This is a genomic window from Pseudarthrobacter sp. NPDC058196, from assembly GCF_042882685.1.
Taxonomy (GTDB): domain Bacteria; phylum Actinomycetota; class Actinomycetes; order Actinomycetales; family Micrococcaceae; genus Arthrobacter.
In genome coordinates, this window is the sequence record NZ_JBHVVN010000012.1 from 1 (window position 1) to 112716 (window position 112716).

At 64.0% G+C, this 112716-nt stretch carries 113 protein-coding genes, 1 tRNA gene and 1 pseudogene (1 of these 115 only partly in view); 44 read left to right on the forward strand and 71 right to left on the reverse strand.

Annotated elements, in window-relative coordinates; translation table 11 throughout:
- Positions 1–62: 62 nt before the first annotated feature.
- The 7 genes from mgrA to glmS all read right to left on the reverse strand — a co-directional run bounded on the left by mgrA (position 63) and on the right by glmS (position 11658).
- Complete coding sequence (gene mgrA / locus ACFVVC_RS17100) at positions 63–1103, reverse strand: L-glyceraldehyde 3-phosphate reductase (RefSeq protein ID WP_387455893.1); 1041 nt, start codon at positions 1101–1103, stop codon at positions 63–65.
- A gap of 95 nt (positions 1104–1198) precedes the next feature.
- A complete protein-coding gene (treZ, locus tag ACFVVC_RS17105; RefSeq protein WP_387455895.1) occupies positions 1199–2962 on the reverse strand; it encodes a malto-oligosyltrehalose trehalohydrolase in 1764 nt (587 codons plus the stop codon).
- Complete coding sequence (gene treY / locus ACFVVC_RS17110; RefSeq protein ID WP_387455898.1) at positions 2959–5286, reverse strand: malto-oligosyltrehalose synthase; 2328 nt, start codon at positions 5284–5286, stop codon at positions 2959–2961. The genes treZ and treY overlap by 4 nt, the downstream gene beginning before the upstream one ends.
- On the reverse strand, positions 5283–7580 hold the full coding sequence (gene glgX / locus ACFVVC_RS17115; RefSeq protein ID WP_387455901.1) for a glycogen debranching protein GlgX: 2298 nt from the start codon (positions 7578–7580) through the stop codon (positions 5283–5285). Before glgX ends, treY begins: the two co-directional genes overlap by 4 nt.
- A 69-nt stretch (positions 7581–7649) precedes the next feature.
- Positions 7650–9245 carry an NAD(P)H-hydrate epimerase gene (locus tag ACFVVC_RS17120; protein ID WP_387455903.1) on the reverse strand — a complete coding sequence of 532 codons (1596 nt, stop codon included), beginning with the start codon at positions 9243–9245 and terminating at the stop codon, positions 7650–7652.
- 15 nt (positions 9246–9260) lie between these two features.
- Positions 9261–9608 (reverse strand): holo-ACP synthase, encoded by a 348-nt coding sequence (locus ACFVVC_RS17125; RefSeq protein WP_013601780.1) that lies wholly within the window; start codon positions 9606–9608, stop codon positions 9261–9263.
- Positions 9609–9765: 157 nt separating this feature from the next.
- On the reverse strand, positions 9766–11658 hold the full coding sequence (gene glmS / locus ACFVVC_RS17130) for a glutamine--fructose-6-phosphate transaminase (isomerizing) (protein ID WP_387455906.1): 1893 nt from the start codon (positions 11656–11658) through the stop codon (positions 9766–9768).
- Positions 11659–11775: 117 nt separating this feature from the next.
- On the opposite strand from glmS, the gene coaA reads away from it, so the two are divergent.
- The 3 genes from coaA (at position 11776) to mscL (ending at position 14118) form a co-directional block, all read left to right on the forward strand.
- The gene (gene coaA, locus ACFVVC_RS17135; protein WP_285248874.1) at positions 11776–12771 is read left to right on the forward strand and encodes a type I pantothenate kinase; all 996 of its coding nucleotides are present in this window, start codon (positions 11776–11778) and stop codon (positions 12769–12771) included.
- A gap of 5 nt (positions 12772–12776) precedes the next feature.
- A complete protein-coding gene (locus ACFVVC_RS17140) occupies positions 12777–13622 on the forward strand; it encodes a D-alanyl-D-alanine carboxypeptidase family protein (RefSeq protein WP_387455908.1) in 846 nt (281 codons plus the stop codon).
- A gap of 91 nt (positions 13623–13713) precedes the next feature.
- A complete protein-coding gene (mscL, locus tag ACFVVC_RS17145; RefSeq protein ID WP_285248664.1) occupies positions 13714–14118 on the forward strand; it encodes a large conductance mechanosensitive channel protein MscL in 405 nt (134 codons plus the stop codon).
- 74 nt (positions 14119–14192) lie between these two features.
- Here the strand turns inward: mscL and ACFVVC_RS17150 are convergent.
- Positions 14193–14402: pseudogene (locus tag ACFVVC_RS17150) on the reverse strand (phosphoglucosamine mutase); the annotation flags it as partial.
- 229 nt (positions 14403–14631) lie between these two features.
- Between ACFVVC_RS17150 and ACFVVC_RS17155 the strand changes: the two are divergent.
- Entirely contained in the window at positions 14632–15294 is a 663-nt protein-coding gene (locus tag ACFVVC_RS17155; protein WP_387455911.1) for a methyltransferase family protein, read from the forward strand.
- Between the two features lie 128 nt (positions 15295–15422).
- On the opposite strand, the gene glmM is transcribed toward ACFVVC_RS17155, so the two are convergent.
- Together glmM and ACFVVC_RS17165 are read right to left on the reverse strand one after the other, a co-directional pair.
- Entirely contained in the window at positions 15423–16784 is a 1362-nt protein-coding gene (glmM, locus tag ACFVVC_RS17160; protein WP_387455914.1) for a phosphoglucosamine mutase, read from the reverse strand.
- Between the two features lie 64 nt (positions 16785–16848).
- A complete protein-coding gene (locus tag ACFVVC_RS17165; RefSeq protein ID WP_387455917.1) occupies positions 16849–17985 on the reverse strand; it encodes an acyltransferase family protein in 1137 nt (378 codons plus the stop codon).
- Positions 17986–18143: 158 nt separating this feature from the next.
- Between ACFVVC_RS17165 and ACFVVC_RS17170 the strand changes: the two genes are divergently transcribed.
- From ACFVVC_RS17170 to ACFVVC_RS17180, 3 genes are all read left to right on the forward strand, one after another.
- Positions 18144–19382 carry a glycosyltransferase gene (locus tag ACFVVC_RS17170; protein ID WP_387455920.1) on the forward strand — a complete coding sequence of 413 codons (1239 nt, stop codon included), beginning with the start codon at positions 18144–18146 and terminating at the stop codon, positions 19380–19382.
- The gene (locus tag ACFVVC_RS17175; RefSeq protein WP_387455923.1) at positions 19379–21265 is read left to right on the forward strand and encodes an ArnT family glycosyltransferase; all 1887 of its coding nucleotides are present in this window, start codon (positions 19379–19381) and stop codon (positions 21263–21265) included. Before ACFVVC_RS17170 ends, ACFVVC_RS17175 begins: the two co-directional genes overlap by 4 nt.
- 97 nt (positions 21266–21362) lie before the next feature.
- Positions 21363–23159 (forward strand): ArnT family glycosyltransferase, encoded by a 1797-nt coding sequence (locus ACFVVC_RS17180; protein ID WP_387455926.1) that lies wholly within the window; start codon positions 21363–21365, stop codon positions 23157–23159.
- A 138-nt stretch (positions 23160–23297) separates the two neighbouring features.
- On the opposite strand, the gene rpsI is transcribed toward ACFVVC_RS17180, so the two are convergent.
- Positions 23298–23801, reverse strand: a complete 504-nt coding sequence (gene rpsI / locus ACFVVC_RS17185; protein ID WP_018760410.1) for a 30S ribosomal protein S9 — start codon at positions 23799–23801, stop codon at positions 23298–23300.
- A gap of 38 nt (positions 23802–23839) precedes the next feature.
- The gene (rplM, locus tag ACFVVC_RS17190; RefSeq protein WP_015937805.1) at positions 23840–24283 is read right to left on the reverse strand and encodes a 50S ribosomal protein L13; all 444 of its coding nucleotides are present in this window, start codon (positions 24281–24283) and stop codon (positions 23840–23842) included.
- 333 nt (positions 24284–24616) lie between these two features.
- Here rplM and ACFVVC_RS17195 point away from each other — a divergent pair, with 333 nt between their 5' ends.
- The 20 genes from ACFVVC_RS17195 to ACFVVC_RS17290 all read left to right on the forward strand — a co-directional run bounded on the left by ACFVVC_RS17195 (position 24617) and on the right by ACFVVC_RS17290 (position 40844).
- The gene (locus ACFVVC_RS17195; protein WP_387455931.1) at positions 24617–25243 is read left to right on the forward strand and encodes a prepilin peptidase; all 627 of its coding nucleotides are present in this window, start codon (positions 24617–24619) and stop codon (positions 25241–25243) included.
- Positions 25244–25521: 278 nt separating this feature from the next.
- Positions 25522–25722 (forward strand): Flp family type IVb pilin, encoded by a 201-nt coding sequence (locus ACFVVC_RS17200; protein ID WP_109044378.1) that lies wholly within the window; start codon positions 25522–25524, stop codon positions 25720–25722.
- A 156-nt stretch (positions 25723–25878) separates the two neighbouring features.
- On the forward strand, positions 25879–26079 hold the full coding sequence (locus tag ACFVVC_RS17205; RefSeq protein WP_387455934.1) for a Flp family type IVb pilin: 201 nt from the start codon (positions 25879–25881) through the stop codon (positions 26077–26079).
- 127 nt (positions 26080–26206) lie between these two features.
- A complete protein-coding gene (locus ACFVVC_RS17210) occupies positions 26207–26542 on the forward strand; it encodes a TadE family protein (RefSeq protein WP_387455937.1) in 336 nt (111 codons plus the stop codon).
- The gene (locus ACFVVC_RS17215; protein ID WP_387455940.1) at positions 26530–27546 is read left to right on the forward strand and encodes a pilus assembly protein TadG-related protein; all 1017 of its coding nucleotides are present in this window, start codon (positions 26530–26532) and stop codon (positions 27544–27546) included. The genes ACFVVC_RS17210 and ACFVVC_RS17215 overlap by 13 nt, the downstream gene beginning before the upstream one ends.
- A 22-nt stretch (positions 27547–27568) precedes the next feature.
- Positions 27569–28348, forward strand: coding sequence for a Flp pilus assembly protein CpaB (locus ACFVVC_RS17220; RefSeq protein WP_240617676.1), 780 nt, complete (start codon positions 27569–27571; stop codon positions 28346–28348).
- Positions 28345–29550, forward strand: a complete 1206-nt coding sequence (locus ACFVVC_RS17225; RefSeq protein ID WP_387455943.1) for a CpaE family protein — start codon at positions 28345–28347, stop codon at positions 29548–29550. The genes ACFVVC_RS17220 and ACFVVC_RS17225 overlap by 4 nt, the downstream gene beginning before the upstream one ends.
- Positions 29547–31028, forward strand: coding sequence for a CpaF family protein (locus ACFVVC_RS17230; RefSeq protein WP_387455946.1), 1482 nt, complete (start codon positions 29547–29549; stop codon positions 31026–31028). Before ACFVVC_RS17225 ends, ACFVVC_RS17230 begins: the two co-directional genes overlap by 4 nt.
- Before the next feature lie 2 nt (positions 31029–31030).
- Positions 31031–31981, forward strand: coding sequence for a type II secretion system F family protein (locus ACFVVC_RS17235; RefSeq protein ID WP_387455949.1), 951 nt, complete (start codon positions 31031–31033; stop codon positions 31979–31981).
- A gap of 9 nt (positions 31982–31990) precedes the next feature.
- Positions 31991–32866, forward strand: a complete 876-nt coding sequence (locus ACFVVC_RS17240; protein WP_387455952.1) for a type II secretion system F family protein — start codon at positions 31991–31993, stop codon at positions 32864–32866.
- Positions 32867–32935: 69 nt separating this feature from the next.
- Positions 32936–33091 (forward strand): Flp family type IVb pilin, encoded by a 156-nt coding sequence (locus tag ACFVVC_RS17245; RefSeq protein ID WP_269208826.1) that lies wholly within the window; start codon positions 32936–32938, stop codon positions 33089–33091.
- Between the two features lie 261 nt (positions 33092–33352).
- Positions 33353–33556, forward strand: a complete 204-nt coding sequence (locus ACFVVC_RS17250) for a Flp family type IVb pilin (RefSeq protein ID WP_387455955.1) — start codon at positions 33353–33355, stop codon at positions 33554–33556.
- An 84-nt stretch (positions 33557–33640) separates the two neighbouring features.
- On the forward strand, positions 33641–34015 hold the full coding sequence (locus ACFVVC_RS17255; RefSeq protein ID WP_387455958.1) for a TadE/TadG family type IV pilus assembly protein: 375 nt from the start codon (positions 33641–33643) through the stop codon (positions 34013–34015).
- A complete protein-coding gene (locus tag ACFVVC_RS17260) occupies positions 34003–34983 on the forward strand; it encodes a pilus assembly protein TadG-related protein (RefSeq protein ID WP_387455961.1) in 981 nt (326 codons plus the stop codon). Before ACFVVC_RS17255 ends, ACFVVC_RS17260 begins: the two co-directional genes overlap by 13 nt.
- A gap of 29 nt (positions 34984–35012) precedes the next feature.
- Positions 35013–35762 carry a Flp pilus assembly protein CpaB gene (locus ACFVVC_RS17265; RefSeq protein ID WP_387455964.1) on the forward strand — a complete coding sequence of 250 codons (750 nt, stop codon included), beginning with the start codon at positions 35013–35015 and terminating at the stop codon, positions 35760–35762.
- A complete protein-coding gene (locus ACFVVC_RS17270) occupies positions 35759–36955 on the forward strand; it encodes a CpaE family protein (protein WP_387455967.1) in 1197 nt (398 codons plus the stop codon). The genes ACFVVC_RS17265 and ACFVVC_RS17270 overlap by 4 nt, the downstream gene beginning before the upstream one ends.
- Positions 36955–38436, forward strand: coding sequence for a CpaF family protein (locus ACFVVC_RS17275; RefSeq protein WP_387455970.1), 1482 nt, complete (start codon positions 36955–36957; stop codon positions 38434–38436). Before ACFVVC_RS17270 ends, ACFVVC_RS17275 begins: the two co-directional genes overlap by 1 nt.
- Positions 38437–38446: 10 nt before the next feature.
- Positions 38447–39379: a type II secretion system F family protein gene (locus ACFVVC_RS17280; protein ID WP_387455973.1), complete on the forward strand. Its 933-nt coding sequence runs from the start codon at positions 38447–38449 to the stop codon at positions 39377–39379.
- Between the two features lie 7 nt (positions 39380–39386).
- Positions 39387–40274: a type II secretion system F family protein gene (locus ACFVVC_RS17285; protein WP_387455976.1), complete on the forward strand. Its 888-nt coding sequence runs from the start codon at positions 39387–39389 to the stop codon at positions 40272–40274.
- 93 nt (positions 40275–40367) lie between these two features.
- Entirely contained in the window at positions 40368–40844 is a 477-nt protein-coding gene (locus ACFVVC_RS17290; RefSeq protein WP_387455979.1) for an Hpt domain-containing protein, read from the forward strand.
- Positions 40845–40852: 8 nt separating this feature from the next.
- Here ACFVVC_RS17290 and ACFVVC_RS17295 read toward each other — a convergent pair whose 3' ends face one another.
- On the reverse strand, positions 40853–41638 hold the full coding sequence (locus ACFVVC_RS17295) for a response regulator transcription factor (protein ID WP_387455982.1): 786 nt from the start codon (positions 41636–41638) through the stop codon (positions 40853–40855).
- Between the two features lie 252 nt (positions 41639–41890).
- Between ACFVVC_RS17295 and ACFVVC_RS17300 the strand changes: the two genes are divergently transcribed.
- Positions 41891–43558 (forward strand): sensor histidine kinase, encoded by a 1668-nt coding sequence (locus ACFVVC_RS17300; RefSeq protein WP_387455985.1) that lies wholly within the window; start codon positions 41891–41893, stop codon positions 43556–43558.
- On the opposite strand, the gene truA is transcribed toward ACFVVC_RS17300, so the two are convergent.
- The 8 genes from truA to ACFVVC_RS17340 all read right to left on the reverse strand — a co-directional run bounded on the left by truA (position 43555) and on the right by ACFVVC_RS17340 (position 48827).
- Positions 43555–44448, reverse strand: coding sequence for a tRNA pseudouridine(38-40) synthase TruA (truA, locus tag ACFVVC_RS17305; RefSeq protein WP_387455988.1), 894 nt, complete (start codon positions 44446–44448; stop codon positions 43555–43557). The genes ACFVVC_RS17300 and truA overlap by 4 nt on opposite strands.
- Before the next feature lie 32 nt (positions 44449–44480).
- On the reverse strand, positions 44481–45056 hold the full coding sequence (gene rplQ / locus ACFVVC_RS17310; protein ID WP_387455991.1) for a 50S ribosomal protein L17: 576 nt from the start codon (positions 45054–45056) through the stop codon (positions 44481–44483).
- Between the two features lie 67 nt (positions 45057–45123).
- The gene (locus tag ACFVVC_RS17315; protein WP_013601812.1) at positions 45124–46134 is read right to left on the reverse strand and encodes a DNA-directed RNA polymerase subunit alpha; all 1011 of its coding nucleotides are present in this window, start codon (positions 46132–46134) and stop codon (positions 45124–45126) included.
- Between the two features lie 130 nt (positions 46135–46264).
- Positions 46265–46666 (reverse strand): 30S ribosomal protein S11, encoded by a 402-nt coding sequence (gene rpsK / locus ACFVVC_RS17320; protein ID WP_018760435.1) that lies wholly within the window; start codon positions 46664–46666, stop codon positions 46265–46267.
- A 54-nt stretch (positions 46667–46720) separates the two neighbouring features.
- The gene (gene rpsM, locus ACFVVC_RS17325; protein ID WP_003803743.1) at positions 46721–47095 is read right to left on the reverse strand and encodes a 30S ribosomal protein S13; all 375 of its coding nucleotides are present in this window, start codon (positions 47093–47095) and stop codon (positions 46721–46723) included.
- Between the two features lie 184 nt (positions 47096–47279).
- Positions 47280–47393, reverse strand: a complete 114-nt coding sequence (gene rpmJ / locus ACFVVC_RS17330; protein ID WP_009358722.1) for a 50S ribosomal protein L36 — start codon at positions 47391–47393, stop codon at positions 47280–47282.
- Between the two features lie 70 nt (positions 47394–47463).
- Positions 47464–47685: a translation initiation factor IF-1 gene (gene infA, locus ACFVVC_RS17335; RefSeq protein ID WP_009358723.1), complete on the reverse strand. Its 222-nt coding sequence runs from the start codon at positions 47683–47685 to the stop codon at positions 47464–47466.
- A 167-nt stretch (positions 47686–47852) separates the two neighbouring features.
- Entirely contained in the window at positions 47853–48827 is a 975-nt protein-coding gene (locus ACFVVC_RS17340) for a P1 family peptidase (protein WP_387455995.1), read from the reverse strand.
- A 222-nt stretch (positions 48828–49049) separates the two neighbouring features.
- On the opposite strand from ACFVVC_RS17340, the gene ACFVVC_RS17345 reads away from it, so the two are divergent.
- From ACFVVC_RS17345 to ACFVVC_RS17355, 3 genes are read left to right on the forward strand one after another with little or no spacing between them, the layout of a single operon-like run.
- Positions 49050–50009 (forward strand): carbohydrate ABC transporter permease, encoded by a 960-nt coding sequence (locus ACFVVC_RS17345; protein WP_387455998.1) that lies wholly within the window; start codon positions 49050–49052, stop codon positions 50007–50009.
- On the forward strand, positions 50006–50926 hold the full coding sequence (locus ACFVVC_RS17350; protein ID WP_387456001.1) for a carbohydrate ABC transporter permease: 921 nt from the start codon (positions 50006–50008) through the stop codon (positions 50924–50926). The genes ACFVVC_RS17345 and ACFVVC_RS17350 overlap by 4 nt, the downstream gene beginning before the upstream one ends.
- Positions 50927–50985: 59 nt before the next feature.
- Positions 50986–52335 carry an ABC transporter substrate-binding protein gene (locus tag ACFVVC_RS17355; protein WP_387456004.1) on the forward strand — a complete coding sequence of 450 codons (1350 nt, stop codon included), beginning with the start codon at positions 50986–50988 and terminating at the stop codon, positions 52333–52335.
- 108 nt (positions 52336–52443) lie between these two features.
- On the opposite strand, the gene map is transcribed toward ACFVVC_RS17355, so the two are convergent.
- The 23 genes from map to rpsJ form a co-directional block, all read right to left on the reverse strand.
- Positions 52444–53271 carry a type I methionyl aminopeptidase gene (gene map, locus ACFVVC_RS17360; protein ID WP_387456007.1) on the reverse strand — a complete coding sequence of 276 codons (828 nt, stop codon included), beginning with the start codon at positions 53269–53271 and terminating at the stop codon, positions 52444–52446.
- Positions 53272–53343: 72 nt separating this feature from the next.
- On the reverse strand, positions 53344–53913 hold the full coding sequence (locus ACFVVC_RS17365) for an adenylate kinase (protein WP_387456298.1): 570 nt from the start codon (positions 53911–53913) through the stop codon (positions 53344–53346).
- 5 nt (positions 53914–53918) lie between these two features.
- Positions 53919–55229: a preprotein translocase subunit SecY gene (gene secY / locus ACFVVC_RS17370; protein ID WP_387456010.1), complete on the reverse strand. Its 1311-nt coding sequence runs from the start codon at positions 55227–55229 to the stop codon at positions 53919–53921.
- Positions 55230–55440: 211 nt separating this feature from the next.
- Entirely contained in the window at positions 55441–55926 is a 486-nt protein-coding gene (rplO, locus tag ACFVVC_RS17375) for a 50S ribosomal protein L15 (RefSeq protein WP_013601817.1), read from the reverse strand.
- Positions 55927–56133 (reverse strand): 50S ribosomal protein L30, encoded by a 207-nt coding sequence (gene rpmD, locus ACFVVC_RS17380; RefSeq protein WP_018760444.1) that lies wholly within the window; start codon positions 56131–56133, stop codon positions 55927–55929.
- Positions 56134–56135: 2 nt separating this feature from the next.
- The gene (rpsE, locus tag ACFVVC_RS17385; protein ID WP_387456015.1) at positions 56136–56852 is read right to left on the reverse strand and encodes a 30S ribosomal protein S5; all 717 of its coding nucleotides are present in this window, start codon (positions 56850–56852) and stop codon (positions 56136–56138) included.
- Positions 56849–57232, reverse strand: coding sequence for a 50S ribosomal protein L18 (gene rplR / locus ACFVVC_RS17390; RefSeq protein ID WP_018760446.1), 384 nt, complete (start codon positions 57230–57232; stop codon positions 56849–56851). Before rplR ends, rpsE begins: the two co-directional genes overlap by 4 nt.
- A gap of 2 nt (positions 57233–57234) precedes the next feature.
- Complete coding sequence (gene rplF, locus ACFVVC_RS17395; RefSeq protein WP_387456018.1) at positions 57235–57771, reverse strand: 50S ribosomal protein L6; 537 nt, start codon at positions 57769–57771, stop codon at positions 57235–57237.
- A gap of 18 nt (positions 57772–57789) precedes the next feature.
- Positions 57790–58188: a 30S ribosomal protein S8 gene (rpsH, locus tag ACFVVC_RS17400; RefSeq protein ID WP_018760448.1), complete on the reverse strand. Its 399-nt coding sequence runs from the start codon at positions 58186–58188 to the stop codon at positions 57790–57792.
- 82 nt (positions 58189–58270) lie between these two features.
- Positions 58271–58852, reverse strand: a complete 582-nt coding sequence (rplE, locus tag ACFVVC_RS17405; RefSeq protein ID WP_018760449.1) for a 50S ribosomal protein L5 — start codon at positions 58850–58852, stop codon at positions 58271–58273.
- The gene (rplX, locus tag ACFVVC_RS17410; protein ID WP_018760450.1) at positions 58852–59214 is read right to left on the reverse strand and encodes a 50S ribosomal protein L24; all 363 of its coding nucleotides are present in this window, start codon (positions 59212–59214) and stop codon (positions 58852–58854) included. The genes rplE and rplX overlap by 1 nt, the downstream gene beginning before the upstream one ends.
- Positions 59215–59217: 3 nt before the next feature.
- Positions 59218–59586 (reverse strand): 50S ribosomal protein L14, encoded by a 369-nt coding sequence (gene rplN, locus ACFVVC_RS17415; RefSeq protein WP_003803789.1) that lies wholly within the window; start codon positions 59584–59586, stop codon positions 59218–59220.
- Between the two features lie 483 nt (positions 59587–60069).
- Complete coding sequence (gene rpsQ, locus ACFVVC_RS17420; RefSeq protein ID WP_018760451.1) at positions 60070–60375, reverse strand: 30S ribosomal protein S17; 306 nt, start codon at positions 60373–60375, stop codon at positions 60070–60072.
- Positions 60372–60701 (reverse strand): 50S ribosomal protein L29, encoded by a 330-nt coding sequence (gene rpmC, locus ACFVVC_RS17425; RefSeq protein ID WP_163161897.1) that lies wholly within the window; start codon positions 60699–60701, stop codon positions 60372–60374. The genes rpsQ and rpmC overlap by 4 nt, the downstream gene beginning before the upstream one ends.
- Before the next feature lie 2 nt (positions 60702–60703).
- Positions 60704–61120 carry a 50S ribosomal protein L16 gene (rplP, locus tag ACFVVC_RS17430; RefSeq protein WP_015937848.1) on the reverse strand — a complete coding sequence of 139 codons (417 nt, stop codon included), beginning with the start codon at positions 61118–61120 and terminating at the stop codon, positions 60704–60706.
- Positions 61121–61951, reverse strand: coding sequence for a 30S ribosomal protein S3 (rpsC, locus tag ACFVVC_RS17435; RefSeq protein ID WP_018760453.1), 831 nt, complete (start codon positions 61949–61951; stop codon positions 61121–61123).
- On the reverse strand, positions 61952–62317 hold the full coding sequence (gene rplV, locus ACFVVC_RS17440) for a 50S ribosomal protein L22 (RefSeq protein WP_009358304.1): 366 nt from the start codon (positions 62315–62317) through the stop codon (positions 61952–61954).
- Between the two features lie 38 nt (positions 62318–62355).
- Positions 62356–62637: a 30S ribosomal protein S19 gene (gene rpsS, locus ACFVVC_RS17445; RefSeq protein WP_003803803.1), complete on the reverse strand. Its 282-nt coding sequence runs from the start codon at positions 62635–62637 to the stop codon at positions 62356–62358.
- Positions 62638–62649: 12 nt separating this feature from the next.
- On the reverse strand, positions 62650–63489 hold the full coding sequence (gene rplB / locus ACFVVC_RS17450; protein WP_026264302.1) for a 50S ribosomal protein L2: 840 nt from the start codon (positions 63487–63489) through the stop codon (positions 62650–62652).
- A 29-nt stretch (positions 63490–63518) separates the two neighbouring features.
- Positions 63519–63824 carry a 50S ribosomal protein L23 gene (rplW, locus tag ACFVVC_RS17455; protein WP_011692807.1) on the reverse strand — a complete coding sequence of 102 codons (306 nt, stop codon included), beginning with the start codon at positions 63822–63824 and terminating at the stop codon, positions 63519–63521.
- Positions 63821–64441: a 50S ribosomal protein L4 gene (rplD, locus tag ACFVVC_RS17460; protein WP_387456027.1), complete on the reverse strand. Its 621-nt coding sequence runs from the start codon at positions 64439–64441 to the stop codon at positions 63821–63823. The genes rplW and rplD overlap by 4 nt, the downstream gene beginning before the upstream one ends.
- 4 nt (positions 64442–64445) lie before the next feature.
- On the reverse strand, positions 64446–65096 hold the full coding sequence (gene rplC / locus ACFVVC_RS17465) for a 50S ribosomal protein L3 (RefSeq protein ID WP_387456030.1): 651 nt from the start codon (positions 65094–65096) through the stop codon (positions 64446–64448).
- Positions 65097–65113: 17 nt separating this feature from the next.
- Positions 65114–65422 carry a 30S ribosomal protein S10 gene (gene rpsJ / locus ACFVVC_RS17470; RefSeq protein WP_003803825.1) on the reverse strand — a complete coding sequence of 103 codons (309 nt, stop codon included), beginning with the start codon at positions 65420–65422 and terminating at the stop codon, positions 65114–65116.
- A 395-nt stretch (positions 65423–65817) separates the two neighbouring features.
- On the opposite strand from rpsJ, the gene ACFVVC_RS17475 reads away from it, so the two are divergent.
- Entirely contained in the window at positions 65818–67254 is a 1437-nt protein-coding gene (locus tag ACFVVC_RS17475) for a GH1 family beta-glucosidase (protein ID WP_387456033.1), read from the forward strand.
- A 21-nt stretch (positions 67255–67275) separates the two neighbouring features.
- Here ACFVVC_RS17475 and ACFVVC_RS17480 read toward each other — a convergent pair whose 3' ends face one another.
- The 10 genes from ACFVVC_RS17480 to ACFVVC_RS17525 all read right to left on the reverse strand — a co-directional run bounded on the left by ACFVVC_RS17480 (position 67276) and on the right by ACFVVC_RS17525 (position 86335).
- Positions 67276–68526 (reverse strand): Nramp family divalent metal transporter, encoded by a 1251-nt coding sequence (locus ACFVVC_RS17480; protein WP_387456036.1) that lies wholly within the window; start codon positions 68524–68526, stop codon positions 67276–67278.
- Between the two features lie 105 nt (positions 68527–68631).
- Positions 68632–68757, reverse strand: a complete 126-nt coding sequence (locus ACFVVC_RS17485) for a hypothetical protein (RefSeq protein WP_387456039.1) — start codon at positions 68755–68757, stop codon at positions 68632–68634.
- Positions 68758–68786: 29 nt separating this feature from the next.
- On the reverse strand, positions 68787–72989 hold the full coding sequence (locus ACFVVC_RS17490) for a hypothetical protein (protein ID WP_387456042.1): 4203 nt from the start codon (positions 72987–72989) through the stop codon (positions 68787–68789).
- Between the two features lie 149 nt (positions 72990–73138).
- Positions 73139–74329 carry an elongation factor Tu gene (gene tuf / locus ACFVVC_RS17495; protein WP_018760460.1) on the reverse strand — a complete coding sequence of 397 codons (1191 nt, stop codon included), beginning with the start codon at positions 74327–74329 and terminating at the stop codon, positions 73139–73141.
- 265 nt (positions 74330–74594) lie between these two features.
- Positions 74595–76709 carry an elongation factor G gene (gene fusA, locus ACFVVC_RS17500; protein WP_141942684.1) on the reverse strand — a complete coding sequence of 705 codons (2115 nt, stop codon included), beginning with the start codon at positions 76707–76709 and terminating at the stop codon, positions 74595–74597.
- A 69-nt stretch (positions 76710–76778) separates the two neighbouring features.
- A complete protein-coding gene (gene rpsG, locus ACFVVC_RS17505; protein ID WP_003803829.1) occupies positions 76779–77249 on the reverse strand; it encodes a 30S ribosomal protein S7 in 471 nt (156 codons plus the stop codon).
- Position 77250: 1 nt separating this feature from the next.
- Positions 77251–77625: a 30S ribosomal protein S12 gene (gene rpsL / locus ACFVVC_RS17510; RefSeq protein WP_009358312.1), complete on the reverse strand. Its 375-nt coding sequence runs from the start codon at positions 77623–77625 to the stop codon at positions 77251–77253.
- 387 nt (positions 77626–78012) lie between these two features.
- Positions 78013–81912, reverse strand: a complete 3900-nt coding sequence (locus ACFVVC_RS17515) for a DNA-directed RNA polymerase subunit beta' (RefSeq protein WP_387456047.1) — start codon at positions 81910–81912, stop codon at positions 78013–78015.
- A 147-nt stretch (positions 81913–82059) separates the two neighbouring features.
- On the reverse strand, positions 82060–85569 hold the full coding sequence (gene rpoB, locus ACFVVC_RS17520; protein WP_018760463.1) for a DNA-directed RNA polymerase subunit beta: 3510 nt from the start codon (positions 85567–85569) through the stop codon (positions 82060–82062).
- A 298-nt stretch (positions 85570–85867) separates the two neighbouring features.
- A complete protein-coding gene (locus ACFVVC_RS17525; RefSeq protein ID WP_387456050.1) occupies positions 85868–86335 on the reverse strand; it encodes a hypothetical protein in 468 nt (155 codons plus the stop codon).
- A 266-nt stretch (positions 86336–86601) separates the two neighbouring features.
- Between ACFVVC_RS17525 and ACFVVC_RS17530 the strand changes: the two genes are divergently transcribed.
- Together ACFVVC_RS17530 and ACFVVC_RS17535 are read left to right on the forward strand one after the other, a co-directional pair.
- A complete protein-coding gene (locus tag ACFVVC_RS17530) occupies positions 86602–87801 on the forward strand; it encodes an acetyl-CoA C-acetyltransferase (protein WP_387456053.1) in 1200 nt (399 codons plus the stop codon).
- A complete protein-coding gene (locus ACFVVC_RS17535; RefSeq protein WP_387456055.1) occupies positions 87801–88298 on the forward strand; it encodes an aminoacyl-tRNA deacylase in 498 nt (165 codons plus the stop codon). Before ACFVVC_RS17530 ends, ACFVVC_RS17535 begins: the two co-directional genes overlap by 1 nt.
- 72 nt (positions 88299–88370) lie before the next feature.
- On the opposite strand, the gene rplL is transcribed toward ACFVVC_RS17535, so the two are convergent.
- The 9 genes from rplL to ACFVVC_RS17580 form a co-directional block, all read right to left on the reverse strand.
- Positions 88371–88745: a 50S ribosomal protein L7/L12 gene (gene rplL, locus ACFVVC_RS17540; protein ID WP_387456058.1), complete on the reverse strand. Its 375-nt coding sequence runs from the start codon at positions 88743–88745 to the stop codon at positions 88371–88373.
- 78 nt (positions 88746–88823) lie between these two features.
- Positions 88824–89405, reverse strand: a complete 582-nt coding sequence (rplJ, locus tag ACFVVC_RS17545) for a 50S ribosomal protein L10 (RefSeq protein ID WP_285248633.1) — start codon at positions 89403–89405, stop codon at positions 88824–88826.
- A gap of 296 nt (positions 89406–89701) precedes the next feature.
- The gene (locus ACFVVC_RS17550) at positions 89702–90820 is read right to left on the reverse strand and encodes a GNAT family N-acetyltransferase (protein WP_018760469.1); all 1119 of its coding nucleotides are present in this window, start codon (positions 90818–90820) and stop codon (positions 89702–89704) included.
- A 7-nt stretch (positions 90821–90827) separates the two neighbouring features.
- Entirely contained in the window at positions 90828–91967 is a 1140-nt protein-coding gene (locus ACFVVC_RS17555; RefSeq protein ID WP_387456063.1) for a GNAT family N-acetyltransferase, read from the reverse strand.
- A 114-nt stretch (positions 91968–92081) separates the two neighbouring features.
- Positions 92082–92789: a 50S ribosomal protein L1 gene (rplA, locus tag ACFVVC_RS17560; protein ID WP_387456066.1), complete on the reverse strand. Its 708-nt coding sequence runs from the start codon at positions 92787–92789 to the stop codon at positions 92082–92084.
- A 179-nt stretch (positions 92790–92968) separates the two neighbouring features.
- Complete coding sequence (gene rplK, locus ACFVVC_RS17565; protein WP_018760472.1) at positions 92969–93400, reverse strand: 50S ribosomal protein L11; 432 nt, start codon at positions 93398–93400, stop codon at positions 92969–92971.
- A gap of 128 nt (positions 93401–93528) precedes the next feature.
- On the reverse strand, positions 93529–94353 hold the full coding sequence (gene nusG, locus ACFVVC_RS17570; RefSeq protein ID WP_387456070.1) for a transcription termination/antitermination protein NusG: 825 nt from the start codon (positions 94351–94353) through the stop codon (positions 93529–93531).
- A gap of 115 nt (positions 94354–94468) precedes the next feature.
- Positions 94469–94753 carry a preprotein translocase subunit SecE gene (gene secE / locus ACFVVC_RS17575; protein WP_018760474.1) on the reverse strand — a complete coding sequence of 95 codons (285 nt, stop codon included), beginning with the start codon at positions 94751–94753 and terminating at the stop codon, positions 94469–94471.
- 83 nt (positions 94754–94836) lie between these two features.
- Positions 94837–94909, reverse strand: a tRNA-Trp gene (locus ACFVVC_RS17580).
- A gap of 277 nt (positions 94910–95186) precedes the next feature.
- Between ACFVVC_RS17580 and ACFVVC_RS17585 the strand changes: the two genes are divergently transcribed.
- Positions 95187–96404 carry a pyridoxal phosphate-dependent aminotransferase gene (locus tag ACFVVC_RS17585; protein WP_387456073.1) on the forward strand — a complete coding sequence of 406 codons (1218 nt, stop codon included), beginning with the start codon at positions 95187–95189 and terminating at the stop codon, positions 96402–96404.
- A 199-nt stretch (positions 96405–96603) separates the two neighbouring features.
- Here the strand turns inward: ACFVVC_RS17585 and ACFVVC_RS17590 are convergent, their stop codons facing one another.
- Positions 96604–97293 (reverse strand): LuxR C-terminal-related transcriptional regulator, encoded by a 690-nt coding sequence (locus ACFVVC_RS17590; protein WP_387456076.1) that lies wholly within the window; start codon positions 97291–97293, stop codon positions 96604–96606.
- A complete protein-coding gene (locus ACFVVC_RS17595) occupies positions 97290–98624 on the reverse strand; it encodes a PspC domain-containing protein (RefSeq protein WP_387456079.1) in 1335 nt (444 codons plus the stop codon). Before ACFVVC_RS17595 ends, ACFVVC_RS17590 begins: the two co-directional genes overlap by 4 nt.
- A 124-nt stretch (positions 98625–98748) precedes the next feature.
- Between ACFVVC_RS17595 and ACFVVC_RS17600 the strand changes: the two genes are divergently transcribed.
- The 5 genes from ACFVVC_RS17600 to ACFVVC_RS17620 all read left to right on the forward strand — a co-directional run bounded on the left by ACFVVC_RS17600 (position 98749) and on the right by ACFVVC_RS17620 (position 102768).
- Positions 98749–100266: a PspC domain-containing protein gene (locus ACFVVC_RS17600; RefSeq protein WP_387456081.1), complete on the forward strand. Its 1518-nt coding sequence runs from the start codon at positions 98749–98751 to the stop codon at positions 100264–100266.
- Position 100267: 1 nt separating this feature from the next.
- Positions 100268–100522, forward strand: coding sequence for a hypothetical protein (locus ACFVVC_RS17605; protein ID WP_387456084.1), 255 nt, complete (start codon positions 100268–100270; stop codon positions 100520–100522).
- A 3-nt stretch (positions 100523–100525) separates the two neighbouring features.
- Positions 100526–100789, forward strand: a complete 264-nt coding sequence (locus tag ACFVVC_RS17610) for a PspC domain-containing protein (protein WP_387456086.1) — start codon at positions 100526–100528, stop codon at positions 100787–100789.
- Positions 100790–100998: 209 nt separating this feature from the next.
- Positions 100999–102024: an ATP-dependent 6-phosphofructokinase gene (locus ACFVVC_RS17615; protein WP_018760481.1), complete on the forward strand. Its 1026-nt coding sequence runs from the start codon at positions 100999–101001 to the stop codon at positions 102022–102024.
- Positions 102025–102051: 27 nt separating this feature from the next.
- A complete protein-coding gene (locus ACFVVC_RS17620; RefSeq protein ID WP_387456089.1) occupies positions 102052–102768 on the forward strand; it encodes a GNAT family N-acetyltransferase in 717 nt (238 codons plus the stop codon).
- Here ACFVVC_RS17620 and ACFVVC_RS17625 read toward each other — a convergent pair.
- The 6 genes from ACFVVC_RS17625 to ACFVVC_RS17650 all read right to left on the reverse strand — a co-directional run bounded on the left by ACFVVC_RS17625 (position 102730) and on the right by ACFVVC_RS17650 (position 108153).
- Positions 102730–104253 (reverse strand): DHA2 family efflux MFS transporter permease subunit, encoded by a 1524-nt coding sequence (locus ACFVVC_RS17625; protein WP_387456092.1) that lies wholly within the window; start codon positions 104251–104253, stop codon positions 102730–102732. The two genes, ACFVVC_RS17620 and ACFVVC_RS17625, sit on opposite strands and share 39 nt — an antisense overlap.
- A 53-nt stretch (positions 104254–104306) precedes the next feature.
- A complete protein-coding gene (locus tag ACFVVC_RS17630) occupies positions 104307–104714 on the reverse strand; it encodes an ankyrin repeat domain-containing protein (protein WP_387456095.1) in 408 nt (135 codons plus the stop codon).
- Positions 104714–105796 (reverse strand): YgfZ/GcvT domain-containing protein, encoded by a 1083-nt coding sequence (locus tag ACFVVC_RS17635; protein ID WP_387456098.1) that lies wholly within the window; start codon positions 105794–105796, stop codon positions 104714–104716. Before ACFVVC_RS17635 ends, ACFVVC_RS17630 begins: the two co-directional genes overlap by 1 nt.
- Positions 105797–105855: 59 nt before the next feature.
- Positions 105856–106590 carry a flavodoxin family protein gene (locus ACFVVC_RS17640; RefSeq protein WP_387456100.1) on the reverse strand — a complete coding sequence of 245 codons (735 nt, stop codon included), beginning with the start codon at positions 106588–106590 and terminating at the stop codon, positions 105856–105858.
- A gap of 16 nt (positions 106591–106606) precedes the next feature.
- Complete coding sequence (locus ACFVVC_RS17645; protein ID WP_018760487.1) at positions 106607–107215, reverse strand: FABP family protein; 609 nt, start codon at positions 107213–107215, stop codon at positions 106607–106609.
- Between the two features lie 170 nt (positions 107216–107385).
- On the reverse strand, positions 107386–108153 hold the full coding sequence (locus tag ACFVVC_RS17650) for a permease (protein WP_387456103.1): 768 nt from the start codon (positions 108151–108153) through the stop codon (positions 107386–107388).
- 339 nt (positions 108154–108492) lie between these two features.
- Here ACFVVC_RS17650 and ACFVVC_RS17655 point away from each other — a divergent pair, with 339 nt between their 5' ends.
- From ACFVVC_RS17655 to ACFVVC_RS17670, 4 genes are all read left to right on the forward strand, one after another.
- Positions 108493–109191 carry a response regulator transcription factor gene (locus ACFVVC_RS17655; RefSeq protein WP_018769102.1) on the forward strand — a complete coding sequence of 233 codons (699 nt, stop codon included), beginning with the start codon at positions 108493–108495 and terminating at the stop codon, positions 109189–109191.
- 33 nt (positions 109192–109224) lie between these two features.
- Entirely contained in the window at positions 109225–110199 is a 975-nt protein-coding gene (gene mshD / locus ACFVVC_RS17660; protein WP_387456106.1) for a mycothiol synthase, read from the forward strand.
- A 126-nt stretch (positions 110200–110325) separates the two neighbouring features.
- Complete coding sequence (locus ACFVVC_RS17665; RefSeq protein ID WP_387456108.1) at positions 110326–112575, forward strand: RNA degradosome polyphosphate kinase; 2250 nt, start codon at positions 110326–110328, stop codon at positions 112573–112575.
- A gap of 8 nt (positions 112576–112583) precedes the next feature.
- A protein-coding gene (locus tag ACFVVC_RS17670; protein ID WP_387456111.1) for an NUDIX domain-containing protein crosses the window boundary here: on the forward strand, positions 112584–112716 show its beginning. It continues 836 nt past the right edge of the window; the window shows 133 of its 969 coding nt (coding positions 1–133); the start codon lies at positions 112584–112586; its stop codon lies beyond the right edge, outside the window.

Consider the following 112716-nt stretch of genomic DNA (forward strand, 5'->3'; position numbering starts at 1 on the left):
CTTTTGCGCCGGGTCCCGCTGCGTAAGAAACATCGATCAGTGCTGCCCGTTCAGGACGGAGGCTACGACTTCTGCTTCCAGAGGTTGATGTCCGACTCCACGGCGAACTCGTCGATGGCGGTGAGTTCGTCGGCGGAGAAGTCGAGGTTGTTGACAGCGGAGAGCGTGTCCTCGAGTTGGCGGACGCTGGAGGCGCCCACCAGGGCAGAGGTGACCGGTGAGCCCTTCGGCTGGTCCCGCAGGATCCAGGCGATGGCCATCTGGGCCAGTGACTGTCCGCGGCCCTCGGCAATGCGGCGCAGCCCGCGGACCCGGTCCAGCTTCTCCTCCGTAATGGAGTCCTCGGAAAGGAACCGGGCCTTGGCAGCGCGGGAATCCTCCGGGATGCCGTGGAGGTAGCGGTCGGTGAGCATACCCTGGGCGAGGGGCGAGAACGCGATAGACCCGGCCCCCACCTGGTCCAGCGCCTCATACAGGTTGGGCGATCCGTCCTCGGTCCAGCGGTTCAGCATGGAGTAGCTGGGCTGGTGGATGAGCAGTGGCGTTCCCATTTCCTTGAGGATCCGGGCGGCCTCGAGTGTTTGCTCAGGAGTGTAGGAGGAGATGCCCGCGTAGAGTGCCTTGCCGGACCGGACGGCGTAGTCCAAGGCGCCCATGGTCTCTTCCAGCGGCGTCTCGGGATCGGGCCGGTGGCTGTAGAAAATGTCCACGTAGTCGAGGCCCATGCGTTGCAGCGACTGGTCGAGGCTGGAGATCAGGTACTTGCGGGATCCCCATTCGCCGTACGGGCCGGGCCACATGTAATAGCCGGCCTTGGTGGAGATCACCAGTTCGTCCCGGTAGGGCTTGAAGTCGTCCTTGAGGTGGCGGCCAAAGTTGGTTTCGGCGGAGCCGTCCGGGGGGCCGTAGTTGTTGGCGAGGTCGAAGTGGTTCACGCCGAGGTCGAAGGCCCGGCGAAGGATGTCGCGCTGCTCTTCGAAACGTTTGTCGTCGCCGAAGTTGTGCCAGAGGCCCAGGGAGATGGCCGGGAGTTTCAGGCCGCTGCGCCCGACGCGGCGGTAGGGCATGGATTCGTAGCGGTTGTCCGCTGCTGAATAAGTCATGGGTTCCATCCTGCCAGTTGTGACGTGCTGCACATCGGGTGTTAGCGCTCAGCAGAAAAGTTACGCCGCGGTTTCCCGCGGCGTAACTTCTCCTTCTACGCGAGGATGGCTGCGCTCCACGGCGCCAGGTCCAAGGAACCGCTGTCCAGGCCGGTCCCGTCATCCGTGGCCAGCAGGACGTTCCCCGAGGCCTCGAGGCGCACCTTCGCATCGGTGAAATTCACCAGCACCTCAACAGCACCGCGGCGGAACCGCAGCCAGCCGGCGTCGTCATCGAACTCAACCTGCGTGCTGCCAAAGCCAAGTCCTGCCAGCTCGGGGTGCCCACGGCGCAAAGCCGTGAGCGACCGGTACAGCGCCAGCAGCCGGGCGTGGTCGCCCGTGGCGGCCTCGGCCCAGTCCAGCTTGGACCGGCGGAACGTTTCCGGGTCCTGCGGATCGGGTACAACGGCGGGATCCCACCCCATGCGCTCGAATTCCCTGATGCGCCCTTCCGCAGTGGCCTTTCCCAGCTCCGGTTCGGGGTGCGATGTGAAGAACTGCCACGGCGTGGAGGCCCCGTATTCCTCGCCCATGAACAGCATGGGCGTGAACGGCGAGGTCAGGGTGAGCACCGCGGCCACGGCCAGCTGCCCGTAGGTCAACGACTGCGAGAGCCTGTCTCCCGTGGCCCGGTTGCCGATCTGGTCGTGGTTCTGGTCGCAGACCACCAGTGCTGCCGGGTCCACCAGGTAGGCGTTGATGGGCCGCCCGTGGTGCCGGCCGCGGAAGCTGGAGTAGCTGCCGTCGTGCAGGAAACCGTCCTTCAGCACCTTGGCCAGGACGGCCAGGGAGTCGAAGTCAGAGTAGTAGCCGGTGGTTTCGCCGCTGACATTGACGTGCACCGCATGGTGGAAGTCGTCGCTCCACTGGCCGGCCAAGCCGTACCCGTTGGCGTCCCGGGGGTAGATCAGGTGCGGATTGTTCAGGTCGGATTCGGCAACGAGGGTCTTGGGCAGCCCGGTTTCGGCCGAGACGGCGTCGCCCAAAGCGCCCAGTTCCTCAAGGATGTGGACTGCGCGCTCATCACGCAGGGCGTGCACGGCGTCGAGGCGGAGGCCGTCCACGTGGTAGTCGCGCAGCCAGAGTGCAGCGTTGTCCAGGATGTATTCCCGGACAACGTCCGAGCCCGGCCCGTCCAGGTTCACCGAGTCGCCCCAGGTGTTGGCATCCCCCTGCTTCAGGTACGGGCCGAACTTTGGCAGGTAGTTGCCGCTGGGTCCCAAGTGGTTGTACACCACGTCCTGGATGACGCCGAGCCCGGCGGCATGGGCAGCATCCACGAACCGCTGGTACGCGGCCGGGCCGCCGTAGCCCTCGTGCACCGTGTACCACTGGACGCCGTCGTAGCCCCAGTTGTGCGTTCCGTTGAACCCGTTGACCGGCAACAGCTCCACGAAGTCGATGCCCAGGTCCACCAGGTAGCCCAGCTTGTCCACGGCGGCGTCCAGCGTTCCTTCAGGGGTGAAGGTGCCCACGTGGAGTTCGTAGATCACCGAGCCCTGCAGGCCTTTGCCCCGCCAGCCCGTGTCCTGCCACTTGTAGGCGGCAGGATCGTAGGTGCGTGACAGGTGGTGCACACCCTCGGGGAGCCGGCGCGACCTGGGATCCGGGACGGGAGTGGAGTCGCCGTCCAGCAGGTAGCCGTAGTCCACCTCGTCGCCGGCAGGGGCTTCAGGTGCGGTCCACCATCCCTCGGAGCCCGGAGCCGTTTCCATTTTCTGCATGGGGTATTCACGGCCATCGGCCTGCAGGATCACCGACGAAGCGTCCGGCGCCCACACATCAAAGCGCCCGGGGCCAGCGTTGACGAGCGTCATGCGTTCCCTCCATCCACGGGGACCAGCAGGGCCACCGGGTAGGTGCCCAGCAGTTCGGCCACGGCAACCGGGCCCGGTCCGTAGCCGGCTCCCGTCAGTTCGTCGCGCATGGCAGTGGAAAGGTCGACGGCGGTGTCCCGCCAGCCGCCGCCGGCTTCCAGTCCGGCGGGGAGCCGGGTGGCAAGTGCCAGCGCCCCGGTGGAGGCGTCGGTTCCGCGGGAGAACGCGAGCAGGTGATCTGCTGCGGCGCCCGTGGCGGCAACGGGGCTGTAGCCCTGGAACAACTCGGGCCGGTCCCGCCGCAGGCGCAACGCCCGCGAGGTGACCAGGAGCTTGCTGGCTTCCGTTCCAGCGGCCGGCAACTGTCCGGCGTCGAGCTTTGCCAGCTCTGCCTGCCGGACAGCAAAGTCCACCGGGCGGCGGTTGTCCGGGTCCGTAAGTGACCGTTCCCAGAACTCGCTGCCCTGGTACACATCCGGCACACCCGGCATAGCCAGCTGGACCAGCTTTGCCGACACCGAATTGGCAGCGGAGAAGGCGTCGATGCGGGCCACGAAGTCCGCGACCACCTTGGCAACCTTCGCGTCGTCGAAGACCGCGTCCACGGCGGCCTTCACCTTGGACTCGAAGTCCTCGTCGGGATCGGTCCACGTGGTGGAGTTGCCCGCCTCCCGGGCCGCCTTTTCCGCATACCCCTGAAGCCGTTCCCGGCTTGCGGGCCAGGCGCCGACGATTGCCTGCCAGAGCAGGTTCTCGTAGGGCCCGTCCGGGACGGGCGCCAGGCCGCGGAGCGTCTCCAGCGTTTCCGCCCACTCCTGGGGCAGCTCGGCGATGACCGAGATCCGGGCCCGGGCGTCCTCGCTGCGCTTGGTGTCGTGCGTGGACAGGGTGGTCATGGACAGCGGCAGGTCCTGCTGGCGCCGCTGCATCCGCCGGTGGAATTCTTCCGGCGCCACGGCGAATTCGGTGGGTTCGGCGCCCACCTCGGTCAGGGTGCCCAGCCGGGTGTAGCGGTAGAACGCGGTATCCTCCACGCCCTTGGCCATGACCATGCCGGAGGTCTGCTGGAACCGGATGGCGATGGGGTTGGCAGGATCCATGAGCAGCGGGAGGAGGGTGCCCACGGCGACGTCCAGGTCCGGCCGGTGCGCCGCGGCGGATTCGCAGGCTTCCTTGAGGACGTCCGCGCCCACCGGCAGGTAGGAACGGTAGACCGGGAAGGACGCGATGATCTCGGCGATGGCGTCGGCTGCCTGGTCCACGCTGAGCCCATGCGATTCGGGAACCAACCGGGCCAACCGCAGCACTTCCGAACGCAGGATGCCATCGGCAATCATGCGTTTGGTGCCGCGGATCATCCCGGCGTAGTCCGCCGGTTCTGCGGTTCCACGAAGGTCGGAGTCCAAGGAGTCGAGGGCCTGTTGGCCTGCCGGGTCAACGAAGACCCGGTCGACGTCGGCCAGCGCGTCGTAACCGGTGGTGCCCTCGCAGGCGAACTCCTGCGGCAGTACTTCACCCGGTTCCAGGATCTTTTCCACCAGGACGTACGCACCGCCGCTGAGGTCCTTGAGCCACCGGAGGTAGCCGGCGGGATCCGCGAGGCCGTCCGGATGGTCCACGCGGAGCCCGTCCACCAGGCCTTCGGTGAACCAGCGGCCCACCTCGGCATGCGCCTGTTCGAAGACGGAGGGTACTTCAACCCGGATCCCGGCGAGGGTGGTCACCGCGAAGAAGCGCCGGTAGTTCAGCTCGGCATCGGCACGCCGCCAGTCCATCAACTGGTAGTGCTGGCGGGCGTGGACGTCCTGCGGGGAATCCCCTTCGGTGTACGTGCCCTCGGCTAACGGAAACCGGTGGTCGTAGTAGCGGAGTTCGCCGTCCTTGACCTCAAGCTTGTCCAGGTCGGCGTCCGAGCCCAGCATGGGAAGCCGGACTTTACCGCCACCCAGGTCCCAGTCGACGTCGAATGCTTCGGCATACGGGGACTCGCGGCCCTCCTTGAGCAGCGACCACCACCATGGGTTCTGCGGCGGGGAGGCCACACCCACGTGGTTGGGCACGATGTCCACCAGGACGCCCATGCCGTGCTCGCGGGCCGCCGTGGAGAGCGCCAGGAGGCCTTCGGGGCCGCCCCGCTCAGGATCGACGGCGGAGGGGTCGGTGACGTCATAGCCGTGGTCCGAGCCCTGTTCCGCCGTGAGGATGGGAGACAGGTACACCCAGTCCACGCCGAGGTCCTTCAGGTACGGGACCTTCTCCGCGGCGTCGAAGAGGGTGAAGCTGCTCCTGATTTGAAGCCGGTAGGTGGAAGTTGGCGTCCTCATTTGTCGGTTGCCTTTGTGGCACCCGTTTCGGTTGCCTTTTCGCCAGCAGCGCCGGCGGCTTCGGTTGCCCGCGCCTCGCTTGCTTCCGCCGCCTTGGTCTGGGCCTCCACCATCTCCCCCTGGGCCTCTTCGTGTTCGGCCATGGAGGCCAGGGACGCGGCTGCTGACGTATCCACTTCAGCCTCAGGGCCGGAGTAGGCGCGCAGTACCACCATCGACTTCGCATCCAGCGCCAGGGTTGCGCCGGCTTTGAGCGGTTCGTAAGCCTCGGCCTGCGCTGCGGTATCGATCAGGACTTCCCAATACTGGGAGTATTCGTCTGACGGCAGGCAGAAGTCCACGACGTCGTCGTGGGCGTTGAACGCCATGATGAAGCTGTCGTCGGTGATGCGCCGGCCACGTGAATCCTGCTCCTGGATGCCGTCGCCGTTGTAGAACACGCCGATGGTCCGGCCGAAACCGCTTCCCCAGTCCTCGGGCCGCATCTCGGTGCCGTCGGTCTTGAGCCAGACGATGTCAGGGAGCTTTTCGCCCTCACCACGAACCACGGGCCGGCCGTCGAAGAAGCGGCTGCGGCGGAACGTGGGGTGGTCGTGCCGGAGCTTGTTGACGAACGCGGTGAACTCAACCAGCGGCTGGTCCATGGCTTCCCAGTGGATCCAGCTGAGCTCGGAGTCCTGGCAGTAGGTGTTGTTGTTTCCCTGCTGTGTGCGGCCCAGTTCGTCGCCGTGCAGCAGCATGGGCACGCCCTGGGAGAGCATCAGCGTGGCGATGAAGTTCCGCTGCTGGCGTGCCCGCAGGGTCAGGACTTTGTCATCGTCCGTGTCGCCTTCAACGCCGCAGTTCCAGGACCGGTTGTGCGATTCGCCATCGTTGTTGCCTTCGCCGTTGGCCTCGTTGTGCTTCTCGTTGTAGGAGACGAGGTCGCGCATGGTGAAGCCGTCGTGGGCGGTGACGAAGTTGATCGAGGCCACCGGGCGCCGGGCGGAGCTTTCGTAGAGGTCCGCGGAACCGGTCAGGCGGGACGCGAATTCGCCCAGGGTGGCCGGTTCGCCGCGCCAGAAGTCACGGACGGTGTCGCGGTACTTGCCGTTCCACTCCGTCCACTGCGGCGGGAAGTTGCCTACCTGGTAGCCGCCGGGGCCAACGTCCCACGGCTCGGCGATGAGCTTGACCTGGGAAACGATCGGGTCCTGCTGGATAAGTTCGAAGAACGTGGAGAGCTTGTCGACGTCGTAGAACTCGCGGGCCAGGGTGGAGGCGAGGTCGAACCGGAAACCGTCCACATGCATCTCGGTGACCCAGTACCGCAGGGAGTCCATCAGCAGCTGGAGGGAGTGCGGGTGCCGGACGTTCAGCGAGTTGCCCGTGCCCGTGTAGTCCATGTAGTGCTTGAGGTCGTTGTCCACCAGGCGGTAGTAGGCCTGGTTGTCGATGCCCTTGAAGGACAGCGTGGGGCCCAGGTGGTTGCCTTCGGCGGTGTGGTTGTAGACGACGTCGAGGATCACTTCGATGCCGGCGCGGTGCAGGTCGCGGACCATGGCCTTGAATTCCTGGACCTGGTGCCCGACGTCGCCGGTGGAGCTGTAGGTGTTCTGCGGGGCGAAGAAGCCGATGGTGTTATAGCCCCAGTAGTTGTTCAGGCCCTTCTCCTCCAGGGTGCCGTCATTGACGAACTGGTGGACGGGCATGAGCTCGATGGCGGTGACGCCAAGCTTCTTGAGGTGCTCGATCACGGCCGGGTGCGCCACGCCGGCGTAGGTGCCGCGCTGCTCTTCGGGGATCTCGGGGTGCAGCTCGGTGAGGCCCTTGACGTGGGCTTCGTAGATGACGGACTGGTGGTACGGGATCCGCAGCTGGCGGTCGCCGTCCCATTCGAAGAAGGGGTTGATGACCACGCCGTGCATGGTGTGCGGGGCGGAGTCGGCGTCGTTGCGGGAATCCGGGTCACCGAATTCGTAGGAGAACAGGGCCGGGTCCCAGTCAATCTGGCCCTGGATGGCCTTGGCATAGGGGTCCATCAGCAGCTTGTTGGCGTTGAAACGGTTTCCGCTGGCGGGATCGTATGGACCGTGGACCCGGTAGCCGTACTTCTGGCCGGGCTGGATGTGCGGCAGGTAGCAGTGCCAGACGTAGCCGTCCACCTCGGTCAGTTCGATCCGGGTCTCGGACAGGTCATCGGCCAGGAGGCAGAGTTCGACCCGCTCGGCCCGTTCGCTGAACAGGGCGAAATTGGTGCCGGTGCCGTCAAAGGTCGCTCCCAGCGGGTAGGCAGTTCCAGGCCAGACTTCCATCGTGCTCCTCATTTCTTGGTCAGCAGCAGAGGGCAACGGAACGCCCCTGCTGCTGGTGCGAACTATTGCCTACCGTAGTGGTTGGCTGTGACTATTACGTTTCCGGGCTCCAGAGTTACTAAGCATGCTGACTTTACCCCAACTTTCAGGTATGGCGTCCGCGATGCGGCCTGCCGTAATGGGGCCGCCCGCCGCGGCCTCCGACGCCGCAGTCCCGGCCCGCCCGTGCAGCGCTGCTCCCAGCGCGGCCAGTGCGGCCCAGCGGCCGTCGTCGTCAATGCCCAGCTGCCGGAAAGGTTCGACGGCGGACCCCGCCTGGGCGAGCAGCGCGCCAATGACGCCGGCCAGGACGTCCCCGCTCCCGGCCGTGGCCAGCCAGGGGGTACCGTCAGCCTGGCTGAAGGTCGTTCCGGATGGTGCGGCCACCAGCGTGGTGGCCCCTTTGAGCAGGACGGTGGCACCGGTACCGTCAGCGGCGCGGCGGACGGCGGCGAGCGTGCCCGCCTCCACGGTATCCCGGTCTTCCCCACCACCGCGGCGCTGGAACAGCGACGCGAGCTCCCCGGCATGCGGGGTAAGCACCACGTGCGGCGCCAGGGTGTCCGGAAGGGCCGGCAACGCACCGGCGTCGGCCACTACCGGCAGCCCGGAGGTGACGGCGTCGCGGGCACGGGCCAGTTGTTCGTGGTCCTGCGGGCCCATGCCGGAGCCCACCAGCCAGGCCTGCACGCGGTTTTCCGCGACGCTTCCCGTGCTGCACACGACCTCGGGGCAGGATTGGCGGACCAGGTGCGCCACTGACGGCGGGCCAAGGTACCTGACCATGCCCGCGCCTGCGGCCAGCGCGCCACGGCAGGCGAGGACGGCGGCACCGGGATAGTCCTCGGAGCCGGCCACCACCCCCAGCACGCCCCGGGAGTATTTTTGGGCCCGCCGGGCGGCGTGCGGCAAAAGCACCGCCAGGTCGGCACCCTCAAGCCTGCGCAGGGACGGCGGCGGGAAGTGCCCTTCAATCCCGATCGGCACCACCACAACGCGGCCGGCATAGTCGGCTCCGGGATCGGCCAGCAGCCCGGACTTTGCTCCCCCGAACGTCACCGTCAGGTCGGCCATCAACACCTCGCCGGCGGCCGCTCCGGTGTCCGCGTCGATGCCGCTGGGAAGGTCGCATGCCACCACCAGGCCGTGGGCGCCGTCGGCTGTCCGCGCAACCGCAAGGGCCCGGACGAAGTCTGCGGCGAGTCCCCGAAGCCCGCCCTTGGCGCCGGTTCCCAGCACGGCATCCATGACGACGTCGGCCCGCGCGGCTTCCGCCGCGAGCTCTGGAAGTGCCTCTTCAGTGAGGCGGTGTACCCGGCCGCCGGCGCGCTCGAATGCGCCAAGCCCGTCCGGATGGGCGGCACCTCCGGTGAGCACCGCCGTCGTACGCATTCCCCGGGCGGCGAGGAAGGCAGCAGCGTAGAGCCCATCTCCGCCGTTGTTCCCCTTACCCACCAACACCACCACGCCGGCCCCGTACAGGCGGGCGCCGCGCGAGCGCAGTTCATGGACGACGGCGGCGACCAGGCCGTGCGCGGCGCGCTGCATGAGTTCGTTGCCGCGCCCAGCGGCAAGGAGGGGTTGCTCGGCAGCCCGGACCTGCGTTCCGGTGTAGGCGGTGATCATGCGGCGGCTGCCGGGTCAGCCTTCGGCCAGGACCGTGGCGGTGGCGATGCCGCCGTCGTGGCTGATGGACAGGTGCCAGCGCTTGACGCCTTTGGCCTCGGCAACCGCAAGGACAGTCCCCTTGACCTGGACGGTGGGCCCGTTGTGGTCAAGTCCGATCCAGCAGTCCTGCCAGTTCATGCCGGCGGGCGCACCGAGGACCTTGGCCACGGCTTCCTTTGCCGCGAACCGGGCAGCCAGGGAGCGGGTGTTCAGTTCCCGCTCCGCGGGGACGAACAAGCGGTCCCTCAGCCCGGGTGTGCGCTCCAGTTGGCGGCCGAACCGCTCGATGTCTACTACGTCTACCCCAATGCCTACGATCATGCGCTCATTCTACGGTGACGGCCTAGGCCGCAGGCCCGGGTGCACGGCCGTTGGCGCAGGTTCTTTGCGTTGTCCGCCGATAGCGCAATTGCGGGGTTTAACGCGGGAAGCCCCGGGCTTTTGGGCCCGGGGCTTCCCGCAGTTGAGGGAGTCACTGCTACTCGACTGTGACGCTCTTGGCCAGGTTGCGGGGCTGGTCCACGTCGTATCCCTTGGCTGCTGCCAACTCCGCGGCGAAGATCTGCAGCGGAACCGTGGTCAGCAGCGGCATGAGCAAGGTGGGGGTCTCCGGTACGTAGAAGACGTACTCGGCGTAGGCCTTGACGGCTTCGTCGCCTTCCTCGGCGATGACCAGGGTGCGGGCGCCGCGGGCACGGACTTCCTGGATGTTGGAGACCACCTTGGCGTGCAGCGAATCGCGTCCGCGCGGGGACGGGACTACCACGAACACCGGCTGGCCTTCGTCGATCAGGGCGATGGGGCCGTGCTTGAGCTCACCGGCGGCGAAGCCCTCGGCGTGGATATAGGCGATCTCCTTGAGCTTCAGCGCGCCTTCCAGGGCCACGGGGTATCCCACGTGGCGGCCCAGGAACAGCACTGACTTCTCGTTGGCCATGCTGCGGGCCAGTTCGCGCAGCGGCCCGGCGTTGTCCAGGATCTTCTGGATCTTGGCGGGGATCTTGTTCAGGTCCGCCAGGACGTCCTTGATTTGGCCGAAGAAGATGTTGCCGCGCAGCTGCGCGAGGTACAGGCCCAGCAGGTAGGCGGCCGTGATCTGCGCAAGGAAGGCCTTGGTGGAGGCGACGGCGATTTCCGGCCCGGCGTGGGTGTACAGGACGGCGTCGGATTCACGCGGGATGGTGGAGCCGTTGGTGTTGCAGATGGAGATGGTCTTGGCACCCTGTTCGCGGGCGTAGCGGACCGCCATCAGGGTGTCCATGGTTTCGCCGGACTGGCTGATGGACACCACCAGGGTGTTCTCGTCCAGGATGGGATCGCGGTAGCGGAACTCGTGCGCCAGTTCCACCTCGGTGGGAATCCGGCACCAGTTCTCGATGGCGTACTTGGCCACCATGCCCGCGTAGGCCGCGGTACCGCAGGCCAGCACAATGATCTTGTTGACCTGCTTCAGCAGTTCAGGGTCAATCCGGAGCTCGTCCAGGGTCAGCTTGCCCTTGATATCCGAGCGTCCCAGCAGGGTCTGGGCCACGGCGTCCGGCTGGTCGTTTATCTCCTTCTCCATGAAGGATGAGAAGCCGCCCTTTTCCGCCGAGGCCGGGTCCCAGTCAACGTGGTATTCCTTGCCCTGGGCCGGGTTGCCGTAGAAATCGGTGATTTCCACCTTGTCCGCGGTGATGGTCACGATCTGGTCCTGGCCCAGCTCCACGGCCCGGCGGGTGTAGTCGATAAACCCGGACACGTCCGAGCCCAGGAAGTTCTCACCGTCGCCCAGGCCCACCACCAGCGGTGAGTTGCGGCGGGCGGCCACGACGACGTCGGGCTGATCCGCGTGCACGGCCAGCAAGGTGAAGGCGCCTTCAAGGCGCTGGCAGGCCAGCTCCATGGCATGGGTCAGTCCGCCGTTCGCGGTATCCCCGCCCAACTTGTTCCGGAGGATGTCGGCCAGCAGTGCAGCGGCCACTTCGGTGTCCGTTTCGGAGAGGAAGGTGACGCCCTTTTCAAGCAGCTCGAGCTTGAGCTCGGCGAAGTTCTCGATGATGCCGTTGTGGATCACGGCCAGCTTGCCGCCATCCGCCAGGTGCGGGTGCGCGTTCCGGTCCGTGGGACCGCCGTGCGTCGCCCAGCGGGTGTGCCCGATCCCGGTCACCGTCTCGGGCAGCGGGTGCGCCTCAAGCTCAGCGATCAGGTTGCTCAGCTTTCCGGACTTCTTCCGCGACTCGATGGCGCCCTCGGACACCACTGCCACACCGGCAGAGTCATAACCGCGGTACTCCAGGCGGCGGAGCCCTTCAAGGACAACGTCCAACGCGCTGTGACCGTTAATTGCACCGTCGGTCGAACGGCCTACGTAACCCACGATTCCACACATAGGCACAAGACTATCGGCAGCGTGCCGGTTGCTCTAAACCGGGAGGCGTCCGCGCACGGCTTTCATGAGGGCTTGCGTGACGGGCGCCGCCGCGCTGAGCAGGGGCGTCATTTCGCGATGCGCCGGGCGCGGGGCAGAATCTTTAGCGTGACTTCGCAACGCAATGAAGCGAACGGGGAGGGTGCCTCGCCGTTCGTGGAGCTGGACCGGCATACCTGGTCCCGGCTCGCAGCCCAGATGGAACAGCCCCTTAACGAAGAGGATGTGCTGCGCCTGCGCGGGCTCGGTGACCCCTTGGACATGAACGAAGTCCGCGACGTCTACCTGCCCCTCTCGCGACTCCTGCACCTGTATGTGGAGGCCGCCGGGCAGCTGCACGCCGCCACCACCACCTTCCTGGGCGAGCAGACCCAGCGCACCCCGTTCGTCATAGGGGTGGCCGGCTCCGTGGCGGTAGGCAAGTCCACCATCGCCCGCGTGCTGCGCGAGATGCTGCGCCGCTGGCCCGGGACGCCCAATGTGGAACTGATCACCACCGACGGTTTCCTGTACCCCCTCGCTGAGCTCAAGCGCCGGCAACTGCTGGACCGGAAGGGGTTCCCCGAGTCTTACGACCGCCGGGCGCTCCTGCGCTTTGTGAGCGAAATCAAGGGCGGCGCCGAGGAAGTGCGGGCACCCTGGTACTCCCACGTCACCTACGACATCGTGCCGGAAAAGGAAGTGGTGGTGCGCCGGCCGGACGTCCTGATCGTGGAGGGCCTGAACGTGCTGGCGCCGGCCCGGCCGCGGCATGACGGACGCCAGGGGCTTGCGCTGAGCGACTTCTTCGACTTCTCCATCTACGTCGATGCGAAGACCTCCTACATCGAGGAGTGGTACGTGGACCGGTTCCGGAAGCTGCGGAGCACCGCGTTCGCGCAGCCGGAATCCTACTTCCACCGTTACGCCACCCTCTCCGATGAGGAAGCCGAGAGCACCGCGCGGGACATCTGGAAGCGGATCAACGAGCCCAACCTGGAGGAAAACGTCCTGCCCACCAGGGGCCGGGCGCAGCTGGTGCTGACCAAAGAGGCGGACCATTCCATCCGCCGCATGCTCCTCCGGAAGGTCTAGCACACGTGTGCTACCAATGCGGACCGGCCACGCGCCGCAGCTTCGCCCGCTTCCTCGCCGCAGGGGCCGGGCTGACGGTCCTGGCAGCCTGCACGCCGGAGGCACCCAAGGCGGCGGCGCCGTCGACCGCGCCTCCCTCCCCTGCCGCCGTCACCGCATCAGCGGGCCCGACGGCGGACGCGGCCACCGTGGGTCAGCCGCCGGAAGCAGCGTCCCCCACACCGTCTCCGTCCGCCACGATGGCGCGGCAGTTCTCACTGGACGACCCGGCGAGCCAGTGGGTCATCGTTAACAAGCACCGGCCGTTGGCGCCCGCGGACTATGCGCCGGCTGATTTGGTGCGTCCCGCCGTCGCCATTTCCGCTTCGGGTGAAGCGGTTCTGCTCAACAGCACGACGGCGGCGGCGGCCGAGGCGATGTTCGCGGCCGCGGCGCGGGATGGCGTGGCGATGGTCCTGGCCAGCGGCTACCGCTCGTACAGCACGCAGGTGACCACCTACAACGGGTACGTCGCCGCGCGGGGGCAGGCCGACGCCGACACAGCGAGCGCGCGGCCCGGCCATTCGGAGCACCAGACGGGGTGGGCCTTCGACATCGGGGACGGCGGCGGGGCGTGCAGCTTCCAGCCATGTTTCGCGGACCAGCCGGCGGCCACCTGGGCGAAAGCGAACGCCTACCGGTTCGGTTTCGTAGTGCGGTACCCGTGGATGCTGCACCCCATCACCGGGTACTACTACGAGCCCTGGCACCTTCGGTTCGTAGGGGTTGAGGCGGCCACGGACATGGCGAAGCGCGGCATCGGGACGCTGGAGGAATACTTCGGCCTGGAGGCGGCGCCCGCCTACCTGTGAGGGGCGCAGTGGCCCGGACCGGCCTGACACGCGGGAGGAATTTACCTCCGCGTCATCCGGAGGCCTACGGCTGTGGGCTAGCGTGGGTCCCATGCTGACAGGATTCAAGAATTTCATCATGAAAGGCAACGTCGTTGACCTTGCCGTCGCTGTTGTCATGGGTACTGCATTCGGCGCGGTTGTCACCGCACTGGTGAACAAGGTGCTCATGCCGTTCATTGCAGGACTTGTGGGATCCCCGAACTTCGACAGCTTTGCCAAAGTGGACTTCAACGGCAACGCCATGGAGTTCGGTGTCCTGTTGACGGCGATCGTTAACTTCCTGCTGATCGCCGCCGCCATCTACTTTGTGGTGGTTATGCCCATGAACCACATGATCGAACGGCGCAACCGCCGCCTGGGCATCAACCAGGGCGTGAAGGAAGAAGCGGCAGAAGACCCGCAGATCGCGCTGCTGACCGAGATCCGCGATTCCCTCCAGAGCCGGAACCCGTAACGCCTTATTTTGCCTAAGCAATAGTGGCCCGCTTCCCTTGGGAGGCGGGCCACTTTTGGTTGGGCTGTTGCCGGTCAGTCGGCGACGAGTTCCAGCGCGAGTTCTGCGCGGACCACCTGTGCCAGGTGCTCGGCGATTGACTGGGCGGTTTCTTCGTCGGCGGCCTCGACCATCACCCGGACAACGGGCTCGGTGCCGGAAGGCCGGAGGAGGACGCGGCCGGTGTCGCCGAGCGCCGCTTCCGCCGCCCCCACCGCTTGGGCCAGCACGTCATTGCTGCCAACTTTGCAAACCGGTTGAGATGCACTACCTCGTTGCAGATCGGCGACGACGATTGGGACAGAGTACTTGTGCAAATTACAGTGCCAAACTGCGCTTCGACCTTAGGCAAGTCTCGGCCCGGTAATCCCAGAGGACAACTAAGCTAACTACACTGCCACCTCAACCGGGGAGGCCGCGGAATAGTGACTGCGATGTTTTGGACGAGTCTGCAACTCTCTGGAAGGCTTTTTGATGAATCTTCGCAAGCAGTTAAGCGCAATTGACCTTGAACGGGTGATTATGGTTCCGATCATGACGCTCTTGTTATTGTGGTCAATCTCCGCACTTTTCTCAGGTGCGAACGGCTCTTCGGCTTCTGTCATTGACACTGCGTTGCACCTTACCTACCAAGTCCTGCTGACCGTTTTCTACATCCTGCTGGTCTTTTTCCTTCTCACCAGAAAGCCTGCAAGTGCCCGGAGAGGAGGGATTATGCCCACGGTCGCTGCTTACGTCGGCAGCTTCCTGTCTTTCCTATTCGTGTTTGCCGGCGACTCGGAAGTACCTGAGGGATTCGCTTCGTTTGCGGTGGGGCTCATGGTTCTGGGAATGTCCTTCACTGTTTGGTCCCTGATAACGCTCGGTAAGAGCTTTGGCGTAGAACCGCAGGTGAGAACGCTTGTGCAGCACGGTCCCTATCGGTTGATCCGTAACCCCCTTTACGTCGGCGAGATGGTGACTCTGATCGGCGCAGTGTGTTTCAGTCCCACGCTGTTAAAAACGGCAATTCTTTTGGCACTTGCCGCAATTCAGGTCTACCGGGCGATACAGGAAGAGCTTCTACTAGAAGAGAACTTGCCCGAGTATTCAGCATACAAGCTGCGAAGTAAGCGCTTCGTTCCCGGTCTCTTTTAGACAAGCTGTCCGCGGATGCACATACCGCCCCCGGCGTTCCCCTAAGGGGGGGGTGACCACGAGGTCCCGCAATCGGCAACTCCTGCATTGCATGTTGTCAGGAGTTGCCGATCTTCCGGTTCGCGTTTTCAGTCGGCGACGAGTTCCAGCGCGAGTTCTGCGCGGACCACCTGTGCCAGGTGCTCGGCGATTGACTGGGCGGTTTCTTCGTCGGCGGCCTCAACCATCACCCGGACAACGGGCTCGGTGCCGGAAGGCCGGAGGAGGACGCGGCCGGTGTCGCCGAGCGCCGCTTCCGCCGCCCCCACCGCTTGGGCCAGCACGTCATTGCTGCCCACCTTGCTGCGGTCCACACCCTTGACGTTGATGAGGACCTGCGGGAGCTTGGTCATCACGGTGGCCAACTCCTTGAGCGGCTTGCCTGTGAGGGCAACCTGCGCGGCGAGCTGCAGGCCGGTGAGGAGGCCGTCACCGGTGGTGGCGTAGTCGGAGAAAATCACGTGGCCGGACTGTTCACCGCCGAGGTTGTAGCCGCCGTCGCGCATGCCTTCGAGGACGTAGCGGTCCCCCACTGCCGTTTCCATGATGGTGATGCCGGCGTCGCGGAGGGCGATCTTGAGTCCCAGGTTGCTCATCACGGTGGCCACCAGGACGTTGTCCTTCAGCTTCCCGGACTTCTTGAGGGCCACCGCGAGGATGGCCATGATCTGGTCGCCGTCCACCTCATTGCCTTCGTGGTCAACGGCCAGGCAGCGGTCGGCGTCACCGTCGTGGGCGATCCCCAGGTCCGCGCCGTGCTTGACCACGGCTTCCTTAAGGGGGCCCAGGTGGGTGGAGCCGACGCCGTCGTTGATGTTCAGGCCGTCGGGATCGGCGCCGATGACGATGAGGCGGGCGCCGGCGTCCTTGAAGAGTTGGGGTGAGCAGCCGCTGGCGGCGCCGTTGGCGCAGTCGAGGACAACCGTGAGGCCGTCGAGGCGGTGCGGCAGCGTGCGCAGGAGATGGACGATGTAGCGGTCTTCGGCGTCGGAAAAGCGCTGGATGCGTCCCACCTCGGATCCGGTGGGGCGGACGGCTTCCTTGCTCAGCTGGGCTTCAATGGCGTCCTCGACCTCGTCCGGCAGCTTCTTGCCGCCGCGGGCGAGGAACTTGATGCCGTTGTCCGGCGCAGGGTTGTGGGACGCGGAAATCATGACTCCGAAGTCCGCGTCCAGGTCCGCCACGAGATAGGCCGCCGCCGGGGTGGGCAGGACACCCGCGTCATAGACGTCGATGCCCGAGCTGGCGAGGCCAGCCTCCACTGCGGCAGCGATGAATTCGCCGCTGGCGCGCGGGTCGCGTGCCAGCACCGCGCGCGGGCGGGAGCCGTTGGAGTTGCGGTCATGGCCGAGCACGACGGCGGCCGCCTGGGCCAGCTGCAGGGCTAGCTCAGCTGTCAGCAGGCCGTTGGCCAACCCCCGGACACCATCAGTTCCAAATAATCTAGACACCGGTCAAGTGTAGAGGATGGGGCGTTGGGCTTCGGGGGCGGTTCCTTCACGGGCGGCGATCTGACTATGGCCGGGCCGTAAGAAGCTGCGGTGATCGGCGAACCTTGCTGCCCACAAGACGGCCGATGTGTCCAGCAAGTAGGTGGCTTGGCCGTTCGGCAAACCGAAAGAATAATTCGGTTGCAGCCAACGAGGGCAGTACGGCCAAGGCGGTGAGGAGCAACGGGTTCGAAATATGGGACATGAAACCGATCGATACCACGATCGGCTCGTGCACCAGGTACAGGCTGAAGGATCGGGTGCCAAGCCATTGCAGGATTCGATGGTTGGCTGCACCGGCTACGGGCGGGCAGGCAATGAAAGCGAACACCAATAGCGAACCACCGATGCACGCCATGCATATCACCGTGGGAAGTTGCGGGAACAGCCACCGCGACGCCAGCAGCAGCAATGACGACGCAATGAGACCAATCCATTTGACTCGACTGAGAGTGCGTCCGAATTGTTCCAGCGAGTTCCTCCGCACTGCCATGAGTACACCGATGCCGAACATGGACATGTAAACGATTGCCGGGAGATAGGTGACCGTTCCGACAGCGATCAACGAAAAAAGCGTTAGAAGGCACGGCAGCCAAGCCTTTCTAATCCGCAGCGCCAAAACCACATAGAGAGGGAGCGTTAAGGAGAACAGCATTTCCCATTGCAGTGACCAGAGTGGCGAATTAAGAGAGTCTGCACCACCAATGAGGACCCCGTCAGCAAACACATTCGGAGACTCATCATGAATGAGCAGCCACGCGCTAAGGTCCGGGCTCCCCGTGCGCGGGACGATCCACGCCAAGTGCAACGCAACGGCCAAGGACGCCCAGACTGGAAGGTAAATCCGGACAAATCGCTTTGCATAGTACGCCCGCCAGGTTGGCCGAAAAACTCCCAGGAAGGGAAGCGTGAGAACAAATCCGGAAAGAATAAAAAAGACGTAAACCGCCTCGGTGCCCGCCCATAGCAAGTGCGCAGGCGTGAAGGTGCTCCACCACACCCACGGTTCAGCGTTGCCAGTGTCAATACCGGCAACGGCAAGGGCCAGGCTCGGGGAGACCAGGAAGCAATGGTGAATCACCACTACTGCGGCGGCCAGTCCCCTTAGCCCGTCAAGTGCGCCGTATCGGGATGACCCCCGGTTTGCTGTCTCATCCCCCATGCGCACTGACAGTAATGATTCGGCGGCGGGCGGTCCCCAGTAGTAACTACCTGCTTCAGAGCGAGGCCGGCCAGGTGCACTACTTGATTCTTCTGTCGTGTACGTGTCTTTACCAAAAGCCCTCGCGGCCGGCACAGGCCAGCCCTAATCTCTGATGCATGACACCTAGCTATGGGGGCTTGGCGCTCGAAATTGTAGTACCGGTTTTCAATGAGGAAGCCGTACTCGAACACAGCATCTCAAGACTCTCCGAATATCTCTCACAGGAAATGCCGTCGACATGGAAGATAACCATTGCCGACAATGCGAGCACCGACAGGACTCCGGCGATTGCTGCCCGGCTCAGCGAGCAACTGCCCAATGTCGAGTATCGCCGCCTTGAGGTCAAAGGGCGCGGTTTCGCGCTTCGCGATGCTTGGAGCGCTTCGGAGGCAAAGGTCTTGGCCTACTTGGACGTGGACCTGTCCACGGATCTTGCCGCCCTCCCGCCGCTTGTCGCACCACTCCTGTCCGGGCATTCGGACATTTCCATCGGCACAAGACTGGGCCAGAGCTCACGCGTCAGTCGCGGCCCTAAGCGGGAATTTATCTCCCGCTCCTATAATTTCCTGCTCCGCCGCACGATGCAGGTCCGGTTCTCCGATGCGCAGTGCGGATTCAAGGCAATACGGGCCGATGTCGCCAAGCGATTGCTCCCGCACGTCGAAGACAACGGCTGGTTCTTCGATACCGAGTTGTTGATCATCGCTGAACGCTCGGGGCTGCGGATCCACGAAATCCCGGTCGACTGGATTGATGACCCCGATAGCCGGGTCAACATCAAACAAACAGCCGTGGACGATCTTCGTGGGATGGTTCGCGTCGCTGGTTCCTTGGTGAGAGGTTCGATTCCCGTCCAGGCAATCTATGCCGAACTCGGCCGCGGACCGATAGTCCCACCGGGCCGACCCAGCTTTTTCGGCCAGGTGGTCAGGTTCGGGCTCGTTGGCGTTATTTCAACCCTCGCCTTCGCATTGTTGTATTTGGTTCTCCAAGGACCCTTTGGTGCACAGCAGGCTAATTTCCTTGCCCTGCTGCTGACGGCCGTTGGCAACACTGCCGCGAACAGGCGCTTCACCTTCGGCATTAGCGGTCCAGCGAAGCTGTTTACCCAACAATTCCAGGGCCTCGTCGTCTTCCTTCTGGCATGGGCTATAACGTCCTCGGCGCTGCTGGTCCTGCACGCGGCGAATTTGGACCCAGCCCCAAGCACCGAACTCTTGGTCCTGACCGCCGCCAACGTCTTCGCCACATTGCTGCGGTTCGTGCTTCTTCGCCTTTGGGTGTTCAGGGTTCGCCGCAGTGACGGACGTTCGGCCCTTCTCGCTTTCCGGCCTGTTGGACAGACAGTCCGTTGAGCATCAGAGAGGCGAACAAGGTTTTTGCCCCCGCCGGCCCGATTGCCCGGAATCACGCCAGGTGGGAACACGTGGCCTTGGTCGGGCTGTTGGCTGCAACCGCCGTGTCGTTCCTCTGGGCCCTGGACCGCAATGGATGGGCCAATCCTTACTATTCCGCAGCCGCGCTGGCGGGGTCCCAAGACTGGAGGGCCTTCTTCTTCGGTTCCCTCGACGCGGGGAACCTCATCACCGTCGACAAGCCGCCTCTGAGCATCTGGATCATGGCGCTGTCGGTCCGTATGTTCGGCCTCAATTCCTGGTCCCTTCTTGTGCCGCAAGCCCTGATGGGGGTAGCCACCACCTGGCTTATCTACAAGATCATCCGCCGAAACCATGCGGCCGCGCCGGCACTGCTGGGCGGCCTCATCTATGCGACCACGCCGGTAGTTGTCCTCATGTCCCGGTACAACAACCCGGAACCCCTCATGGGCCTGCTGACGGTCGCCGCAACGTACTTCGTCGTCCGCGCCCTCGAGAGCAACCGCTGGTCTTGGTTTCTCCTGGCAGGAACGGCTCTGGGGCTTGGATTCATGGCGAAGCAAATCCAAGCCTTCCTGCCAATTCCAGCCTTTGTCCTGGCAATCGTTCTCTGTGGCACGGGAACAATCGGATCACGGATAAACCGGCTCTTGGGTTCGCTCGGCGCACTCATCGTCAGCGGCGGCTGGTGGCTCATTGTGGTCGACCTCATCCCCGCGGGAAGCAGGCCGTACGTCGGGGGTTCTGCTACAAACAGCATGCTCGAACTCACTATCGACTACAACGGACTGGCCAGATTCCTGCGATTTAGCACTAATCCTGAGACGGGTGCTGCACCGAGCGCGGAAGACCTCCCAGCAAGTTCCTACGACGGCGGACTCAGCCGGCTGTTCAATGCAAACTTCGCTCCTGAGGGCGCATGGCTGCTGTTTACGGCACTGACGTGCACGCTCGCCTTGGTGATGTTGTGGCGACAGTCGGGCCACGCCTCCAAGTCAAAAACCGGGCTCATGACGATCTCCGTAGCTTGGCTCGCGACCGCCTATATCGTATTGAGCTTCATGGGAACCATGACGCATACGTACTACGTATTTTCCCTTGCCGCCCCGATTGCGCTGGTCATCCCGATGGGCGTCGCCCTGTTGTGGAGGCTCCGTGGCCGGTTGATCCCTCGGGCGATGGGCGTTGTTCTGTTGTTGGGAACAGGTTACGTAGCGACCCGGATTTTTGAATACAGTGACGGTTGGGGCATTTGGCCAATCAGCGCAATCGTCATAACGCTTTTGGCGGCGGCAGGCTGGCTCTTGGCTGCGTCCAGGATTCAAGTCCGGATCACGAACGTACTCATCGTCCTCGTGTTGATATGGGGTCCGCTGGCAACGGACACGATCACGCTTTCCACCCCCCACTTCGGGACAAATCCCTTGTCCGGGCCCGTGAGCAACAATCCCGGAACGCTCTCAGCACATCTTGACGCCGCACGCCGCGGCGATCCGCCCCTTGCCCGCCAACTTGGGTTCGGTGTAGAACCATCGCCCGAAGTGACTGCGATGCTGCAGAACGCTGGGGAATCCGAATGGGCCGCAGCCACCTACACGGCCCAGAACGCAGCCCAATATCAGTTGTCTTCGCAGCGCCCAGTGATCGCCTTGGGAGGCTGGCTCGGCACGGACCCCGCTCCCACTCTTGACCAGTTCAAGTCCATGGTGTCGAGTAAGCGCATCGCCTATTTCATCTGGCAACAGACGATCGTTGACGGTATCCCCCTCGGCCGGGACGCCGCCCTGATCACGGAGTGGGTTCAGTCGAACTTCAAGGGGGAGAACGTTGACGGCGTCACTATCTACGACCTTCGGGGCTGACTATAGAGGGGCGGCCGCCCGGTTTCTTCGTGGCTTCGTAAGGGGGCGCCGGCAAGATCCTGTGTGGGAGCGGCCGGTTTTGTTGCTCCTTTTGGTGTTGAACGGGATTCTCCACTTCTGGAACCTGGGTATCAACGGCTGGGCTAACTACTTCTACAGCGCAGCAGTCCAGTCCGGCACGCAGAACTTGGGTTCCGCATTTTTCGGATCCTCGGACTGGGGCAATTCCATTACCGTTGACAAGCCGCCACTCAGCTTGTGGGTTATGGAGATTTCCACGAAGATGTTCGGATTTACGCCCATCGGAATATTGGCCCCGCAAGCAATTATGGGCGTTATATCTACACTGCTCATTTACGTTATCGTTCGTAAGAATTTCCCAGCGATACCTGCACTTTTTGCTGCCGGCGTATTCTTCACTACGCCCATCGTGGTCTTGATGTCTCGGTATAACAACCCGGACCCTCTCATGCTTCTGCTGATGCTTATCTCCGTGTATGCGGTGCAGCATGCGATCGAGTCCAACCGGTTGAGGTATCTCATCCTCGCAGGCGTCGCGGTGGGTCTGGCTTTCATGACCAAACAGCTTCAAGGGCTCTTGGTCCTCCCGAGCGTAAGTGTTGCGTATCTGTTCTGGGGCAACGCGGCCTGGTCCAGAAGGCTGAAGAATTCCGCCATTTCAGGTGCTGTGATGGTTCTTACTGGCGGTTTCTGGATGACGGTAGTAGACCTGATCCCTGCGGGAATGCGGCCATACGTCGGAGGCTCACAGTCCAACAGCGTGCTGGAATTGACCTTGGCCTACAACGGGTTGGACCGCATAGTTGGAACGGACGCTGGTCCAGTCGCAAACCTAATACCCGAACAGTTCAGGCAGGTGGACTCAGACGCTGGGCTTGCGCGGCTTCTAAATGCGAACTACGGCCAGGAAATCGGATGGATGCTGCCCGCGGCGATTATCGGCGCACTCTTGACAGTTCTCGCGTGGAGGTTGCTACCCCGCGAACGCGGGGCAAGGGCACTCGCCTTTGTGGCCGTCACCTGGTTCCTGGGTACCTATCTCGTCCTGAGCTTTATGGGAAATCAGATCCACACCTACTACACGGAGGCGCTCTCGGCGCCGCTGGCCCTCACCCTCGGCGTTGCCGGCGCAATCTATATGAAGCATCACCGCGTGTTTGTTGTCAGAGTGGTCACAGCGGTCGACATCCTGGCTACGGCGGTGTGCGCTTGGCTCATCCTGAGCAGCGTGGTTGGCTGGCCGGAGTGGCTTGGCAACGGAATCATGCTCCTAGGCTCTCTGGGCGCAGCGCTGTCGGTTGTACGGCCCCCGGCCCGCTGGCTTGAGGTGGGGGCCGCAAGCATAGCGGTGGCAGCCATGTTGGCGGGGCCCCTCGTCACATCAGCTCTCAATACAACGCTCCCGCAGAACGGTTCCAACCCCGTTTCCGGGCAGCTGACCAAAAGCCGAACGAGCATCAATCGCTTTCTGGATGACATGAAACACGGGAACCCTGCTTGGGCGTATGACGTTGCCTTCGGCCAAACGCCAAACGCCGCCATTCTCGACAAACTTACAGCCTCCTCTAGAACGTGCCTTTGGGCAGCTGCCACCACTGCCTCGCAGACAGCCGCACGACTCCAGCTTGAGTCTGGACGGCCGGTCATGCCGCTCGGTGGATTCGCCGGGTCAGACCCGTCACCCACCCTCCAGGCCTTCAAAGACCGCGTAGAGGACGGAAAGATTTGCTACTTCCTGCCCCAGGACGGGTTCTTGGCGACCCAGTCAAAGGTCAGCACGGTCAGTGAAATTTCAGACTGGGTAAGGGCGCATTTTAAGCTCGAGATGGAAGGTGGACAGGGGATTTATGACCTGTCCAAACGCATCATGTGAGCACAGGAGCCTGATCTACTCGACTGGCTTGACGCGCCTGCTGCCGGAAACGCGGTCCGGTTGACCGTCTCAAGGAAGTCCGGCGCGCAAAAAAGCCCGCCCCGCTGAACAGCGGGACGGGCTCCTGTGCAAGCGGTTTTAGCGCTTGGAGTACTGCTGGGCCTTGCGGGCCTTCTTGAGACCGGCCTTCTTACGCTCGATGACACGGGCGTCGCGGGACAGGTAACCGGCCTTCTTCAGGGTCGGGCGGTTGTTTTCGACGTCGATCTCGTTCAGCGAACGCGCGATGCCGAGGCGCAGGGCGCCTGCCTGGCCGGAGATGCCGCCACCGTGAATACGGGCGATGACGTCGTAGGCGCCTTCAAGATCAAGGATCTTGAAGGGCTCGTTGACGTCCTGCTGGTGCAGCTTGTTGGGGAAGTAGTTCGCCAGCTCGCGGCCGTTGATGGTCCACTTGCCGGAGCCGGGCACAACGCGAACGCGTGCAACGGCTTCCTTGCGGCGGCCAACAGCTGCGCCGGCAACGGTCAGGGCCGGGCGTTCCTTCTTGGGAGCAGCTTCGGAAGCTGAGCTCTCAGAGGTGTAGCTGGTCAGGTTTTCCTCGGCCTCGACGGCCTCGGTGGTCTCTTCGTTCTGAGCCACGATTCTCCTTGTATAGATAAGTTGTTTGGTGGCCAGGACTACTGGGCGACCTGGGTGATTTCGAAAGTCTTGGGCTGCTGGGCGGCGTGCGGGTGCTCAGCACCGCGGTACACCTTCAGCTTGCCCAGCTGCTGTGCAGCGAGGGAGTTCTTGGGGAGCATGCCCTTGATGGCCTTCTCAACGGCGCGGACCGGGTTGGATTCCAGCAGTTCCGCGTAGTTGACGGAGGTCAGGCCGCCCGGGTAACCGGAGTGGCGGTATGCGCGCTTCTGCTCCAGCTTGGCGCCGGTGAGGGCAACCTTTTCAGCGTTGATGATGATGACGAAGTCGCCCATGTCCATGTGGGACGCGAAAGTGGCCTTGTGCTTGCCGCGCAGCAGGATTGCGGTCTGGCTTGCAAGACGACCAAGGACAACGTCGGTGGCGTCAATGACGTGCCACTGGCGGTTGATATCGCCGGGCTTCGGGGTGTACGTACGCACGGTGTTTGCCTCGTTCTTGTTCTGGCGTTCTTGTTTAGGTGTCGCTAGCTCGCGCACCTACTGTCTGCGCGCTACCGGAACAGAGGTGAGGGCTCCATGTAACCAGTCATCCTGAGGTTCCGAATGTGCTCGTTGAGTAGTTATCCTGCAACCGGATCCTCAAGCGGGCACGCACCATCGGAATAGGACACGCACAACGACTACCTAGATTAGCGCGTCAGGTGGTTCAGGGTCAAAATGGGGTAGCCGGCGGTGGGCTCGTCATGGGCCGGCCCAACCAACGTAGGGGGACCAGTGGTATCAGTGGGGGGCGGCGGCTCGGCCGGTTGGCTCATGGTAATTGCCATTGGCTTGCTCGGGTGTTTCCTCTCCCCGGTGGCTGAGACCCTGATTGCGCGGCTGCTCCCTCGGCTGGGCGGCCTCCCGGCGCTGCGGGTTCGGATTACGACGGCGGCACTCACCGGCGCCGTCTGCGTCGCATTCATTTTGCGCTTTGGCAATATACCGGGCCTGCCGGCCCTAATCCTCCTGGCAGTGATAGGCGTTCAACTTTCCAGAGTGGACGTGGCCCTGCATTTATTGCCTAACCAGCTCGTATTCATTCTCTTAGTCGCCGGCATTGTCCTGTTGGCAGCCCCCCTATTATTTAGTCAGCAAGCTGATGACTTCGTCCGGGCTCTCCTTGGCGCCGTCATTTTGTTCGCCGCCTACCTTATTTTGGCGTTAATTTCGCCTGGTGGCATCGGCATGGGCGATGTGAAACTGGCGGCGCCCGTCGGCCTTTACCTGGGGTACCTAGGTTGGAGCCAGCTGCTCTACGGCGGCCTTCTGGGCTTCATCGTGAACGGCGTGGGCACCGCGGTGCTCCTTAGCAGAAAACGCCGGAATATGGCCATGGAAGTGCCACACGGCCCCGCCATGCTTGGCGCCCTGGCCCTTACAGCACTGCTCATCCAATAGCACGAACTGCGATTGAGCGACTCCTTGCGCTCGGGTTGAAGCGCGCCCATCCAAGTACTCGATGGAACAAGCCGATCGCGCCCTAGGTACCTTTCCGAGTATTCGAGTACGTCCATTCAGCGCGCCGCCTAAAAGTCGAGTACCACTACGCATTGTTGCCCTTCGGCAGAAATGACAATCTCTTCTTAGCGAAGTCCAGCCGCTAAGGATTTATGGGGGCAGCTGGAAATTCGTTGAAATAAAAATCACTTCAATTTCACCGAATTAAGGACAATAAAATGACTTCTCTCATGGTCTCGATGATGGCATTCGTTGCCGGCGTCAAGGATCGCTTCTCCTCGGAAAAGGGCGCGACCGCCACCGAGTACTCGCTGCTCGTGGCCTTCATCGCCCTGCTCATCATCGTGGGCGTCACCGCCTTCGGCGGTGCGCTTAACACCTGGTTCTCCAGCCTGGGATCCCGGGTCGGCACCTGGTAGGTCGGAGCCTCCCGAGTGCGCCGCGTCTTTGCCGTCCAGCAGGCGCGGCGCATTTCGTGGCAGCGATGAACCTTTCAAAGCTGCCAGTCAGGGATCGCCTGGGGCGATCAGCCGGCGCATCAGCGACCGTGCCAAAACAAGACATTAGGGACAGAAATGACTTCATTCATGGTCTCCGTGCTCGCCTTTGTTGCGGGCTGCAAGGACCGCATCTCCCCGGAAAAGGGTGCAACCGCGACAGAGTATTCGCTCCTCGTGGCATTCATCGCACTCCTCATCATCATCGGCGTCACTGCCTTCGGCACGGCGCTGAACACCTGGTTCTCCAGCCTGGGCTCGACAGTCGGCACCTGGTAGCCAACCCACTTTCGGTTGTGCCGCGCACCAACCGCGGCACAACCGAAAAACGCAATCAACCTCGGGGGATCCGTTGAAAAAGATCCGCAAAGCAAACACGGAACACAAGAGCCGCGGCGCAGTAGCTGTGGAGTTTGCACTGGTGGCTCCCATCCTTCTGTCCGTAGTCGTAGGAATCGTCGAGTTCGCGAACGCCTACAACGCCCAAATTTCCGTGACCCAGGCAGCCAGGGAGGCCGCTAGGACCATGGCTGTCAAGAACAGCCAGACCGACGCCAAAGCCGCGGCGGTAGCCGGGGCACCGGGTCTCACCGGCCCGTTCAGCTACACCTTCTCCCCCACGGCCTGCACACCGGATACCACGATGAAGGTAACGATTACCTACAGCGCGCCAACGATGACAGGCCTCTTTGGCTCCTCAGTCGGGCTCACCGGAGTAGGAGCCATGCGATGCGGCGGATGAATCCGGATAACAAAGCCGGCGAGCGGGGCGCTGCTGGTGTTCTTGTGGCAGTGATGATGCTGGTTCTTCTAGGTGCGGGCGCCCTCGCGGTGGACACAGGCCAGATATATGCGGAACGGGCACAGTTGCAGAATGCCGCAGACGCCGGGGCCCTGGCTGCGGTGGATCTTTGCGCAGCCTCAGGTTGCTCCCAAGCCAGTGCTGTTGCCCTTGCCTCGTCACTTGCCAACAGCAACTCCTTGGACGCGCAGTCGACAGTTCAGTCAGTTGATCTTTCAGTCGCGGGCCAAGTCTCCGTGACTACGTCTACAAAAGATGGCAGTACCAATGCCGGCTTCCTGACCAAGATGTTTGCCAGCGCCCTTAACGCTCCACCAGTGACGGTAGGCGCTACAGCAACGGCCAAGTGGAAGTACGTCACTAAAGGTATTTCCATCCTCCCGTTGACTTTCGCCACCTGCGAATTCACAGATGACGGGCTGCCCCACAAAATCCTCACCCAAGGCGGGGGCGGAGGAGCCCAGGATTGCAATGGACTCAACCCCTCGAATCAGATCATTCCAGGCGGCTTCGCGTGGCTGAAACCTGACAACACCACGGATTGCAAGGTTACCGCCGAAGTTGGGCAGTGGAGCATGACAAGCGCAGGAGCCGCCGTTCCAAACGGCTGCATCGACCTCTTCAACCCGGCGCTTAATCCGTCGCTCGCCAACTCCACCGTTGCGCTTCCGGTCTACAAGTACACCTGCGCCGGAATGCCTGCAGCCCAGTTCGGCTCATGCAATGGATCCAGCGTGCAGTACTACATCGAAAAGTGGGCCGGGTTCAAGCTCCAGGCATGGAACTTTACTGGTCAGGCCAAATATGACCCAACCAACGTTTTCACCGGGAGTCAAAAGGGTCTTTACGGAACGTTCGTCGGATACTCCGCGGACCCCAACCTCTTCACCGGAGGTTCCACCACACCCAATGGCAACGTCATTGTCATCGGGCTGATCAAGTAAAGCAACAACTAAGGGGAAGAAAGTGAAAGCACGCCTACTGGGAGGCATCGCCGCGCTAGTCATCGCGATAACCGGCACCGTCCTTCTTATTACATACGTACAGAGCGCGGATGCCCGTGCCATGGCCGGAACCGAGACCTCGGAAGTCTTCGTGGTTCAGTCCGCCGTTCCTGCAGGAACAGCAGTCAGCGATTTGGGAGGGTCGGTGGCCAAGAAGCCGCTCCCCAAGTCAGCGCTCACCGCTGACAGCGTGACCGATCTGAACTCCCTGGGCTCGAAGGTCACAGCCGTTGCCCTGGTTCCCGGCGAGCAACTGTTGTCGAGCCGTCTCGTGGAAAAGGAATCGTTCCTTGGACCGTCACGAGTCGCCGTTCCCGATGGAATGCAGGAGATCTCCCTCAAGCTCCCTATCGAACGCGTAGTTGGCGGAAAGATCTCCGCCGGCGACACGGTGGGCATCTTTATTTCCCTCACCGAATCGTCCACCAACGGGGCAGGGCAGACGGCTACGCAGTCCGCAGGCACCCAGTTGACGTTCCACAAGGTACTTGTAACCGCCACCCAGTTGAGCAACGGCAGCCCGGCCCAGCAGGATTCGACCCAAAAGTCGGATGGATCACTCAGCTCCGGCAGCAATGCACAGAGCGACGGGAACTACCTCATCACAGTCGCCCGGAACTCGGTTGACGCCGAACGCCTGGTTTACGCAGCAGAATTCGGCAAGATCTACATGTCGAAAGAGCCCACCGGTGCTACAGAAGGCACCACCGGTGTCGTGGACAAGACGAAGGTATTCCGATGAGCCGCTTCGTCCTGATCACCCCAAACACGGAATTCGAGCGCAAAGTTCGTCTGGCCACTGCAGCCATGCCGGGAACCCTTCAATACTTCCAGGCTGACTATCTTCCCCAGGGTCCAGAAGAAGTCCTGACGCAGCTCCTCGGCGAACCTCCGGAAGTTTTCATCCTCGGGCCCGGGCTCCCCGCCGACGAGACGCTCAAGTTCGCGGCCGTGATGGATCTGCAGTATCCGGAGATCAGCATGATCCTGGTAACCGACGAATCCTCCGAAGTGGCGATCCAGGCCATGCGGGCCGGCATCCGGGATCTCTTGGATCCGGCCGCAGAAGTGGATCACATCCGCATCATCGTCGAGCGGGCAAGCCTTGCCTCAGCCGGACGGCGGCGCGGCCTGTCCCCGAGCAGCTCTGAGCATCATGAGCACGCCGCGGGGGGCCGAATCATCGCCGTCATCTCCCCCAAGGGAGGGGTCGGCAAGACTACCGTGGCCACGAACCTGGCTGTGGGGCTTGGAAAGATCGCTCCAATGGGGGTGGTCATCGTGGACCTGGATCTGCAGTTTGGAGACGTCGCCAGCGGGCTGATGCTGGAACCTGACCACACCATCACGGACGCCGTTGTCGGTGCCGCGAGCCAGGACTCCATGGTTCTCAAGACGTATCTGACCGTGCACCCTGCCGGCATATATGCCCTGTGCGCCCCAAAAAACCCGGTGGAAATGGACCGGATCACGGGAGACAACGTCAGTCACTTGCTATCCCAGCTGCGGCAGGAGTTTCAGTACGTGGTTGTTGATACGGCGCCGGGGCTCGGTGAGCATGTCCTGGCGACGCTTGACCTGGCTTCGGACGCCGTTTGGATCTGCGGCATGGATGTTCCAAGCATTCGGGGCCTTCGCTCCGGAAACCAGATTCTCTCCGAACTGAACCTCTTGCCGGAAGTCCGCCACGTAGTCCTCAACATGGCAGACCGCCGCAGCGGGCTGACGCTCCAGGATGTTGAAGCCACCATCGGGGCCCCGGTAGATGTGGTGCTCCCCCGCTCGCGGACCCTTCCGTTCTCAACCAACAAAGGGATCCCGCTCCTGCAGGACGGCAGCCGGGATCCTGCGCAAAAAGGTCTCCGGCAACTGGTGAAGCGATTCGAACCCAATTGGGAAGCAAGACCACACAAGAAGTTGCACAGAAGGGCGGTAGTCCAGTGAACCTCTCACGCAGGCTTGAAAAGGCAAGGGGCACCGAGCCGAGCTTGGCAGTCGTCGAAGAAAAGCAAGATCCGTTTGCGCTTGCCAAGGAGGCGGCTGAACCAGCCACGTTGGGCCGCATCCATGACGTCAAGACCGCCGAAACAGCGCAAGCGGCCGAGGTCATCGAGCTGAGCCCCACTGCGGCTGCGGCAAGTGGCGCTTTGAGCGCACTCAAAGAGCGCGCCAGTACGGCCCTCTACGAACGGCTTGGTGCCCGCATCACGGATTCCTCCCTCGAAGAGAGCGAGCTACACCAATTCGTCAAGGACGAGCTGAAGGTCGTCGTCGACGAGGAACAGGTTCCTCTGACTTCGTCCGAGCGCCAACGCCTTATCCGCGAAATTATCGATGACGTGCTTGGCCATGGTCCGATCCAGCGATTCCTGGACGATCCGTCCGTCACGGAAGTGATGGTCAATCGTTTCGACCAGGTTTATGTGGAACGGGCCGGCAAGTTGACGTTGACGGACACCAAGTTCGCGTCCGACGACGCACTGAGGAGGGTGATCGAGCGCATCGTGTCGAAGGTTGGACGGCGCATCGACGAGTCCTCTCCTCTCGTTGATGCACGTCTGGCAGACGGATCGCGTGTTAATGCGATCATCCCGCCGCTTGCTGTCAACGGCCCCGCGCTGACTATCCGAAAGTTCGGCGGTGACGCCCTGACGGTCCAGAAGCTCATCGCGTTCGGCAGCCTCTCCCCCGAGATGGCCGAATTGCTTCAAGCGTGCGTCCTGGCCAGGATGAACATCATCGTTTCGGGCGGTACAGGCACCGGCAAGACGACGCTTCTCAATGCGTTGTCTTCCTTCATTCCCCCATCGGACCGCATCGTCACGATTGAGGACGCGGTGGAACTCCAACTTCAGCAGGACCATGTGGTGAGGCTGGAAAGCCGGCCCGCGAACATTGAAGGAAAAGGCGAGATTGCCATTCGCGACCTCGTGCGAAACTCGCTCCGCATGCGGCCCGATCGCATCGTGGTCGGCGAAGTGCGCGGCGGCGAATGCCTTGACATGCTGCAGGCCATGAACACCGGCCACGACGGCTCCCTCTCCACAGTCCACGCGAACTCGCCCCGAGATGCCATAGCCCGCCTGGAGACCCTGGTATTGATGGCGGGGATGGATCTGCCGCTCCGCGCAGTACGCGAGCAGGTTGCCTCCGCGGTGAACCTCATTGTTCACATCTCCAGGCTGCGAGACGGCACCCGGCGCGTGACGCACATTACCGAAGTGCAGGGCATGGAGGGCGATATCGTCACCCTCCAGGATGCGTTTATCTTCGATTTTGCTGCGGGAGTTGACTCGAACGGAAGGTTCCTCGGTAAGCCAGTGCCAACCGGAGTTCGGCCACGGTTCACTGACCGGTTCGCCGACCTTGGCATCAAGGTTTCACCGCACATCTTTGGCGCTGAAACGGGCCGAGGTAGATAGCCATGACGCCGTCCATGCCAGTCGCCCTCTTCATGACGGGCCTGTTCCTGGTCTACACGTCGCTCGCGCTACTTTTCGTATTCGTTTGGAAGGGACGCCCGGGCGTCCCCCTTTCCAGGCGACGCCCTGAGATCGCGCAACAATCCTCCAGCCTGACACGCCTGACCAATCAAGCTGTGGGTGCCTTGAATCGCGGCCTTAGGAAGCGCCCCACCTCGATCTTCAACCGCGACAAGTTGGAGCAGGCAGGCCTAAACAAGGAGCCCGGGGACTACCTCCTGATAGCAGGAACAATCACTTTGGTGACAACGGTCGCCGCTTTCCTCCTCGGAGGCCTCGGCATGAGCATCCTGGCCTTCATTGTCACGCCTTTCCTCCTTTATCTGGGCCTAAACTTCCTTATTTCCCGGCGCAGAAAGGCGTTCGACGCTCAGGTCCCGGACACACTGCAAATGTTCTCCGGCGGTCTTAGGGCGGGCCACAGCCTCTTGAGGGCCATCGACGCTGCAGCGCAGGAAAATGATGGGCCGATGGCTGCGGAGCTCACTCGAATCGTCAACGAAACCAGGATCGGCCGCGATTTGGGTGAATCGATGGCGGATGTCTCTCGGAGGACTGCAAGCGAGGACTTTTACTGGATAGCACAAGCCATTGAGATCCACCGTGAAGTGGGTGGGGACCTGGCGGAAGTTCTGGACCACGTTGGTGAGACAATCCGCGACCGAAACCAAGTCAAAGGCCAAGTCAGGGCACTCAGCGCAGAAGGGCGTATCTCGGCATTGGTCCTCATGGCCTTGCCGATCCTGATGTTCATCGGCCTCGTGCTGTTCAACCCAACCTACTCGCGGGTCTTCACCACGACATTCATCGGATTCGCGATGTTGGGCGCGGCGATCATCCTCTTGTCCGTCGGCGGTCTCTGGCTCAGCCGAATCATCAAACCGAAGTACTAGGGGGATGACATGCAACCCATCGCATTAGCAGCAATATTGGCCATTGTCGTGCCGATATCGGGCATGGTTTGGTTGTCTTTCACAGGCGACCGGACTGCCCTGCGTCGCATCAAGGCCAATCTGGGCGGCCGCTCCGCACAGGCATCACAGTCGCTCAACATCAGCCAACAATTCTCGAGCCTGTCCAAGCGGATTACACCCCGCGGCTACGAGGCCTGGCTTGACAAGCAATTGTCAGGCGCGGGGCGGCCAAAACAATGGCCGCTTGCCCGGATCCTCATGATCAAGCCAATGCTGGCTTTCGGCGGCGCACTCCTGGGCCTTTTGGTCTTCATGGGCTCACCCTCGGCGGGGAGGTTCTTCATTGCCTTTGTCATCGTCGCACTGGCCTATTTCCTTCCCGACATCCTCTTGCGGAACTTTGCCCAAAAGCGCCGGGAAGCAATCAGGTTGGAGCTCCCGAATGCCTTGGACCAAATGCTGATTTCGGTTCAGGCGGGCCTCGGATTTGAAACGGCCATGGGACGTGCCGGGGAGAATGGCAGGGGCCCCCTTGCGGATGAACTTATCCGGACCCTTCAGGACATTCAGGTGGGGCGCTCCCGCAAAGAGGCATACTTGGCTCTCTCGGAACGAGTTGATGTCCCCGCAGTGCGGACATTCGTTCGGGCCGTGGTCCAGGCCGATACCTACGGCATAGCTATTGCCGGCGTGTTGAAGGCACAGGCGAAAGACATGCGCATCAAGCGCAGGCAGATGGCCGAAGAACACGCCATGAAGATGCCGGTCAAGATGCTCTTTCCGCTGATCTTCTTCATCCTTCCGACGCTCTTCATCATTTTGCTCGGGCCTGCTGTCCTTCAGATCATGGCAGTTTTCTCCTAGGGGGCAGCCATGTTGAATTGGATCCCTGGCTTTCTAAACCGACGCGCCGCCTCTCTGCGTATGTTGATGATGGACCAACGCGGAGCGACGGCCACCGAATACGGGATATTGGTCGCATTCCTTGCAATGGCCCTGGTTATCGGCATCACCGCTTTTGGTCAGGCCCTGAACCTCCACTACCAGAATCTGGCGACAACGTTGAGCTCGGCTCTGGGAATCCCCTGATCCTTCTACCCAAAGCGCAGCTTGCGCTCCATAGTCCGGACCCCCTCGGCACCCAGAACCGAGGGGGTCCGTTTTTGTGTTTCGACGTCCCTGAATCCCACCGCAAGCCCAGTAAAGGCACCGCAAAAGCGCAGGGCGCGGACAACAAATAAAGGCTTTGCGCAGGATGTTGCAAGATCCGGTCAAGACGGCAAAACCCGTTGCTAACTTCATTTCAGTGCTGGTGCAGGGCCAGCCAATCCGTCTCGCTCAGGAGTCAACATGCTTTCTCTCTACACAAACCTCTCGGTTCGCCTTCGCAGCGAAAAGGGCGCAACCGCCGTTGAATACGGCATCATGGTCGCCCTCATCGCAGTCGTTATCATCGTCGCCGTCAGCACCCTTGGCGGCCAGCTCCAGACGATGTTCACCAACGTCACGAGCGACATCGCCCACCCGGCCAGCACCACTGTCCCGACCCCATAACACACGGCCGCCGTTCCGAACCCCATAGCCAAACGGCGGCACTCTGCCCGGCGGAAACAAGCAATCCAAGAGGAGGTGCAGCAGATGAAACGCGACCCGGAACGCGGCGCAGCCGCCGTTGAATTCGCGATTCTGCTGCCCCTCCTCTTGATGCTTGTGCTGGGCACAATCGAGTTTGGCAGGGCCTACAACACCCAGATCACCCTAACGAACGCAGCACGCGATGGCGTCCGCGTTATGGCAATCAACAACAATCCGACCGCAGCAGCGAGCGCCGTTCAGACCGCAGCCGCGTCGGTCAGCTCCACCATTCCGTCGTCCGCCGTTACCGTAAGCCCAACCACGTGCAGCACGGGTACTCAAGTAACAGTCACGGTCCAGTACACGCTCTCCACCATCACGGGAATCGCCGGGCCGTTTCCTATGACCGGCAAGGGAGTCATGCTGTGCGGCGGCTAGGGACGGACAGACCGATCACCACAACCCAGAGCGGCGAAGGCGGGGCCGTCAGCGTCATCGTCGCCATCCTCCTGGTTACTCTTCTTGGCTTCGTGGCTATCTCCGTCGACGTGGGCCTGATCTACTCTGAACGGGCGCAGCTGCAAAGTGGTGCAGATGCATCTGCGCTGGCCCTAGCTCAGAAGTGCGGCGTCAATTTGACGGATCCACTATGTTCAACTTCTTCTACACTTGCCGCCAGTCTGGCAAATCAGAATGCACTGGACGGGAAAAGTAACGTCTATTCCATTCAGCTGGACAAGACCGCGCGAACAGTCAGTGTGATGACGTCGGCAAAACAAGACGGCGCACCGCAGGACTCGGTCTCGCTCTACTTCGCGCGCGCGCTGGGGATCGGCAGCGAGAAGATAATGGCAACCTCTTCTGCCACGTGGGGAACCCCATCCAGAGGACCGGTAATCCTGCCGTTAGCAATCGCCTACTGCAAGTTGGACATGCTCGCCGGTTCGACGGCGGGCACCGAACAGGTTCTAGAGCAGTCCGTCAATGGATGCGGCGGCATCCCAGGGGGGTTCGGCTGGATTCAAACGACTTCAGCGAAGTGTGCCATAACTGCAACTGCAGGGGCGTCCAACAACTCCGGGATCTGGTTTTCCAGCGACACAGGGGCAAGCGTTCCGTATTCCTGTAGCCAGTCTGACTTCAATCAAATGAACAACCAAACCGTTTTGCTGCCGCTATATGACGTCGCTACCGGAACAGGCTCCAGCGGAAAGTACTACGTCAAAGGCTTCGCGGCATTCCACGTGACGGGTTACCAGTTCGCAAGCATTGGTTGGACGGCAGGTGCAAAGGTGGCCAACAAAACGATACGGGGCTATTTCGTGAAATTCGTTTCCCTCGCCCAAGGCTTTGAACTCGGCAACGCTCCGGATTTCGGTGCATCCGTTGCCCGGCTTACCCTCTGACAATCCCCACCCAAACCACGGAGTTCAAAGTGAAGTCTCGCATGCTCGCCGGAACGGCCGCCGTCGCCCTGGCGCTTGTGGGAGCCCTCCTCATCATCGTCTACGCGAACGGCGCGGACGCTCGGGCGATGGCCACTACCAGCCCCAAAAAGGTGCTGGTGGTCGAAAAGGCCATCCCCGCCGGAACCCAGGTGAACGCCATGGCAGCCTCGCTCGTCATCCAGGACGTCCCGGCGGCAGGTGTCGCACCAACAGCACTGACGTCCCTCGACGACTCTGCGGGCAAAGTCGCCGCAGTTGACCTCGTCCCCGGAGAACAGCTCCTCGCCGAACGCCTCGTCGCCCCTCAGGATGCCAAGAGCAGCAGCGCAGCCAAGGTGCCGGCCGGGCTCCAGGAAGTCACCTTCGAGCTGGAACCGAAGATGGTGGTCGGTGGCCGCCTTGAGGCCGGAGACCATGTTGCCATCGGATTCAGCTTCCCGGCCGGCGCGGACAAGAGCAAACCCGGCGAGCCCACCACCCAACTCTCGCTGCGCAAGGTCCTCGTCACGGCGGTCCAGCGTGCCGCGCAACCAACCGCCAAGCCTACCGACGGCACAAACCCGCAGGACACCACCCTCCCCCAAGGCTCGTTCATGGTGACCGTGGCCGTGAGCGACGTAGACGCAAGCAAGATCATTTACACCACCCTCAACGGCAGCCTGTGGCTCACCAAGGAACCCCTCGACGCCCAGGATAACGGCGGCTTCATCGCCAGGAAGGACAATGTGTACAAGTGAGCCGCTTCGTCCTCTTGTCCCCCAACGGCGACTTCGACCAGAAGCTGCGCGCCGCCGTCGCCAACGGCCTGCGCGGCACCGTCCAGACCATCTCGAGCGATATCCTCCCGGCAGGCCCGGCGGAACTGTTCTCCCTCCTCAACCAGGAACAGCCGGAGGTGTTGATCATCGGCCCGGACGTCCCCTATGAGGAAGCACTCCGGTTCGCCAAGGTCTTCGACGTCCAGCTTCCCGGGCTCAGCCTGGTCCTGGTCAGCGACGTGGACCCCGGAGGCTTGCTGCACGCCATGCGCGCGGGCATCCGGGACATCCTCAGCCCGCACGCCGACGCCGCCGAAATTAGGGTGCTGCTCGAACGTGCATGCCAGTCCTTCGCCACCCGCAACCGCACGCCCGAATCAGCGCATGTAGAGAACGGCGCCAAGGGCCTGGTCATCGGCGTCTTCTCTCCCAAGGGCGGCGTGGGCAAGACCACCCTGGCCACGAACATCGCCATTGGCCTGGGCCGAATCGCCCCCATGAGCGTGGTCATCGTGGACTTGGACCTGCAGTTCGGCGACGTCGCCTCCGGCCTCTACCTCAACCCCGAACACACAGTCACCGATGCCGTCACCCCCGCGGCAGCCCAGGACTCCCTGGTCCTCAAGGCCTTCCTCACCGTGCACCCGGCCGGAATCTACGCCATATGTGCCCCGCCCAACCCTGTGGACGCGGACCACATCACCCCTGACCAGGTCACCCGCCTGCTCGAACAGCTCGCCCAGGAGTTCCAGTACGTGGTAGTTGACACGGCCCCCGGGATGCCCGAAATCGGCCTCGCCGCCATGGAGCAGTGCACCGACGTTGTCTGGGTCAGCGCCATGGACATCCCCAGCCTGCGCGGCCTCCGCTCCGGCCTTGAGGTCCTCCGCCAACTCGAAATCATGCCAGAATCCCGGCACGTGGTCCTGAACATGGCGGACGCCAAAGCCGGCTTGAACGTGCAGGACGTCGAAGCCACCATCGGCGCCCCGGTTGACGTCAGCGTCCCCCGGTCCCGCGCGGTGGCACTGTCCACCAACCGCGGCATCCCCGTCCTGCAGGACTCCAAGAAGGACCCTGCCGTCAAAAGCCTCCGCCAGCTGGTGGAGCGATTCAACCCGGCCTGGCGCGCGCAGGCGCAGCGGAAGCTTCACCGAAGGGTGGTTATCTGATGAAACTCTCCGAACGCATCAACGCGGCCCAGGGCCGCACCCTCGCGCCGGCTGCCACCGCGCTGCTTGAGCCTCCGCTTCCGGCGGCTGCGCCTACCCCCGCCGAAGGTTCGGAAAAGCGCCTTCCTGCCCACACCGCCGTCGCGCATTCAACGCACGAAGCCGGCACCTCCTTTGTGCCCAAGGCGCCGGGCGTGGATGTCTTCGCAGCCATGAAGCTTCGGGCCGCCACCGCACTTTTCGAGCGGATGGGCACGCGCTTCAACGACGCCGCCGTCACCGAGCAGGAACTGCGGAGCACCGCTAAAAAGGAACTCACCAGTATCATCGACGCCGAGCAGGTGCCGCTGACGCCGGAGGAGCGCACCCGCCTGGTCCAGGATGTTGCCGACGACGTGCTGGGCTACGGTCCCCTCCAGCGCCTGCTGGACGATCCCGCCGTCACGGAAATCATGGTCAACCGGATGGACCAGATCTACGTGGAACGCAAGGGAAAGCTGACCCTGTCCGAGTCCCGCTTCAGCTCCGAAGAGCACCTGCGCAAGGTCATCGAACGGATCGTGTCCAAGGTGGGCCGCCGCATCGACGAGTCGTCCCCCCTGGTGGACGCGCGCCTGGAAGACGGATCCCGTGTCAACGCCGTCATCCCGCCGCTGGCCGTGGGCGGCTCGTCGCTTACCATCCGTAAGTTCAGCAAGACTCCGCTGACCGTTCAAAACCTCATAAACTTTGGCACCCTGACCCCGGAGATGGCCGAGCTGCTGAATGCCTGTGTTAAGGCAAAGCTCAACATCATCGTCTCCGGGGGTACGGGCACGGGCAAAACCACCCTCCTCAACGTGCTGTCCTCCTTCCTGCCGCATGACGAACGCATTGTCACCATCGAGGATGCCGTGGAACTGCAGATCCAGCAGGACCACGTGGTGAGGCTGGAAAGCCGTCCGCCCAACACGGAAGGCAAGGGCGAGGTGACCATCCGTGAGCTCCTCCGGAACTCCCTCCGTATGCGTCCGGACCGGATCGTGGTGGGCGAGGTCCGCGGCGGCGAATCGCTGGATATGCTCCAGGCCATGAACACCGGCCACGACGGCTCGCTGTCCACGGTGCACTCCAACTCCCCCCGCGACGCTGTGGCCCGCCTCGAAACCCTGGTCCTGATGGCTGGCATGGACCTTCCGCTGCGCGCCATCCGTGAACAGATCGCCTCCGCCGTGAACCTGATCGTCCAGATCTCCAGGCTCCGCGACGGGTCCCGCCGCATCACCCACGTCACCGAGGTCCAAGGGATGGAAGGCGACATCGTCACCCTCCAGGATGCCTTCGTTTTCGACTACTCCGCAGGCGTGGACGCTCACGGCCGTTTCTTGGGCAAGCCAGTGGCCACCGGCATCCGGCCCCGGTTCATCGACCGCTTCGAGGACCTGGGCATCCACGTCTCGCCGGGAGTGTTCGCCGGACCGCTCACCCCGGGCGCGAAGTAGGGACGCCGCCATGGTCATCGGCATCGGAGCCGTCATCCTCCTGGCATCCATCTGCCTGCTCGGCGTGGCCGTCCTCCTGCCAAGCGCCCCCACGGTGCCGCTGGACCGACGCCGTCCCTTCGAACCCGAGCCGGCATCCTCCATCACCCGGCTGGCGCTGTCAGGGGTCAGGTCCTTCGAGCGGCTGCTGGGTGGCCGGAACGTCAAGCTCTTCTCCCGTGCAGAGCTGGAGAACGCGGGCCTGCGCCTCAGCCAGGCTGAATTCTTCCTGCTCGTGGGCATCGGCGCCTGCGTGGGCATGCTCGTTGGCATTGTTACCGTTGGACCCCTAATGGGGCTGCTCCTTGCCCTGCTGGCACCGTTCGTCGGCAAGATCGTCCTCGGGTTCCTGGCCGGCAAGCGCCGTGCCGCTTTCGACAGCCAGCTCGGCGACACTCTGCAACTGCTCTCCGGCGGCCTGCGGGCCGGTCACAGCATCCTGCGCGCCATCGATGCCGCTGCCACGGAATCACAGAAACCGACGTCGGAAGAGATGCGGCGAGTGATCACCGAGACCAGCCTGGGCCGCGACCTGCTGGCCGCCCTCAACGACACTGCGGAACGGATGAAGAACGAGGACTTCGTATGGATCTCGCAGGCCATCCAGATCAACCGGGAGGTAGGCGGCAACTTGGCGGAGGTGCTGGACCAGGTGAACGAGACCATCCGCGAGCGCGCGGAGATCAAGGGCCACATCAAGGCACTGGCCGCCGAAGGCAAGTTTTCGGCGTACATCCTCATCGCCATGCCGTTCGGCATCGTGGCCATGCTGCTGGCCGTCAGCCCCAACTACATGAATTCGATGTTCACCCACCCCCTGGGCTGGGTGATGATCGGAGCCTCGTTCGTCCTGATGACCATTGGCTCGCTGTGGATGCGCAAGATTATCGACCTGAAGTTCTGAGGAAGCCATGAACCTGATCGTCGTGCTCTCGATCCTGCTGGTCTGCCTGCCCCTGGCCGCATTGACATGGTCCGTCCTGACCGTGGACAAGCAGGGCCGGGTAGCCGCCACCGAACTGCTCTCGCGCGGGGCGCCGCCCGTTGCCGCCGCCCCTGCCGGGACAGGCCCGGGACTTCTCGAAGCGTTGGGCAGGCGCCTGACTCCCCCCGCCTACGTCGCCTTCCTTGACCGGCTCCTGGCCCTGTCCGGCCGGCCTGCATCCATGCCACTGGGAAAGGTGATGGCGTCCAAGCTGGCGCTCGGCCTGGCCGGGGTGGCCATGGGCGGCTACCTGGCGGCAGTGGGAAGCAGTCCGCTGATGAAGCTGGCGGGGCTTTTCGTCCTGGTTCTCGGCTACTTCATCCCGGACCTCCTGCTGTACAGCAAAGGCCAGGAACGGCAGAAGGCCATGCAGCTGGAACTGGCCAATACCCTGGACCAGATGCTCATTTCGGTGGAAGCGGGGCTGGGCTTCGAAGGCGCCATGGCACGGGCCGGTGAGAACGGCAAAGGCCCCCTTGCCGAGGAACTGGTGCGCACCCTGCAGGACATGCAGGTGGGGCGCAGCCGCCGGGAGTCCTACATCGCCCTGGCGGAGCGGACCAGCATTCCCGAACTGCGCAGCTTCGTGCAGGCAGTGGTTCAGGCCGACACGTATGGAATCGCCATCAGCCGGGTACTGCGCGTCCAGGCCAAGGTAATGCGCGTCAAGCGGCGCCAACGGGCCGAAGAAAAGGCCATGAAACTGCCCGTTATGATCCTTTTCCCGCTGTTGTTTTTCATTTTTCCGGTCCTCTTTATTGCCATTTTGGGACCGGCGGTTATCAATACAATCGCCACCTTTACCGGCCAGTAGGGTTGCTCAGCATGGCGGCAAGGTTGCCTCAAGGTTTACACAGAATCATCCGAAACAGGACACCGAAGGATTTCCAGGAAGTAGCCTTGGACAATGCACAATCCCGATCCCGGTCCCAGCGGAAACAGCCCCGCTGCGGATTTCCCGCCGGCCGGGATCGCGCCGCCATCGATTCCGGCCGCTGGTGCGGTCCATTCGCTGAAGGCGGCGGCGCTCTTGCCTTTGGTTGATGCAACCGTGCTGGATGAACTCGACGACGAACTCGCAGGGTCAGGACTGGCCCGGCGCTTCGCCCGGGACTACGCCGCAATGTGGGACACGCGCCTGGCCCGGCTCGGAACTGCAGTGGACAGCCAGGACGAGGCCTCAGCCCTGGACGCGGTGATCAGCCTCAAAATCAGTTCCGCCATGGTGGGCGGTATCCGGCTGGCCAAACTCGCCGAGGTCCTCGAAGCCCTGATCCGGCAAGGCGACTTCGTCCAGGGGCAGGCCATGATGGCCGGCGTTGCCCATGACGGCGCGCGGACGGTGTCCGAGCTCCAGTCAACCTTCATCCTCGAACAGGGGTAGCTGTCCGGTCAGGCGTCGTCGGGCCGCCGGGGCGCAAGCCTGTACCCCACCCCGCGGACCGTCTGCAGCCAGCGCGGCGACAGCTGGTCCTCGTTGAGCTTGCGCCGCAGGTTTCCCACATGGACTTCGACGGCGCGCTCGTCGGCTTCGCTGATGTACGTGTCGTGGTCGTAGAACTCCCCACGGACCGCCCGCACCAGGTCGGCCCTGCTACACACGGCGCCGCCGCCCTTCAGCAGCACATGGAGCAGGTCGAATTCGCTGCGCGTCAGGCCCAGCGGCTCACCCTTGACTTCCACGGTACGCGTCCGGTGGTCCAGTCGAAGCCCGTTGTGCTGGAGGACTCCGGACTCTGCGGGACCGGCGGCAGGAGCCGCGGCCTGTCCCCACGTGGCGGGTGACGGGCGCAGCCCGTTTTCCTCCTGGCGTGGCCTGCGCATCATTGCCGCCACCCGGGCGCGGAGTTCCCTGGGCCTGAACGGCTTGGCGATGTAGTCATCAGCCCCTGTGTTCAATGCCGACAAGAGGTCCGGTTCCTCAGTCCTCCCCGTCAGCATCACCACGTAGGCATTGCTGAACGTCCGGATCCGCCGCAGGACCTCGAACCCGTCAATGTCCGGCAGCCCGATATCGAGTGTCACAACGTTAGCCTGCTTGCTCCGGACCACCTCTACCCCGGACCGCCCATCATCAGCTGTATGCACTTCAAAGCCTGCCTGGGTCAAAACACCTTCAAGGAGGTTTCGCACATCGGCGTCATCTTCGATGACCACAGCTACACCAAGATCGTCCATTGCTATCCCTGCGCCAGGCGGAGATGGCCCCCCATTGGCCCAGCGCCAATGCCATACCCGCTCCAACCATTTATACGCTACTAGTAAGCCCTACTGATGACATCTGTGCCCACCCTAAAAATTGAAAAGTCAATTATTATGACAAGACATGTGCAATATGGGCGGGAATGGGGTACCTGCCCGGTATCGGAGCAATAGATAAGGCCTCAGGGCACTGTGCTTTCCAAACGTAAAGGGGTACGAGTCAGAAACATGGCTGAGCCATTGTTCCAGCGGGGACCCGGCCGCATCTTCCGCAGGCTGGGAACCCGCGCCCAGGTGGCGTTGTGCCAACTCCCCGTCACGGTGATCGTGGCCATCATTGCTGTAGCGACCCCCCTCGCCTGGCCCTCGCTCACGCGCAGCCCCCTGTACCTGGCCGGCATTGCGCTGCACGCGATCCTGTTCCTTGCCTGTTTCCTGGTCCCCTGGGAACGCCTGCCGCACCGCGCCCACCTGCTCATCCCGGTACTGGATTTCGCGGCCATCGGGTTCCTCCGCAACGGGGCCGCACCTCTGTTGCCGGGCCTGGCAGTGCTGGTGGTCTTCCCGGTGATTTGGCTGTCCGCCTCCGGCATGCTGACCCGGACCAGCCTGGTGCTCAGCTTTGTGGGCCCCTTCTTGATCATGGTCCCTCCCACCGTGGCCCACCTGCCGTCCGTCACGGCCTCGGACCTTACCAACGATGTCCTCTTCCCCCTTATGATGCTCGCCGTTTCCCTGGCCATCCGCTTCGCGAGCGTGAACCTGCGGCTGCAGCAACGCGAACTCGCCGAAAAGGACGGGGAACTCCGTGAACTGCTGGCCGCAAGCCGGGAACGGGAGAAGCTGCTGGAGACGGTGCTGGAGGCGACCGACGTCGGCATAGCCGCCGTCGACCGCTCAGGCCACTTCCTGGTCTCCAACAGCCGGCAGCGAAACTTCCGCCGGGTCACCGGCGCCGACGAAGAACTCCCCGGCCAGGGGCACCAGGTGATCTACGGCCAGGACCGGCGAACCCTGCTGCCCCCGGACCGGCGGCCCATCAGCCGGGCGATGGCAGGGGAATCATTCGCCGACTACCTGGTCTGGGCAGGCGAGGGACTGGAACAGCGGGCCCTCTCCACCGCGGCCCGTCCGCTTGTCAGCGAGGACGGCCGGCTCACCGGCGCCGTGGTGGTGTACAGCGATGTGACGGGCTGGGTCGAGTCGCTGACGGCGAACCACGACCTGGTCTCCAACGTGTCGCATGAATTCAAGAACCCGCTGAACTCGATCATCGGCAACGTGGACCTGGTGCTCGACGACATCGATGAGCTGCCGCCGCACGTGGCCAAGCGCCTGCTGGTGGTGCAGCGCAACGCGGAGCGGATGATCGACCTCGTCGCTGACCTGACTGCGTCGGCGTCCACCACGATGAACGTCCACCCGAAGCGGACCGACGTCGCCAGCCTGGTGGAGACCAGCCTCAGCTCCGCGCAGGCGGCGGCGCAGCGGTCCCGTGTGGAAGTCTCCGCTGACGTTCCCTCGCCGCTCTGGGCCTATGCTGATCCGCTCCGGATCGGCCAGGTGCTGGACAACCTGGTGTCCAACGCCATCAAATACTCGCCCGACGGCGGCACTGTGAGCATCAGCGCGGAAGCGGACACCCAGTGGGTCACACTCAGGGTCAAGGACACCGGCATGGGCATGTCAGAAGAGGATGCCGCCAGGGTGTTCAACCGATTCTTTCGCGCCGAGTCCGCACGTCAAGCCGCCATCCCCGGTGCCGGGCTGGGCCTGTCCATCACCCGGATGATCGTGGAGCGGCATGGCGGCTCCGTCAGCTGCGAGAGCGGCGAAGGCCAAGGCAGCACCTTCACGGTGACGCTGCCGGCCGAGGGGCCGCCGCCGTCGTTCTAATGTTTGCGCAGTGCCCGGGTCTGTTCGGCGCGGGCCAGCAGTTCGTCGTCAGACGGGTACGCCACTTCCTCCAGCACCAGCGGGTGCGGGGCGGCCAGGACAGACTTGGCGTCCCGTTTCTGCAGGAGCAGCCGTTCGTGCAACCAGCCAGGTTCCACGGTGCCCTCCCCCACGTAAATCGCCGAACCCACCAAGGCCCTGACCATGTTGTGGCAGAACGCATCGGCCTGCACGGTGGCCACGATGACGCCGTCGTCACCGCGGGTGAACTCGAAGCGCTGCAGCTCCCTGATGGTGGTGGCACCTTCGCGCGGCTTGCAGAAGGACAGGAAGTTTTGCAGGCCCAGCAGCTGCGAGGCACCTTGGTTGAGCAGCTCAACATCCAGTGGATTCTTGTGCCACAGCGTGAAGTACCGTGCCAACGGGTCCCAGAGGGCGGGTCCGTCCGCAATCCGGTAGCTGTAGCGCCGCCAGAGGGCCGAGAACCGGGCGTCGAAGCCTACAGGCGCCAAGGCGATGTCGTGGACTTCGACGGCGCCGTGAAGGTCGCCCAGGGCACGGTTGAGCGCGCCACGGAGCCGGCGCAGCATGGCGGCGGCGGGATCGAGTTCGTGCCCGCGAGGCAGTGCCAGCCATTCAGATTCGGTGAGGTCCAGGTGGACCACCTGGCCGCGGGCGTGGACGCCGGCATCGGTGCGTCCGGCCACGGTGACCCGGACCGCGCGGCGCACTACCAGCTCGATCGCTTCCTCAAGGACTCCCTGGACGGTCCGCAGGCCCGGCTGCAGCGCCCACCCGCTGAAGGGGCCGCCGTCGTACGAAAAATCAAGCCGGAGACGCAAAAACCCGCCGCCCCCTAAGACGGGGGCCGCGGGTTTTTGGTGGTTCACAGACCTAAGTCTATGCGAAGCAGGTCAGCGAATTACTTCGCGTCCTTCTCCTCGGCAGCCGGAGCTTCCTCAGCGGCCGGAGCCTCTTCGGTTGCAGCGTCCTCGGCAGCAGGTGCTTCTTCGGTTGCGGCAGCTTCCTCGGCGGCCGGAGCCTCTTCGGCAGCCGGAGCAGCAGCGGCAGCTTCCTTCTTGTCGGCGTCGCGCTTAGCGGCAGAGGTAGCCTCGGCTACGACAGCCTGCTTGGCGGAAACCGGCTCCAGGACCAGCTCGATGACAGCCATGGGAGCGTTGTCGCCCTTGCGGTTGCCGATTTTGGTGATGCGGGTGTAGCCGCCGTCGCGGTTCTCCACTGCCTGGGCGATGTCGGTGAACAGCTCGTGGACGATGCCCTTGTTGCTGATCAGGCCGAGAACGCGGCGGCGGGAAGCGAGGTCGCCACGCTTGGCGAAGGTGACCAGGCGCTCTGCGTACGGCTTCAGGCGCTTGGCCTTGGTCACCGTGGTGGTGATCCGCTTGTGCTCGAACAGGGATGCTGCCAGGTTCGCGAGCATGAGGCGCTCGTGAGCCGGGCCGCCTCCGAGGCGCGGACCCTTAGTGGGGGTAGGCATAATTGTTTCTCCTCATGTGGAAGCCGTGGGCGGCACACCATGGTGCTGCCCGCGGCCAAGGTCTGGTTTAGAGTTCGTCGTCGCCGAAGGCGGCGTCGTCCTCTTCGATTGCTGCGGCGCGTGCTGCGAGGTCAAAACCGGGAGGCGAGTCCTTGAGGGACAGGCCCAGTTCAACCAGCTTTGCCTTGACCTCGTCAATGGACTTTGCACCGAAGTTGCGGATGTCCATCAGGTCAGCCTCGGAGCGGGCAACGAGTTCACCCACGGTGTGGATGCCCTCACGCTTGAGGCAGTTGTAGGAACGGACGGTGAGGTCCAGATCCTCGATCGGCAGTGCCATGTCGGCTGCCAGGGCAGCGTCGGTGGGCGACGGGCCGATCTCGATACCTTCAGCTGCGGTGTTCAGCTCACGGGCCAGACCGAACAGTTCCACCAGGGTGGTGCCTGCGGAAGCAACGGCATCGCGCGGGGCGATGGCCTGCTTGGTCTCGACGTCGACAATCAGCTTGTCGAAGTCGGTGCGCTGCTCAACACGGGTTGCTTCCACGCGGAAAGTAACCTTCAGGACCGGCGAGTAGATGGAGTCGACCGGGATACGGCCGATCTCTGCGTCGCCGGACTTGTTCTGAGCTGCCGAAACGTAGCCGCGGCCGCGCTCGATGGTCAGTTCGAGTTCGAACTTGCCCTTCGAGTTCAGCGTGGCGATGTGCAGATCCGGGTTGTGGAATTCGACGCCGGCCGGCGGAGCGATGTCCGCGGCGGTGACGACGCCGGGGCCCTGCTTGCGCAGGTAAGCCACGACGGGCTCGTCGTGCTCGGAGGAAACCGACAGGCTCTTGATGTTAAGGATGATCTCGGTGACATCTTCCTTGACACCCGGAACCGTGGTGAACTCGTGCAGCACACCATCGATCCGGATGCTGGTTACGGCAGCACCGGGGATGGAGGAGAGCAGGGTACGGCGGAGGGAGTTTCCGAGGGTGTAGCCGAAGCCCGGTTCCAGCGGTTCGATGATGAAACGCGAACGGTTTTCGGAGACTACCTCTTCGGAGAGGGTGGGGCGCTGTGCAATGAGCACTTAGGTTTCCTTTCGGCGAGCATCCGCTATATGACGCAACACAGGTGGTGGAAATTCGGTCTGAAGACTTAACGCGCTGGGCTTGCCCGGGCCATCACTGGTCCGGGCAAGCTCCTGCTGCGGAAAAGAATTAGACGCGGCGGCGCTTCGGCGGGCGGCAGCCGTTGTGCGCTGCGGGGGTGACGTCCTGGATGGAGCCAACCTCGAGGCCTGCGGCCTGCAGCGAACGGATTGCGGTTTCGCGCCCGGAACCCGGTCCCTTGACGAAAACGTCTACCTTGCGCATGCCGTGCTCCTGCGCACGCTTGGCAGCAGCTTCGGCAGCCATCTGGGCAGCGAACGGGGTGGACTTGCGCGAGCCCTTGAAGCCAACCTCACCAGAGGAAGCCCAGGAAATAACAGCACCGGAGGGATCCGTGATGGAAACGATGGTGTTGTTAAAGGTGCTCTTGATGTGCGCCTGGCCAAGCGCGATATTCTTCTTGTCCTTCTTACGCGGCTTGCGAACCGCGCCACGAGTCTTCGGGGGCATTTTTTCTCCTACAGAAAGTTATTGGGGAAAGTCCGTAAATCCCGAGCGGGGATTTTAACGGGCCTTCTTCTTGCCGGCGACGGTACGCTTCGGGCCCTTGCGGGTACGTGCGTTGGTCTTCGTACGCTGACCGCGTACGGGCAGGCCCTTGCGGTGGCGCAGGCCTTCGTAGCTGCCGATTTCAACCTTGCGGCGGATATCTGCTGCTACTTCGCGGCGAAGGTCACCCTCAACCTTGTAGTTGCCTTCAATGTAGTCACGCAGCTCAACCAGCTGGGCGTCAGTCAGGTCCTTGACGCGAACGTCAGCGCTGATGCCCGTGGCAGCCAGGGTTTCGTGTGCACGGGTCTTGCCCACGCCGTAGATGTAAGTAAGCGCAATTTCCAGCCGCTTTTCGCGGGGAATGTCTACGCCAGCGAGACGAGCCATAGTGGCAGTACTCCTTGATAAACCGGAGGTCGTAGGCAGTACACCCGCACATTCCGTACGGCCCCAGCCTCCGACCGGGGGTTAGCTGTCCGGACTCTTTCGAGCTCAATGTTCCAGATCAGCTTGTGCTGCCTTTATTTACTTGCGTGGGTTAGCAACCCAGGATTTCCTTCAGGGAAGGAAATTAGCCCTGGCGCTGCTTGTGGCGCGGGTTCTCGCAGATCACCATGACCCGGCCGTTACGGCGGATCACTTTGCACTTTTCGCAGATCTGCTTGACGCTCGGCTTGACCTTCATGGCATTCCTTTGCGTGTAACAGTTGGTCAGCTGGAGCAGCAGTCAGCATGCGCTGCAGCTGCCCAGCAATTTACTTGTAGCGGTAGACGATACGACCACGGGTGAGGTCGTACGGGCTCAGCTCCACCACTACGCGGTCCTCGGGGAGGATCCGGATGTAGTGCTGACGCATCTTTCCAGAGATGTGTGCCAGAACGATGTGCTTGTTGGTGAGCTCAACGCGAAACATCGCGTTAGGCAGCGCCTCGGTCACAACGCCTTCGATCTCAATGACCCCGTCCTTCTTGGCCATACCCTCCGCTAACTGTTGTTGCCGCAGCCCCGCCGGATTGCACCGGGCATGACTACGAACGTTTTTGTTGGATCGATTGCCATCTCCAAGCCCAAAAGGGCGCGGCAGTCCAGACAACCAACAAACAACACTACGCCATCTGGCGGCGAAAGTTAAATCCAGCCATGCTAGCGCATCCGGTCGCCGAACGCACCATACTCACCCGCAGGAGTGGTCACGGCCTCCGCGCTGGCCACGCCGTCCAGGATGGCCAGGCGGACGACGTCGGCTGCCGCGCTTTGCAGCGTGATAAGGCTGATTTGGCGGGCGGCTTCGTCCGAGCGGTCCAGTGCCAGGGCGCCGGTTGCGAGGCAGAATACGGTATCCCCGTCGGCGAGGGTGTGGCTCGGATTCAAGGCCCGGGCAATCCCGGCGTGCGAGGCAGACGCCGTGCGCTTGCACTCCGCCGCATCCAGCACGGCATTGGTGGCCACGACGACGAGGGTGGTGTTCAACGGCGCCGGACCGCCCAACTTGTCCTCCCGGTGATTGAGCTTGTCGAAATCCAGGGCCCGGGTCTCGACGAGCCCACCCACCGGGAGTCCGAGTGCGTTGACTATGGCCAGCGCGCCGACTACTACCCCGTTCTCCAGCGTGACCGACGCCGTGCCAACTCCGCCTTTGTATTGCCCCCTGCCGATGAGGGCTCCGGTGCCGGCGCCGACGTTGCCGCGGTCGACGTCGTGCCCGTCGTCCTGTGCTGCTGCGGCGGCCGTTGCCGCGTAGCCCATGTCCGGCGTCGGCCGTGCGGCGAAGTCGCCGCCCCTGCCGAGGTCGAAGATCGCGGCTGCCGGAACGATGGGCACCACTCCCCCGGGCACTGCGAAACCGCGGCCGTTTTCCTCGCACCAGCGCTGGGCGCCGGCGGCCGAGGCCAGCCCGAAGGCGCTGCCGCCGGTCAACACCACCGCATCCACGGTGCTGACCAGGGTGGTGGGGTCGAGCGCATCTGTTTCGTGCGTGGCCGGCCCGCCGCCCTGGACATCCACCGAACCGATGGTGCCTGGCGGCGGCAGGACGACGGTAACCCCGGTCAGCCAGCCGTTGGTCGCTCTCTCAACATGGCCCACCCGGACGCCCGGGACATCGGTAATGGTTCCCATGCCCCTATTGTCCCCGCTGCTGGCGCGCCCCTGCCGCAGGGGCAAACTTTATGCGAGACTGCAAACAACACAGGGTTAATGGGCAACGAAGCCTTTGTTAACTATTTGAGGAGAAGGGTTTTTTCAGGGGTTTCGCCCACCAACAATGTGGTGAAGTAATGGCTTGATTCCCCTTACCCGCGACCGGCCACGAGCTGGCTCCGAAACCCGTGAGAGATCCGCATGACACGTCAACTCTCCCCACGACCCTCCACCAGGCCCGCTGGCCCCGCTGCCAGCACCGCTAAAATACCCCACCGGCGGTGGACCGCAAGGAACCGCCGGGACTTCTTTGTTTTCCTTGCCATGGCGCTGCCCAACCTGGTGCTGATCGCCGTTTTCACGTACCGTCCGCTGATCAGCAACATGTACTACTCCACGCTGGATTGGACGCTGGGCTCGCCCACCGCCACCGTGGTGGGCCTCGCAAACTACGTCACCTTCTTCAGCAGCAATGACGCGCCCAAAGTCCTGGGGACCACCGCCGTGTTCACCGTGGTGACGGTAGGCGGATCCATGCTGCTGGGCCTGCTGGTGGCTGTGGCTTTGAACGGGAAGATCCGTGGCACCACGTTTGCCCGGTCCGCCGTGTTTGCCCCATACGTGCTCTCGGGCGTAGGCGTGGGCCTGGTTTGGTTGTTCATCTTCGACCCCGGCTACGGCGTCCTTGCCTGGCTGCTGCGGGGCATCGGCCAACAGAGCCCGCAATGGATCAACGACCCCCAGTTGTCGCTGGTCATGGTGATCCTGGTCTACGTCTGGAAGAACCTTGGCTACTGCGCTGTGGTGTACCTCGCAGGGCTGCAGTCCCTGCCGAAGGACGTCATGGAAGCCGCGTCCCTCGACGGCGCGAACGGATTCCGGCGATTCCTCAGCATCTCGCTGCCGCTGTTGTCCCCCACCACGTTCTTCCTCCTCATCACCACCATGCTCAGCTCGCTGCAGGCCTTCGACCTCATCCGGATCATGACTCCGCTGGGCACCGGCACCAGCACCCTGATCTACGAGGCATACCTCCAGGCGTTCGGCGCGTACAACCGGGCCGGCTATTCGGCAGCCATTTCCGTGGTGCTGTTTGCCATCCTCCTGGTGATCACCGTGCTGCAGCTGCGCTTCGTGGAACGAAAGGTGCACTACTCGTGACGTCCCTATCACCGGTCAACCCGGACCCGGCCGCCCCGGCGGTTTCGACGCCGGATCCCACGCTCCGGCCCGACCGCCCCTTCTCCCGGCGAAACCTCATCCAGACCATTGTCGTCGGCTACCTGCCACTGCTCGTAGCCACGCTGGTGGTGTTCCTGCCGCTGCTCTGGATGGTCCTCAGCTCCTTCAAGTCATCCGGCGAGATCGTCACCACGGACCTGAAGATCCTCCCGGAGAGCCTGAACCTGGAGAACTACCGGACCGCCATGACCACGGTCCCGTTCGGACAGTTCTTCCTGAACAGCACCATCGTCACCCTGGCCGGGGCCACCATCAAGGTGCTGCTCGCGATCCTGACGGCGTACGCGCTGGTCTTTGTCCGCTTCCCGTTCCGGAACTTCATCTTCCTGCTGATCCTGGTGGCCCTCATGGTGCCGCCGCAGGTGTCCATCCTGCCCAACTTCATCCTGATCGCCGGGATCGGCGGAAAGAACACCCTGTGGGGCATCATCCTGCCGGGCCTCGGCACCGCGTTCGGGACATTCCTGCTGCGCCAGCACTTCCGGACCCTGCCCGCCTCCATCCTGGAATCAGCGGAGATGGACGGGGCCGGGCACTGGCGCCGGCTCTGGCAGATCGTGGTTCCTGTCTCGGTCCCCTCCATCGCCACGGTGGCGCTGGTGACCATTGTGACCGAATGGAACGACTACATCTGGCCGCTGATCATCACGGACCGGCCGGAGACCATGACGCTCCCCGTTGGCCTGACCCTGCTGCAAAACAGTGAAAGCAATGCCGCCGGCTGGGGAGTGCTCATGGCCGGTGCCGTCCTGGTCATCGTGCCCATCCTGATTATCTTCGCGGCCCTGCAGCGCTACATCGTGGCGGGCCTCACCCAAGGCAGCGTGACCGGCTAAGCTGCCGGCCGCCGTCGACCTTCCCACCTTCCACAAGGCAACAACCGAAAGGAACTCTCATGGCATTGCATCTGGACCGGAGGCATTTCCTGGGCCTGGCAGGGGCTACCGCCTCCGCGGCCGCCCTGGCGGCATGCGGCGGACCCTCAACCACGGGCGGCGGCCAGGCCACGTCCCAAGCGGCCGACATCGACTTCAGCGGGGTGAAGCCCGCGGCCAAGATCGACTTCTGGTCCAGCCACCCTGGCCAGTCCCAGGACGTGGAAAAGAGCCTGATCGACAAATTCCACGCCCAGAACCCGGATATCACGGTCAACCTGGTGACGGCCGGCGCCAACTACGAGGAAATCGCACAGAAGTTCCAGACCGCGCAGGCTGCCAAGTCGGGCCTCCCGGGCGTCGTGGTCCTGTCCGACGTGTGGTGGTTCCGCTACTACACCAACGGCAGCATCATCCCCGTGGACAGCCTCACCAAGCAGCTGGACATGAAGATGGACGATTTCCAGCAGTCCCTGGTGGACGACTACAAGTACGACGGCAAGCAGTGGGCACTCCCCTACGGCCGGTCAACGCCCCTGTTCTACTACAACAAGGATCACTTCGCCGCCGCGGGCCTGCCCGACCGCGCTCCCAAGACCTGGGACGAGTTCGGTGGATGGGCGCCCAAGCTGAAGGCGAGCTCCGGCGCCCAGTACGCCTACATCTACCCGGCCCTGGCCGGATATGCGGGGTGGACGCTGCAGAACATGCTGTGGGGCTGGGGCGGCGGCTGGTCCAACGCCTGGGACATCACATGCGATTCTGCCGACTCCGTGGCGGCGCTGCAATGGGCCCAGGATTCCATCTACAAGGACAAGTGGGCAGGCGTCTCATCCAAGGAGGCCGCGGACGACTTCTCCGCCGGCCTGACTTCCACCACCATTTCTTCCACCGGCTCGCTGCTGGGAATCCTGAAGTCCGCTAAGTTCAATGTCGGCGTCGGCTTCCTGCCGGGCGGCCCGAAGGCGCAGTCCAACGTATGCCCCACCGGCGGCGCCGGCCTGGGCATCCCGAGCGGGATCACCAAAGAGGAACAGCTTGCCGCAGGTACGTTCCTGAAGTTCATCACCCAGCCGGAAAGCACCGCGGAGTTCTCTGCCGCCACCGGCTACATGCCCACCCGCAAGTCCGCTGACATGACGGCCGTCCTTGCCAAGACCCCGCAGATCAAGACGGCCATGGACCAGCTGGCCGTAACCAAGGTCCAGGACAACGCCCGGGTGTTCCTGCCGGGCGCAGACCAGGAGATGGCGAAAGCTGCCGCGAAGATCCTCACCCAGCAGGGCGACGTCAAGTCCTCCATGACGGACCTGAAGAGCACCCTGCAGGGCATCTACGACCGGGATGTGAAGCCGAAGCTGAAGGCATAGCCTTTTTCGACGCGCAAAAGCCCTGGCGAAACCCCACACGGGGGTTTGGCCAGGGCTTTTCGGCGTCGCGGTGGACAACACGCGTCGCGGGACCCTTAGCGGGCCGGACTAAGGAATGGGAACGGGTGTGACGCCCAACGGCACCAGGTGCTCCGCGCCGCCGTCGGGGGCCGAAAGGACCCAGATGCCCTTCTCATGCACCGCAACCGAATGCTCCCACTGGCAGGACCGCTTGCCGTCGGTGGTGACAACGGTCCAGTCGTCGTCCAGGACCGCTGTGTCGATGCTGCCGCGCACCAGCATGGGTTCAATGGCAAGGCAAAGTCCCGGCTTGATCTTGGGGCCGCGGTGGTTGGTACGGTAGTTCAGCACGTCCGGGGCCATGTGCATCTCGGAGCCGATGCCGTGGCCCACGTAGTCCTCAAGGATGCCGAGGGGCTTGCCGGGTACGGAGGAGACGTAATCGTCGATGGCGGCACCGATATCGCCCACATGGCTTCCAGTGGCCAGCGCCGCGATCCCACGCCACATCGCTGCCCGGGTGACGTCGGACAGCCGCTGATCCTCGGGATCCGCGGTTCCCACGATCACGGTCCGGGCGGAATCGGAGTGCCAGCCGTTGACGATCGCCCCGCCGTCGATGGAAATGATGTCACCGTCCTGCAGAACCCGGCTGCCCGGGATGCCATGGACCACTTCCTCGTTGACGGAGGTGCAGATGGTGGCCGGAAAGCCGTGGTAGCCCAGGAAGTTGGACTTAGCCCCTGCTTCGTTGAGCACTGCCGCAAAGACATCGTCCAAGTGCTTGGTGGTGACCCCCGGCACCGCGGCGGCGACGGCGGCGTCCAGCGCACGGCTGAGGACCAGACCGGCTTCATGCATGGTGCGCATCTGGGCGTTGTTCTTGAATTCGATGCGGGGTTGGCCGAAGGCCATGGTGTGTCCTTTCAAATGGCTGAGGCTCCTCCCGGATTCCGGGAGGAGCCTCGATAACCGTGGCGCCTTGGGTCAGGCTGCCTGTGCGGCCTTGATGGCCTGCATCACGCGGTTGGTTACTTCGTCGATGGGACCGATCCCGTCCACCTGGGTCAGGATGCCGCGGTCGGCGTATTTTGCCACCACGGCCTCCGTCTGCTCGTGGTAGAGGTCAAGGCGGTGGCGGATGACGGCCTCGTTGTCGTCGCTCCGGCCCGTTTCCTTGGCCCGGCCCAGGAGGCGGTGTACCAGTTCCTCATCGTCGGCCGTCAGCTGCAGCACCACGTCGAGCTTCTCGTCGCCGTCGGCGAGGATCTCGTCCAGGTAATCCACCTGCGCGGTGGTGCGCGGGTAGCCGTCCAGCAGGAAGCCGTTTTCGACGTCGGATTCGCCCAGGCGGTCGCGGACCATCTTGTTGGTCACGCTGTCCGGGACGAAGTCACCGTTGTCCATGTACTTCTTGGCCTCGATGCCGAGCGGGGTTTCGCCCTTCACGTTGGCCCGGAAGATGTCGCCGGTGGAGATGGCCACAACGCCGAGGCGTTCTGAAATCCGCTCCGCCTGCGTTCCTTTTCCGGAACCGGGAGGTCCAATAATCAGCATTCTCGTCATCGCAAAAGCCCTTCGTAGTGACGTTGTTGTAGCTGCGCATCAATTTGCTTGACGGTCTCCAGGCCAACGCCCACCATGATCAGGATCGAGGTGCCACCGAACGGGAAGTTCTGGTTTGCGTTGATCAGCACCAGTGCCACCAGCGGAATCAGTGCCACAAAGCCCAGGTAGAGGGCGCCGGGCAGGGTGATCCGCGACAGCACGTACTGCAGGTAATCCGCGGTCGGCCGGCCGGCGCGGATACCTGGAATGAAGCCGCCGTACTTCTTCATGTTGTCCGAGACTTCTTCAGGGTTGAAGGTAATCGCGACGTAGAAGTAGGTGAAGAACACGATCAGCAGGAAATAAACCACCATGTAGATCGGGTGGTCACCGCGGGTCAGGTTGTTGTTGATCCATTCAACCCACGGCTGGAGCTGCTCGCCGTTCTTGGGCTGGTTGAACTGTGCAATCAGCCCGGGAATATAAAGCATGGAGGAAGCGAAGATCACCGGAATAACGCCGGCCATGTTCACTTTGATGGGGATGTAGGTGCTGGTGCCGCCCACGGTCCGCCGGCCGATCATCCGCTTGGCGTACTGGACCGGGACGCGCCGCTGGGACTGTTCCACGAAGACCACCAGGGCGACCGTGAGGAGGCCCACCACCAGGACGAGGAAGAAGGTCCCCGGCCCCTGGGAAGTCCAGATCGCGCCGAGCGAGGTGGGGAACTGCGCCGCGATGGAGGTGAAGATCAGCAGCGACATGCCGTTACCCACACCCTTTTCGGTGACGAGCTCGCCCATCCACATGATCAGGCCGGTGCCGGCCGTGAGGGTAATGATGATCAGGATGGTGGTGATGATGCTCGTGTCCGGGATCACCGGGAGCTGGCAGCCGGGCAGCAGCTGGCCGGAACGGGCCAGGGACACCAGGGTGGTGGCGTTGAGCAGGCCCAGGGCAATGGTGAGGTAGCGGGTGTACTGGGTCAGTTTGGACTGGCCCGACGCGCCCTCGTCGTAGAGCTGCTGGAACCGGGGAATGACCACCCGGAGCAGCTGGACGATGATGCTGGCCGTGATGTACGGCATGATGCCCAGGGCGAAGATGGACACCTGGAGCAACGCGCCGCCGCTGAAGAGGTTGACGAGCTGGTAAAGCCCGCCGGCAGTCTGACCGTTATGCAAGCATTGCTGGACATTCTGGTAGTTCACACCTGGCGAGGGAATGAAAGCACCCAAGCGGAAGATGGTGATGATTGCCAGCGTGAACAACAACTTGCGTCGCAGATCAGGCGTGCGAAAGGCCCGGCCAAATGCGCTAAGCAAGCGTCCTCCTGTGGTGTCAATAAGAGTGGGGTTGCGGAACTTGATAAATCCCGACATCCGAGTCTAACGGTTGGATGCGCCATGCGAACAATCCATACCAGCCAGGGTGCGCCGGAAGGCAGGAAAAATTCGCCCGGCGGATATGGAAAACTCCCGGTATCCGGGGCCAAAGCCCGCGGATACCGGGAGTTCAACAGCTGGCGCCGTCCCTTTAGAGGGCGGTGGTACTTCCGCCTGCTGCGGCAATCTTTTCTGCGGCGCTGGCCGAGAATGCGTGGGCGGTGACGTCAACCTTGACGGTGATGTCGCCGGTGCCCAGCACCTTGACGGGCTGGTTCTTGCGAACGGCGCCCTTTTCGACCAGGTTCTCCACGGTGACTGCGCCACCTTCCGGGAACAGCTCGTTGAGCTTGTCCAGGTTTACAACCTGGAACTCAACCCGGAACGGGTTCTTGAATCCGCGCAGCTTCGGCAGGCGCATGTGCAGCGGCAGCTGGCCGCCGGCAAAGCCAGCCTTCACCTGGTAGCGGGCAGCCGTACCCTTGGTACCGCGGCCGGCGGTCTTACCCTTGGATGCCTCACCACGACCAACACGGGTCTTGGCGGTCTTGGCACCCGGAGCGGGACGCAGGTGGTGAACCTTCAGGGCGTTCTGCTTCTCAGCAGCCTGTGCCTTATCAGCAGTGTTCTCTGCCATTTACTTCGCCTCCTCTACCTTTACCAGGTGCGGAACCGTGTTGATCATCCCGACGGTCACGGCGTCGGCGGTGCGGACAACGGTGTGTCCGATCCGCTTCAGGCCGAGGGACCGCAAGGTGTCGCGCTGGTTCTGCTTGCCGCCAATGGCGGACTTGATCTGAGTGATCTCCAACTGAGCGTCGGAGGGGACCAGGTTCTTAGCCATGACTAGGCACCTGCCTTCGGTGCGAGAAGGGCCTTCACCAGTGCCTGCGGGGCAACCTCGTCCAGCGGCAGGCCGCGGCGTGCTGCCACGGATGCCGGCTCTTCGAGGCGCTTCAGGGCATCAACGGTCGCGTGAACGATGTTGATGGCGTTGGAGGAACCGAGCGACTTGGAGAGGATGTCGTGGATACCCACGCACTCCAGTACTGCACGGACCGGACCACCGGCGATAACACCGGTACCGGCGGAGGCCGGACGCAGCATTACGACGCCGGCAGCGGCTTCACCCTGAACGCGGTGCGGAATGGTGCTGCCAACGCGGGGAACGCGGAAGAAGGACTTCTTGGCCTCTTCAACGCCCTTGGCGATAGCAGCGGGAACTTCCTTGGCCTTGCCGTAGCCGACGCCGACCATGCCGTTACCGTCACCGACGACCACCAGAGCGGTGAAGCTGAAGCGACGACCACCCTTGACGACCTTGGAAACGCGGTTGATGGTGACAACGCGCTCTACGAACTGGTTCTTTTCGGCTTCACGGCCACCGTCGCGGCCGCCACGGCCACCGCGGTCGCCGCGGCCCTGGCCACGGTCTCCACGCTCGCCGCGACGGGCGCCACCACGGCGGTCGTCGGCAGCGGGGGCAGTGGTCTCAGCAGCTGCGGCTTCGGGGGCCTTCTGATCTGCAGACACAGTGTCCTTTTCCTTGTTTGCTTCGGTCACAGTGACAGCCCACCTTCGCGTGCACCGTCGGCGACGGCGGCGATCCGGCCGTGGTACTTGTTACCACCACGGTCGAATACGACAGCCTCGACGCCGGCAGCCTTGGCACGTTCGGCAACGAGCTCGCCGACGCGCTTGGCCTTGGCAGTCTTGTCACCGTCGAATGCACGAAGGTCAGCTTCCAGAGTGGACGCGCTTGCTACGGTCTGGCCAATGCTGTCGTCGACAACCTGGACAAATACGTGGCGTGCGGACCGGTTGACCACCAAACGGGGGCGGGCAGCCGTACCGGCAATGCGCTTGCGGATACGAAGCTGGCGGCGGCTGCGTGCAGCTGCCTTGCTCTTGTTCGTACGCTTCTTGTTAATGGCGATGGCCATGGTTACTTACCAGCCTTTCCGACCTTGCGGCGGATGACTTCGCCGGCGTAACGGATGCCCTTGCCCTTGTAGGGGTCAGGCTTGCGCAGCTTGCGAATGTTGGCAGCAACTTCGCCGACCTGCTGCTTGTTGATGCCTGAGACAGAGAGCTTGGTCGGACCCTCTACTGCAAAGGTGATGCCGGCCGGAGCGGAAACGCTGACCGGGTGGCTGTAGCCGAGAGCGAACTCAAGGTCAGATCCCTTGGCCTGAACGCGGTAACCGGTACCGACGATTTCAAGCTTCTTCTCGTAGCCTGCGGTGACGCCCTGGATCATGTTGGCGATCAGGGTGCGGGTCAGGCCGTGGAGTGAACGGGAGGCGCGCTCATCGTTCGGGCGGGTAACGGTCAGGGTGTTCTCGTCCAGGGCAACCTCGATGGGGCTGGCCACAGTGTGGCTAAGCTCCCCCTTGGAACCCTTGACGCTGACGACAGAGCCGTCAACCTTGACCTCAACGCCGGCAGGAACGGTGATGGGGAGACGTCCAATACGTGACATTATTCTCTTCCTTTCCCGTTACCAGACGTACGCGAGGACTTCGCCGCCCACGCCCTTCTTGCCGGCCTGCTTATCAGTCAGGAGGCCGGAAGAGGTGGACAGGATTGCGATACCCAGGCCACCGAGCACGTGCGGGAGGTTGGTGGACTTCGCGTAAACGCGGAGACCCGGCTTGGAGATCCGGCGTACACCGGCGATGGAACGCTCGCGGTTCGGACCGAACTTGAGTTCGAGGGTCAGCTTCTTGCCAACCTCTGCGTCCTCTTCCTTCCAGCCGGCGATGAAACCTTCGGCCTTGAGGATGTCGGCAACGCGTGCCTTGAGCTTGCTGTACGGCATAGTCACGGAGTCGTGGTACGCCGAGTTTGCGTTACGCAGGCGCGTAAGCATATCTGCGACAGGATCTGTCATTGTCATGTGGGCTCATGCCCTTCCTCATAACGGTTTCCGCCGTTCCGTCCCCTGGGGAGCGGAGCAGCCGGACCTTTTACGTAGTTAATTAAGCTTCGGTTTTGAACGGGAAACCAAGCGCCTTGAGCAGCGCACGGCCTTCGTCGTCGGTCTTCGCAGTGGTGACAACCGTGATGTCCATACCGCGGACGCGGTCGATCTTGTCCTGGTCGATTTCGTGGAACATAACCTGCTCGGTCAGACCGAAGGTGTAGTTGCCATTGCCATCGAACTGCTTGCCACTGAGGCCGCGGAAGTCGCGGATACGGGGCAGGGCCAGGCTGACCAGGCGGTCCACGAATTCCCACATGCGGTCGCCACGCAGGGTTGCGTGCGCACCGATGGGCATGCCTTCGCGCAGCTTGAACTGTGCGATCGACTTGCGGGCCTTGGTAACCTGCGGCTTCTGGCCGGTGATCTGGGTGAGGTCGCGGACAGCGCCGTCGATCAGCTTGGAGTCCTTGGCGGCATCTCCAACACCCATGTTCACAACAACCTTCACCAGACGGGGTACCTGGTTCACGTTCGAGTACTTGAATTCATCCTGCAGCGCAGCCTTGATGGATTCGGCGTACTTGGTCTTCAGACGAGGAACGATCTTCGTTGCCGGGGTCTCGATAGTCTCGGTCATTAGATGTCCTTCCCGGTGCTCTTGGACACGCGGATGCGGACGGTCTTCTTGACGCCGTTCTTCTCCACAGTGTCGAGGCGGAAGCCCACGCGGGTCGGCTTCTTGGTCGACGGGTCAACCAGGGCCACGTTGGAAACGTGAATCGGGGCCTCTACAACCTCGATGCCGCCGGTCTTGGTGCCGCGCTGCGACTGTCCAACCCGAGTGTGCTTGGTGACGCGGTTAACGCCCTCAACCAGCACGCGGTTGGTGTCGGTGAAAACGCGCAGAACCTTGCCCTGCTTGCCACGGTCGCCGCCGCGCTCAGCCTTGGCGCCAGTGATGACCTGAACCAGGTCACCCTTCTTGATCTTTGCAGCCATGGACTAGAGCACCTCCGGAGCCAGAGAAACGATCTTCATGAACTTCTTGTCACGCAGTTCACGACCAACCGGTCCGAAGATACGGGTACCCCGGGGGTCACCGTCGTTCTTCAGGATCACAGCTGCGTTCTCGTCAAACTTGATGTAGGAACCATCCGCACGGCGGCGTTCCTTCTTGGTACGGACGATGACGGCCTTGACCACATCGCCCTTCTTTACGTTGCCGCCCGGGATTGCATCCTTGACGGTGGCGACGATGACGTCGCCGATGCCTGCGTAGCGACGGCCGGATCCACCGAGAACGCGAATGGTAAGGATTTCCTTAGCACCCGTGTTGTCGGCGACCTTCAGTCGCGACTCCTGCTGAATCACTATTTACTCCTTGCGTCGCGCCGGTTCTCAGGCCGTGGTCTTGCTACGGAATGAGCCTTGCGGAACGGTTGATCGGGGTGTCTCTTGACCTGCCTGGATTTTGCCAGACCAGGCCTAAACGCCCGTGCCAGAAGCAGTTGCTCCCATCCGGTCCGGGACGGATCCCGGGCGCACAGGGGCACTATGCTGTGGCACGCTTGTTTACGAGGTTGATGACGGCGCACAAAAGGCGCCATACAAACTCAATATCCTAGCACGTTTTCCGCCAGTCCCCATATCACCCCTCGCGTCCGCGCCGCAAGACGGACGACGGCGTCACGCACGGCAGACTTTCGGCCCACCAAGGGTGCCACTCCCCCACTGGGCCAGGCGCCGGCGTCGTCCGCTGCGTCCAAAAAGTGCCTGGCGTGACGCTCTGGGTCCATTAAACGAGGAAGCCCCCGCTCCCGTAAGGGAGCAGGGGCAACAGCGAAGCAGCAGGTGCTACTTGGCCTTCTCGAGGATTTCCACGAGCCGCCAGTTCTTGGTGGCGGACAGTGGACGGGTCTCGGCGATGACAACGAGGTCGCCGATGCCGGCGGTGTTCTCTTCGTCGTGTGCCTTGACCTTGGAGGTACGGCGGATAACCTTGCCGTACAGGGCGTGCTTTACGCGGTCCTCAACCTCGACAACGATGGTCTTCTCCATCTTGTCGGAGACCACGTAGCCGCGACGCGTCTTGCGGTAACCGCGCTCCCCAGCCTTGGCGGCGGTAGCAGTTTCCGTCACGTTCTCGTCCTTTTCACTCACTTGGCATCCTCCTCGGTCTCAACCGTTTCAGCCTTGTCGGCCTTCTTGGTTGCAGCCTTCTTGGACTTCTTTTCTTCCTTGGCTTCCACAACCGGTGCGGCAACCTCGGCACGAATGCCCAGCTCGCGTTCGCGGAGAACGGTGTAGATGCGGGCAATGTCCTTCTTTACTGCGCGCAGGCGACCGTGGTTCTCCAGCTGTCCGGTGGCGGACTGGAAGCGCAGGTTGAACAGCTCTTCCTTGGCCTTCCGGAGTTCTTCAACGAGACGCTCGTTGTCGAAACCGTCCAGCTGTGCGGGAGCCAGATCCTTGGATCCTACTGCCATTTCTACTCACCACCTTCGCGACGCACAATGCGTGCCTTCAACGGCAGCTTGTGGATTGCCAGGCGCAGGGCCTCGCGAGCTACCTCTTCATTGACACCGGAGAGTTCGAACAGAACCCGGCCCGGCTTGACGTTGGCGACCCACCATTCCGGTGAACCCTTACCGGAACCCATGCGGGTTTCGGCAGGCTTCTTGGTCAGGGGACGGTCCGGGTAGATGTTGATCCAGACCTTACCGCCACGCTTGATGTGGCGGGTCATCGCGATACGGGCAGATTCGATCTGACGGTTGGTGACGTATGCCGGGCTCAGAGCCTGGATACCCCACTCACCGAACGAGACCTCGGTGCCGCCCGTGGCAGCGCCGGAACGACCCGGGTGGTGCTGCTTACGGTGCTTGACTCGACGTGGGATAAGCATTTAAGCCTGTCCTCCTTCTGCTGCTGCAGGTGCAGCTTCAGCTGCCGGAGCTTCGGCAGCAGGAGCTGCGTCAGCGGCCGGGCGGTCGTTGCGACGGCGGCGGTCACCGCGGTCGGCGCCACCCGGACGGCCGGGACGGTCGCCACGGTTGCCGCGGGACGGTGCCGAGGCAGCCTGGGCGGCCAGTTCCTTGGCAGTGACGTCACCCTTGTAGATCCAGACCTTCACGCCGATGCGACCGAAGGTGGTCTTGGCCTCGTAGAAGCCGTAGTCGATGTTCGCGCGGAGGGTGTGCAGGGGCACACGGCCTTCGCGGTAGAACTCCGAGCGGGACATTTCAGCGCCACCGAGGCGGCCCGAGCAGGCGATACGGATGCCCTTGGCACCTGCACGCTGTGCGGACTGCATGGCCTTCTTCATCGCACGGCGGAATGCCACGCGGGAAGTCAGCTGCTCTGCAACGCCCTGGGCCACAAGCTGGGCTTCCATCTCGGGGTTCTTGACCTCGAGGATGTTCAGCTGGACCTGCTTGCCGGTGAGCTTTTCGAGCTCGCCGCGGATGCGGTCTGCTTCTGCTCCACGGCGGCCGATGACGATGCCGGGACGGGCCGTGTGGATGTCCACGCGGACACGATCACGGGTGCGCTCGATCTCAACCTTGGCGATACCGGCGCGCTCCATGCCCGTGGACATGAGCTGGCGGATGCGGATGTCTTCGCGAACGAAGTCCTTGTACCGCTGGCCGGCCTTGGTGCTGTCAGCGAACCAGTGCGATACGTGATCGGTGGTGATGCCGAGTCGGAACCCGTGCGGGTTTACTTTCTGTCCCACTTAGCGAGCCTCCTCTTTCTCCGGGGTAGCGACTACCACGGTGATGTGGCTGGTGCGCTTCTTGATCTGAAATGCACGACCCTGGGCACGCGGCTGGAACCGCTTCATGGTCGGGCCTTCATCAACAAACGCTTCGCTGATGATGAGGTCACCTTCGTCAAACGCCACGCCGTCGCGGTCCGCGAGGACCCGGGCGTTGGAGATTGCCGACTGAACTACCTTGAATACCGGCTCCGAAGCTGCCTGGGGGGCAAACTTCAGAATTGCCAGAGCCTCATTCGCTTGCAATCCACGAACAAGGTTGACGACGCGCCGGGCCTTCATAGGCGTTACGCGGATGTGGCGCGCAATTGCCTTGGCTTCCATTGCTTTCCTTCTCTCGTCTTTGACGTAAACGCAGGCGCCTAGCGGCGCTTGCCCTTACGGTCGTCCTTGACATGGCCGCGGAATGTCCGCGTGGGAGCGAATTCGCCGAGCTTGTGCCCGACCATCGACTCAGTGACAAACACCGGGATGTGCTTGCGTCCGTCGTGTACGGCGATCGTGTGCCCGAGCATGTCGGGGATGATCATCGAACGGCGGGACCAGGTCTTGATGACGTTCTTGGTGCCCTTTTCGTTTTCCCTGGCGACCTTTACAAAGAGGTGCTGGTCAACGAAAGGACCTTTTTTCAGGCTGCGTGGCATGTGTCCAGGCTCCTATCGCTTGTTCTTGCCAGTACGACGGCGACGCACAATAAGCTTGTCGCTCTCTTTGTTCGGGCGGCGGGTGCGGCCTTCACGCTTACCGTTCGGGTTGACGGGGTTACGTCCACCGGACGTCTTACCCTCACCACCACCGTGCGGGTGGTCAACCGGGTTCATGGCGACACCACGGACGGTCGGGCGGACGCCCTTCCACCGCATACGGCCGGCCTTGCCCCAGTTGATGTTCGACTGCTCGGCGTTGCCGACCTCGCCGACGGTTGCGCGGCAGCGCACGTCAACGTTGCGGATTTCACCGGAAGGCAGGCGCAGCTGGGCGAAACGGCCTTCCTTGGCAACAAGCTGGATGGACGCACCGGCGGAGCGGCCCATCTTGGCGCCGCCGCCCGGACGCAGTTCAACTGCGTGGATGACGGTACCCACCGGGATGTTGAGCAGCGGCAGGTTGTTACCGGGCTTGATGTCAGCACCGGCACCTGCCTCAACAACGTCACCCTGGGAGAGCTTGTTGGGGGCGATGATGTAACGCTTGGTGCCATCAACGTAGTGCAGGAGGGCGATGCGAGCCGTGCGGTTCGGATCGTACTCGATTTCGGCAACGCGGGCGTTGACGCCGTCCTTGTCGTGGCGACGGAAGTCGATCAGACGGTACTGGCGCTTGTGTCCACCACCTTTGTGACGGGTGGTGATCTTACCGGTGTTGTTACGGCCGCCCTTCTTGGGCAGCGGACGTACCAACGACTTTTCCGGCGTCGACCGCGTGATTTCGATAAAGTCCGCTACGCTCGAGCCACGACGGCCCGGGGTAGTCGGCTTGTACTTACGGATTCCCATAATTTATTTCCTCGTTAAAGTGGTCTCCGCTACGCGAGCGGACCGCCGAAGATGTCGATGGTGCCTTCTTTGAGGGTGACAATCGCACGCTTGGTGTTCTTGCGGGTACCCCATCCGAATTTGGTGCGCTTGCGCTTACCGGCACGGTTGATGGTGTTGATCGATTCGACCTTGACGGAGAAGATCTTCTCCACGGCCAGCTTGATCTCGGTCTTGTTCGAACGGGGGTCCACCAGGAAGGTGTACTTGCCCTCGTCGATCAGGCCGTAGCTCTTTTCCGACACGACGGGTGCAAGCACGACGTCGCGGGGATCCTTGATGGTGGCTGCACTCACTTGGCATCCTCCTCGTTCTTAGCTGCCTTGGCGGCTACGAATGCTTCGTAGGCTGCCTTGGTGAAGACAACGTCATCGGAGACGAGAACGTCGTAGGTGTTCAGCTGGTCTGCGTACAGAACGTGAACGCCGGCGAGGTTGCGCACGGACAGTGCGGCAACATCGTTATCGCGCTCGATGACGACCAGCAGGTTCTTGCGGTCGGAAACACCGCGGAGCGTTGCCAGTGCGGTCTTGGCGGAAGGCTTGGAGCCTTCAACCAGTTCAGCGACAACGTGGATGCGTCCGTTGCGGGCCCGGTCGGAGAGTGCGCCGCGCAGTGCGGCAGCAATCATCTTCTTGGGGGTCCGCTGGCTGTAGTCACGCGGGGTGGGACCGTGGACAACGCCACCGCCGGTCATGTGAGGAGCACGGATGGAACCCTGACGGGCGCGGCCGGTGCCCTTCTGCTTGAACGGCTTGCGTCCTGCACCGGAAACTTCAGCGCGGGTCTTGGTCTTGTGGGTTCCCTGGCGTGCAGCAGCGAGCTGGGCAACGACAACCTGGTGCAGCAGCGGCACGTTGGTCTGAACGTCGAAGATCTCTGCAGGCAGGTCAACCTGGACAGTGTTAGCCATTGAACTAGGCTCCCTTCACGGCGGTGCGTACGAGGACGACCTGGCCGCGGGCACCGGGAACGGCACCCTTGATCAGGAGCAGCGACTTCTCGACGTCAACCGCGTGAACGGTGAGGTTCAGCGTGGTGTGACGAACGGCGCCCATGCGGCCGGCCATTTTCATGCCCTTGAAGACGCGGCTCGGGGTGGATGCGCCACCGATTGAACCGGGCTTACGGTGGTTCTTGTGGGCACCGTGGGAAGCTCCAACGCCGTGGAAGCCGTGACGCTTCATAACACCGGCGAAGCCCTTACCCTTGGTGGTGCCGATGACGTCGATCTTCTGGCCGGCTTCGAAGACCTCTACGGAGATCTCCTGGCCCAGCTCGTACTCGGCAGCATCTGCGGTACGAAGTTCGACGACGTGGCGGCGAGGCGTGACGCCTGCCTTTTCAAAGTGACCAGCCAGCGGCTTGGTGACCTTGCGGGGATCGATCTGGCCGTAGCCGATCTGAACGGCGACGTAGCCATCGGCCTCAGCGTTGCGCAGCTGGGTGATGACGTTCGAATCTGCCTGGACCACAGTGACGGGGATGAGCTTGTTGTTCTCGTCCCAGACCTGGGTCATGCCGAGCTTCGTGCCCAGCAGGCCCTTTACGTTACGGGTTGCGGTCATAGTCTCTCAGCACCTCCCTACAGCTTGATTTCGATGTTCACGTCGGCCGGCAGGTCGAGACGCATGAGCGAGTCGACGGCCTTCGGCGTGGGATCGATGATGTCGATAAGACGCTTGTGCGTGCGCATTTCAAAGTGCTCGCGGCTGTCCTTGTACTTGTGCGGAGAGCGGATCACGCAGTACACGTTCTTCTCCGTCGGCAGCGGCACGGGGCCAACTACCGTTGCGCCTGCGCGCGTGACCGTCTCAACGATCTTCCGTGCTGAAACGTCAATGACCTCGTGGTCGTATGACTTCAGCCGGATGCGGATTTTTTGTCCCGCCATGTCGCCTGACTCTCTTTCAGTCTGTGCTTCCCCGGTTTAGGGCTGCCCTGTTCACTTACTCGTTGTATGGCTGCCGAAGCATTTGAGGTCGTGACCACCATCCGCCGCACAAACTGAATCCGGATAAATCCGGGTTCCTCACCTTGCCGGCGTAACCGACCCCCGCGGTCGGGCGTGTCGCGCTGGGCGCGCATATGAATCCGCAGTTCCTTGGGGGTGGGTTATGTTTGGACTTCAGCTTGGACCCTGCACCCGGCATTATCCGGATCGGGACGCGAAGAAGCGCTTGAACAACTCATCTAGTATGCCGGAAAACCCCGCCAGAAGCGAATCGCCGCTTTTCAGGCGCGTGAACCGCCATTGCCGTGGAGGGGAAGCCACTGGATGATAGGGGCATGACCATGGAAGGCACGGAATCGGTGACCGAACTGGCCGGGCGGGTGCCGCCGTCGTTCACCCTGGGTGTTGCGGCAGCGGCGTTCCAGATCGAAGGCGCACTCAAGGCGGACGGTCGGGGTCCCTCCGGGTGGGACGCCTTCGCGGAAAAACCGGGGGCAATCCTGGACGGCCACTCCCCCGCCGTCGCCTGCGACCACTACAACAGGTTGCCCGAAGATGTGGCGCTGCTCAAGGAGCTTGGCGTTGGCTCCTACCGTTTCTCGCTCTCCTGGCCCCGCATCCAGCCCGACGGCCAGGGCAGCTTCAATGCCCAGGGGCTGGATTTCTACGACCGGCTGATCGACGAACTCCTCGCGGCCGGCATCTCCCCCATGGCCACTCTTTACCATTGGGACACCCCGTTACCGCTCGAGCATCGGGGCGGCTGGCTGAACCGGGACACGGCGCATCGCTTTGCCGAGTACGCCAGTGCGGCCGGCGAGCGGTTCGGGGACCGGGTGCCGCAGTGGGTCACCCTTAATGAGCCCGTCTCGGTGACCCTGAACGGCTATGCCTTGGGGGTGCATGCACCTGGACGCCGCCTGATGTTCGATGCCCTGCCCGCCATCCACAACCAGCTCCTGGCACACGGCATGGGAGTCCAGGCCCTGCGGGCCGCCGGGGTTGGCGGCGGCATCGGCTTGACGAACCTGCACTCACCGGTGAGGCCCGCGTCCCGGAAGATCGGCGACCGGATGGTTGCCCACCTGTACGACCTGCTGATGAACCGGCTGTACGCCGACCCCGTCCTGCTGGGCCGCTACCCGTCCTTGCCGTTGTATGCCAGGCCGTGGCTGCGTTCCATCGGCAGGATCTCCGACGCCGACCTGAAAACCATCCACCAGCCGCTGGATTTCTATGGGCTCAACTATTACTTCCCGGTCAAGGTGGCGCTCGGGCCCGGAATCACGCCCCTGCCGGCGGACATGCACCAGGAACTGGCCAAGCTTCCCTTCCACGAGGTGGGGTACCCGGAATACGGCAGCACCGGTTTCGGCTGGCCGGTGGCACCACACCACCTGGGTATCCTGCTGCAGGAAATGCGGGACCGCTACGGTAATGCCCTGCCGCCGGTGTACATCACCGAGGGCGGGGCAAGCTTCCCCGAGCCCGACCGCGTATCCGAGACATTGGACGACGCCGACCGGGTGGACTATTTGGCAACGCACCTGGGAACAGCACTGGAGGCCACGGCGCCCGGCGGTATTGCCGAGGGCGTGGACTTGCGCGGCTACTATGTGTGGACGCTGATGGACAACTTCGAATGGGCTGCCGGCTACTCGCAGCGTTTCGGCCTGGTGCATGTGGACTTTGAGACCCTTGAACGGACCCCTAAAAGGTCCTTCTACTGGTACCAGGCTCTCTCCCGGGCCCGGGGCCGCCGGGACAGCTAGCGCAGGGCTGCCGCCGCCGGCTCAGGCGTGTCCGGACACCGTGAGGACAATCAGGACGCAGTTCAGTCCGACGATCAGCGCGGCACTGGTCCAGCCGGCAATCCGCAGCGGCCTGGAGTCCACATGGATGCCCATCACCTCACGGCTGCCGGTGAGCCGGATCAGGGGGATCAGCGCGAATGGAATCCCGAAACTGAGGAGCACCTGGCTCAAGACGAGGGCGAGCGTCGGCTCAATCCCCGCGCCCAGGACCACCAGCGCCGGGATCAGGGTAATGATCCGCCGGACCAGGAGGGGCACCCTCACCTTCAACAGGCCGCCCATGATCGTGGCCCCGGCATAGCAGCCCACCGAGGTGGAGGCCAGGCCGGAGGCCAGCAGGCCCACGGCAAAGACGACGCCGATCACCGGGCCGAGTGCCGACGTCACGGCGGCATGCGCCCCGGCAATGGTCCCGGTTCCCTCCACGCCGCGGAGGCTGGTGGCGGCCAGCAGCAGCATGGCGATATTAACGATTCCGGCAAGGAGCAGGGCACCGGCGACGTCAACGCGCGTGGCCCGGATGAGCCTGGACCGCACCCCGGGGTCCGGCGAGAAGCCATGGCGGTCCCGCGCCAGGGCCGAGTGCAGGTAAATCGCGTGCGGCATGACCGTTGCCCCGAGCATGCTGGCGGCCAGCAGAACCGTATCTGTCCCCTCGAACCGCGGCACGAGGCCGGCCAGCGCACCCCCTGCGTCAGGTGGACTGACGAACAGGCCTGAGACGAACCCCACCGCTATCACGCCCAGGAGCGTCAGGATGGCGATCTCGAAGGACTTCTGGCCGCGGTGTGACTGGAGGGCCAGCAACAGCATGGAGGCGACGCCAATGATGAATCCACCGGCCAGCAGGGGCACTCCGAAAAGGAGGTTCAGCGCCACCGCGCCACCGATCACTTCGGCCATGTCCGTAGCCCCGGCCACAAGCTCGGCCTGGGCCCAGTAGGCGCGGCGGCGCCTGGTACCCAGCCGCTTGCCCAGGATTTCCGGCAGGCTCATGCCGGTGGCTAGACCAAGCTTTGCTGACTGGTACTGGACCAGCACCGCCATGGCGTTGGCGGCCACGAGGACCCACACGAGCAAGTACCCGAAGTTGGCCCCGGCCGTCAGGTTTGCGGCGACATTGCCCGGATCCACATAGGCGATGGCCGCCACGAAGGCAGGTCCGAGCAGCAGGAGGCGGGACCAGGCCTTGGGGGCGGCAGGGCCGGCCGTCAGTGTTGGAGCAGCCATCACGTGTCCTCGTCGTTGCGGGCATCAATAAGACGAGGATAGCGCGCATTTAGGTATACCGAAAAGTAGTACTACGGTATGCCAGCGAACCGGCGCGGCACTGTGTTACTGGTCCTTGTTGGACCTGTTGATCCGTTTGGCGCGGTCGATCTCGTGCCGGAAATACTTCTTGGCCCAGAACGCCCCGGCGACGACGGCAACCGCGATGATCAGGAAAATAAGCCACCCCATGATGGACTCCTTTCAGTGCTGAAACAGTATCAGGGCGCGTTCCCGGCCTTGTCCTCACCGGCCGTACTCCGGCTGAGGCGCCAGACCGCGAAACCAATAAGGCCGACGGCCACCACCGCCAGGAGTGCAAACGTGTACTGCCGCATTGCCCACAGGACGCAGACGGCAATCCCCGCCGCGCCCCACCTGACAAAGAGCCTGTCACCAAGGACCAGCCCTGCAACCATAAGCACAGCCAGCCACACCAGTACCCACAACTGCCGCGAGGCGTCGCCGCCGAAGACTGTGCCCGCCCCTGACAGGCTGAGCAACCCCGCGGCGGCACACGCGTAGCGCCGGCCGATGGTGGGACTGCCCGTCAGGTATCGCAGGCCGGCCAGTACGGCAGCCAGCAGCACGTACCACTGCACAACCCAGAAGGGGTCCACCTGGGAAACGGCGGGCCACGGCGGGAGTCCCCGGACTTTGCTGGACTCGAATATTGCCGCCCGCTGGACAGCAGCCACGATCACGATGGCGGCCAGTTCGGCTGCAGGCCTGCGCATGCGGGGTGCCGCTTCGACAACAGCAACAGCAGCGGCGGCAACGAGGACGCCCACACCGGTCCAGGCGGTGCCATCACGGTACAGGCCGGCAAGCGCTGCCAGGAGAAGGCCGCAAAAGGCGCCGCCGGCCAGGGACCAGCGCCGGAACGGATCCTGCGCCAGCGCCGAGGACCGTGCCCGGCGCACCGCATAGAGCCCCACTGCCGCTACGCCTGGGCCGGCCAGCCACGGCAGGTAAGGCGCCCACTCCCCCGGGCCTTCGCTCCCGGATTCTCCCAGCCACGCAGTCGCCAGCATGAGGGCTCCGCCGAGGACAGCGGCCGCAGCCGGCGGATAGAGGATCGGCATCGTTTCCACATGGGAAGCCGTCAGCAGGACCGCGGCAACAGCCAGCACGGCAGCGCCCGGAACCCAGTCGGCCGCCGGTGGCGACAAAGCCAACGCCGCAGCCGTGAATGTTCCTGCAACGGCGAGCCACAGGCGGCGCTCCGGGCCCGCCGTGGAGGCAATCCGCCGCCACTCCGGACCGGCCGCCGCTGCCGCAAGGCCCAGAAGCAGAAGCACAACGGCTGCCCCGGTGAAGCTGAGGGCTGGCCGGTCCCCGAAAGCAACCACCGGACTGAGGGACAAAACGCCGAAGAGCAGTCCGTAAACGCCGAAGTACAGTGCACCACGGGCAACGAACAGCCTCCGGGCAACGGCAGCCGACACCACCAGGAGCCCCAACTCAAGGAGCAATACCCAACGCCCCGCCCCGTCCATCCCGGTTCCGCCGCCCGGCAGCGGACCACTGAGGTTTATGCCAGGCCACAAAGCCCCGTGCTGCACGGCGTACACCAGGGGCAGCAGGGCCTGGCCTGCGAGGGTGATCCACACGGCGGCCTGTTGGAACGGCACGGCAGCAAGCCGGAAACGCATCATCCAGCGGATTACATGCTGGGCAGCAAGGACGAGCGCAAACGTTACGGAGACAGCGGCAGGTGACGCCGTCACGTCGTCGCTGAGCACCAAGGCAAGGACGGCAGTGAGAACGCGCGCAACAACGAAGTACCACCCTTTGCTCCGAGGCCGGGGCACTGCTGCCACCATGACGGCTGCAAACACTGCGAAGACACCCAGCAGAACCTCAACCACCCGGACATTTCCGAGGGAGAGGCCCGCGAGGGCCAGGAAGGACAGAGGGGCAAACACCACAGTGACCGGCTCAGTCCGCAGGACGTAGGCCGCCAGTGCGGCGGAAACTGCAGCTCCGGACACGGCCGCAAGATGCTGCCAGCTCCCGAAGGCTTGCTGCGCCAGGACGGCACAGGCGGCAAGCTGCAGCAGGATGACAACAGCAGCGTCGACCACTACGCCCGCGGGGACCCGCCGCAAGATTTTCCCGCCCAGGGGCAGGGCCAGCTGCGCGAACAGGGCGGCGACGAGGACGGTGGCTGGATGCAGCGCCTCCCCGCCGATAACCAGGCTGCCGGTGGTGTGCTGCAACTGCGAGAACGCCGTCAACACCAGTACGGTTCCTGCCGCCCGGGCTGCCCACCAATAAGCCCAGCGGTGCTCCAGCGCCGGGAGCCTGGGCGCAGAGGCCACCAGGTACGCCAGCAGCAGCAAGAGCACCAGGTTGCCGGCGCCCTCCGTAAGCCTGGCAAAGGCGAACGCCGCAAGCATCGCGGACACCACCGGCGCAAGGATCTCTCCGGCACCGGGCCGCCAGTTCCGCCAGTCCGCAGGTTTGCCGGTCAGCAACAAGCCGGCCACAAGGACAGCTGCGAGCTGGATCAGCACCGCTGCCCACGTCAGTGCCAGTGACCCGCGGCCCTCAAGTGACGAGACGCTGGCGATGCTTCCGAGGCCGAGAAGCGTGAAGCCGACCAGGCTCATGCCGGGCGCCAGGGCTCTTATTCCAAAACGCTGCATCGCCGCCGAGAGAAGTTGCTGTGCGGCAGCCACGATCAGCAACGTGAACCACACGGCCCGGTCCTGCACAGCGCCTTCGGTCACGGCTGCTGTCACGGCAGGAGCCAGCACCGTGCAGGCCAGGCGTGCGTTGAGCACCATGCGGTGGCGCAGCGCCCCGTCCGCCGCGTAGGCCCGGGCTGCCCAGAAAACGGCAGCCAGGGCGATCAGCACAGCAAACACGCCCTCACCGATGTGATGGCTGAGGACGGCTGCCAGCAACAGTGCCGGGACCGGCGCGATCTCCGCGCGGCCGCGAAGCCTGGCGGCCAGCGCGCAGCCCACGGCAAGGCTGAGCAGGGCCGGAAGCCACAAGGGCACAGGGGCGGCAGATATCCGAGCCGGCGGGAAGAAGCCCGCGACGACGATCGCCAGCGCATAGCCGGCCGTGGCTGCGAACTGGACGCCAAACGTGACGAATGCGTCACGCCGCCAGCGTGCCGTACCCGCATGCGGGCCGGCGTCGGCCGCCCCTTGGTGGGCGCCGGGCGCACCTGGTGCCCGCGTGATCCAGGCTTCCAGGCGCGCACCCATGAACGCAACGGCCACGGACTGGGCGCCGGCCACAACGCCAAGGGTGAACAGGGCGACGGTCCCGCGGCCCGTCAGGTGCCAGATCCCGACGGCGGCCGCGATTGAAAGTGCCACCCCGGCGGCCCTGAAATATGCCAGCCGTAGAACGGCCGTGGCCACTGCAAACAAGGCGAAGTATGCCCCGCAGGCACCGAGGACAAGCGCATACTCTGCTTTGGTCAACCCCGGGCCAGCCGGCAGGAGCGGTGACAAAGTGGCTGCGGCGGCGACACCTGGCACCAAATAGGGGTGCAGCGCGGTAAGCGGCCCGGCGAAGAGGGGCGGCAGCCAGGCCGGGCGCACGAGCGACAACATCGTGAAGGCCAGGGCCACGCTGATCAGGGCCGCGAAATACCAAACGAGTGCTCCCCCAAGGACAGCAACCCCCGACCAGGCGCTCGACACCACGAACGTCAAAGAGAGATATGTCAGGACTTTGCTCTCAAGCCTGATGGCGGCCGCCACATAGGCGGCGGTCCCCACGACGGACGTCAGCAACCAGGTGGCGGGCCCGTTATGCCAGGCGAAGTTGTACAGTGCCAGGCCCGAAACCGGCACCAGCGCAAGGCCGGTCCCCGTAAAGGCGACGGCGGCGGGCCTTAACCGGGCGATCTTCGCATGCAGGCCGAAGCCCAGGCTGTAGAACATCGCGGTGACGGCCCCAACGCCGACAAAGCGCAGCATCGGGGGCAGACCGCTGCCGACGAAGAGAGCCGCGGCCGCCACTAGGAGCAAGCTCGCGACGTAGAGCGTGATGTTGATGTTCTGCCGGTCCCGGCGTTCCCTGCGCGCCTGGCGCTCAGCAGCCGTGCCGGCTCGCGGCACGCCCCGGGCACCGGACGGCACTGGCGCGGAGAGCCGTGGCTGCACCGCCCGTCCGGGGTCAACGACGGCTCGGGACCTGCCGGCGTCGGGCGGGCCGGTCCGCGCCGAGGGCGCCGGCGCTTCCTGCCCGGAGGGCGTATGCGCGGAGAATGCTGCGGTGGCTGGGGCAGGGGCAGGAGCGGCCCCTGCCATAAGGGCCTGTGCCGGGTGCACTTCCTGCGGCGCGGGTTGGTCCGGGGCCGCCGGGTGCCGCATCTGCTCTACCTGCGCTATGGCGTCCAGCCAACCCTGCAGGTGTCCGGCGCGGTACCCTGCGGCATACGACTCGTCCCTCATGTCAGGCCTTCTTCCATCAGGCAACACTGATTCACGGATTTATCCAACGACTGGATAAACAGTAGCAAAAGAAAACCCCGCTGCACTGGGCAGCGGGGTTTTCTGTGGATTACCGAATCAATGATTCGGTAATCCGAGATCAGCAGAAACTACTTGATGATCTTGGTGACACGTCCCGAACCAACGGTGCGGCCGCCTTCACGGATTGCGAAGCCGAGGCCCTCTTCCATTGCGATGGGCTGGATGAGCGCAACGGTCATCTCAGTGTTGTCGCCGGGCATAACCATTTCCGTGCCCTCGGGCAGGGTGATAACGCCGGTTACGTCCGTGGTGCGGAAGTAGAACTGCGGGCGGTAGTTGGAGTAGAACGGGTTGTGACGTCCGCCTTCGTCCTTGGAGAGGATGTAGACGTTTGCCTCGAAGTCGGTGTGCGGGGTGATGGAACCCGGCTTGACGACAACCTGGCCACGCTCGACATCGTCGCGCTTCAGACCGCGGAGCAGGAGGCCACAGTTCTCGCCGGCCCATGCTTCGTCGAGCTGCTTGTGGAACATCTCGATACCGGTAACCGTGGTCTTCTGGACCGGGCGGATGCCGACGATCTCGACCTCGGAGTTGATGGCGAGGGTTCCACGCTCGGCGCGGCCCGTAACAACGGTGCCACGACCGGTGATGGTGAAGACATCTTCGATCGGCATCAGGAACGGCTTGTCGCGGTCACGTACGGGGTCCGGAACGGACTCGTCGACTGCGGCCATCAGGTCCTCAACGGACTTGACCCACTCGGGGTCGCCTTCCAGGGCCTTCAGGCCGGAAACGCGGACAACCGGTGCGTTGTCGCCATCGAAGCCCTGCGAGCTCAGGAGCTCACGAACTTCCATTTCGACGAGGTCGAGGAGCTCTTCGTCGTCAACCATGTCTGCCTTGTTCAGCGCGACCAGCAGGTAGGGAACACCAACCTGGCGGGCCAGCAGAACGTGCTCGCGGGTCTGAGCCATCGGGCCGTCGGTAGCAGCAACCACGAGGATTGCGCCGTCCATCTGGGCAGCACCGGTGATCATGTTCTTGATGTAGTCAGCGTGGCCGGGGGCGTCAACGTGTGCGTAGTGACGCTTCTCGGTCTGGTACTCCACGTGGGAGATGTTGATGGTAATACCGCGCTGACGCTCTTCGGGTGCAGAGTCGATCGACGCGAAGTCACGCTTCTCGTTGAGAGTCGGGTACTTGTCGTACAGCACCTTGGAAATGGCGGCCGTCAGCGTCGTCTTACCGTGGTCAACGTGACCAATGGTGCCGATGTTGACGTGCGGCTTAGTCCGCTCGAACTTTGCCTTTGCCACAGGTTCCTCCTAGAACGTTTTCAAATGACATACCCTCCTGCCGCACTTGTCGCGGCAGAAACTCAGGTAAGTCTACTTGGGGGGCTTTGGATTGGTGAAATTGCAGATTCAGGAACTAATACTAGTCCCTAGAGCCTGTTCGTGCAGATGGCCGGAGACCGGCTTGACCGGACGAATCCGACCGTGCCCCGGCCACCTGCACCGGCTGTGCTTTCCGTAACCGGCAAGCGCACCCGAGTTTGTTCGCGGTGAAAAGTCCGAGGGACTATTCGCCGCGGGTCTTCTGGATGATCTCGTCGGCAACTGCCTTCGGGACCTCGGCGTAGCTGTTGAACGTCATGGAGTACACAGCACGGCCCTGGGTCTTCGAGCGCAGGTCACCGATGTAGCCGAACATGCCGGACAGCGGGACGTGCGCACGGATGACCTTGACGCCCTGTGCATCTTCCATGGACTGCATCTGGCCACGGCGGGAGTTGAGGTCACCGATAACTTCACCCATGTATTCCTCAGGGGTGCGGACCTCGACATCCATCAGCGGTTCAAGCAGAACCGGGTTCGCCTTACGCGCAGCTTCCTTGAAAGCCATGCGGCCGGCGATCTTGAACGCCATTTCCGAAGAGTCAACATCGTGGTAAGCGCCGTCAATCAGCGTTGCCTTGATGCCGACCACCGGGTAGCCGGCCAGGACGCCGTCGTTCAGCGCATCCTGGATGCCGGCGTCAACGGACGGGATGTACTCGCGGGGAACACGGCCACCGGTGACCTTGTTCTCGAACTCGTACAGCTCGCCTTCGGCGGTGTCCAGCGGCTCGATCGCGATCTGGATCTTTGCGAACTGGCCCGAACCACCGGTCTGCTTCTTGTGCGTGTAGTCGTGGCGTTCGACGGCGCGCTTGATGGTTTCGCGGTAAGCAACCTGCGGCTTGCCAACGTTGGCCTCGACCTTGAATTCGCGGCGCATGCGGTCCACCAGGATGTCCAGGTGGAGTTCGCCCATGCCGGCGATGATGGTCTGGCCGGTGTCTTCGTTGAGGGACACCTGGAAGGTGGGGTCCTCAGCGGAGAGCTTCTGGATAGCCGTGGAGAGCTTCTCCTGGTCACCCTTGGTGTTCGGCTCGATGGCAACCGAGATCACGGGCTCCGGGAAGCTCATGGACTCGAGCACGATCTGGTTGTTGGCATCGCACAGGGTATCGCCCGTGGTGGTGTCCTTCAGACCGATGGCTGCGTAGATGTGGCCGGCGGTAGCGCCCTCGACGGGCATTTCCTTGTTGGCGTGCATCTGGAACAGCTTGCCGATGCGCTCCTTCTTGCCCTTGGTGGAGTTGACCACCTGGGCGCCTGCTTCCACGTGACCGGAGTACACGCGGATGAAGGTGAGCTGGCCGAAGAAGGGGTGGGCCGCAATCTTGAATGCCAGAGCCGAGAAGGGCTCTTCGGCGGAAGGCTTGCGGGTCAGTTCCTTCTCTTCGTCGCGAGGATCGTGACCGACCATCGGGGGGACGTCGAGCGGGTTCGGCAGGTAGTCCACCACGGCATCGAGCATCGGCTGGACGCCACGGTTCTTGAAGGCGGAGCCACAGAAGATCGGGTACAGCTCGGAGTTGATGGTCATCTTGCGGATGCCGGCCTTGAGCTCGTCAATCGAGATCTCTTCACCCTCGAGGTACTTCTCCATGAGTTCCTCGGAGGACTCGGCGACCGTCTCAACGAGGTTCGCGCGGTACTCTTCAGCCTTTTCCTGGAGGTCAGCCGGGATCTCGCGGATCTCGTACTTGGCACCCATGGTCACGTCGCCCTTGGCGTCGCCCGGCCAAACCAGGGCACGCATGTAAAGCAGATCGACGACGCCGATGAAGTCGTTCTCGGCACCGATCGGCAGCTGCATGACCAGCGGCTTGGCGCCGAGGCGGCTGATGATGGTGTCTACGGTGAAGTAGAAGTCAGCACCGAGCTTGTCCATCTTGTTGACGAAGCAGATACGAGGAACGTTGTACTTGTCAGCCTGGCGCCAAACGGTCTCCGACTGCGGCTCAACGCCTTCCTTGCCATCGAAAACGGCAACTGCACCGTCGAGGACGCGCAGGGAACGCTCAACCTCAACCGTGAAGTCCACGTGGCCGGGGGTGTCGATGATGTTGATCTGGTTGTTCTCCCAGAAGCAGGTCACGGCGGCAGACGTGATGGTGATGCCGCGTTCCTTTTCCTGTTCCATCCAGTCAGTGGTCGAAGCGCCGTCGTGCGTTTCGCCGATCTTGTGGTTCACACCCGTGTAGAACAGGATGCGCTCGGTTGTGGTGGTCTTGCCGGCATCAATGTGGGCCATGATGCCGATGTTGCGGACCTTACTAAGGTCGGTAAGCACGTCCTGTGCCACGGGGTCTCCTTTTGGGATGGACTACACGTTCGCCGCCGGCTCTGTTGAGCCGGCGGCGCCCGGGGAGTATTACCAGCGGTAGTGTGCGAAGGCCTTGTTGGACTCGGCCATCTTGTGGGTGTCTTCGCGACGCTTCACAGCGGCACCGAGACCATTGGACGCGTCCAGGATTTCGTTCTGGAGGCGCTCGGTCATCGTCTTTTCGCGGCGGGCCTTGGAGTACCCAACCAGCCAGCGCAGGGCGAGTGCGGTGGAGCGGCCCGGCTTGACCTCAACCGGAACCTGGTAGGTGGCGCCACCGACGCGGCGGGAGCGAACCTCAAGCGAAGGCTTGACGTTGTCCATGGCCTTCTTCAGCGCTGCGACGGGGTCGCCACCGGACTTGGCGCGTGCGCCTTCGAGGGCACCGTAGACGATGCGCTCTGCAGTGGACTTCTTGCCGTCAACAAGCACCTTGTTGATGAGCTGGGTTACCAGCGGGGAGCCGTAAACCGGATCCGAAACGAGCGGCCGCTTGGGGGCCGGACCCTTGCGAGGCATATTACTTCTTCTCCATCTTTGCGCCGTAGCGGCTGCGGGCCTGCTTACGGTTCTTCACGCCCTGGGTATCAAGGGCGCCACGGACGATCTTGTAGCGGACACCGGGGAGGTCCTTAACACGACCACCGCGGACGAGCACAATGGAGTGCTCCTGCAGGTTGTGGCCAACACCGGGGATGTAGGCGGTAACTTCCACGCCGCCGTTGAGGCGAACACGCGCCACCTTACGCAGGGCCGAGTTCGGCTTCTTCGGGGTGGTGGTGTAAACGCGGGTGCAAACACCGCGGCGCATGGGGCTGCCCTTAAGCGCGGGAGCCTTGGTCTTTGAGACCTTAGGCGTGCGGCCCTTGCGGACCAGCTGGTTAATCGTAGGCACTCTCGTGTTCTCCGTTTTATCCGGAGTGGCTGTTTCCGGCCACTCTCTTGTTGCGTTGCCCCGCCGCCCGGGCCCTGAAGAGGATCTCCATGGCGGCGAAGGCGAAGCCTTTAATAGTCGGATCGCATACCGGGAGGGAGCTTGCGATCCCATCAGTCCCTAGGCATGCAAAAATGTGGCATACGTTGCACAAGAACCCTGCAAACCGGAAACGTCGCTCTGGTTCAGCCTTTCAGCTGATACCGGCGCACTCATCCACTGCCACAATAACAATTGGTATCCAGTCTACCACGGACAGTGTCCAGGCCTTAATCGACGGGTTAAACGGGGATGGTCCCGCACCGTGCGGTGCGGGACCATCCCTTTCGGCTCAGCCGGCCTCGGCGGTTAGCGGAAGTCGTTACCGAGATCGTAGTCATCCAGCGGGATGGCGTGGAACTCGGGAGCTCCATCACCGCCCAGGGTGTCGTACGAGAAATCGCTGAATGCGCTGGGGCCGGTGAACAGGTTGGCCTTCGCTTCTTCAGTGGGCTCGACGGTGACCTCCGTGTAGCGCGGGAGGCCCGTGCCGGCGGGGATCAGCTTACCGATGATGACGTTCTCCTTCAGGCCAAGCAGCGGATCGCTCTTGCCTTCCATGGCCGCCTGCGTCAGGACGCGGGTGGTCTCCTGGAAGGAAGCGGCCGAGAGCCAGGACTCGGTGGCCAGCGACGCCTTGGTGATACCCATGAGCTCGGGACGTCCGGAAGCCGGAGTCTTGCCCTCGGACACAACGCGGCGGTTGGCCTCCTCGAACCGGCTCCGCTCGGCGAGCTCGCCGGGCAGCAGGTCCGATTCGCCGGACTCGATGACCGTGACGCGGCGCAGCATCTGGCGGACGATAACCTCGACGTGCTTGTCGTGGATACCGATGCCCTGGCTGCGGTACACGCCCTGGACCTCGTCCACCAGGAACTTCTGGGCGGCACGCGGACCCATGATGCGCAGGACCTGCTTGGGGTCAACGGGACCGTTGATCAGCTTCTGGCCGACGGTGACGTGGTCGCCGTCTTCGATGAGCAGGCGTGAACGGCGCAGGACCGGGTAAGCGATCTCTTCCGTTCCGTCATCCGGAGTGATGACCAGGCGCATCTGGCGCTCGGACTCTTCGATGGTGATGCGGCCGGCTGCTTCAGCAATGGGCGCGACACCCTTCGGAGTACGGGCTTCGAAGAGCTCCTGGATACGGGGCAGACCCTGGGTGATGTCGTCGCCACCGCCGGCGGAAACAGCACCACCGGTGTGGAACGTACGCATGGTCAGCTGGGTACCGGGCTCACCGATGGACTGTGCGGCGATGATGCCCACGGCCTCGCCGATGTCCACGGTCTTGCCGGTGGCCAGGGAACGGCCGTAGCACAGGGCGCAGGTGCCGACGCTGGACTCACAAGTGAGTACAGACCGGACCTTGACCTCGGTGATGCCTGCCTTGAAGAGTTCAGCGATGACGACGTCGCCGCAGTCGGTGCCGGCGGCTGCCAGGACATTGCCCTTGGAGTCCACGACGTCGACTGCCAGCGTACGGGCGTAGGCGCTGTTCTCCACGTTCTCGTCCAGGACGAGCTCGCCGTTGGAATCGGCGACGGCGATGGGCGTGACCAGGCCGCGCTCGGTGCCGCAGTCCTCTTCACGGACGATGACGTCCTGCGAGACGTCCACCAGACGACGGGTCAGGTAACCCGAGTTGGCGGTACGCAGGGCGGTATCGGCCAGGCCCTTACGGGCACCGTGCGTGGCGATGAAGTATTCCAGCACCGACAGGCCCTCACGGTAGGAGGACTTGATGGGGCGCGGGATGATCTCACCCTTCGGGTTGGCCACCAGGCCACGGATACCCGCGATCTGGCGGACCTGCATCCAGTTACCACGTGCACCGGAGGACACCATGCGGTTGATGGTGTTCATCGGGGACAGGCTTTCACGCATCACCGAGGCGATGTCGTTGGTGGCCTTGTTCCAGATCTCGATCAGTTCCTGGCGACGCTCGTCGTCGTCGATCAGGCCCTTGTCGTACTGGCCCTGGATCTTTGCGGCCCGTTCCTCGTAACCGGCAAGGATCGCCGGCTTGGCAGCCGGGACCTCGATGTCGGAGATGGCAACCGTGACGCCTGAGCGGGTGGCCCAGTAGAAACCGGCATCCTTCAGGTTGTCCAGCGTTGCCGCGGTGACGACCTTCGGGTAGCGCTCGGCGAGGTCGTTGACGATGCGGGACAGTTCGCCCTTGTCGGCAACCGCCTCAACCCAGGGGTAGTCCTCGGGCAGGGTCTCGTTGAAGAGGACCTGGCCCAGGGAGGTCTGGACGAGAGCGGGCTGACCCTGCTCCCAACCTTCCGGAGCTTCCCAGCCGGCGTAGGGCACAAAGCCTTCGAGCCGGATCTTGACCTGCGAGTTCAGGTGCAGCTCGCGGGCGTCGAACGCCATGATGGCTTCCGAAACCGAACCGAAGATGCGGCCTTCACCGGCTGAACCCTTGCGCTTGGTGGTCAGGTGGTAGAGGCCGATGATCATATCCTGCGAGGGCAGGGTGACCGGGCGTCCGTCGGAGGGCTTCAGGATGTTGTTCGAAGACAGCATCAGGATGCGGGCCTCAGCCTGCGCTTCGGGGCTCAGCGGCAGGTGGACTGCCATCTGGTCGCCGTCGAAGTCGGCGTTGAACGCGCCACAAACCAGCGGGTGCAGCTGGATTGCCTTGCCTTCAACGAGCTGCGGCTCGAACGCCTGGATACCCAGGCGGTGCAGGGTAGGTGCACGGTTGAGCAGCACCGGGTGTTCGGTGATGATCTCTTCGAGCACATCCCAAACCTGCGGGCGGTAGCGCTCCACCATCCGCTTGGCCGACTTGATGTTCTGGGCGTGGTTGAGGTCAACCAGGCGCTTCATCACGAACGGCTTGAAGAGCTCCAGGGCCATCTGCTTGGGCAGGCCGCACTGGTGCAGCTTCAGCTGCGGGCCGACGACGATGACCGAACGGCCGGAGTAGTCGACGCGCTTGCCGAGGAGGTTCTGGCGGAAACGACCCTGCTTGCCCTTGAGCATGTCGCTCAGGGACTTCAGCGGACGGTTGCCCGGTCCTGTGACCGGACGGCCGCGGCGGCCGTTGTCGAAGAGGCTGTCAACAGCTTCCTGAAGCATGCGCTTCTCGTTGTTGACGATGATCTCCGGGGCCCCGAGGTCAAGCAGGCGCTTGAGGCGGTTGTTCCGGTTGATCACGCGGCGGTAGAGGTCGTTGAGGTCGGAGGTCGCGAAGCGGCCACCGTCCAGCTGGACCATCGGGCGCAGTTCCGGCGGGATCACCGGGACGGCGTCCAGCACCATGCCGAGCGGGCTGTTGTTGGTGGTCAGGAACGCATTGACCACCTTCAGGCGCTTGAGGGCGCGGGTCTTGCGCTGGCCCTTGCCGTTGGCGATGATGTCGCGCAGCAGGTCGGACTCGGCCTGCATGTCGAAGTTCTCAAGGCGCTTCTTGATGGCTTCGGCACCCATGGAGCCTTCGAAGTACATGCCATACCGGTCGCGCAGTTCACGGTACAGGCCTTCGTCACCTTCGAGGTCGGCGACCTTCAGGTTCTTGAAGCGGTCCCAGACCTGCTCGAGGCGCTCGATGTCGGCGTCGGCACGCTTGCGCACGTTGGCCATCTGGCGGTCGGCGGAGTCGCGGGCCTTCTTCTTGTCGGCTGCCTTGGCGCCTTCGCCCTCAAGGCGTGCGATTTCGCCTTCGAGGTCGCGGGCGATCGCGGCGATGTCGGCGTCGCGGTTGTCGATCAGCTGCTTCTTCTCGATGTCGTGCTCAACCTGCAGGTTGGGCAGTTCCTCGTGGCGCGCAGCCTCGTCGACGCTGGTGATCATGTAGGCAGCGAAGTAGATGACCTTTTCAAGGTCCTTCGGAGCCAGGTCAAGGAGGTAGCCCAGGCGGGACGGAACACCCTTGAAGTACCAGATGTGCGTGACGGGAGCGGCCAGCTCGATGTGGCCCATGCGCTCACGGCGGACCTTGGCGCGGGTGACTTCGACGCCACAGCGCTCACAGATGATGCCCTTGAAGCGCACGCGCTTGTACTTGCCGCAGTAGCACTCCCAGTCCCGGGACGGGCCGAAGATCTTCTCGCAGAAGAGGCCGTCCTTCTCGGGCTTGAGCGTGCGGTAGTTGATGGTTTCCGGCTTCTTAACCTCGCCGTACGACCAGCCGCGGATGTCTTCCGCGGTGGCGAGGCCGATCTGCATGAGGCCGAAGGAGGATTCGCTGGACATATGGTCCCTGTTCTCTCTTGTTCTCTAAATTCTGAAGTCTTGACGGCGCCGGGGTTTCGACAGGCTCTACCACCGGGCGCCCTGGTTGCGGGAGGAGGGAGGTGGGGTACGACGGCGGGTGGGCACCCGCCGTCGTACGCCCGCCTGCTAAACCTCTTCTACGGAGCTGGGCTCTGCGCGAGACAGATCGATGCCCAGTTCTTCCGCAGCCGTGAAGACTGCGTCATCAGAGTCACGCATTTCAATTGTGGTTCCGTCCGTGGAAAGCACTTCCACGTTCAGGCACAGCGACTGCATTTCCTTGATCAAGACCTTGAAGGATTCGGGAACGCCCGGCTCGGGGATGTTCTCGCCCTTGACGATCGCTTCGTAGACCTTCACACGACCGTGGATATCGTCCGACTTGATCGTGAGCAGTTCCTGGAGCGTGTAGGCAGCGCCGTAAGCTTCGAGCGCCCACACTTCCATTTCACCGAAGCGCTGGCCGCCGAACTGTGCCTTACCACCCAGCGGCTGCTGCGTGATCATGGAGTACGGGCCGGTGGAGCGCGCGTGGATCTTGTCGTCCACCAGGTGGTGGAGCTTCAGGATGTACATGTAGCCGACCGAGATCGGATCCGGGAACGGCTCGCCGGAGCGGCCGTCAAACAGGCGGGTCTTGCCCGAGGAGTTGATCAGGCGGTCACCGTCGCGGGTCACGTTGGTGGAATCCAGCAGGCCCGTGATTTCCTCTTCGCGGGCACCGTCGAATACCGGCGTGGCAACAGTGGTGGGGCCACTCTCGCGCGGCAGGTTCGGCAGCTGCTTGACCCACTCGGGCTCGCCTTCGATCTTCCAACCGGTCTTGGCAACCCAGCCGAGGTGCGTTTCGAGCACCTGGCCCACGTTCATACGGCCCGGAACACCCAGCGGGTTCAGGACGATGTCAACGGGGGTGCCGTCGGCAAGGAAGGGCATGTCCTCGACGGGGAGGATCTTGGAGATAACACCCTTGTTGCCGTGGCGGCCGGCGAGCTTGTCGCCGTCGGTGATCTTGCGCTTGGCAGCCACGTAGACACGAACCAGCTGGTTCACGCCCGGGGGCAGCTCGTCGTCGTTGTCGCGGTCGAAGACGCGGACGCCGATGACGGTGCCGGACTCGCCGTGCGGCACCTTCAGCGAGGTGTCGCGCACTTCGCGGGACTTCTCACCGAAGATGGCGCGCAGCAGGCGCTCTTCCGGGGTCAGCTCGGTTTCACCCTTCGGGGTGACCTTTCCGACCAGGATGTCGCCTGCTTCAACCTCGGCACCGATGTGGATGATGCCGCGCTCGTCCAAACCGGCGAGGACTTCCTCGGACACGTTGGGGATGTCACGGGTGATCTCCTCGGCACCAAGCTTGGTGTCGCGGGCATCGATCTCGTGCTCCTCGATGTGGATGGAGGAGAGGACGTCCTCGGCAACGATGCGCTGCGAGAGGATGATGGCGTCCTCGAAGTTGTGGCCTTCCCATGACATGAATGCCACGAGCAGGTTCTTGCCCAGTGCGAGTTCACCCTGGTCCGTTGCCGGACCGTCGGCGATGATGCCGCCGACTTCCAGGCGCTGGCCTTCGTTCACCAGGACGCGGTGGTTGTAGCAGTTGCCCTGGTTGGAGCGGGCGAACTTGTTGATGCGGTAGTTGGTCTCGGTGCCGTCGTCGTTGAGCATGATGACGAGCTCGGCGGAAACCTCGGTGACCACACCGGCCTTCTTGGCGATGACAACGTCACCTGCGTCGACGGCGGCGGCGCGTTCCATGCCGGTACCCACGAACGGGGCCTCGGAACGGACCAGCGGCACGGCCTGGCGCTGCATGTTGGCACCCATGAGTGCACGGTTGGCGTCGTCGTGCTCCAGGAACGGGATCAGGGCGGTTGCCACGGACACCATCTGGCGCGGGGAAACATCCATGAACTCGACGTCCGCGGCGGGAACCAGGACGGGCTCGCCTCCACCACCACGGGCACGGACCAGGACGGTGTCCTCGGCGAACTTGTTGTTCTCGTCCAGCGGGGCGTTGGCCTGCGCGATCAGCACCTCGGCCTCGTCGTCGGCAGTCAGGTACTGGACGTCGTCGGACACGACGCCGTCCTTGACCAGCCGGTACGGGGTTTCGATGAAACCGAACGGGTTGATGCGGCCATAGGATGCCAGCGAACCGATCAGGCCGATGTTCGGGCCTTCAGGGGTTTCGATGGGGCACATACGTCCGTAGTGGGACGGGTGCACGTCACGGACTTCCATGCCGGCACGGTCACGGGACAGACCACCGGGGCCAAGCGCGGACAGGCGGCGCTTGTGGGTCAGGCCCGAGAGCGGGTTGTTCTGGTCCATGAACTGGGACAGCTGGGACGTTCCGAAGAACTCCTTGATGGCTGCAACCACGGGCCGGATGTTGATCAGGGTCTGCGGCGTGATGGCCTCAACGTCCTGGGTGGTCATACGCTCGCGGACGACGCGCTCCATGCGGGAGAGGCCGGTGCGGACCTGGTTCTCGATGAGCTCGCCGACGGCGCGGATGCGGCGGTTGCCGAAGTGGTCGATGTCGTCGATTTCGACGCGCAGGTCCACTTCCTGGCCATCGCGGGTGCCCTTGATGGTCTTCTCGCCGGCGTGCAGCGCGACGAGGAACTTGATCATGGCAACGATGTCTTCAACGTGCAGGACCGAGGCTTCCTTGTCTCCAAGGGAGCGGTCAATGCCGAGCTTGCGGTTGATCTTGTAGCGGCCAACCTTGGCCAGATCGTAGCGCTTGGAGTTGAAGTACAGGTTGTCCAGCAGTGACTGGGCGGCCTCGACGGTGGGCGGCTCGCCCGGACGGAGCTTGCGGTAGATGTCCAGCAGGGCGTCTTCGCGGGTCTCGGTGGCGTCCTTCTCCAGGGTTGCCCGCATGGAGTCGTACTGGCCGAACTCTTCGAGGATCTGGCCTTCGGTCCAGCCGAGGGCCTTGAGCAGGACGGTGACGGACTGCTTGCGCTTGCGGTCGAGGCGGACACCGACCTGGTCGCGCTTGTCGATCTCGAGCTCGAACCACGCACCGCGGGACGGGATGATCTTGGCGGTGAAGATGTCCTTGTCGCTGGTCTTGTCAGCGGCGCGCTCGAAGTAGGCGCCCGGCGAACGGACCAGCTGGGAGACGACGACACGCTCGGTGCCGTTGACCACGAAGGTGCCCTTTTCGGTCATCAGCGGGAAATCGCCCATGAACACGGTCTGCTGCTTGATTTCGCCCGTGTTGTTGTTCATGAACTCGGCCTTGACGTACAGCGGTGCCGAGTACGTTGCGTCCCGGTCCTTGCACTCGGCCATGGTGTATTTAGGGTCAGCGAACTCCGGATCGGAGAAGCTCAAGGACATGGTGCCCTGGAAGTCCTCGATCGGGGAGATCTCTTCGAAGATGTCCGACAGGCCGGACGTGGTGGCGACGCTGAGATCGTTTTCTTCGACAGCCTTTGCCACGCGTGCCTGCCAGCGCTCATTGCCGACCAGCCAGTCGAAGCTGTCTGTCTGCAGGGCAAGCAGATTCGGAACGTCAAGAGGTTCGTGAATCTTTGCGAATGAGAGCCGGCGAGTGGCACCATCAGTGCTGTCGGCGGTGTTAGCGGTTTCGTTATTAGAGGTGCTCGAGGCGACCAAGAGGGATCCTTCCACAGACCTTCAGGCGTTTTCAGATCTCCCCCGCTGTGCACCCTGCGAAAGTGACTCCGCAGCGCTACCATCCGGTTCCGCTATATGACCCGGGACCCGCGCTGACGATGCTGTGACGTTGTCACGGCACGTTGATTGCCAGCTGCCAGGCAAAGCCCACCGCTATATGAAGGCTGAAGGTAAACAGGGAAGACGCAAATATCTACGATACGGCAAAACAACCTACATGTCTACCCCACATCCGGCCGGATTGCAAGCACCTGTTTTCGAGCTGTGCACCGGCTGCCTACAAGCGCAGGGTGACGCCTTCCGCCGTGCAGGTACCCGAGTTGGCGAAGACGGCGTCCCGCACAGCGTCCTTGGACTCCTGGGCAGGCGTGCTGCCGGACTCCGCGGCAGCCGAGTGGTCGATCGCCAGGAGGCTGAGCGAGGCAAAGAGCCCCTCGAGGTCGCCGGCAACGGTTCCTTTGGCGTCCTGGGCCTTCAGGTAAACGTCCTCATAGCCTTTTGCATCAGTGGGGGAAACCGCAGCGTAGTCGGCGAACAGTTTGTTGAAGAGTTCACAGGCTTCCTTGGCACCCGCGCCCGGAGTGCCGGTGCCTGCTGATGACGCACGGGGCGTGCTGCCGCCGCTGGACCGGACCGAGGGCGAAGCGGACGGCTGCGTTGACTCCGCCGGCGCCGGCGTGGACACCGAGCAGCCGGTGAGCGCGGCAACGGCGGCAATGGCTGCTGCGGCAAATGTCGTCTTCATGATCTAGCTCCGTCCGTCACGGCCCCGGACCCGGTGTCCCCCTGGAAAGCCTCGCCCACCACCCTACGCAAGCCGCCGCCGTCGCGCACACCGCCAGGATGGGGACCACTCCCCTGCCCCGCCCGCGGACTCCCGCCCCGGTGGCGGGATCCTGCAGCAACCGGACGCCGGAATGCACACAGGTGTTCCGGCGTTTGAGTATATGGGTGACCAGGCTCACGATAGCCTTGGTGGCTTACACCTGAACCGGATTGAAAGTGATGACCATGGGCAACTCTCCTGACAACAGTGACGTTGTCATCCTCGCAGCAGCGCGGACCCCGCAGGGCCGCATTAACGGCCAACTCTCAAGCCTGACGGCGGTGGACCTCGGCGCCCACGCCATCAAGGCTGCCCTGGCGGCCAGCGGCATTGACGCCGCCGATGTGGAAGCCGTGATCATGGGGCAGGTACTGCAGGCGGGTGCAGGCCAGAACCCCGCGCGGCAAAGCTCCATCGGCGCCGGGATCGGCTGGAACGTCCCCGCCGTGACGGTCAATAAAGTATGCCTCTCCGGGCTCACCGCCGTGATCGACGCCGCCCGCATGATCCGGGCCGGCGAGGCGGCCGTGGTAGTGGCCGGCGGCCAGGAATCAATGAGCCGGGCACCGCACCTGCTCCCAGGGTCCCGGCAAGGATGGACTTACGGCTCCATCCAGGCATTGGACGCAGCCGCCCACGACGGCCTGACCGACGCCTTCGACGGCGAGTCCATGGGGTTGTCCACCGAGACGCGCAACCTCACCCTGGGCATCGACCGCACCTCCCAGGACAACGTGGCGGCACAGTCCCACCAGCGCGCGGCCCTCGCGGCAAAGAACGGAACCTTCGACGGCGAAATCGCGCCGGTCAGCGTGAAGCAGCGGAAGGGTGAGCCCTTGGTCGTGGACAGCGACGAGGGCGTGCGCCCCAACACCTCAGTGGAGTCGCTCGCAGGGCTGCGTGCGGCATTCGTTACGGACGGTACCATCACCGCCGGCAACTCCTCTCCCTTGTCCGACGGCGCCGCCGCCCTGGTACTCGCCTCCCGCGCCTACGCCGACGAACACGGCCTGGAATACCTGGCTCTCGTCGGGAAGCCGGGCCAGGTTGCCGGACCGGACAACACCCTGCATTCACAGCCTTCACACGCGATCACGAATGCCCTCGGCAAAGCCGGCTGGGGCACGGCGGACCTGGACTTCATCGAAATCAACGAGGCCTTCGGTTCCGTCGCCGTGCAGTCGCTCAAGGACCTGGACTACCCCCTGGAAAAGTGCAACATCCACGGCGGGGCAATCGCCCTGGGGCATCCGATCGGGGCTTCGGGAGCCCGACTGGCCGCCCACGCCGCCCATGAGCTGAAGCGCCGCGGGTCGGGCAAAGCCGCGGTGGCCCTGTGTGGCGGAGGAGGGCAGGGCGAAGCTCTCCTGCTCTACCGCGACTAATGGCGGGCACAACCGCCAACGGAACGGACGGCGTCGGGCGGGAACGTTTCCTGGCCGACGCCGCCGCGCGCGGCCTGATCGTTGACGTCGTGGAACGCCCGCCGGCACGCAGCCTGGCGGAAGCGGCCGCTATCCTGGGCATCACGCCGGCCGACATCGTGAAGTCACTGGTGGTCAAGCACAAGGACGGGACATTCCTGTTCGCCCTGGTTCCCGGCGACCGGCAGATCTCCTGGCCCAAACTTCGGTCCCTGCTGGGCGTCAATAAGCTCTCGCTGCCACCGGCAGACGTTGCCCTGGAAGCGACGGGATACGAGCGGGGCACCATCACGCCGCTGGGCAGTACCACGGCCTGGCCCGTCTATGCCGACGCCACGATCACCGGACGCAGGATCTCCATGGGCGCCGGAGCCCACGGCTACAGTGCTTTCGTTGACGCAGACTCACTGACCGCCGCCCTGGGTGCCGTAGTCGCGGACATCTCGGATCCCGGCTGAGCCTCCCACCCCGCTTAAAGCAGGAAACCCCGCCCACCGAAATGGACGGGGTTTCCGCAGGAAAAGGCGTTGTTACTTGAGGGTAACGGAAGCGCCTGCAGCCTCGAGCTGCTCCTTGGCCTTCTCTGCAGCTTCCTTGGTAGCACCTTCGAGGACAGCCTTGGGAGCGCTGTCAACCAGGTCCTTGGCTTCCTTCAGGCCCAGGGAAGTAATGGCGCGAACTTCCTTGATGACCGCAATCTTCTTCTCGCCGGCAGATTCGAGGATGACGTCGAAGTCAGTCTTCTCTTCAACCTCTTCAGCAGCAGCACCGGCGGGGCCGGCAACTGCTACCGCAGCAGCGGTAACTTCGAAGGTCTCTTCGAAGAGCTTGACGAACTCGGAGAGCTCGATGATGGTCAGTTCCTTGAAAGCTTCAATGAGCTCTTCGTTGCTGAGCTTCGCCATGGTTGGCGTCCTTCCTGTTGTGGTGTCCGAACGGCGCGGAGCCGGGCCTGACACCGGAGTCTGGTGGGGTAAAGAGAATTAGTTCTCTTCGGCAGCGGCAGCTTCGGCGGGTGCCTCGGCTTCAGCGGCGGGAGCTTCTTCAGCGGCAGGCGCTTCGGCAGCTGCCGGTGCACCGTTCTCTTCTTCAAGCTTGAGGCGCAGTGCGTCGATGATGCGTGCAGCTGCGGCGGCGGGTGCCTTGAGGACGCCTGCAACCTTGGCGAGCTGCAGCTCACGGGACTCGAGGGCAGCCAGGGCTGCAACCTCGGTGGCGTCCAGTGCCTTGCCCTCGAAGTAACCGGTCTTGATGACCAGCTGCTTGTTGGCCTTGGCAAAATCCGTCAGGCTCTTGGCAGCGGCAACTGCGTCACCCTTGATGAACGCGATTGCAGTGGGGCCGGCAAGCTGGCCGTCGAATGCTTCGACGCCGGCTTCCTTGGCTGCAATGGCGGTCAGGGTGTTCTTGACGACCGCGAACTTGGTGTCCTGGCCGAGAGAAACACGCAGCTGCTTGAGCTGTGCAACGGTGAGCCCGCGGTATTCGGTCAGGACAGCGGCGTTCGATTCCTTGAAATCGTTAGTGATCTCAGCTACTGCTGAAACCTTGGTAGGCGTTGCCATAACCCTCCTTCCGGGGATAGTGCCGGTATTCGACGGTCCCCGCTCAAGAGAGCTAAAACTAAAAACGCCCCGCGCAGATGCACGGGGCTTGGCTCAACACGGCTTTGCCGTGGAGCTTTGCTTCGTTCACCTGCGCCGGCCGCCCTGCGTTGAGGGTCCTTCGTCCGGAAACCTACTGTGGCCTCCGGCGCACAACTGCAGAGTTGAGCCATGTACAGGAGAGTGGATTTCCAACAACCGACGGTCTTTGGTAATCCAAGCTTACGCGAGGGGGCGCCGGACCGCCAAATCGGGCGTCAGCTGGTGCTGGTCCGCAGGGTGGGAAGTTCCTTTTGCCAGATACCGGTAACCCCTGCCGTCTGGAACCCAAGCTGCTTGTTGACCGTCAGGAGGTACCGGTTCTCGGGGGCGTTCCAGGTGTAGATGATGCGGGCATCCGGGAACTGCTCGCTGAGCCGTTCCATGTTGGCCACCTTGATCAGCAGGCCCAGCTTGTTGCCGCGGTGCTCCTGCAGGACCAGGGTGTCGTCTTGGAAAACGACGTCGGCACGGTGGGCCAGCACGGTGATGGTGGTCAGTCCCACCAGCGATCCCGTGGCGATGTGTTCGACGGCGGTGACCACCGTCCGCCTTCCCTGCGCGATGGCGACGTCTTCAGCCTCACGCAGGATCCCGCCGTCGAACACCATGTCCTGCTCAACCGGCACGTCCAGGGAAGGGTCGACGTCGGCACCCGCCTGGTTCTCCAGGACGGCCACGGCCTCCAGCCACTGGTCCGGGCAGCGGTCCGTCCAATGGTGCAGCCGGTACCTGCCGCCATTGGCTTCCTCGGCCTCAGCCTGGAGGTCTGCCACCAGTTTTGTGTCGAGGGGAAGCAGGCAGGAGCTGAACTGCTCAATGTGCTGGAGCGTGTATCCGGTCCGCTGCGCGAACTCCACTTCCCGGCTTTCCAAAGGAACGAACCCCTGGCCCGTGCCCGGGACCAGCTGGGCCTGCCCGAACTCGTGGAGCGATGCGCCCGGGTGGTTGGTGTCCACCAGGATCATGGTGCGTCCCTCTCCCCGGGCCAGCTGCTCGGCCGCTTCAAGCAGGCGCCGACCCACGCCCTGGCGCTGGAACTCGGGCAGGATGTCCAGGGTGAGTTCGGCGAGGTCCAGGTGGTCCGTCAGCGGCAGCGCGATGTCCACGGTGCCCACGATGTCACCGTCCACTTTGGCGACGAGGATCAGCTGACGCTCATAGGGATCAGCGAACTCGAGCAGCTTTTCCAGCGGACCGTAGGCGAGATCGTCACTCCCCCACGTCTGCATCCGCACTTTGCGCCCCACCTCGACGGCGGCAAGGAAGTCGGCTGCGTCCGGGGTGTCCAGGGAATCTGGAATCCACAGCTGTTCGATCTTTACGTCTATCGCCATTCGGGCATCATCCCAGCCGTTTCTGCCACTCACCTTCATAGCCGGCAGGCTTGAATCCAAGTGCGGTATTAATCGCCAGCATATGCTGGTTTTCGCTGGCATTCCACGTCAGGACCGAGCGCGCCGGGGGCCACTTTTCCTGCGCACGGCGGAGGTTGGCCACCTTGACCAACATGCCCAGCCGGTGGCCGCGATGCTCCGCCGCCACCAGAGTGTCCTGCTGGATCAGCGACTCCGGCACCTCCGGGCGCCATGTCAGGACCGTGTACGCCACCAGCTCGCCCGTGGGCCGGTGCACGGCGGCTACGACGGAAGACTGGACGCCGCCACGGGCGAGGGCCGATTCGTCCTCCCGGACCCGGGCGGCGTCCCAGTCCTCGCGCTCCCAGTCCATGCCCGCGGTGGGGGCATCCGTGCTCATCCGCACCTTGAGCCGCGCATAGCCGGCGACCAGCACTTCCGGGCAACGATCGTCCCAGGCCGTCAGGGCGTAGCCCCCTGCGTGCGCAAGCACTTCCGCCTGCAGCCGGGCCAGCTGGTCCCCGGGCGCGGGAAGCGCCAACCGGCTGGAGCGTTCCACTTGTTCCAGCCGGTAGCCGGCGGACATGGCAAACGCGCTTGCGGGGTGGTCCATTGGCAAGTGCCCGGTCCCGGACTTCGCGGCCAGCATGCGGGCGCCACCTCCCGGGGCGTCCAAGGGTATTTCATGGAAGCCGCCGAGGGATGACCGGCCGCGAGTGCGGGCCACAGCTTCGGCGTGGCCCAGCAGGGCATGCCCGATCCCCCCGCGGCGCCGGTGGGGAACCACCAGGACATCTATGCCTGCCGTGGCCGTGTTGTCCCGCAGCGGCAAGGTAACCGAGCAGAGTCCCACCGCTTCGCTGCCAATCCGGGCCAGAAAGAGCTGCCGTTCTTCGGATCGGCTGCCACGCCAGTACTCCAGCGCTTCCCTGTCCGTCAGGCAGCGGTCCAGGTTTCCCCACACCGCCATGTCCTCCGCCGCACGCATGGCCTGGCACTCCCGGAAGTGCGCCAGCGTACCGGCGGCATCCTGGCCACCTCCTGCGGGCGGGATCACGACGGCGGAAATCACCAGCGCGCCGGGCGCCGGCAAAGGTGGGACCCCAGCGGGATCCGGATTATCCATGCAGCCAGCATAGGCAAAACACCGGGACAAAAAAGGAGCCCGTCCAAACGCATAAGCGTCGGGACGGGCTCCTGAAGCTCCGGATCAGCCCGGGGCAGGAACTTCACTCAAGGACTACGCGTCGGTGAGCACCTTGGTGACGTTCGGGTCGACGGAGATGCCGGGACCGAACGTGGTGGCAACCGTGGCCTTCTGGATGTAGCGGCCCTTGGCAGCGGACGGCTTCAGGCGAAGGACCTCTTCCAGGGCTGCCGCGTAGTTCTCGGCCAGCTTGATGGCGTCGAACGACACCTTGCCGATGATGAAGTGCAGGTTGGAGTGCTTGTCGACGCGGAAGTCGATCTTTCCACCCTTGATGTCGTTGACGGCCTTGGTGACATCGGGGGTCACGGTGCCCGTCTTCGGGTTCGGCATCAGGTTACGCGGACCGAGGACCTTACCGAGGCGGCCAACCTTGCCCATGAGGTCAGGGGTGGCAACGGCTGCGTCGAAGTCGGTCCAGCCGGCGGCGATCTTTTCGATCAGGTCGTCGGAACCAACGAAGTCGGCGCCGGCTGCAATTGCTGCCTCAGCCTTGTCGCCCGTGGCGAAAACCAGGACGCGGGCGGTCTTACCGGTGCCGTGGGGCAGGTTGACCGTACCGCGGACCATCTGGTCGGCCTTACGGGGGTCAACGCCCAGGCGGAAAGCCACCTCGATGGTTGCGTCGAACTTGGACGGGTTGGTGTCCTTGGCCAGCGTTACTGCCTCGAACGGTGCGTAGTGCTTCTCCGCGTCGATCTTGGCGGCTGCTGCCTCATATGCTTTGCTGCGCTTTGCCATGCTGCTTATTTCTCCTTGTGCAGTTGTGGTCTGCGGACCGCGCTGGGCCCTGCCACAGTCGGTGGTCCGGTTCGTTATCCGTCCCGGATGCCCGACATTTCAATGTGTTTGGTGCCGGTGTCCCGGCGGTGCCGCCCGTCGTCGTCAATTACCTTGACGCCGGACAGCGGTAGGGGTAACTAGCCCTCGACGGTGATACCCATGGAGCGGGCGGTGCCGGCGATGATCTTGGCTGCGCCTTCGAGGCTGGTGGCGTTGAGGTCTTCCATCTTGGTGGAGGCGATCTCGTTGACCTGGGCCTGGGTCAGCTTGGCAACCTTGACGGTGTGCGGGGTGGATGAACCCTTGGCAACGCCTGCAGCCTTCTTGATGAGCTCTGCAGCCGGCGGGGTCTTGGTGATGAACGTGAAGGAACGGTCCTCGTAGACCGTGATTTCCACGGGGATGACGTTTCCGCGCTGGGCTTCAGTCGCAGCGTTGTACGCCTTGCAGAATTCCATGATGTTGACACCGTGCTGGCCAAGCGCGGGACCGATCGGCGGGGCCGGGTTGGCGGCACCTGCCTGGATCTGCAGCTTGATGAGGCCGGTGACCTTCTTCTTGGGAGCCAATGTAGGGTCCTTCTCTCAATAACGTCCTGGGGCACAGGAGCGTGCCTCAGGTTTTTGGCCGCCATGGCAAGGCGGCCGGCCGTTCCGGTGCCGCTAAGCAGGCGGTGCCGGAACGAATTCTCGGATTCTCAGATCTTGGTGACCTGGTTGAACGCCAGGGTGACGGGCGTTTCGCGCTCGAAGATGGAAACCAGCACCACGAGGGTCTGGGACTCGGGCTTGATCTCGGAGATCGTGGCGGGGAGGGTCTCGAACGGACCTTCCTTGACGATGACGGACTCGCCGACCTCGAAGTCGACGGCCACGGGAGCCTGGTTCTGCTTGTTGACCGGCTTGCCCTTCTCGGCCTGCTCCTCTTCGAAGACAGGGGCGAGCATGGAGAAGACCTCGTCCAGGCGCAGCGGGACCGGGTTGTGGGCGTTGCCCACGAAGCCGGTCACGCCGGGGGTGTGGCGGACGGCGCCCCAGGAGGCGTCGGTCAGGTCCATGCGGACCAGGACGTAGCCGGGGATGCGGACGCGGTTGATCACCTTGCGCTGGGCGTTCTTGATCTCCACGACTTCTTCCATGGGCACCTGGATTTCGAAGATGTAATCTTCCATGTCCAGGGTCTGGATGCGGGTTTCCAGGTTGGCCTTCACGCGGTTCTCGTAACCGGCGTAGGAGTGGATGACGTACCAGTCACCCTCCTGGCGGCGCAGCTTGGCCTTGAACTCCTCGGCGGGATCAGCGGCTGCGGCGGCCGCTGCGGCGGCGAGGGCGTCAGCGGACTCGTCGTCGCCGCCGTCTTCTGCGGCGTCGGCTTCTTCACCGGTGACGTCGTCAGCATCGGAGCCGGCGTCGTCGGATTCGGGCGCGAAGGACTCAACCTCGGACTCTTCACCGGCTTCTGCCGCGACGTCCTGGGACTCTTCCAGCCCAGACTCGGTTACCTCGAGCTCCTGCTCAGACACTTGGTCTCCTGCTTCCTCATTGCCTAACATGCCTATTTAAATGGCTCAATTCCGCACGCCGGCGCTTTCCATCCGGTTTCCCGGACGAAACACGCGGCCTGCGGACCATCCAGCCTTAGCTGTCCGTCGAGCCGGTACCGCCGAAGATCCAGCTGACAGCGGTTCCGAAACCAATGTCCAGCAGGCTGACGATGACCATCATGATGGCCACGAACACCAGCACCACGAGCGTGTAGTTGATCAGTTCCTTGCGGGTGGGGGCCACAACCTTCTTGAGTTCGCCAATGATCTGGCGGACAAAGAGAGCAATGCGGGCGAAGAAGCTTGCCTTGGCTTCCTTCTTAGCTGGGCGGCCCTTGGAGCTGCTGGCAGCTGTTTCGGTCACCTGGTCCTCGCTCATCTTTGCAATGGTGGATTACCCGGCCCTGATCAGAACCATGGTTGCTGCGCCTGTCCCGGGCTTTCGCCCGGAGACAGCTTGCGCAGGGCAGACAGGACTCGAACCTGCAACCTGCGGTTTTGGAGACCGCTGCGCTACCAATTGCGCCACTACCCTATGGAGTGAATGCCACTCTTTGACGGCCCATGCACCAGCTTGCACTGGGGCGCACGCCATCATCCGTGTTTCAACACCGGTGAACCAGTCTACGCAAGAAGTTCGCGTAGGTAAAACCGGACCGACCGGGCCCATCCGCCGGCCGGTCCGACTTGTACCGCAGCGAGCAGTCACAAAACCAAACCGGCTCCCCGGAGGGTCCGCTGAACAGCTTAGAGTAGAACTCGTCGAAACCCACATTCCAGCCTTCCGGCTGCAAGCGAAGAACGGACCTGCCATGTCTGCCGCCCGCGTTTCCAAGCGCATATCCGCAATTGCCGAATCCGCAACCCTTGCCGTTGATGCCAAGGCGAAGGCGCTCAAGGCAGCAGGCCGGCCGGTTATTGGCTTCGGCGCGGGCGAACCCGACTTCCCCACCCCGGATTACATTGTGCAGGCCGCCATCGAAGCAGCCGGCCAGCCCAAGTACCACCGCTATTCCCCCGCGGGCGGCCTGCCTGAGCTGAAGAAGGCCATTGCCGAAAAGACCCTCCGGGACTCGGGCTACAACGTCGACCCCTCGCAGGTGCTGGTCACCAACGGCGGCAAGCAGGCCGTATACAACACCTTCGCCACCCTGCTGGATCCGGGCGACGAAGTGATCGTGCCCACCCCCTTCTGGACCACCTACCCCGAGGCGATCCGCCTGGCTGGCGGCGTGCCCGTGGAAGTTTTCGCCGGGCCGGAGCAGGACTACCTGGTAACCGTCGAGCAGTTGGAAGCGGCTGTCACTGACAAGACGAAGATCCTGTTGTTCGTCTCGCCCTCGAACCCCACCGGCGCTGTCTACTCGCCTGAGCAGGTGGCTGAGATCGGCAAGTGGGCCGCAGCAAAGGGCCTCTGGGTTGTCACGGACGAGATCTACGAGCACCTCACCTACGACGGCGTCCCTTTCACCTCCATCGCCACCGCGGCCCCCGAACTGGGCGACAAGGTGGTCATCCTCAACGGCGTTGCCAAGACGTACGCGATGACCGGCTGGCGCGTGGGCTGGATGATCGGCCCAGCCGACGTCATCAAGGCCGCCACCAACCTGCAGTCGCACGCCACGTCCAACGTGTCCAACATCATGCAGGTCGCAGCCCTCGCCGCCGTATCCGGCCCGCTGACCGCGGTCGATGAAATGAAGGTGGCCTTCGACCGCCGCCGCAAGGCCATCGTTGCCGGCCTGAACGCCATCGACGGCTTGGAATGCCCGACGCCGAAGGGTGCCTTCTACGTCTACGCGGACGTCCGGGGGCTGCTGGGCAAGGAATTCCCGACCGCGTCCGGCACCGCCACGCCGCAGACCTCTGCCGAGCTGGCCGCACTGATCCTGGACGAGGTCGAGGTGGCCGTGGTCCCCGGCGAGGCGTTCGGCCCGTCCGGATTCGTGCGTCTCTCCTACGCACTGGGCGATGACGACCTCGCCACCGGTGTCCAGCGCCTGCAGGACTTCCTGGGCAAAGCCCAGTAGACGCCCGCTCACGTCCGGCAGCTTAAACACCAACGCCCGCTCACTTTCCTTGAGAATTGAGCGGGCGTTGGCGTTTAAGGCGTCAAAGGTGAGCGGGCGTTGGTGCTTAAGGCGTCAAAGGTGAGCGGGCGTTGGCGTTTAAGGCGTCAAAGGTGAGCGGGCGTTGGCGTTTAAGGCGTCAAAGGTGAGCGGGCGTTGGTTAGAGGAGGCGGCGCTCGGCAGCCCACTTGGTCAGCTCATGGCGGCTGGAAAGCTGCAGCTTCCGGAGCACCGCGGACACATGGGTTTCAACCGTCTTGATGCTGATGAAGAGTTCCTTGGCCACTTCCTTGTAGCTGTAACCCCGGGCGATGAGCCGCATGACCTCCAGTTCGCGTGCGGACAGCTTGTCCAGCTCGTCGTCGGCAATGTCCGCGGGGGCGGTTCCGAACGCGTCCAGGACAAACCCGGCCAGGCGCGGCGAGAACACGGCGTCGCCGCCCGCCACCCGGAACACGGCATCGGTGATCTCAGCGCCGGAAATGGTCTTGGTGACGTAGCCCCTGGCGCCCGCGCGGATCACCGCCACCACGTCCTCCGCCGCGTCGGAAACGCTCAGGGCCAGGAAGCGGGTGGCGGAGAGCAGCGGCGCGGAACCGGCGATGACTTCCCGGCCGCCGCCGCCCAGCCCACCCGGAAGGTGCACGTCCAGGAGCACGACGTCGGGCCGCTGTTCGGCGATCACGGCGATGGCCTGTTCCACGGTGGCGGCCTCCCCCACCACGTGGATGCTGGCGTCGAGGTCCGCCTTGAGCCCGGACCGGAAGATCGCGTGGTCGTCCACGATCACCACCCGGACGGATTTGGCCGGCCGGGCGGCTGGGCCCCCTGTTCCCTGGATAGTGCTCATGGTTTCCCTTCCGCGTTCTCCGCCGCCGGCAGCCTCAACCGAACCTCGGTGCCGTCCTCCGTGCTGAGGATGGCAGCTGAGCCGCCATGCCTCTTCATTCTGCCGATAATCGATTCCCGGACGCCAAGCCTGTCCGAAGGAACGTTCCCCAGCTCAAAACCGGGACCCCTGTCCTTGATGAAGATCTCGGCCTGCGCGTCCGAAGCCTCAAGGTACACGGAGACCGTTCCGCCGCCGTGCCGGGACGCGTTGAGCATCGCCTCACGGCTGGCCTGGACCAAGGCTTCATGGGCCTCCGTCATGGCGGCGTCGCCCACTGTGACCACCTCCACGGCGTGGCCGAGCAGGTCCTCCACCTCGGCGGCCGCGGCCTTGACCCGGTCCGACAGTTGGCCGCTTTCCCGTCCGTGGTCCTGGAAGAGCCAGCCACGCAATTCCCGCTCCTGCGCACGGGCCAGGCGGACGACGTCGTGCTCGCTGCCCGCCCGCCGCTGGATCAAGGCGAGCGTCTGCAGGACGGAGTCGTGAAGGTGGGCGGCGATCTCCGCGCGTTCCGTTTCCCGGATGCGGCCCGCACGCTCGGCTTCGAGGTCCCGCCAGAACTTCAACGCCCACGGCAGCAGCACCAGCACCACGCCCCCCAGGACGGCGACGGAAGCCAGCAGCGCGAGCCACGTCTGTTCCCAGGAACCCGAGCCGGACACCATCACCAGGACGCCGGCAACCACCAGCGCCAGCCCCGCTGCCAGCCGGCCCCAGCCGCCGGCCTGGTCCGCCTTGGTCTTGTCAACCAATCCCGCCCGGCGGGTCTCGTCCAGCTGCATCCAGGCGATCGAGGCGCCACCCAAGACCGCGGCTGCGGGGATCAGGGTGCCCAGGGACACATCAACGCCCATCAACTGGGCGATCATGATTCCGGCGACCAGCAGGAGCCCGCAGCCAAGCAGGATTTCCTTGCCATAGCGCATCCCGCGCACACGGAACCAGGGTGCGCCCGGCGGAGCGCCCGTGCCCGCCGGGACGGGGCTTGCGGCACCCGCGGGATTCCCGTCGTCGTCCGTTGTTGCGGTGGGCGGCAGGCTCACCGCCGGGGCAATGGGCGACGCCGGGCGGCGGGTATTGCGCCGGGCAGCCTCATCCGCGGTGGGAACCATGATCCAGAGCCACGCGTAAAACACCAGGCCGGCGCCGCCTGCGAAGGACGCGAGGACCATGCCCCAGCGGACGGTCTTCACGGGCCACCCGAGGTGCAGGGCCAGGCCGGAGCACACGCCGGCGATGACCCGGTCACTGCTCCGGGCCAGGGGCGGCCGCACCGGGAGGGTTGTCATGGATCAATCCAAGCATGGATCAGGGTTGCCCGGACCGCGTTCTGCGCTTTCCCGGGGGCCGCTCAGGGACCGTTCAGGGTTTCCCCCAGTAGAGCGGCGCCGGGCCGGACGGGAGGATCGAGGTATGAACTCGCAGACCCCTTCCCCCGACGACGAACATCCAACCGAGCCGCTGCCGGCCTCCGACACGGTTCCTCCCGGCCCGGCGGCGGGCCCTGCGGCGGGCAGCCCGGGCGGTTCGCAGGGCGCCCCCACCGCTCCTCCCGCTGCCGACCCCGCGCAGGGCTACGCTTTCCATGCCGGCCCCACCCCGCCTGCGCCGTCAAACGACTTCTTCGGCTGGATCCGCAGCCAGGGCATCTCCCGGGGCAGCGACCGCTGGATCGGCGGCGTCTGCAGCGGCATAGCCCACCGGCTTGGCGTGGACCCCATCATCATCCGCGGCGCCCTTATTGTCCTGACCCTTCTGGCAGGCATCGGCGTATTGCTCTACGGCCTTGCCTGGGCCTTCCTGCCGGAACCGGACGGCAGGATCCATGTCCAGGAGGCCGGCACGGGCCGCTGGTCCACCGGCATGACGGGCGCACTGATCGCCACGGTCCTGGGACTTACCGGCCTGGGCGGAGGGTTCTGGGGGTGGAGCCACAACGGTTTGAGCGGGCTCCTCTGGACCGTATTCTGGGTGGCCGGCGCGATCTTCCTGATCTACCACCTGTCCCAGCGCAACAAGGCCCGTCCCACCATGGCAGGCCCCGCGCCGGCGGCCCCGGGGGTGCCGTATACGGCGGGACGGCCGGGCTCCGAACACACGTCGTCGTTTTCCGCGGCCACCACGTCCGGACCCACCCAGGGATTCCCTCCGGCGCCCGCCTACGGCGGCGGTACCGCCGGCGGACCCGCAGGGAATGGCCCTGGCGCGTCCGGAGGGGCCGGCGGGACTGGCGCGTCCGGCGGCGGGATTCCTGGCGGGGGCGGCTACCCGGCGCCGTGGGTTCCGCCGCGGCCACCCAAGCCCCGGCCGGCCGGCCCGGGGGCGCCCGCCGTAGCCATCGCCACCGGCTCAGCCCTGCTGGTGGGCGGAGGCCTGAAGGCACTGGACGCCGGGCACGTCATCGACCTTGGCGGCTCCGGCAACGCGATTGTCTGGGCCAGCGCAGCGGCAGTCCTTGGCCTGGGCATCCTGGTGGCAGGACTGCGCGGCCGGACCTCGGGGATCCTGAGCCTGTTCGCCGTGATCGCCCTGGTCACCGGCGGCGTCTACAACGTGGCGAATGACGGCCGGATGCGTTTCCAGCAGGTGGACTGGAACCCCGCCAGCATCGAGGAGGCGCGCGGCGGCATCGACATCACTGCCGGCCGGGGAACCGTGAACCTCGCTGGCCTCTCCCCCTCCGCCCCGCTGACCTCCGACGTCGTGGTTCCGCTCGATATCACCGCCAGCAACGTAACCGTGGTGATCCCGCAGAACGTGCCCGTGGATATCAAAGCGGACATGACCATGGGGAACCTGAACGAGGCCACGGGCCAGCGCGGCGGCACCACCACCCGCGAGAGCAGCTACAACACGGAAAAACCCGGCAGCCGCCTGGTGGTGCGGATCGATGGAACCTTCAGCAACGTCACTATCCAGGAAGGCAACTGACATGGACAGCAACATTCCGACGACGGCGGGCCAGGACCCAGCCGGAGCGGCACCTGCCAGGGTGGGAACCGTGGTGTGGGGCCTGATCGTCCTGGCCTTGGCCGCGCTGATCATCGTCGCGCAACTTGGCATCGTCACCCTCAACGGGACCTACGTCCTGATCGGCCTCATGATCGGCGCGGGCGTGGCCCTGGTGGCCGGCGGCCTGCTCTCTGCCCGCAAACGTGACAACGACCCAATGAAAAGGAAGTCTTGAACCATGGATAAGTTCTTCGGCATTGTCAGGGGCCTTGGCCTAAAACGCGGCCCGCAGCGCTGGCTCGGCGGGGTGCTGGGCGGCATCGCGGCCAAGCTGAACGTGGACGTGGCCTACGTCCGTATCGCATTCCTGCTGTTCTGCCTCCTGCCGGGACCCGCCGTCGTCTTCTACCTGCTGGCCTGGGTGGTGCTGCCGGACCAGCGCGACGAGATCCCGCTGCAAACCTTCCTGGAGCGCCGCTCGATCAACAGGCCACGGATGTAGCCACGGAAGGCGCCTCCCCCACTGGGACCGGGCCCCCGCACTCGCGAACGAATCGCGGATGCGGGGGCTTTTTCCTGTCCGCGGCCGCCCCAGGGAACGCGCACCGGATGTAACCGGTTTGTGTCGTACCCCACACACCCCACTACACTTCTAGGTGAGCTCAGCGTGGCGCTCTGCCTGTAAACCTTCTCCCAGGATTTGAGCTGAACATGAAAATTGGAATCCTTACCAGTGGTGGCGACTGCCCCGGCTTGAACGCCGTGATCCGCGGCGCCGTGCTGAAGGGCATCGCCATCCATGGCCACGAATTCGTCGGATTCCTCGATGGCTGGCGCGGCGTGGTGGAGGGCGACATCATCGACATCCCCCGCACCATGGTCCGCGGCATCGCGAAACAGGGGGGCACCATCCTGGGCACCTCCCGCACCAACCCGTTCGAAAACGGCGGCGGACCCGAGGCCATCAAGGCCCACATGGACCGGCTGGGCATCGACGCCATCATCGCCATCGGCGGTGAGGGAACGCTCGCCGCCGCCAAGCGCCTGACCGACGCCGGGCTGAAGATTGTCGGTGTCCCCAAGACCGTGGACAACGACCTCGACGCCACCGACTACACCTTCGGCTTCGATACCGCCGTCCAGATCGCCACCGAAGCGATCGACCGGCTCCGCACCACCGGCGAGTCCCACCACCGCTGCATGATCGCCGAAGTCATGGGCCGGCACGTGGGCTGGATCGCCCTGCACGCCGGCATGGCCGCGGGTGCGCACGCCATCCTCATCCCGGAGCAGAAAGTCAGCATCGAGCAGATCACCGAGTGGGTCAATGAAGCCCACGCCCGCGGCCGCGCACCCCTGGTGGTGGTGGCTGAGGGCTTTGTCCCCGAGCACATGGAGAGCCCGCACTCCGAGCGCGGCCTGGACACGTTCGGCCGGCCCCGGCTGGGCGGCATCGCCGATCAGCTGGCACCCGAGCTGGAAGCCCGGACCGGAATCGAAACCCGGGCAACCATCCTGGGCCACATCCAGCGCGGCGGCGTACCGTCCGCCTTCGACCGCGTCCTGGCCACCCGGCTGGGCATGGCCGCCATCGATTCCGTGGTGGAAGGGTACTGGGGCACCATGGTGGCGTTGAAGGGAACCGACATCCACCACGTCGCCTTCCAGGAAGCCCTGGGCCAGCTGAAGACCGTCCCGCAGAACAGGTACGACGAAGCAGCCGTCCTGTTCGGATAAGCCGCCGGGCCGCCCTAGGCTGGGACCATGACACTCGATCCCGGCTCTGCTGCCATCATCCAGTTGGCGTGGGCGCGCCGGCTGGGCCTTGACGACGACGCCTTCGGGACCGCACTTGCCACGGCCGAACGGATTGTCCGGGCTGACGAATCAGCCCGGACCGTTGAGTTCGTGCGGCTTTTCGGAAGTTCAGTGCTCGTGGGGCCGCAGAGCGTGATCGACGCCGCCGCCGGCATCCCGGACGAGGAAATGGCCCAGCACGTGACCCTCCTGACCCTCACCCGGGACCAGGGTGGTCACGGCCTCGGCGCGGCGGCACTGTTCTTCGCGGACGACCTGCCCCTGCAACAGCCCGCCGGCGAGCTCACCGTGTCCCACGGCAACCCCGAGGCAATCGAACTGGAGGGCCGCTGCCCGCCCGATGACGTCAACGAAGTTGGCCTCTCCGACCTGGAAAACCGGTACACGATCGTCCACGAGCAGGACGGCCGGCGCGTGCCCCTCGCTTGCGGGGCTTACGGCGAGTGGGAAGGCCTGCTGGCCAACATGGGCGTACTGGTTGACCCCGAGTGGCGCCGGCGCGGCCTCGGATCCCTGGCGGGCTCCATCGCGGCCCACGAAGCACTCGCAGCGGGACTGACGCTGCAGTGGCGCGCGGACGTCAGCAACACGGGCTGCCTAGCGCTGGCCCGGAAGCTTGGCCTCTCAGCCGGCGGAATCCAGACCAGCGTCCACCTTCGCTGACGGCTGGCCTTGGGCGGGCGCTCCCCACCCCTGGACGGGCTGCGGCTTCGCGAAGAACAACGCAACGGCCGCCCCCACCAGGATCACCCCGGCGGGAAGCAGGATGGACTGGCCCATCGCCGTCGAAAATCCGCCGTGCAGGAATTCGGGCAAGGAGCCGCCCATCGCCAGGCCTTCGCCGGCGGATCCGCCGGGGCCCCGCGCGGGGAGTTCGGCCGCGAGCCGCGACTGGATGAGCACCGCGATGGCGGCACTGCCCAGGACCGCGCCGATCTGGCGGGTGGTGTTGTACACACCCGATCCTGCCCCGGCCTGCCGTGGTGGCAGGTTCCTGGTGGCGGTGGTGCTCAACGGAGCCCAGATGCCTGCGTTGGCGAAGCCCAGGACGGCGCTGGGCAGCAGGAACAGGAGGATGGGCGTGTCCGGCTGCATCAGGGCTGAGTTCCAGAGCAGCGCCACAGCCATCAGGACGAGCCCGGTCGCGGTGATGTATTTCGGGTTGACGCGGTCCACCAGCTTGCCTACGACGGGCGCGAGTCCACCGGAAATCAGGGCCATGGGCACCATCATCAGGGCGGACTGGGTGGGAGTCAGGCCCCGGACCAGCTGGTAGTAAAAGATGAGCGGCAGGCTGAAGGCGGTCACGGTGAAGCCCACCGTGGTAATCCCGATGTTGGCCAGCGAAAAGTTCCGGTCCTTGAAGAGCGCCAGGGGCAGCAGCGGCTCACCCTTGTTGAAGCGCTGCCACGCCACGAAGGCCGCCAGCACCACGATGCCGGCGATGATCAGTCCCCACACGCTGATGGGTCCGGTGATGGTGCCCCAGTTGTAGGTCTCGCCTTCCTGGATGCCGAAAACCAGCAGGAAGAGGCCGACGGCGCTGAGCAGGACGCCAGGGATATCGAACTTGTGCGGGTGGGTGCTCAGTGCCGGTACGTTGCGCCACGCCAGGATGAAGCCGACCAGGCCAACCGGGACGTTGATGAAGAAGATCCATTCCCAGCCGAGCCCGTCCACCAGGACGCCGCCAAGGATGGGACCGACGAGGGTCGCCATGCCGGCGGTTGCGCCCCAGACTGCCATCGCGGAGCCGCGGCGGTCCGGCGGGAAGATCCGCGTGATGACCGCCATGGTCTGGGGAGTCATCATGGCTGCGCCGAGCCCCTGGAGCACGCGGGCCGCGATCAGGACCCGGACGTCTCCGGACAGGCCGCACCACAGCGAGGCGAGCGTGAAGACCACCAGGCCGGAGAGGTACAGCTTCTTGGGCCCGAACCTGTCGCCGAGGCGGCCGGTGATGAGCAACGGGACGGCATAGGCCAGCAGGTAGGCGCTGGTGACCCAGATGACCGAGTTGATGTCCGCGTGCAGGCCTTCCATGATGCGGGGGTTGGCCACGGACACGATGGTGGTGTCGATCAGGATCATGAAGAACCCGATCACCAGGGACCACAGTGCCGGCCAGGGCTTCGCTACGTTTTCCACTCGGTCATCCTTTGAAAGTTTCGTGTTGGTGCCGGGCGGACCCGGTGTAATCGCTAGCCCAGCAGATCCAGGATTTCCGCGCGGGCGAACATTTGCGCCGCGGCCCGTGCCGACGGCGCTCCGGCATCCGGATCGGCTCCGGCGCCCAGCAGGACCCGGGCCACGTCCGGGTAACCCTTGAAGGCCGCCCCGGCAAGCGGGGTCTGGCCGCGGTCGTTGGCGGTGTTGGCGTCGGCGCCGTGCTGCAGGAGCAACACCACCGTATCGGCGTGGCCGTGGTATGCGGCCAGCATCAGCAGGGAGTCGCCTGTGGCGTTGGTCATGGTTGCCGGCGCGCCGGCTTCAAGGTAGGCGCCGAGCAGGGCGTCGTTGCCGTCGCGGGCGGCTTGGAACAGCGTGTGCGCCAGTGCCACCGCTGCGTCGTTGTCTTCCATGGCCTCCGGTGCGGTGTGGTCTGTCATCAGCGTGGCCCCCTCAGGAATCCGGTCTGCCGCCCAACAACCTGGCCGGCGTCCGGGGCGACAATGAGCTCCTGGACGGCCGGATACGGTTCATCGCCGTCCAGGACCGTCAGTATTTCATCCGGCGCCACGGAACGCTTTATGACCGCCAGCGCCACAGGACCCATCTCGTGGTGTTGTGCCACGGACGTCACTGTTCCCACCTTGCGCTCCCCCGCCATGACCGGGCTGCCGGCCGCGGGCAGCGTGTGCTGCGAACCGTCCAGCTGCAGGAACACCAGCCGCCGCGGCGGGTGGCCCAGGTTGTGCACGCGGGCGATGGTTTCCTGCCCCTTGTAGCATCCCTTGGCCAGGTGCACCGCGGTGCGCAGCAGGTCCAGCTCGTGCGGAATGGTCTTGTCATCGGTTTCGGCGCCTATCCTGGGACGCCAGGCAGCGACGCGGAGGGCTTCGGCTGCGAGCACTCCGGCCAGCGGACGGCCTTCGACGGCGGCCTCGAGCTCCGCGGCCGGGATGAGGTATTCGAACCAGGGACGCTCAAGGCCCGGGTGGCTTTCCTCGGACACAGTGGCGTAGGAGTACCCGCCCGCCGAGACGTGCGGCCAGGGGTCCTGCCAGGCGAGCCGGCCGGACCATTCGGGAACGGCTTTGGTACTGCCCACCACGGCCCACTCAGCGGAGACGTCGGCGATCTCCACCCGCAACATGAACTTCATCCGGTCCAGGTACTCGGCCAGCGGTGCAGCTTCGGCGGCCTCGACGATCAGCCAGGTGGTCCCGCCGTCGTCAACAACCCTGGCGTCAAAGTCGATGCGCCCCTGGACGCTGAGGAGCAGCAGTTCGCTGGACTCACCCGGCGCCAAGGATGCCACCTGCTGGGACGAGAGGGTGTTGAGCCAGCTCAACCGGTCCGGTCCGGTGACGGTGACCACACCGCGGTGTGAAAGGTCGACGACGGCGGTTCCGGCAGCGAGTGCGCGCTGCTCGCGCAGCGGCTCGCCGTAGTGGGCGGCGACACCGGCGTCGGGGCCGGCGGCCTCAACGGCGCCGGGGCGCGACAACAAAGGGCTGGGCGTACTCATATTGGCGGCAACGTCCTTTAGCAGCGGGGTATTCCGGGGTTCGACAGGTTCAACCAACGCTAGCGGTATTCCAGGTTCTCAAAATCGAAGCGCGTACCGGCTGCCCATTCACCGGGCAGGTTGCCATAGGCCGGGTAGCCGCCGGCATCCTTGAGGATCCTCGCCAGGTGCAGGAGGTTCCAGGTCATGAATGTCGTATTCCGGTTGGTGAAGTCTGACTCCGGGCCACCGGATCCCTCGTCCAGGTAGCTGGGGCCGGGCCCCACCGGGCCAATCCACCCGGCGTCGGCCTGCGGCGGGATGCTGAAGCCGATGTGCTGGAGGCTGTAGAGGACGTTCATGGCACAGTGCTTGATGCCGTCCTCGTTCCCGGTGATCAGGCAGCCGCCCACCTTGGGGTAGAACGCCCACTGGCCCTGGCTGTTGAGCTGGCCGGAGTGGGCGTAGAGGCGCTCAATCAGTTTCTTGGTCTGGGACGAGTTGTCGCCCAGCCAGATGGGGCCGGCCACCACCACGATGTCCGCTTCCTGGACGGCCGGGAAAATCTCCGGCCATTCATCGGTGGCCCAGCCGTACTGGGTCATGTCGGGGTAGACGCCCGTGGCAATGTCGTGATCGACCGTGCGGATGAGCCTCGTGCTGACGCCCTGTTTCTCCATGATCCGGCGGCTGATGTTAATCAGCCCTTCGGTGTTGGAGGTCTGGGGTGACTTCTTCAGGGTGCCGTTGAAGAAGACGGCTTTGAGGTCGCTGTAGCTGCTGGGCTTGCCTGCGTGTTCCGTGCCGTCTTCCATGGCGGGCCTTTCCGGGTCAGGAAACTCTTTTCAGGAATGCAGAGGCGTGGGCCTCCAGCCCTTTCCCGGCCTCTCCACCCGTTGCCACGTCCCACCGCCACAAAAGGTTCCCGTCCACCAGGCCGAAGATCCGGGTGGCGGCACTGTAATCCTTGGAGTGGCTGCCGCGCATCACCATGTCGGTGGTCAGCTGGATCTGCGGTCCCTTGATCTGGCCGTAATACAGCTCCGTGATGCCGCCCGGGTGGGCGATGGATACGGAGATGTCGAAGCCGCCGTCCTTGTTGCGCAGCGCTTCCACCTCGTCGGCGCTCTTCAACACGGGAACGATGTCTGCCGGCACCAGCCCCGGGCCGCCGTCGGCATCCAGCTGCTTGCGCTCCAGCGCCCAGAAGCCGGTCTCGACGGTGAGCGGCCGCAGCCGCGTGCCGTCGTCGTCGGTCAACCAGCTTTCGGCACGGTACTGAAGGTACGGCAGGCCGTTATGGGTGAACGAGACGTGCTGCAGGAAGTGCTCGGAATCCTCGTCACCGCTGCCCAGCCGGCCGCGTCCTTCCCACTCACCGATGAGCCAGGAAAGGGGGACGAGTTCAGGAGTCAGGTCTGTGGGGATCTCAATGGGCACTTTTATTACCTCGAGATACGGCAGTTGGAAAGGGAGTGGCTACTTCTGGCCCTTGAAGAGGCGGTAGACCACGAAACCGGCAAACCAGGCCATGGACACGCTCGCGATGCCGAGCAGGACGAGGAAGAAGATTTCAAATGCAAGTACGGACATGGTGCAATCCTAACCCGTTAGTAGATGAGTAGTTTGTCTATGAAGTACGCCAGGGATCCGACGGCTGAGACCGGTGCCAGGCCCATACTCAGCGCTGCCAGCATATTCAACGGCGCGCCGCGCAGTGTGGCGAGCCTGCGGAAACTGGCCAGGACCGCACCGACGATGATGCCGAAGACGGCGGCCGGCAGGACGGCAATGTCCGAGATGACCAGCCCGGCGAGCGGGCCGGCCAGGCCGGCCAAGACAACGCCCAGGGGCGCGACGATGCTGTCCGGCCATTGGATGAGTCCGGCAAGGAGCGCTACGGCGGCGCTGATCGCGGCCACCAGGAGCATTTCGCGGACACCGTTGAACCGGGCGCCGGCTATCCAGCCTGCGCCCAGGCAGGACAGGAGGACACCGACGCAGCACCCGAGCGTGGACTCCAGCCGTTGCGCCTGCCCGGTGCCGCGGATGAGTTGCACGACGAAGACGGCCATCATGCCCAGGGCGACGAAGGCTGGGGTCCAGTCGAGGTAGCCGGGCGGCGGGGCCACGGAGGCGGAGACCGCGGCCGCGGCGCCCGGCAGGGCGATGACGGCGGCCAGGGTCTTTTTCGCGGGGATGCGCAGGAAGTGCGGCCACCCGATACCCACGGCTGCGGCGATCAGGATGCCGACGGCGGCCAAGGCTTCCGGGGAGGAGTAGACACCGGCGATGATCGCGATGAGCCCGGCGATCCCGACGACCCCAATGGTCCAGGAGCCCAGCGACCGCACAGGTGACTGCAGTTCCGCCGTCATCCGGGGCCCGGCCTGTGCTTTATCGGTGCACTCACTGCGCTGAATTCCCATCCTGGCGTCGGGTGGAAGGCTGGTCCGCCCCCTCATGGCAGGGCTGGTCCGCCCTGGTCCAATCCTGCCCTATGTGAACCGCTTATGTCGCAAAACGTACCTCTACAGGGCCCGAATCTGTGGCTTGGAAGGGGGTGCCGGGTATACTCAAGGTTCAGCTACGCTCCCTGCTGAGGTGGCTGGCCGGCGGCGTGCTGACGGACCAAAACCTCCCGCAGGAAGCCCGTACCGGCCGGTGAGAATCCGGTTCAGTCGCCCAATGATGCGCGGACGGCCCTTGGAGGAACAATGTCGCACATCCTGTTACTGACGAACAGCACCGGTTCTTCGGTGGACATCCTGCCTGCCCTCGAGCTGTTGAACCACCGGGTCCACATCCTGCCCGCGGAACCCACTGCCCTGCTGGAGACGGACCCGTGCGACATCGTCCTGCTGGATGCACGCAAAGACCTCGTGGGTGCCCGTTCCCTGACCCAGCTCCTGAAGGCCACCGGACTCAGCGCACCACTTGTCCTGATCCTCACAGAGGGCGGCATGGCCGCGGTTTCCTCGGCGTGGGCCGTTGACGACATCGTCCTCGATTCTGCCGGACCCGCCGAGGTGGAGGCCCGCATCCGGCTGTCCGTAGCCCGGGCCGTACCGGAGCAGGAGGACGCACCCAGCGAGATCCGCGCCGCCGGTGTGATCATCGACGAAGCAAGCTATACGGCACGGGTCAACGGCGCACCGCTGAACCTGACCTTCAAGGAGTTCGAGCTCCTCAAGTACCTGGCGCAGCACCCCGGCCGCGTCTTCACCCGCCAGCAGCTGCTCACGGAAGTCTGGGGCTACGACTACTACGGCGGCACCCGCACTGTTGATGTCCACGTCCGCCGGCTTCGCGCCAAGCTCGGCGCGGACCACGAGAACCTGATCAGCACGGTCAGGAACGTTGGATACCGCCTCACCCTGGTCAGGCAGCAGGAAGACGAACTCACCGAGGCCTGAGCCTGGCCCGCCTTTGCCGTATAGCCTTGGCTCATGACTCCAGCGCATCCGCAGAAATGGCCCGTCCATGTTGTCCGGGGCGGGGTTGACCAGCAGCTCCTGAAGGACTGCCGCGACCTCCTGGCAGCGGCCGAGGAATCGGACGGCAATCCCTCGATCTCGGAACAGACCCTGGTGAGCATGCGCGCCGGCGACTCCGCGGACCACACCTTGCTGACGCTCGCCCTGTACGCGCCGGACGAAGACTCCGATCCCGCCACCGGCCAGGACCTGGCCGGGTTCGCCGTCGTGGTGGACGAGCCGGACGGCAACGGTGTCCTGGAAATCGCCGTGCACCCCTCCTACCGGAACCAGGGCGTGGCCGACCGGCTGGTGGGCGCGCTCAAGGAGGTGCGGGGCTTCGACGGCCTGAAGGCCTGGTCCCACGGGAACCACGAGGCCGCCGCTGACCTCGCCGCCCGCTATGGCTACGCGCCGGTGCGCGAATTGTGGAAGATGCGGATGACGACGGCGGGCGCTGACCTGCCCGACGCCGGCCTGCCGGACGGTGTGGCCATCCGCGCCTTCGTGCCCGGCAGGGATGAGGAGGCATGGCTGGCGGCCAACCGGGCTGCATTCGCACACCACCCCGAGCAAGGAAACCTGACGCGCGCGGACCTGGACGCCCGGATGGCGGAGGCCTGGTTCGATCCCGCCGGGTTCTTCCTGGCCGAGGACCGCGACGGACGCTTGCTCGGCTACCACTGGACCAAGGTCCACCCGCGTCACGGAGAGCACCCGGCCATCGGCGAGGTCTATGTGGTGGGCGTTGCGCCGGAGGCCCAGGGCCTCGGCCTGGGGAAGGCCCTCACGATCGCCGGCATCAAGCACCTGCGCGACTCCGGCCTGAACGGGGTCATGCTGTACGTGGATGCGGACAACACTGCGGCCGTCGCCCTGTACCGGCGGCTGGGGTTTACCCGGTGGGACATGGACGTCATGTATGGGCCGGCGGCCGGCCAGGTTTAGGGCGCGGGACCAAAGCCCGGCGGTGCGTTAAACAGGGCCGTGGGGCCGGTGAATGCTTGTAAGGTTGAAAGGGAGCCGCGCGGGGCGGAAGCGCCGGCACCACAGCGCCAGCCATAAGGAGAAGCCATGAACCCGGAACCCTCCGGAACAGCCACGTCCCAGGATGTTGCGTTGCCTGCCCGGGCGCGTTTCGGCTCCTCCGAGGTCCCTGCGGCAAGGGCCACCCAGGACCGCATCGACATCCCGGAATTTGCACCCAACCTGCAGCCTGAAGGCGACATCCGGCCGGACCGGTTCCTGGACCGCGAACTGAGCTGGCTCGCGTTCAATTCCAGGGTGCTGGAACTGGCTGAAGACCCCACCCTGCACCTCCTGGAACGCGTCAGCTTCCTGTCCATCTTCGCCTCCAACCTCGACGAGTTCTTCATGGTCCGCGTGGCCGGCCTTAAGCGCCGGATCGCCACCGGCCTCGCCGTTCCCTCGCCCGCCGGCCTGAGCCCTGTCGAAGTGCTGGAGCGGATCAGCGAGGAAGCCCACCGGCTGCAGGAGCGGCACGCCCAGGTTTTCGCCGACCAGATCCGCCCCGCACTGGCGTACGAGCACATCCACGTCATGCAGTGGGGCGAACTGGACGACGCCGCCCAGCAGCAGCTCAGCGTGATGTTTGCCGAGAAAGTCTTCCCCATCCTCACGCCGTTGGCGGTGGACCCGGCGCACCCGTTCCCCTACATCTCCGGGCTGTCACTGAACCTTGCCGTCGTAGTCCGGAACCCGGTCAGCGACAAGGAGCTCTTCGCCCGTGTCAAAGTCCCCGACCAGCTGCCCCGCCTGATTTCCATCGACGGTCCGCGGGCCGGTGCAATCCCCGGACGGGTGGCACGGTTCATTGCCCTTGAGGAAGTCATTGCCGTCCACCTGGACAAGCTGTTCCCGGGCATGGAAGTCCTGGAGCACCACACGTTCCGAGTTACCCGCAACGAGGACGTGGAGGTGGAGGAGGACGACGCCGAGAACCTTCTGCAGGCGCTGGAGAAGGAACTGCTCCGCCGCCGCTTCGGCCCTCCGGTGCGGCTTGAGGTCACCACGGACATCAACCCGAACATCCGTGCACTCCTGATCCGCGAACTGGGGGTGGAGGAGTCCGAGGTCTATTCGGTCCCCGCGCCGCTGGACATGCGCGGGCTGTCGGTGATTGCCGGAATCGACCGTGCCGACCTCCACTACCCCAAGCACATGCCGCACACGTCCCGGTACCTGAACGAATCAGAAACCTCCAAGGCCGCCAACGTCTTCGCGGCCATGCGGCGCCGGGACATCCTGCTGCACCACCCGTACGACTCCTTCTCCACCTCGGTGCAGGCGTTCCTGGAGCAGGCGGCCTCGGACCCCAAGGTCCAGGCGATCAAGCAGACCCTCTACCGTACGTCCGGCGACTCCCCCATTGTGGACGCCTTGATCGACGCCGCCGAGGCAGGCAAGCAGGTCCTGGCCCTGGTGGAAATCAAGGCACGCTTCGACGAGCAGGCGAACATCTCCTGGGCCCGGAAGCTGGAGCAGGCAGGCGTGCATGTGGTTTACGGGATCGTCGGCCTGAAGACGCACTGCAAACTTTCGTTGGTGGTCCGCCAGGAAGTTGACGGGCTGCGCCGCTACTGCCATATCGGCACCGGCAACTACCACCCCCGGACCGCCCGGTACTACGAGGACCTGGGCCTCCTGACCGCGAACGACCAAGTGGGCGAGGACCTTTCCAAGCTGTTCAACCAGCTCTCCGGCTACGCTCCCAAGTCCACCTTCAAGCGTCTGCTCGTGGCGCCCCGGTCAGTCCGGTCCGGACTCATCGACCGGATCGAAACGGAGATCCGCAACGCGAGGGCGGGCGTGCCCGGCCATGTGCAGATCAAGGTGAACTCGATGGTTGACGAGGCCATCATCGATTCGCTGTACCGCGCCTCCCAGGCCGGGGTGAAAGTGGACGTCATCGTCCGCGGCATCTGCTCGCTGCGCCCGGGCGTCCCGGGACTGAGCGAGAACATCACGGTGCGCTCCATCCTGGGCAGGTTCCTCGAACACTCAAGGGTCTTCGCCTTTGCCAATGGCGGCGACCCCGTGGTCTACATCGGTTCCGCGGACATGATGCACCGCAACCTGGACCGCAGGGTGGAGGCCTTGGTCCAGCTGACCAGTCCCGACGACATCACCTATGTCCTTGACCTCCTGCGGCGCTACATGGACCCGGAAACCTCCAGCTGGCACTTGGACAACGAAGGCCGGTGGATACGGCACCACCTTTCCGAGGACGGCAAGCCGCTTGAAGATGTCCAGTCCTGGCTGCTGGCGTCCCGGCCGCGTCAGCGCAGCCTGAGCCGGCGCTAGGCAGCGCATTGTCGAGCGATGCACTCGTAGCCGACCAGACTGACCACCCGGGGGAACCCGTAGCCGTGACGGCTGCGGGCGCCATCCCGTGGCGGGTCAACAAGGACCGGCTGGAAGTCCTGTTGATCCACCGGCCGCGCT

What these genes read in the sequence shown, in the direction of transcription:
- mgrA (WP_387455893.1), bottom strand. Translation starts at nt 1,103, where the DNA reads ATGACTTATTCAGCAGCGGACAACCGCTACGAATCCATGCCCTACCGC.
- treZ (WP_387455895.1), bottom strand. Translation starts at nt 2,962, where the DNA reads ATGACGCTCGTCAACGCTGGCCCCGGGCGCTTTGATGTGTGGGCGCCG.
- treY (WP_387455898.1), bottom strand. Translation starts at nt 5,286, where the DNA reads ATGAGGACGCCAACTTCCACCTACCGGCTTCAAATCAGGAGCAGCTTC.
- glgX (WP_387455901.1), bottom strand. Translation starts at nt 7,580, where the DNA reads ATGGAAGTCTGGCCTGGAACTGCCTACCCGCTGGGAGCGACCTTTGAC.
- ACFVVC_RS17120 (WP_387455903.1), bottom strand. Translation starts at nt 9,245, where the DNA reads ATGATCACCGCCTACACCGGAACGCAGGTCCGGGCTGCCGAGCAACCC.
- ACFVVC_RS17125 (WP_013601780.1), bottom strand. Translation starts at nt 9,608, where the DNA reads ATGATCGTAGGCATTGGGGTAGACGTAGTAGACATCGAGCGGTTCGGC.
- glmS (WP_387455906.1), bottom strand. Translation starts at nt 11,658, where the DNA reads ATGTGTGGAATCGTGGGTTACGTAGGCCGTTCGACCGACGGTGCAATT.
- coaA (WP_285248874.1), top strand. Translation starts at nt 11,776, where the DNA reads ATGCGCCGGGCGCGGGGCAGAATCTTTAGCGTGACTTCGCAACGCAAT.
- mscL (WP_285248664.1), top strand. Translation starts at nt 13,714, where the DNA reads ATGCTGACAGGATTCAAGAATTTCATCATGAAAGGCAACGTCGTTGAC.
- ACFVVC_RS17155 (WP_387455911.1), top strand. Translation starts at nt 14,632, where the DNA reads ATGAATCTTCGCAAGCAGTTAAGCGCAATTGACCTTGAACGGGTGATT.
- ACFVVC_RS17165 (WP_387455917.1), bottom strand. Translation starts at nt 17,985, where the DNA reads ATGGGGGATGAGACAGCAAACCGGGGGTCATCCCGATACGGCGCACTT.
- ACFVVC_RS17170 (WP_387455920.1), top strand. Translation starts at nt 18,144, where the DNA reads ATGACACCTAGCTATGGGGGCTTGGCGCTCGAAATTGTAGTACCGGTT.
- ACFVVC_RS17195 (WP_387455931.1), top strand. Translation starts at nt 24,617, where the DNA reads ATGGTAATTGCCATTGGCTTGCTCGGGTGTTTCCTCTCCCCGGTGGCT.
- ACFVVC_RS17200 (WP_109044378.1), top strand. Translation starts at nt 25,522, where the DNA reads ATGACTTCTCTCATGGTCTCGATGATGGCATTCGTTGCCGGCGTCAAG.
- ACFVVC_RS17205 (WP_387455934.1), top strand. Translation starts at nt 25,879, where the DNA reads ATGACTTCATTCATGGTCTCCGTGCTCGCCTTTGTTGCGGGCTGCAAG.
- ACFVVC_RS17215 (WP_387455940.1), top strand. Translation starts at nt 26,530, where the DNA reads ATGCGGCGGATGAATCCGGATAACAAAGCCGGCGAGCGGGGCGCTGCT.
- ACFVVC_RS17225 (WP_387455943.1), top strand. Translation starts at nt 28,345, where the DNA reads ATGAGCCGCTTCGTCCTGATCACCCCAAACACGGAATTCGAGCGCAAA.
- ACFVVC_RS17235 (WP_387455949.1), top strand. Translation starts at nt 31,031, where the DNA reads ATGACGCCGTCCATGCCAGTCGCCCTCTTCATGACGGGCCTGTTCCTG.
- ACFVVC_RS17240 (WP_387455952.1), top strand. Translation starts at nt 31,991, where the DNA reads ATGCAACCCATCGCATTAGCAGCAATATTGGCCATTGTCGTGCCGATA.
- ACFVVC_RS17245 (WP_269208826.1), top strand. Translation starts at nt 32,936, where the DNA reads ATGGACCAACGCGGAGCGACGGCCACCGAATACGGGATATTGGTCGCA.
- ACFVVC_RS17250 (WP_387455955.1), top strand. Translation starts at nt 33,353, where the DNA reads ATGCTTTCTCTCTACACAAACCTCTCGGTTCGCCTTCGCAGCGAAAAG.
- ACFVVC_RS17255 (WP_387455958.1), top strand. Translation starts at nt 33,641, where the DNA reads ATGAAACGCGACCCGGAACGCGGCGCAGCCGCCGTTGAATTCGCGATT.
- ACFVVC_RS17275 (WP_387455970.1), top strand. Translation starts at nt 36,955, where the DNA reads ATGAAACTCTCCGAACGCATCAACGCGGCCCAGGGCCGCACCCTCGCG.
- ACFVVC_RS17280 (WP_387455973.1), top strand. Translation starts at nt 38,447, where the DNA reads ATGGTCATCGGCATCGGAGCCGTCATCCTCCTGGCATCCATCTGCCTG.
- ACFVVC_RS17285 (WP_387455976.1), top strand. Translation starts at nt 39,387, where the DNA reads ATGAACCTGATCGTCGTGCTCTCGATCCTGCTGGTCTGCCTGCCCCTG.
- ACFVVC_RS17290 (WP_387455979.1), top strand. Translation starts at nt 40,368, where the DNA reads ATGCACAATCCCGATCCCGGTCCCAGCGGAAACAGCCCCGCTGCGGAT.
- ACFVVC_RS17295 (WP_387455982.1), bottom strand. Translation starts at nt 41,638, where the DNA reads ATGGACGATCTTGGTGTAGCTGTGGTCATCGAAGATGACGCCGATGTG.
- ACFVVC_RS17300 (WP_387455985.1), top strand. Translation starts at nt 41,891, where the DNA reads ATGGCTGAGCCATTGTTCCAGCGGGGACCCGGCCGCATCTTCCGCAGG.
- rplQ (WP_387455991.1), bottom strand. Translation starts at nt 45,056, where the DNA reads ATGCCTACCCCCACTAAGGGTCCGCGCCTCGGAGGCGGCCCGGCTCAC.
- rpsK (WP_018760435.1), bottom strand. Translation starts at nt 46,666, where the DNA reads ATGCCCCCGAAGACTCGTGGCGCGGTTCGCAAGCCGCGTAAGAAGGAC.
- rpsM (WP_003803743.1), bottom strand. Translation starts at nt 47,095, where the DNA reads ATGGCTCGTCTCGCTGGCGTAGACATTCCCCGCGAAAAGCGGCTGGAA.
- rpmJ (WP_009358722.1), bottom strand. Translation starts at nt 47,393, where the DNA reads ATGAAGGTCAAGCCGAGCGTCAAGCAGATCTGCGAAAAGTGCAAAGTG.
- infA (WP_009358723.1), bottom strand. Translation starts at nt 47,685, where the DNA reads ATGGCCAAGAAGGACGGGGTCATTGAGATCGAAGGCGTTGTGACCGAG.
- ACFVVC_RS17340 (WP_387455995.1), bottom strand. Translation starts at nt 48,827, where the DNA reads ATGGGAACCATTACCGATGTCCCGGGCGTCCGGGTGGGCCATGTTGAG.
- ACFVVC_RS17345 (WP_387455998.1), top strand. Translation starts at nt 49,050, where the DNA reads ATGACACGTCAACTCTCCCCACGACCCTCCACCAGGCCCGCTGGCCCC.
- ACFVVC_RS17355 (WP_387456004.1), top strand. Translation starts at nt 50,986, where the DNA reads ATGGCATTGCATCTGGACCGGAGGCATTTCCTGGGCCTGGCAGGGGCT.
- map (WP_387456007.1), bottom strand. Translation starts at nt 53,271, where the DNA reads ATGGCCTTCGGCCAACCCCGCATCGAATTCAAGAACAACGCCCAGATG.
- ACFVVC_RS17365 (WP_387456298.1), bottom strand. Translation starts at nt 53,913, where the DNA reads ATGCTGATTATTGGACCTCCCGGTTCCGGAAAAGGAACGCAGGCGGAG.
- rplO (WP_013601817.1), bottom strand. Translation starts at nt 55,926, where the DNA reads ATGGCAGAGAACACTGCTGATAAGGCACAGGCTGCTGAGAAGCAGAAC.
- rpmD (WP_018760444.1), bottom strand. Translation starts at nt 56,133, where the DNA reads ATGGCTAAGAACCTGGTCCCCTCCGACGCTCAGTTGGAGATCACTCAG.
- rplR (WP_018760446.1), bottom strand. Translation starts at nt 57,232, where the DNA reads ATGGCCATCGCCATTAACAAGAAGCGTACGAACAAGAGCAAGGCAGCT.
- rplF (WP_387456018.1), bottom strand. Translation starts at nt 57,771, where the DNA reads ATGTCACGTATTGGACGTCTCCCCATCACCGTTCCTGCCGGCGTTGAG.
- rpsH (WP_018760448.1), bottom strand. Translation starts at nt 58,188, where the DNA reads ATGACAATGACAGATCCTGTCGCAGATATGCTTACGCGCCTGCGTAAC.
- rplE (WP_018760449.1), bottom strand. Translation starts at nt 58,852, where the DNA reads ATGACCGAGACTATCGAGACCCCGGCAACGAAGATCGTTCCTCGTCTG.
- rplX (WP_018760450.1), bottom strand. Translation starts at nt 59,214, where the DNA reads ATGGCTGCAAAGATCAAGAAGGGTGACCTGGTTCAGGTCATCACTGGC.
- rpmC (WP_163161897.1), bottom strand. Translation starts at nt 60,701, where the DNA reads ATGGCAGTAGGATCCAAGGATCTGGCTCCCGCACAGCTGGACGGTTTC.
- rplP (WP_015937848.1), bottom strand. Translation starts at nt 61,120, where the DNA reads ATGCTTATCCCACGTCGAGTCAAGCACCGTAAGCAGCACCACCCGGGT.
- rplV (WP_009358304.1), bottom strand. Translation starts at nt 62,317, where the DNA reads ATGGAAGCCAAGGCAATTGCGCGCCACATCCGCGTAACGCCTATGAAG.
- rpsS (WP_003803803.1), bottom strand. Translation starts at nt 62,637, where the DNA reads ATGCCACGCAGCCTGAAAAAAGGTCCTTTCGTTGACCAGCACCTCTTT.
- rplB (WP_026264302.1), bottom strand. Translation starts at nt 63,489, where the DNA reads ATGGGAATCCGTAAGTACAAGCCGACTACCCCGGGCCGTCGTGGCTCG.
- rplD (WP_387456027.1), bottom strand. Translation starts at nt 64,441, where the DNA reads ATGGCTAACACTGTCCAGGTTGACCTGCCTGCAGAGATCTTCGACGTT.
- rplC (WP_387456030.1), bottom strand. Translation starts at nt 65,096, where the DNA reads ATGACCGCAACCCGTAACGTAAAGGGCCTGCTGGGCACGAAGCTCGGC.
- rpsJ (WP_003803825.1), bottom strand. Translation starts at nt 65,422, where the DNA reads ATGGCGGGACAAAAAATCCGCATCCGGCTGAAGTCATACGACCACGAG.
- ACFVVC_RS17475 (WP_387456033.1), top strand. Translation starts at nt 65,818, where the DNA reads ATGACCATGGAAGGCACGGAATCGGTGACCGAACTGGCCGGGCGGGTG.
- ACFVVC_RS17480 (WP_387456036.1), bottom strand. Translation starts at nt 68,526, where the DNA reads ATGGCTGCTCCAACACTGACGGCCGGCCCTGCCGCCCCCAAGGCCTGG.
- ACFVVC_RS17485 (WP_387456039.1), bottom strand. Translation starts at nt 68,757, where the DNA reads ATGGGGTGGCTTATTTTCCTGATCATCGCGGTTGCCGTCGTCGCCGGG.
- ACFVVC_RS17490 (WP_387456042.1), bottom strand. Translation starts at nt 72,989, where the DNA reads ATGAGGGACGAGTCGTATGCCGCAGGGTACCGCGCCGGACACCTGCAG.
- rpsG (WP_003803829.1), bottom strand. Translation starts at nt 77,249, where the DNA reads ATGCCTCGCAAGGGTCCGGCCCCCAAGCGGCCGCTCGTTTCGGATCCG.
- ACFVVC_RS17515 (WP_387456047.1), bottom strand. Translation starts at nt 81,912, where the DNA reads ATGTCCAGCGAATCCTCCTTCGGCCTCATGCAGATCGGCCTCGCCACC.
- ACFVVC_RS17525 (WP_387456050.1), bottom strand. Translation starts at nt 86,335, where the DNA reads ATGAAGACGACATTTGCCGCAGCAGCCATTGCCGCCGTTGCCGCGCTC.
- ACFVVC_RS17530 (WP_387456053.1), top strand. Translation starts at nt 86,602, where the DNA reads ATGGGCAACTCTCCTGACAACAGTGACGTTGTCATCCTCGCAGCAGCG.
- ACFVVC_RS17535 (WP_387456055.1), top strand. Translation starts at nt 87,801, where the DNA reads ATGGCGGGCACAACCGCCAACGGAACGGACGGCGTCGGGCGGGAACGT.
- rplL (WP_387456058.1), bottom strand. Translation starts at nt 88,745, where the DNA reads ATGGCGAAGCTCAGCAACGAAGAGCTCATTGAAGCTTTCAAGGAACTG.
- rplJ (WP_285248633.1), bottom strand. Translation starts at nt 89,405, where the DNA reads ATGGCAACGCCTACCAAGGTTTCAGCAGTAGCTGAGATCACTAACGAT.
- ACFVVC_RS17550 (WP_018760469.1), bottom strand. Translation starts at nt 90,820, where the DNA reads ATGGCGATAGACGTAAAGATCGAACAGCTGTGGATTCCAGATTCCCTG.
- ACFVVC_RS17555 (WP_387456063.1), bottom strand. Translation starts at nt 91,967, where the DNA reads ATGGATAATCCGGATCCCGCTGGGGTCCCACCTTTGCCGGCGCCCGGC.
- rplA (WP_387456066.1), bottom strand. Translation starts at nt 92,789, where the DNA reads ATGGCAAAGCGCAGCAAAGCATATGAGGCAGCAGCCGCCAAGATCGAC.
- secE (WP_018760474.1), bottom strand. Translation starts at nt 94,753, where the DNA reads ATGAGCGAGGACCAGGTGACCGAAACAGCTGCCAGCAGCTCCAAGGGC.
- ACFVVC_RS17585 (WP_387456073.1), top strand. Translation starts at nt 95,187, where the DNA reads ATGTCTGCCGCCCGCGTTTCCAAGCGCATATCCGCAATTGCCGAATCC.
- ACFVVC_RS17590 (WP_387456076.1), bottom strand. Translation starts at nt 97,293, where the DNA reads ATGAGCACTATCCAGGGAACAGGGGGCCCAGCCGCCCGGCCGGCCAAA.
- ACFVVC_RS17595 (WP_387456079.1), bottom strand. Translation starts at nt 98,624, where the DNA reads ATGACAACCCTCCCGGTGCGGCCGCCCCTGGCCCGGAGCAGTGACCGG.
- ACFVVC_RS17600 (WP_387456081.1), top strand. Translation starts at nt 98,749, where the DNA reads ATGAACTCGCAGACCCCTTCCCCCGACGACGAACATCCAACCGAGCCG.
- ACFVVC_RS17605 (WP_387456084.1), top strand. Translation starts at nt 100,268, where the DNA reads ATGGACAGCAACATTCCGACGACGGCGGGCCAGGACCCAGCCGGAGCG.
- ACFVVC_RS17610 (WP_387456086.1), top strand. Translation starts at nt 100,526, where the DNA reads ATGGATAAGTTCTTCGGCATTGTCAGGGGCCTTGGCCTAAAACGCGGC.
- ACFVVC_RS17615 (WP_018760481.1), top strand. Translation starts at nt 100,999, where the DNA reads ATGAAAATTGGAATCCTTACCAGTGGTGGCGACTGCCCCGGCTTGAAC.
- ACFVVC_RS17620 (WP_387456089.1), top strand. Translation starts at nt 102,052, where the DNA reads ATGACACTCGATCCCGGCTCTGCTGCCATCATCCAGTTGGCGTGGGCG.
- ACFVVC_RS17630 (WP_387456095.1), bottom strand. Translation starts at nt 104,714, where the DNA reads ATGACAGACCACACCGCACCGGAGGCCATGGAAGACAACGACGCAGCG.
- ACFVVC_RS17635 (WP_387456098.1), bottom strand. Translation starts at nt 105,796, where the DNA reads ATGAGTACGCCCAGCCCTTTGTTGTCGCGCCCCGGCGCCGTTGAGGCC.
- ACFVVC_RS17640 (WP_387456100.1), bottom strand. Translation starts at nt 106,590, where the DNA reads ATGGAAGACGGCACGGAACACGCAGGCAAGCCCAGCAGCTACAGCGAC.
- ACFVVC_RS17650 (WP_387456103.1), bottom strand. Translation starts at nt 108,153, where the DNA reads ATGACGGCGGAACTGCAGTCACCTGTGCGGTCGCTGGGCTCCTGGACC.
- ACFVVC_RS17655 (WP_018769102.1), top strand. Translation starts at nt 108,493, where the DNA reads ATGTCGCACATCCTGTTACTGACGAACAGCACCGGTTCTTCGGTGGAC.
- mshD (WP_387456106.1), top strand. Translation starts at nt 109,225, where the DNA reads ATGACTCCAGCGCATCCGCAGAAATGGCCCGTCCATGTTGTCCGGGGC.
- ACFVVC_RS17665 (WP_387456108.1), top strand. Translation starts at nt 110,326, where the DNA reads ATGAACCCGGAACCCTCCGGAACAGCCACGTCCCAGGATGTTGCGTTG.